Here is a 111248-nt window from a genome sequence, read left to right as displayed (position 1 = left end):
TCGCGTTCTTGTCGGCGGCCGGATCGGGCTCGGCCGGGCGCGGCGGGATGTCGTTCTGGTAATGCAGCACGAGCATCTGGCGCGCGCCGCGCACGGCGGCGATCGGTGCGCAGGTCACGCGTGCGAACGCCGTATCGGCGAGCTTGTCGACGCGCACGACCTTCGCGACCGGCAGGCCGGGTGGATAGACGCCGTCGAGGCCGCTCGTGACGAGCTCGTCGCCGACGACGAGATCCGCGCTGGTCGGCACGAAGCGCAAATCGAGCGAATCGCCCTTCGGCGTGCCGTAGATCACGCTGCGCAGGCCGGTGCGCAGCACCTGCACGGGAATCGCGAGATCGCGGTCGGTGACCAGCGTGACTTCGGACTGCAGCGGGAACACGCGCGTGACCTGGCCGACCACGCCGTTCTCGCTGACGACGGGCGCGCCGTTCTGGATGCCCTGCTGCGAACCCTGGCCGATCACGATCTTCTGCGTGAACGGATCGCTCGTGTCGTACTGGATCTCGGCCGGCGTCGACTGTGTCGCGATGTGCTGGCGCAGCTCGAGCACCGCGCGCAGGTGCGCGTTCTCCTGCGTGAGCACGGCGGCCTGGTTGGCTTGCGTGGACAGCTGCAGGTTGCGCTTGCGGAGGTCGTCGTTCTCGTGGCGCAGCGATGCGCCGGTGACGGCGATGTCGGCCGCGCCCATGAACAGGTCGCGCGGCACGAGCGCGGCGCGCTGCAGCGGATAGAGCACGGTGCCGAGCACGCCGCGGACGATTTCGAGCGTGCTGAAGCGCGCGTCCGAGACGAGGAGCGCGATGGCGAGGGCAACGAAGAAGATGAGCCGCGCGAGCGCGGGCGGACCTTGCTTGAAGAGGGGCGGCGGACTGTATTCCATGGTCGGCGCCGGGCGCGAATGATCGGTTAAATGATGCTCAGACGCGCAAACGGCGCGGCGGTTCGTTCTAAACGAGCGAGCCGGCCACGCCGCGGTTGCGTCATGTCAGGGAACTGCCTGGACGATCACTCGTACGAGAAGATGCTGCCCAGCTTGTCCATGCGCTCGAGCGCCATGCCCGAACCACGCACGACACAGGTGAGCGGATCTTCCGCGACGAGCACCGGCAGGCCGGTTTCTTCCGCCAGCAGGCGATCGAGGTCGCGCAGCAGTGCGCCGCCGCCCGTCAGCATCATCCCGCGTTCGGCGATGTCGGCGCCGAGTTCCGGCGGCGTCTGTTCGAGCGCGATCTTCACCGACGACACGATCTGGTTCAGCGGATCGGTCAGCGCTTCGAGGATTTCGTTGCTGGAGATCGTGAAGCTGCGCGGAATGCCTTCCGACAGGTTGCGGCCCTTCACTTCCATTTCCTTGACTTCGGAGCCCGGGAACGCGGAGCCGATTTCCTTCTTGATCGCCTCGGCGGTCTGTTCGCCGATCAGCATCCCGTAGTTGCGGCGGATGTAGTTGACGATCGCCTCGTCGAACTTGTCGCCGCCGACGCGCACCGAACCCTTGTACACGATGCCGCCGAGCGAGATCACGCCGACTTCCGTCGTGCCGCCGCCGATGTCGACGACCATCGAGCCGGTGGCTTCCGACACCGGCAGGCCCGCGCCGATCGCAGCGGCCATCGGCTCTTCGATCAGGTAGACCTGCGAGGCGCCGGCGCCGTGCGCGGCTTCCTTGATCGCGCGGCGCTCGACCTGGGTCGAGCCGCACGGCACGCAGATGATGATCCGCGGCGACGGCGAGAACATGCGCGACTCGTGGGCCGTCTTGATGAACTGCTTGATCATCTGCTCGGTGACGGTGAAGTCGGCGATCACGCCGTCCTTCATCGGGCGGATCGCCTCGATGTTGCCCGGCACCTTGCCGAGCATCTGCTTGGCTTCCTTGCCGACTGCCTGGATGGTCTTCTTGCCGTTGGGGCCGCCTTCCTGGCGGATCGACACCACGGAGGGCTCATCGAGCACGATGCCCTTGCCGCGCATGTAGATCAGGGTGTTTGCGGTGCCGAGGTCGATCGCGAGATCGTTGGAGAAGTAGCTGCGCAAAAAACCGAACATTCAGAATCCTGTTTCGCTCTGGGCCGGCCCTGCATAGCGAGCGCTGAGGGCGGCAGCGGAAAAAATAACAGCCTCGGGAAGCGTGGCGGAAGCGGCCGCCGCGGCGCACGAAGCTGCGAGTGATGTCTACCGGGGATCGCACGATGCACGCACGGCCTGCCGAAGCGGGGCGAAACGGTGCGGGAAAAGGCTGCCGGGTTTGGGTCGAACGCGTAATGATACCTTATAATTTCACGGTATTTGAATCGAAACGGGCGGTATTTTTGCCGCTTCGGCCCCGATTTTTGAGGGTGGGATCGCACCCTCCAACCCCCCGCCGCAGCGCTGCTTTCGATGCGCTGCGCAGCCTTGTTTTTCCGGTGATCGCATGGCCCTGACCCTGACCGATGTGAAACGCATCGCGCACCTGGCGCGACTCGAAATGGCCGACGCCGACGCCGAGCACATGCTCGGCCAGCTCAATGAACTCTTCGGCCTCGTCGAGCAGATGCAGGCGGTCGACACCGCCGGCATCGCGCCGCTCGCCCACCCGATCGAACAGATCCAGGCAGTCGCGCAGCGCCTGCGCGACGACGCCGTGACGGAAGTCGTCAATCGCGACGACAACCAGCGTCCGGCGCCGGCCGTCCAGGACGGCCTCTATCTCGTGCCGAAGGTGATCGAGTAAGCATTCGATGACAAGCGCGCCGCCGCGTTTGCGCCGCGCGCCACCCAGAATTCCCAGGAAAACCACTCAATGCACGCAAAAAGCCTGACCGAACTGCGCGCCGCGCTCGCCGCCAAGGAATGCTCGGCCGTCGAGCTCGCGCAGCTCTACCTGAAACGGATCGAAGCCGCGCGCGACCTGAACGCGTTCGTCCACGTCGACGCCGATCTCACCCTCGCGCAGGCGAAAGCCGCCGATGCCGAGCTCGCGCGCGGCGCGGGCGGCGCGCTCACCGGCCTGCCGATCGCGCACAAGGATGTCTTCGTCACGCGCGGCTGGCGCTCGACCGCCGGCTCGAAGATGCTCGCGAATTACGAGAGCCCGTTCGACGCGACCGTCGTTGCCCGCCTGCAGGCGGCCGGCATGGTCACGCTCGGCAAGACCAACATGGACGAGTTCGCGATGGGCTCGTCCAACGAGAATTCGGCGTTCGGCGCGGTGAAGAACCCGTGGGACACGAACGCGGTGCCGGGCGGCAGCTCGGGCGGCAGCTCGGCCGCGGTGGCCGCGCGCCTCGCGCCGGCCGCGACCGGCACCGACACCGGCGGCTCGATCCGCCAGCCCGCGTCGTTCGCGGGCGTCACCGGCATCAAGCCGACCTACGGCCGCGTGTCGCGCTACGGGATGATCGCGTTCGCGTCGTCGCTCGACCAGGGCGGCCCGATGGCGCAGAGCGCGTCCGACTGCGCGCTGCTGCTGAACGGGATGGCCGGCTTCGACGAGCGCGACTCGACGAGCCTCGAGCGTGACGACGAGGATTTCACGCGCCACCTCGGCCAGCCGTGGGCGGCCGGCAACGACGCGGGCAAGCCGCTCGCGGGCCTGCGCATCGGCCTGCCGAACGAGTATTTCGGCGATGGCCTCGCCGACGACGTGCGCGCGGCGATCGACGCGGCGCTCAAGCAATACGAAGCGCTCGGCGCGACGCTCGTGCCCGTGTCGCTGCCGAAGACGGAACTGTCGATCCCCGTGTACTACGTGATCGCGCCGGCGGAGGCGTCGTCGAACCTGTCGCGATTCGACGGCGTGCGCTTCGGCCACCGCGCCGCGCAGTACGGCGACCTGCTCGACATGTACAAGAAGTCGCGCGCGGAAGGCTTCGGGCCTGAAGTGAAGCGCCGGATCCTGGTCGGCACGTACGTGCTGTCGCACGGCTACTACGACGCGTACTACCTGCAGGCGCAGAAGATCCGCCGCATCATCGCGAACGATTTCCAGGAAGCGTTCAAGTCCTGCGACGTGATCATGGGCCCGGCGTCGCCGACGGTCGCATGGGATCTCGGCTCGAAGGGCGACGATCCGGTGCAGATGTATCTCGCGGATATCTACACGCTGTCGGTGAGCCTCGCCGGCCTGCCCGGCATGAGCGTGCCGTGCGGCTTCGGCGCGGGCGCGAATGCGAAGCGCCCGGTCGGCCTGCAGATCATCGGCAACTATTTCAACGAAGCCCGGATGCTGCAGGTCGCCGACGCGTTCCAGCGCGCGACCGACTGGCACAAGCAAGTTCCGGCTGGAGCGTAAGCATATGGCAACTCAATGGGAAGTCGTCATCGGTCTCGAGACGCACGCGCAACTGTCGACCGTCTCGAAGATCTTCTCGGGCGCATCGACGCAGTTCGGCGCCGAGCCGAACACGCAGGCCTGCCCGGTCGACCTGGCGCTGCCGGGCGTGCTGCCGGTGCTGAACCGCGGCGCGGTCGAACGCGCGATTCGCTTCGGCCTGGCGATCGGCTCGACCATCGCGCCGCGCAGCATCTTCGCGCGCAAGAATTATTTCTACCCCGATCTGCCGAAGGGCTATCAGATCAGCCAGTACGAGATTCCGGTCGTGCAGGGCGGCCAGATCACGATCCAGGTGCCCGCCAACGAGAAGGCCGGCAAGGAAGCGTACGAGAAGACGGTCAACCTGACCCGCGCGCACCTCGAGGAAGATGCGGGCAAGTCGCTGCATGAAGACTTCGCCGGGATGACGGGGATCGACCTGAACCGCGCGGGCACGCCGCTGCTCGAGATCGTCACCGAGCCGGAAATGCGCAGCGCGGCCGAGGCGGTGGCCTACGCGAAGGCGCTGCACGGGCTCGTCGTGTGGCTCGGCATCTGCGACGGCAACATGCAGGAAGGCTCGTTCCGCTGCGACGCGAACGTGTCGGTGCGCCCGGTCGGCCAGGAGAAGTTCGGCACGCGTGCGGAAATCAAGAACCTGAACTCGTTCCGGTTCCTCGAGGAAGCGATCAACTACGAAGTGCGTCGCCAGATCGAACTGATCGAGGACGGCGGCGAAGTCGTGCAGGAAACGCGCCTCTACGATCCGGACAAGCGCGAGACGCGTTCGATGCGCAGCAAGGAAGACGCGCACGACTACCGCTACTTCCCCGACCCCGACCTGATGCCGCTCGTGATCGGCCAGGACTGGATCGAGCGCGTGCAGTCCGGGATGCCCGAGCTGCCGGCCGCGATGCAGCAGCGCTTCGCCGACGAATACGGCGTGTCCGCGTACGACGCCGGCGTGCTGACGTCGAGCAAGGCGATGGCCGCGTACTTCGAGGCCGTGGTCGCGAAGGCAGGCACCGCGAACGCGAAGATCGCCGCGAACTGGCTGATGGGCGACGTCTCGTCGCAGCTGAACCGCGACGGCATCGAAATCGACGCGATTCCGGTGTCGGCCGCGCAGCTCGCGCTCGTGCTGCAGCGCATCGCCGACGGCACGATCTCGAACAAGATCGCGAAGGAAATCTTCGCGACGATCTGGGACGAGAAGGCGACCGACGAAGGGGCGGCCGACCGCATCATCGACGCGAAGGGGCTGAAGCAGATCTCCGACACCGGCGCGCTGGAAGCGATCATCGACGAGGTGCTCGCGGCGAACGCGAAGTCGGTCGAGGAATTCCGCGCGGGCAAGGAAAAGGCGTTCAACGCGCTGATCGGCCAGGCGATGAAGGCGACCAAGGGCAAGGCCAATCCGCAGCAGGTCAACGAACTGCTGAAGAAGAAGCTCGGCTGAGCATGACCGCGCGCCTGAACCGCGCATGACGACGGGCCGCCCCGAACCGGATCGGGGCGGCCCGTTGCGTTTTGGTGGATGCGTTATCGTATGCACCACAGCGTCCAACGGAGGAACGAATGGCGAAACAACCGTCGCTCGACGATTTTCGCGTGCCGTACAGCACGCGCGAGAAGGAAGCCGCAGCATTCAAGCTCGATGCGTTCGACCCGGCCGCGAAGCCGTTCTCGTCCGGTTCGAAGGACGACGACCGCGCGCGGCTGTCGGCCGTGTCGACCGAGCTCGACGTGCAGCAGGAGCGCCTGCACACGCAGCAGAAGAAGCGCGTGCTGCTCGTGCTGCAGGGGATGGATACCAGCGGCAAGGACGGCACCGTGCGTGCGGTGTTCCGCGAGGTCGATCCGCTCGGCCTGCGCGTCGTGCCGTTCAAGGCGCCCACGCCGATCGAGGCCGCGCACGATTTCCTGTGGCGCGTGCATGCGCAGGTGCCGGCCGCGGGCGAGCTCGCGATCTTCAACCGCAGCCACTATGAAGACGTGCTCGTGCCGCGCGTGCTCGACCTGATCGACGCGAAGGAGTGCGAGCGCCGCTACCGGCAGATCCGCGATTTCGAGACGATGCTGGTCGAGAACGGCACGACGATCATCAAGTGCTTCCTGCACATCTCGAAGGACGAGCAGCGCGCACGGCTGCAGGCGCGCATCGACGATCCGACCAAGCACTGGAAGTTCGACATCTCCGATCTCGACGCGCGCAAGCACTGGGACGCGTACCAGTCCGCCTACCGCGACGCGCTCGCCGCGACGTCCGCCGAGCATGCGCCGTGGTACGTGATCCCGGCGAACTCGAAGACGCACCGCAACGTGATGATCGCCGAGTTGCTGCTGCGCACGATGACCGACATGAAGCTGGAATTCCCGCCGCCGAAGCCCGAGCTCGAAGGCGTGAAGATCCGCTAAGCTGACCCCTGAAAAACATCGAACTGAACGGAATTCGACATGATGCGAGTGATTACCGCCAACCTGAACGGCATCCGCTCCGCCGCGAAGAAGGGCTTCTTCGAGTGGCTCGGCGAACAGAACGCCGATTGCGTGTGCGTGCAGGAAATCAAGGTCTCGGCCGACGACCTGCCGGCCGAATTCGTCGAGCCGCACGGCTTCAAGAGCTATTTCCACCACGCCGAGAAGAAGGGCTACAGCGGCGCGGGCGTGTACAGCCGCCGCGAGCCCGATGACGTGATCATCGGCTTCGGCAGCAGCGAATTCGATGCCGAAGGGCGCTATGTCGAGGCGCGCTACGGCAAGCTGTCGGTCGTGTCGGTGTACGTGCCGTCCGGCTCGAGCGGCGAAGAGCGCCAGCAGGCGAAGTACCGCTTCATGGACGAGTTCATGCCGCACCTCGCCGCGCTGAAGAAGAAGCGCGAGGTGATCCTGTGCGGCGACGTGAACATCGTCCACAAGGAAATCGACATCAAGAACTGGAAGAGCAACCAGAAGAACTCGGGCTGCCTGCCGGAAGAGCGCGAGTGGCTCACGAAGCTGTTCGACGACGTCGGCTACGTCGACGTGTTCCGCACGCTCGATCCGCGCCCGGAGCAGTACACATGGTGGAGCAACCGCGGCCAGGCCTATGCGAAGAACGTCGGGTGGCGGATCGATTACCAGATCGCGACGCCGGGCGTAGCCGGCACCGCGAAAAGCACGTCGATCTTCAAGGACATCAAGTTCAGCGACCATGCGCCGCTGACGGTGGACTACGACTACAAGAAGTGACGTTCCGCGCTGCGCCGCGCGCGCAGCAGCCGGACGTAAAAACGGGCCGCATGTCGAACATGCGGCCCGTTTCGTTTGGGGCGGCGATCGTGCGCGTCGCCTTCGGCGCTTACTGCTTGAGCGACGCCATGTCGATCACGAACCGGTACTTCACGTCGCTCTTCAGCATCCGCTCGTAGGCCGCGTTGATCTGCTGCATCGGAATCGTTTCGATGTCCGACGTGATCCCGTGCTCCGCGCAGAAGTCGAGCATTTCCTGCGTTTCCGCAATCCCGCCGATCAGCGAGCCCGCGAGGCGGCGGCGCTTGAAGATCAGGTTGAACACCTGCGGCGACGGATGGTCGTGCTCCGGCGCGCCGACCAGCGTCATCGTGCCGTCGCGCTTGAGCAGGTGCAGGAACGGGTTCAGGTCGTGCTGCGCGGCGACCGTGTTCAGGATGAAGTCGAAGCTGTTCAGGTGCGCGTTCATCTGCGCCTCGTCCTTCGAGATCACGACTTCGTGCGCGCCGAGCCGCTTGCCGTCCTCGATCTTCGACAGCGACGTGGTGAACAGCACGACGTGCGCCCCCATCGCGCGCGCCAGCTTCACGCCCATGTGGCCGAGGCCGCCGAGCCCGACGATGCCGACCTTCTTGCCGGGGCCGACGTTCCACTGCCGCAGCGGCGAGTAGGTCGTGATCCCCGCGCACAGCAGCGGCGCGGCGCCGGCCGGGTCGAGCGTCTCGGGCACGCGCAGCACGAACGCCTCGTCGACGACGAGTTGCGTCGAATAGCCGCCGAACGTGATGTCGCCCGTCACGCGATCCTGGCCGTTGTAGGTACCGACGAAGCCGTTTTCGCAATATTGCTCGAGGCCTTCTTCGCAGCTCGCGCAGGTGCGGCACGAATCGACGAGGCAGCCGACGCCGACCAGCTCGCCGACCTTGAAGCGCGTCACTTCGGGGCCGGTCGCGGTCACGCGGCCGACGATTTCATGGCCCGGGACGACCGGATAGATCGTGTTGCGCCATTCGTTGCGGGCCTGGTGCAGGTCCGAGTGGCAGACGCCGCAGTAGAGGACGTCGATCTGGACGTCGAGGTCGCGCAGCGCGCGACGCTGGAATTCGAACGGGGCGAGCGGCGAGCGCGAATCGGTCGCCGCGTAGGCATAGGTAGTGCTCATGCGATGGGCTCCTTGTCCGGAAAGCATCCGGCGAAACAGACTGCCGTCGCATCATGTGGCGATGCGGCGAGGCAGGACGTCATCGTAAGGAGCGCGGCGCCGCAGTGAAATACCCGAAGGTCTGGAAGATTTGCCTATTCCTCTCGAACTGCGTGCAAACAGCCGTCAAAACACGTTCAAGGTGCTACATTGCGAGCCAGATTCTCTTGCCGGACAGGACCACGCAGATGAGCTTCGAGCCCCTTTTCACCGACACGGGCGACCGTGTGCAGCGCCGCATGGTCGAGCTGCATACGCGCCTCGCGCCGAACGAGGGCGACACGCTCGCGGCGCTCGACGGCGTGCGCTTCATCCGCGTGAGCCGTCCGGCGCCGCGCATGCCCGTGTTGTACGAGCCGAGCATCGTCGTCGTGTGCCAGGGGCGCAAGCTCGGCTATCTCGGCGAGCGCTCGTTCGTCTACGACGCGCAGCAGTATCTCGTGCTGTCGGTGCCGCTGCCGTTCGAATGCGAAACCTTCGCGAGCCATGACGAACCGTTTCTCGCGATCTCGATCCGCGTGGATCTCGCGGTGATCGCCGAGCTCGCGATCCTGCTCGACGAGACGCTTGGTGCGCCCGTCAGCGAGCCGCTCGGCGTGGATTCGACGCCGCTCGACGCGCCGCTGGCGGATGCCGTGCTGCGACTGCTCGAAGCGCTCGCGTCGCCGCACGACACGCGCGTGCTGGGCCCCGCGATCATGCGCGAGATCGCGTATCGGGTGCTGACGGGCGAGCAGGGCGACGCGATCCGCGCGGCGCTCGTTCAGCAGCATCACTTCGGCCGCATCGCGAAGGCGCTGCGGCGCATCCATGCGGACCTGAAGGCCGACCTCGACGTCGAGACGCTCGCGCGCGAGGCCGGCATGAGCCTCGCGGTGTTCCACGCGCAGTTCAAGCACGTGACGGCGACGTCGCCGATGCAGTACGTGAAGGCCGCCCGGCTGCACCAGGCACGGTTGATGATGGTGCAGGACGGGCTCGGCGCCGGTGCGGCGGCCGCGCGCGTCGGCTATGCGAGCGCGTCGCAGTTCAGCCGCGAGTTCAAGCGGCTGTTCGGCCGCAGCCCGGGTGACGAGGTGCGCTGGATGCGCGAAAGCGGCGCGCGGCCGGTCGCGGCGGACGTGGATGCGTAGGGCGGCGTCGCGACCGGCCGCGCGGGGCGCTCAGCGCCGCACGACCTTGCGACGCTGCGCGCTGATGCCCGCGTAGTCGGGCAGTGTGTCGACGCGCTTGCCCACGGCCTTCGCATACAGCGGCATGAGATCCGGCAGGCGGTTCAGCAGGTCCTGGCGGCGGGCGGTGCTGTACGGGTGCGTGTAGATGAAGCCCGTTGCCTTGTTGCCACGTGTCGCGACCGCGAGCTTGTCCCACAACGTGATCGCCGCGCGCGGATCGAAGCCCGCACGTGCGGCGATGTCGCCGCCGATCACGTCGGCTTCGGTCTCGTCGGTCGGGTCGTAATGGAGCGACTGCAGGCGTTCGCCGAGGTTCAGTGCCTGCGGCAGCGGCTCGCCGACGCCGAACAGCGGCGGCAACGCGGCCGCGCGCAGCGACGTCTGCGAGGTCGCGCTGAAGTTGCTGCGCGCGTGTTCGCGCAGCGCATGCGCGATGCCGTGCGCGAGCAGCACGCCGAGCTCGTCGTCGTTCAGGCGGACGCGATCAAGCAGGCCGCCGTATACGAGCACCTTGCCGCCCGGCAGGCAGGTCAGGCGAATGTCGCGCGAGCGGATCGCGTTGACGTCCCACGCCCAGTTCTTCACGCGGTCGTTCCACTTCACCGAATACGGCGCGAGCTTCGCGACGATCGCGCGCAGGCGCTTCACGCGTGGCTGGTTCGCCGGCAGCAGGCGGTTGCTGTCGGCGGCCGCCTGCACGATCTGCGCGTATTCGTTCGCGGTGAGCTGCTCGAGCAGCGGCGACGGAATCAGCGTGCGGAAGGCAATGGTATCGCCGTAGCGGACCTGCTGCGATGTCTGCGCATAAGCCTTCGTCGACGCGGCGCCGCCGGTCGGCTGCGCGGGTTCGGCGGTGGGCGGCTGAGCGGGGGCGGCGGGGGTTGAATTCGCCGACGGCGAAGCGGGTGCCGCGGCCGGCGCGGAGCCCGCGGCGGTGTCGGTCGCATGGGCGAACCCCGCGGCGAGCGCCGCGGCGCCGACGCTCAACGAAGCCGCAACGCGCACGAGGCGGTGCCGGCCGTTACTGCGCACGGCTGGCCTCGCCATTGCGGGCGGTCCCGTTCCACGGCGCGATCTTGAACAGCAGCAGCATGCCGGGAATCGCGAGCGCGGTGCACACGATGAAGTAGTCGAACCAGCCGATCTTCGCGACGATGAAGCCGCTCGCGGCCGACGCGAGCGTGCGCGGCACCGACGCGAGACTCGTGAACAGCGCGAATTGCGTGGCCGTATAGCGCGGGTCGGTCGTGCTCGCGATATACGCGACGAACGCGGCCATCGTCAGGCCCGTCGTGAAGGTTTCGAAGCCATAGACGAGCGCGAGGGCAACCGTCATCGGGCTCAGCTTTGGCGTGATCTCGATACCGAACACCGACATGAACGAAGCGAGCGCGTGGCTGGCCGCGACCGTGAAGTCGTAGAGCATCGCGAGCACCGGCGAACCGGGGCCGAGCTGAGCGAGCCACGCGAAGCCGAGCGTCGACACCATCTGCAGCGCGCCGAAGATCCACAGCCCGCGGCCGATGCCGATCTTCACGAGCCAGATGCCGCCGATGATGCCGCCGGCGACGCTCGCGACGAGCGCGGTGGTCTTCGCGACGATCCCGATCTCGGTGCGCGAGAAGCCGATGTCGAGGAAGAACGACGTCGACAGCGTGGTGGCCATCGTGTCGCCGATCTTGAACAGGAAGATGAACGCGATGACGAGCAGCGCGCCGGCCCAGCCGTCGCGCTGGATGAATTCGCGGAACGGCAGCACGATCGCGTCGCGCAGGTTGCGCGGCGGTGCGCCGACCACTTCGGGCTCGCGCACGACGAGCGTCATCAGGATGCCCGGCAGCATGAACGCGCCGGTGAGCGCGAACACGATGTCCCACGGCAGGTGGTCGGACAGGATCAGCGCCAGCGAGCCGGGGATCAGCGCGGCGAGCTTGTACGCGTTCACGTGGATCGCGTTGCCGAGGCCCTGCTCGGTGTCGCGCAGCAGCTCGCGGCGGTACGCATCGATCACGATGTCGGCGCTTGCACCGAAGAACGCGACGAGCGTGGTGAGCGCGGCGACCGTCCAGATCGAGTCGCGCGGCGACACGAAGCCGAGCGCGGCGATCGCGCCCGCGACCAGCAGCTGCGTGAGCAGCAGCCAGCCGCGCCGGCGGCCCGGCCGCCAGCCGGGCAGGCGCGGGACGTAGCGGTCCATCAGCGGCGCCCACAGGAACTTCCACGTGTACGGGAACTGGATCAGCGCGAACAGGCCGATTTCCTTCAGGTTCACGCCCTCGGAGCGCAGCCATGCCTGCACGAGGTAGACGAGCGTGAAGAGGGGCAGACCCGACGTGAAACCGAGGAACACGCAGATCAGCATGTGCGTGTTCAGGTAGGCGCGCCAGCCGGGGTGATCCTCGTGAGCGGTGAGTGCGGGCGCCTCGTGTGGCGTTTTCGACATGGGCTGGAACTGGATAGCGTTGACTGATTGCGGCGGCAGCGCAGGCGGCGGCGCGGGTCGTGCAGCGGCGCGGCCGCACGTGCGTGCGTGCGGGCGCGCCGACGGCGTCCGTCAACGGCTCCCCGGCTCAGCTGCGCTTGACGCGGTAGACAGCAAGACTACCACGCCAGTTCGCTCCCCATCGAATCGGTTGGCCTTCATGCAGCACCACGCGGTCGAGGATCGTCACGCCGACTTCGGGCGCGAGCGCCTCGAAATCCTCGATCGTCAGCACCCGGACGTTCGGCGTGTTGTGCCACTGGTAAGGCAGCGACTTCGACACCGGCATCCGGCCGTTCAGCACCGACAGCCGGTGCGGCCAGTAGCCGAAGTTCGGGAACGACACGATGCATTCGCGCCCGACCCGCGCGGTTTCGCGCAGGATCGCGGCCGTCTGGTGGATCGTCTGCAACGTCTGCGACAGGATCGCGATGTCGAAGCTGTGGTCCTCGAACAGGCGCAGGCCGTCTTCCAGGTTCTGCTGGATCACGTTGATGCCGTTCTTCGCGCTCGCGAGCACGCCCGCGTCGTTCAGCTCGATCCCGTAGCCGGTCACGTCCAGTTCTTCCATCAGCAGCGCGAGCAGCGAGCCGTCGCCGCAGCCGAGGTCGAGCACCGTCGAGCGCGGTTCGACCCAGCGTGCGATCGTGCGGAAGTCCGCGCGCGCGGACAGGGAATTCAGCGCTTGCTGGTTCATGCTCCCACCTCGTTGGCGATTCGTTCGTAATACGCGCGGATCAGGTTGTGATAGCGCGCGTCGTCGAGCAGGAACGCGTCGTGGCCGTGCGGCGCATCGATTTCCGCGTAGCTGACCGTGCGCTTGTTGTCGAGCAGCGCCTTCACGATCTCGCGCGAGCGGGCCGGCGCGAAACGCCAGTCGGTCGAGAAGCTCGCGATCAGGTATTTCGCCTGCGTGTGCGCGAGCGCGGCCGTCAGGTTGCCGTCGAACGCCTTCGCCGGATCGAAGTAGTCGAGCGCGCGCGTGATCAGCAGGTACGTGTTCGCGTCGAAGTAGTCGGCGAACTTGTCGCCCTGGTAGCGCAGGTACGACTCGACCTCGAACTCGACGTCGAAGCTGAAGTTGTACGCGTCGAGCGCGCCGTCGGCGCGGCGCAGCGCACGGCCGAATTTCTCGGCCATGTCGTCGTCGGACAGGTACGTGATGTGCCCGATCATCCGCGCGACGCGCAGGCCGCGCTTCGGCTTCACGCCGTGCGCGTAGTAGTCGCCGCCGTGGAAATCGGGATCGGACAGGATCGCCGAGCGCGCGACCTCGTTGAACGCGATGTTCTGCGCGGACAGCTTCGGCGTCGACGCGATGTCGATACAGTGCGCGACGCGCTCCGGATACATCAGGCTCCACGCGAGCGCCTGCATCCCGCCGAGGCTGCCGCCCATCACCGCGGCGAAGCGCTCGATGCCGAACGCATCCGCGACGCGCGCCTGCGCGTGCACCCAGTCCTCGACGGTGACGACCGGGAAGCTCGCGCCGTACGGCTTGCCGGTGGACGGGTCGACGCTCATCGGGCCGGTCGAGCCGAAGCACGAGCCGAGGTTGTTCACGCCGATCACGAAGAAGCGGTTGGTGTCGAGCGGCTTGCCCGGGCCGACCATGTTGTCCCACCAGCCGGTGCTGCGCGGATCGTCCGCGTAGACGCCGGCGACGTGGTGCGACGCGTTGAGCGCGTGGCAGACGAGCACCGCGTTCGAGCGCGCGGCGTTGAGCTCGCCGTACGTCTCGACGACGAGCTGATAGTTGCCGAGCACGCTGCCGCTTTGCAAGCGCAGCGGTTCGGCGAAGTGCATGGTCTGTGGAGCGACGATGCCGATCGATTCCATTCGTTCCGCCTTATGACTGGGCAGCTAAATGGTGTCGGCGATGCGCGGAGTCGGAGATGCGCGGCTGACGACCTCTTTAGCCGCATTTGTAGTGAACCGCCGGGCGACGACGAATCAAGGCCCTGGCTGGTTCGCGCGCCCGCAATCGAGTCAGCAAATCGGCGCGTGTCTGGCTGCCGCCCGAGGGGCGACAGTCGGCAAAGTATAGCGGAAATCGCGGCGCGCGGATTCGGGCGCAGAGGTGGGGCCGCCGCGCCCGCGTCATCTCACTGCAGGATCAGCCGCAGATGCGCATCGGCCTGTTCGCCCGGCGGTTTCTGGAACCCGCCCTTCGCGAAACGGTGCCATCGGCCGATCACGTAGCTGACGAGCAGGCTCGCGCGGGCAGCCGGATCGTAGTCGGCCGGCAGCACGAACGGCAGCCCGCCGTCCTGCGGCGTGTTCGCCTCGGTGCGCGCGACGCGCAGGCATTGCTTGACGGTCGCCTCGATGCGGTCGAGCAGCTGGTTCACGCGCTCGGTGAGCCGCTCGTCCTCGCCGACCAGCGCCTCGCCGGTCAGCACGCGTGTCATGCCGGGGTTCTTGGCGGCGAAATTGAGCATCGTCAGTGCGATCGTGCGTGCCTGTTGCACGCCGTTCGGCTCTTTCGCGACGATCTGGTTGACGAGCCCGAAGAGGGCCTGCTCGATGAACTCGATCAGCCCTTCGTACATCTTCGCCTTGCTGGGGAAGTGCCGGTACAGCGCGGCTTCCGACACGTCGAGCCGGGCCGCGAGCGCGGCGGTCGTGATTTTCTCGGGTTTCGGCGCCTCGAGCATTGCCGCGAGCGTCTGCAGGATCATCACGCGGCGCTCGCCCGGTTTCGGGCGCGCGCGGGTGGGTGTGGCCTGGTCTTCCTTTACGGCTTGGTCCTGCGGGTAAGTCGGCTGCATTTTTGTCGCCCCGATCGTGTGCCCAGTCGCAGCGATTTTAACGAACGAATGCGCTGGTCGACATAGTGGGGGCGTCCGGTAACCGGCAGATGGCCCGGCAGGTGCCCCGTGATCCATACCGTGCCGATGCCGAGACGCTTGTAGCGCTTCAGGTGGCCGCGCGTATCTTCGACGAGGATCGTGTCGGCCATGCGTGCGTTCGCGGCACGCAGCGTCCGGCGCAGCATCGTGTGATCGGGCTTCGCGCGCCAGGTGCGGCGGTCGCGCATGTGCTCGATCGCGATCACGCGCTCGAACAGCCGCTCGATGCGCAGCTCGCGCAGCACCGCGCGCGCATAGTTCTCCGGCGCGTTGGTCAGGATCAGCTTGCGGCCCGGCAGCGCGGCGACGATGCGCGCGAGGCCGCGCTCGGCGCGCACCATCGCCGGCAGGTCGGAAAACGTGTGGACGACGCGCAGGAAGTCGTGCGGGTCGATCGGATGATGGCGCGTGAGGCCGAGGAGCGCGGCGCCGTAGCGCTCGGTGTAGCCGGTGCGCAGGCGGTCGGCTTCGGCGCGCTCGACCTGCAGTGCATCGATGATGTACTGCGTCATCGCGCGGTTGATCTCGGGAAAGATCGCGTGCGATGCGTGGTGAAGGGTGTTGTCGAGATCGAACAGCCACACCGGCGCGCCGGCGCGGGGCCGGCTGCGCGACACGCGCCGGCGCCGCAGCGGGGCCGGCAAGTCGGGTGTGGCGGTCTTGCTGCGCTTGCTCAATGCGAGCGGATCATCGTGCCGAACGGCTGCTCGGTCAGGATTTCCAGCAGTACCGAGTGCTCGATCCGGCCGTCGACGATGTGCACCGACTTCACGCCGCTCTTCGCGGCGTCGAGCGCCGACGAGATCTTCGGCAGCATGCCGCCGGAGATCGTGCCGTCTTCGAACAGCGCATCGATCTCGCGTGCGGAGAGATCGGTCAGCAGGTTGCCGTCCTTGTCCATCACGCCCGGGATGTTCGTCATCATCAGCAGCTTCTCGGCGTTCAGCACGGTGGCGAGCTTGCCCGCGACGAGGTCGGCGTTGATGTTGTAGGAGAGGCCATCCTCACCGAAGCCGATCGGCGAGATCACCGGGATGAACGCGTCGTCCTGCAGCGCCTTCACGACCGCCGGGTTGATCGCCTCGACTTCGCCGACCTGGCCGATGTCGATGTACTGGCCCGGGTTGTCGCGGTCCGGCATCAGCAGCTTGCGCGCATGGATCAGGCCGCCGTCCTTGCCCGTCAGGCCCACCGCGTGGCCGCCGAAGTGGTTGATCAGCATCACGATGTCCTGCTGCACTTCGCCGCCCAGCACCCATTCGACGACTTCCATCGTCTCTTCGTCGGTGACGCGCATGCCCTGGATGAAGGTGCCGGCCTTGCCGATCTTCTTCAGTGCGTGATCGATCTGCGGACCGCCGCCGTGGACGATCACCGGATTGATGCCGACCAGTTTCAGCAGGATCACGTCGCGCGCGAAGCCTTGCTTGAGCCGCTCTTCCGTCATCGCGTTGCCGCCGTATTTGATGACCACGGTCTTGCCGTGGTAACGGCGAATGTACGGCAGTGCCTCGGCGAGGATTTCTGCTTTCAGCGTGGGGGCGATCTGCGAGAGGTCGATGGGCTCGGACATGGCGGCGGCTCTGGCTGGGAACGGTTGAAACACGGCGAATTGTACAGGAGTGGCGCAGCGCAGCATCGGGTTTTTGGACGGGCCGGAACACCGGCGGCGCGGCCCGGGCACCGCGCGCGGCGGCCCGCCGGCTATGGCGCGGCGCGATGTGGGCCACGCTGCGGGCAGCGCTGTGCGGGCGGTGGCGGCGAGGGGGCGCGAGCATTGGAAATGGCCCTCGGCCGAACGGCCGGCGTGCAAAATCCGTTCGCCGCGCTATGCTTGTCGCGTAGGGCGGCTTCCCGCCCGCTCGAGCGCTCCGCCATGACCGATTCCGCCGCCGACGCCCGTTCCGCCCCGCGCCGCGCGCGCTGCCCGCACTGCGGGCGCAGCTTCGACTGCGGCGCCCGCACGCAGCCGTTCGAATGCTGGTGCGCGTCGATGCCGGTCTTGCCCGGCGGTACGCCGCCCGCGGCCGGCGCCCGCTGCCGCTGCCCCGAGTGCCTGGCCGACGAGATCGCGCAGCGGATGGCCGGCGCGGCCGGCTGACGGCATCGGCTGCACACGCGGCTTCCCGTTCAATGCGCCCCGATCCGGCCCCGCTAGAGGCGCCGCCCGCTAAACGGGTAAACTGCTCGGATGCAACGAATCACCACCACCGGGCGCGTCAACCTCAGTCACCTGTTCTGGCTCCGCAATCTCGCGATCATCGGCCAGCTCGTGACGATCGGCGTCGTGCAGACCTATTTCGGCGTGCATCTGCCGTTGCCGGCGATGCTGATGGTCATTGCGCTCGAAATCGTTTTCAACGCGCTGACCTGGGTGCGCGTGCTGCGCGCGCGGCCCGAGACCAACTTCGAGCTGCTCGGCCAATTGTGGGTCGACCTCGGTGCGCTGTCCGCGCTGCTGTTCCTGTCGGGCGGCACGACCAATCCGTTCGTGTCGCTGTACTTGCCTTCGCTCGCGATCGCGGCGGCCGTGCTGCCGTGGCACCTGATGATCTGGCTCGCGGCGTTCGCGGTCGCGTGCTACGCGGCGCTCGGTTTCGACTCGGTGCCGCTCAACATGGACAATCCCGCGAACCTGTTCGACTACTACCGTACCGGGATGTGGGCGAACTTCATGGTCAGCGTCGGGCTGATCGCGTGGTTCGTCGCGCGCATGTCGAATGCGCTGCGCCAGCGCGATGCGGCGCTCGGCGAGGCGCAGCAGCACCTGCTGCGCGACGAGCGGGCGGTCGCGCTCGGCGTGCAGGCCGCCACCGTCGCGCACGAGATGGGCACGCCGCTGTCGACGATCGCGATGCTCGCCGAAGAGCTGCGCGACGCGGCCCGCGACGATCCGGGGCTGGCCCGCTACGGGGCCGACCTGAAGGTGCTCGAGGAACAGATGACGCTCTGCACGTCGGCGCTCGCGCGCCTGCGCAGCCGCGCGAGCGCGCCCGCGAGCCGCCAGCCGGTGGACGACTGGCTCGACACGTTCGTCGAGCACTGGCGCCTGCGGCATCCGCACGTGCAGTTCGAATTGCTCGGCGCGCGCCCGGCGGGCGTCGCGCTCGACGACACGGTCGCGGCCGGCCAGATCCTGACGATCCTGCTCGACAACGCCGCGCGCGCGAGCCCGCAGCGCGTGACGCTGGCCGCGAAGGTCGCGCACGCCGGCGCGGCCGACCAGATCGAATTCGAGGTATGCGACGACGGGCCCGGCATTCCGGCCTCGCTGCGCGAATCGCTCGGCGCGATGCCGGTCGACAGCACGCAGGGCGGCCACGGGGTCGGCCTGTATCTCGCGTTCAGCGCGGCCGCGCGGCTCGGCGGCGAGATCGAACTGTCCGATGTCGTGCCGCGCGCGGCGGGCGGCAACGGGCGGGCCGGCAGTGCGGCGAATGGTCACGCCGCGGCGGGATCGGCGCAGCGCGGCCAGCGCGTCGCCGAACGGACGACCGGCACGCCGGACAGCCGCCCGGCCGGTGCGGCCGCCGCACGCGGCACGCGGGCCGTACTGCGGCTGCCGGTCGTGCGCGTCGCGGCATCGGCCGCCTCAACCAACACGTAGACGGAGAAACCACATGAGCGAGAACAATTTCCTGGTGATCGACGACAACGAGGTGTTCGCGGGCACGCTCGCGCGCGGCCTCGAGCGGCGCGGTTACGCGGTCCAGCAGGCGCACGACAAGGAGGCGGCGCTGCGGCTCGCCGCGGGCGGCAAGTTCCAGTTCATCACCGTCGACCTGCATCTCGGCGAGGATTCGGGCCTTAGCCTGATCGCGCCGCTGTGCGACCTGCAGCCCGACGCGCGGATCCTGGTGCTGACCGGCTACGCGAGCATCGCGACTGCCGTGCAGGCGGTGAAGGAAGGCGCCGACAACTATCTCGCGAAGCCCGCGAACGTCGAGTCGATCCTGGCCGCGTTGCAGACCAACGCGACCGAAGTGCAGGCCGACGAAGCGTTGGAGAATCCGGTCGTGCTGTCGGTCGACCGGCTCGAATGGGAGCACATCCAGCGCGTGCTGGCCGAGAACAACAACAATATTTCGGCGACCGCGCGTGCGCTGAACATGCACCGCCGCACGCTGCAGCGCAAGCTCGCGAAGAAGCCGGTGCGGCAGTAAGCGGCGCACCAACGAAAACGGGCGGCCCCCGACGAAAGGGGCCGCCCGTTTCTCATCCGACGCCGCGCGCGTTACAGCACGTAGCGCGACAGGTCTTCGTCCTGCGACACTTCGCCGAGTGCGCGGTCGACATACTTCGCGTCGATCGTCACGCGCTCGCCGGCGTGGTTGCCGGCCGAGAACGACACTTCCTCGAGCAGCTTCTCGATCACCGTATACAGCCGGCGCGCACCGATGTTCTCGGTCTTCTCGTTGACCGAATAGGCAATCTCCGCGAGGCGGCGGATGCCGTCGTCGGCGAATTCGAGCTGTACGTCTTCGGTCGCGAGCAGCGCCTGGTACTGCTTGACGAGGCTTGCGTCGGTCGCGACGAGGATCGCTTCGAAATCGTTCACCGACAGCGAGTCGAGCTCGACGCGGATCGGGAAGCGGCCCTGCAGTTCGGGAATCAGGTCGCTCGGCTTCGCGAGGTGGAACGCGCCGCTCGCGATGAACAGGATGTGATCGGTCTTCACCATCCCGTACTTCGTGTTGACCGTCGTGCCTTCGACGAGCGGCAGCAGGTCGCGCTGCACGCCCTGGCGCGACACTTCACCGCCGCTGCCTTCGTTGTTGCGCGACGTGATCTTGTCGATCTCGTCGAGGAACACGATGCCGTTCTGCTCGACGTTCTGCACGGCCTTCGTCTTCACTTCCTCGTCGTTGAGCATCTTCGCCGCTTCCTCGTCGGTCAGCAGCTTCAGCGCTTCCTTGATCTTCACCTTGCGGCGCTGCTTCTTGCCGCTGCCGAGGTTCGAGAACATCGAGCGGATCTGCTCGGTCATCTCTTCCATCCCCGGCGGCGCCATGATGTCCATGCCGGCCGACGGCTGCTCGAGGTCGAGCTCGACTTCCTTGTCGTCGAGCTGGCCTTCGCGCAGGCGCTTGCGGAACGTCTGGCGCGTCGCGTTGTTGTCGTCGTTCGCGTGTTCGGCGTTGCCGCCGAAGCCCACCGCGCGCGGTTGCGGCAGCAGGATGTCGAGGATGCGGTCTTCCGCCTGGTCGGTCGCCTTGCTGCGCACCTTGCGCATTTCGGATTCGCGCGTCTGCTTGACCGAGATCTCGATCAGGTCGCGCACGATGCTGTCGACGTCGCGGCCGACGTAGCCGACTTCGGTGAACTTGGTCGCTTCGATCTTGATGAACGGTGCATCCGCGAGCTTCGCGAGGCGGCGTGCGATTTCGGTCTTGCCGACACCCGTCGGCCCGATCATCAGGATGTTCTTCGGCGTGATTTCCTGGCGCAGCGGGTCGGCGACCTGCTGGCGGCGCCAGCGGTTGCGCAGCGCGACCGCGACGGCCTTCTTCGCCTTCGCCTGGCCGATGATGTGCTTGTCGAGTTCCGAGACGATCTCGGCAGGGGTCATGGTGCTCATGGTGCGGTCCTTACTCGATCGTTTCGATGATGCGGTTGTGGTTCGTGTAGATGCACATGTCGCCGGCGATCTTGAGCGACTTCTCGACGATCTCGCGCGGCGACAGCTCGGTGTTCTCCGCGAGCGCGCGGGCTGCCGCCTGCGCATACGCACCCCCCGAGCCGATCGCGCAGATGCCTTCCTCGGGGTCGAGCACGTCGCCGTTGCCGGTGATGACGAGCGTGGTGGTGGCGTCGGCCGTGATCAGCATCGCCTCGAGGCGGCGCAGCATCCGGTCGGTGCGCCAGTCCTTCGCGAGCTCGACGGCCGCACGGGTCAGGTTGCCCTGATGCTTCTCGAGCTTCGCCTCGAAGCGGTCGAGCAGCGAGAACGCATCGGCGGTGCCGCCCGCGAATCCGACCAGTACCTGGTTGTTGTAGATCCGCCGCACTTTCCGCGCGCCACCCTTCATGACGATGTTGCCGAGGGTTACCTGGCCGTCGCCGCCGAGCGCGACCTTGTCGCCGCGCCGGACCGAAACGATGGTCGTGCCGTGAAATTGCTCCATCTGCGTTCCTTGAGAAAAACGGGGAAGAGTCGGGGGGCGCGAGGCGCCGCCGCGTAACTCGCAGTGCGCCGGGAAGCGGCCCGGCGCGCGTCCGTTTCATTTTAGGGCGGGCGCCGGGATATCAAGAGGCGGGGTGGGCAAAACGGCGGCCGGCGGGGAACCGGTGCCGGAAAAACAAAAAGCGCGCGGCAGGCCGCGCGCTTTCGGGAAGCAGCGTGTCTGAGCGGAACGCCGCTCGATCAGTCGCCGAACAGCTTCTGGCGCAGCTCGCGGCGCTCTTGCGCCTCGAGCGACAGCGTGGCGGTCGGACGCGCGAGCAGGCGCGGAATGCCGATCGGCTCGCCGGTTTCCTCACACCAGCCGTAATCGCCGGAATCGATGCGGGCGAGCGACTGCTGAACCTTCTTGAGGAGCTTGCGTTCGCGATCGCGCGTACGCAGTTCGAGCGCGTGCTCTTCCTCGATCGTCGCGCGATCGGCGGGATCGGGCACGATCACCGTCTCGCGCAGGTTCTCGGTCGTCTGGCCTGCATTCTTGAGGATGTCCGCCTGCAACTGTTCGAGCCGATTTTTGAAGAAGGCGAGCTGATCCTCATTCATGTAATCCTTGTCGCTCATCTTCAGGATTTCGGCTTCGGTCAAGAGTTTCTTCGTCATCTGCTTGCTTCTTCAATGTGCGGCAAATCGATAGATATTGCCTGCACTTTGGGATTACCCGCAACCGCCCTTGCAATCATTTGCGATTTGCCGCCGCGGGGCCGAAAGCCTCTGGAAAACCGGTTCTCAAATACCAGGATAGGCCTGGCGCGGAGTTGCGCGCGCTGCGAACCGGTGTGCTGCGCGGCACATCGCATCGGCCGCGGCCGGGAGGCGGATTGGCGATCCGGCGCGGTTGCGATGCCCGGAAAACTGGTTCAGCAAGAACCGGGCCTGTTTGTTGCCGTACTCCAGCGGGCACGTATTGTAACTGAATCGCAAGCGGGCGCCGTATCGGGTCGATCCCCGTCGGCTGCGCCAATATCTAGAAAATATAACGCGCAAATCGCGAAAAAGCGATGACGGCGAAACCCTGCCCAAAAAGGGCGCCCCGCGGCCGCCGCAGCCGCCTGCGAGGCGGCCTCGCGGCGGCGTGTGCGGCGGTTGCCCGCGCGCGTCAGGCGAGGCAGGCGTCGAGGCCGTCGGTGATCAGGTCCTGCGGCAGATCGACGCCGATGAACACCATCTTGTTCGTCTTCTTCTCGACCGGCAGCCACTTCGACGCGAGGTCGCTGCCCATCATCTGGTGCACGCCCTGGAACACGACCTTGCGGTCGACGCCCTTCATGTACAGCACGCCCTTGTAGCGCAGCATCCGCTCGCCGTAGATCTGCAGGATGCCGCCGAGGAAGTCTTCCAGCTTGTTCGGGTCGAACGGGCGGTCGTTGCGGTACACGAACGACTTGATCTTGTCGTCGTGGTGCGCGTGGTGGTGATGGTGATGGCCATGGTCGTGATCGTGCGCGCATTGACCGTGATCATGGTCGCAACTGGCGTGATCGTGATCATGGTCGTGATCGTGGTGGTGATGCGCGTGATCGTCCTCGGCGAGGAAGTCGGGGTCGATCTCGAGCTTCGCGTTCAGGTTGAAGCCGCGCAGGTCGAAGATTTCCTTGATGTCCGCCTCGCCGAAGTTCACGATCTTGATCGCGGCCTTCGGGTTCATGTGCATCAGGCGGTGCTTGAGGCCGGCCACCGTCTGGTCGTCGACCAGGTCCGACTTGGTGATGAACAGGCGATCGGCGAAGCCGACCTGGCGCTGCACGACCTCGTGCTCGTCGAGCTGCGCGTTCGCGTGCTTCGCGTCGACCAGCGTGATGACCGCGTCGAGCAGGAAATCGTCGGCGATTTCGCTGTCGATGAAGAAGGTTTGCGCGACCGGGCCCGGGTTCGCGAGGCCGGTCGTTTCGATCACGATGCGGTCGAAGTCGAGCTTGCCTTCGCGCTTCTTCGCGGCGAGATCGCCGAGCGTGCGCGCGAGGTCGCCGCGGATCGTGCAGCAGATGCAGCCGTTGCTCATCTGGATGATCTGCTCGTTCGAATCCTGGATGAGGATTTCGTTGTCGATGTTCTCTTCGCCGAACTCGTTCTCGATCACGGCGATCTTCATGCCGTGCTGTTCGTTCAGGATGCGCTTGAGCAGCGTCGTCTTGCCGCTGCCGAGGAAGCCGGTGAGGATGGTGACGGGAGTGGCCATGTCAATCGCCTGTGGTTCGTGAATCGGGGTCAAAACCGGGATGTGCGTCGCGCCCGGGGCTTTGCCAGCCGGGGCGCACAACCATCCATTGAAACATACCTGTCAAGCCCTCGCCCGTCGTCCGAACGACAGGCGGGAGCGCGGATCCGCCGGGCGCCAGGGCGCGGCCGGCGGACGGTTACGCGCGTAGATCGGGGCGATCAGACGATTTGCAACAGCAGGCCCTTCAGATATTCCCCTTCCGGGAACGCCGCGAGCAGCGGGTGATCGACGCCCGCGCCGAGGCGCTTCAGGATGCGCGCGTCGACCTTCGCGTCGGCGGCCGCACCCGCGACGATCTTCTGGAACAGGTCCATGTCGATCGCGCCCGAGCACGAGTACGTGAACAGCAGGCCGCCCGGACGCAGCAGCTTGAAGCCGCTCAGGTTGATGTCCTTGTACGCGCGCGCCGCGCGATCGACGCTGTCGCGCGTCGGCGCGAACTTCGGCGGATCGAGCACGATCAGGTCGAAACGCTCGCCTTCGTCGACGAGGCGGCGCAGCGTCTTGAATGCGTCGGCGTCGAGCCAGGTCGCGCGTTCGGCGTCGAAGCCGTTGGCGACGACGTTCTGCTGCGCGAGCGCGAGCGCATCGCCCGACGAGTCGATCGACACGACGCGCTTCGCGCCGCCCTTGAGCGCCGCGAGCGAGAAGCCGCCGGTGTAGCAGAAGCAGTTCAGCACGTCGCGATCGGCCGCGTACTGCGCGACCAGCGCGCGGTTGTCGCGCTGGTCGACGTAGAAGCCCGTCTTGTGGCCGTTCGGCACGTCGACGTGATAGCGCACGCCGTTTTCGTTCGAGATCAGTGTCGCGGGCGGCGCATCGCCGGCCAGCACGCCGGTCGTCTGTTCGAGCCCTTCCTTGTCGCGGATCGACACGTCCGAGCGCTCGTAGACGTTCGGGCAGTCCGTGGCGCCGACGAGCGCCTTCACGATCGCATCCTTCCACGCCTCGACGCCCGCGGCCATGAACTGGCAGACGAGCTGGCCGCGCGGGGCGGCGCCGGCTTCGGCGGTGTCCGCGACGTAATAGTCGACGATCAGCCCCGGCAGCCCGTCGGCCTCGCCGAACACGAGCCGCACCGCGCCCGTGCCGGACACCATCGTCGTGCGGTGCGCGACCGCGCGCTGCACGCGGCGCTTGAAGAATGCGTGGTCGATCGGCTCGTTCTCGTCGAAGCTCCACACGCGCACGCGGATCTGCGATTGCGGGCTGTACGCGCCGCGCGCGAGGAAGCGGCCGTCGTGCGCGCGCACGATCACGGTCGCGCCGGGCGCGGGCTTGCCGTCGACGCGGTCGATCGCATTGGCGTAGATCCACGGATGGCGGCGCAGCAGCGATTTTTCCTTGGACGGCTTGAGGGTGACGGTTTGCATGATGAGATCGAAATGGGCCGTGCGCGAAGCCGGCCGTGGCCGGTCGCCGCGCGCGGCGGGTAACACGGGACGCGCGTCAGTCGCGCTTCTTCGCGCGCGGGTGCGCGCTGTCGTAAATCTTCGCGAGATGCTGGAAGTCGAGCGACGTATAGACCTGCGTCGCGGAGACGCTCGCGTGGCCGAGCAGCTCCTGCACCGCGCGCAGGTCGCCGCTCGACTGCAGCACGTGCGTCGCGAACGAGTGGCGCAGCACGTGCGGATGGACGTTGGCGGGGATGCCCGCGGTGAGCGCCGCGCGCTTCACGCGCTCGCGCACGACGCCCGGCGACATCCGGTTGCCGCGCACGGACACGAACAGCGGATGCGGATCGTGCTTCACGAATTCGCTGCGTACCGCGAGCCACGCGTTCAGCGCATCGATCGCCTTGCGGCCGACCGGCACCTTGCGCTCCTTGTTGCCCTTGCCGCGCACCGTGACTTCGGCTTCGGCGAGGTCGAGCCAGCCGGTCGAGCGGTAGCCGTCGGCTTGCGTGTACATCACGTCGAGCCCGATCAGCTCGGCGAGGCGCAGCCCCGACGAATAGAACAGCTCGAGGATCGCGTGATCGCGGATGCCTTCGGTCGTGTTGGCGAGCGGCGCGTCCATCAACGCGGAAGCATCGTCGACCGACAGCGCCTTCGGCAAGGTCTTCGCGCGTTTCGGCGCGCGCACCGCGGCGACCGGGTTCGCGGGCATCTCGACGCGCTGCGCGAACCAGCGGTAGAACGCGCGCCACGCGGACAGCCGGTGCGAGATCGACCGGGCGGACAGCCCGCCCGAATGTGCACGCGCGACCGCGCCGCGCATGTCGGCGGCCGTCAGCGCTTCGAGCGGCCGGCCGTTCGCGAGCTTCTTCAGCTCGTCGAGTTCGTGCGTGTAGCCGCGCAGCGTGTGTTCCGACAGCTGCCTGACGTGCTTCAGGTTCGACAGGTAGGCGGCGATCGGATCGTCTGTCATCGCGTGCGGCAGGATCAGTGCGGCAGCAGGCGCGTGAGCGCGGCGCTCGCGAGCGTCGCGATCTGCGCGAGGAAGTCGGTGGCCATCCCGTCGTGGAAGCGGCGCGGGTCGGGCGAGCCGAGCACGAGCAGGCCGAACGCGGGCGCATCGTTGCCGGCGAGCGGCGCACGCAGCGCGAGCAGCGCGACCGATGCGGCCGAGCCGTCGCCGGCGGACGACGCGGCTTCCGCGCCTTCCGCCGCATGCGCGGCCGGGGCGGCGATCGCGGGCGCGAGCCACTGCGCGGCCTCGAAGCCCGTGTTCGCACCGCAGTACGGCGTCGACAGTCCGTTCGTGAACAGGCGCACTTCCTCGCCGACCTGGCGTGCGAAATCGGCCTGCGAGTAGGTGTCGGCGACATCCCACACGCGCAGCGCCGTCTGCGGCACGTCGAAGACTTCGGCGATGCCGTCGGCGATCGTGCGCGGCAGCGCGTACGGATCGCGTTCCGCGATCACGCGTGCGGTCCAGCGGCTGAACTTCGCGGACAGGCTGTCGTTCTCGTGGCCGTAGCGCACGAGCTCGGCGAGCCGGCGCTCGAGATGCTTGTTCTTGTCGCGCAGCATCTCCATCTGCCGCTCCTGCAGCGAGATCGCGGCCTTGCCGTGCGGGTTCGCGAGGCGGATCGTCGCGAGCAGTTCGGCGTGCTGCGCGAAGAATTCGGGGTTGGCGAGCAGGTAGTCGGCGACTTCGCGATCGTTCATGTGGCTGGGGCGTTCAGTTATCAAGGACGTTGCAGGGTCAGACGTTCAGGTCGATCTCGCCTTCGAACACGGTCGTGGCGGGGCCGGCCATCATCAGCGCGGCGGCTTCGTCGCGCGCGCCGTCCCAGCTGATCGTCAGCGTGCCGCCGTGCGTGTGCACGGTCACCGGCGAATCAAGCAGGCCGCGCCGGATGCCGGCCGCGACCGCCGCGCATGCGCCGGTGCCGCACGCGAGCGTCTCGCCCGCCGCGCGTTCGTACACGCGCAGCTTCACTTCGCTGCGCGACACGATCTGCATGAAACCGGCGTTCACGCGTTCAGGGAAGCGCGCGTGGTGCTCGATCAGCGGGCCTTCTTCGAGCACCGGATACGCTTCGGCATCGTCGACGACCTGCACCGCGTGCGGGTTGCCCATCGTCACCGTCGAGATCCAGCGCGTCGCACCGCCGACGTCGAGCGGCCACAACGTGTCGCGGCCCTCGGTGCGGCCGTCGAGGCCCGCTGCGTCGAACGGCACCTGCGCCGGCGTGAACACGGGCGCACCCATGTCGACGACGACTTCGCCGTTGTCCTGCATCGTCAGCGTGATCAGGCCCTTCATCACCTGCACGCGCACGCTGCGCTTGTCGGTCAGGCCGCGGTCGCTGACGAACTTCACGAAGCAGCGCGCGCCGTTGCCGCAGTGTTCGACCTCGCCGCCGTCGCAATTGAAGATCCGGTACTTGAAATCGACGCCGTCGACGGTCGGTTTTTCGACGAGCAGCAGCTGGTCGGCGCCGATGCCGAAGTGGCGGTTGGCGAGCGCACGCACCTGCGCTTCGGTGAGCGGCGGCAACGCGCGCGAATAGCCGTCGAGCACGACGAAGTCGTTGCCCGCGCCGTGCATCTTGGTGAACGAGAGTTTCACTGGGTCCGGATTTCCATGGCGAACAAGGCGGTCAGCGCGGCGCGCGTGACGCCGCGCCATGCCGGGCGGCCTCGTTCGTCGTGCTGATCTCAACCGCAAATGATACATGCAGCCGACAGGGGCGTCCCGCGCGGGCGGGGGGAGCGTGGGGGCGAAATGGGGTACATCTGCCGATCGGTCGACTGGTCGCGTGTGCGACAGGCGGGCAGATTGATGCGGTGTGACGGGCCTGTTGCGATGCCAGCAGGGTTCGGCGAAAACACGGGATGGCGCGGACGCGTACTTTCGTACAGGTCAAATTGACGAGGCAATCAAGCGATTCGTATAGTGTGGCTATACGCATGGGCCATGCTGTCGGCATCGCGACTCGAATCTGGGAGATCCATGATCAAGTCGTGGCAGCACAAGGGGCTGGAAGCGTTTTTCACGAACGGGAACAAGGCGGGCATCCGGCCCGACCATGCGCCAAGGTTACGGCGCCAGCTTGCACGTCTCGACTTCGCGAGCCGGCCGCTCGACATGAACGTGCCGGGCTGGCGGTTTCACAGCCTTGCCCGTGGACTGGACGGCCATTTCGCGGTGAGCGTGAGCAGCAACTGGCGTCTGACGCTCAGCTTCGAGGGTGCCGACGCTGTTATGGTCGATTACCAGGACTACCACTGAGGTGATTCAAGCGATGACTCGCATCTTCAATCCGCCGCATCCAGGCGAATCGCTGCGCGACGACGTTTTGCCGGCATTCGGCCTGACCGTCACCGAGGCCGCGGCGCAACTCGGCGTCACGCGTGCGGCGTTGTCGCGCATTCTGCATGGTCATGCGGGGATCTCGCCGGAAATGGCGTTGCGCATCGAGGCGTGGCTTGGCGAGGAAAACGGCGGTCGCGCGGATCTGTGGCTCGCCCAGCAATCCGCTTACGACTTGTGGCAGGCGCGCGCGAAAGGCGTGCCCAAGGTGGCGAGAGCGCGGGCACGCACGTGACCGCGCTCTCGTGAGCGTGGCTCAGTACAGGCTCGGCTCGCCGTTCGGACGCGTCTTGAAGCGCTTGTGAACCCAATAGTATTGCTCGGGCAGCAGCGGGATCTGCTCCTCGAGGAATGCGTTCATCCGCCGCGCGTCGAGATCGTCGTCGCCGGTCGGGTAGTGATCCCACGGCTTGAATACCTTCAGACGATAGCCCTTGTAGTTCGGCAGCACCTCGCCGATGAACGGCACGACCTGCGCGCGGCCCGTCTTCGCGAGCCGGCCGACCGCCGTCAGCGTGCAGGCGGGCACGCCGAAGAACGGCACGAACGTCGAATTGCGCAGCCCGTAGTCCATGTCGGCGCCGAGCATCACCGGCTTGCGGTCGCGCAGCCAGCGCAGCACGACGCGCGCGCTGTCCGCGCGGCCGACCATCTCGGCGTCGAAACGCCCGCGCGCCTTCTTCGCCTCTTCCTCGAGCACCGCGTTCGAGAACGGCTGGTAGAGCGACCCGCAGCGGCGATGCAGCGAACGGTTCAGCCAGATCGAGCCGGCCTCGATGCCGACGAAATGCAGGCCGAGGAACAGCGTCGGCGGCAGGTCCGGGTCGTCGAGGTCGACCGCGCTGTCGACCTGGATCAGCTTCGCGAGCTTTTTCTCCGAGCCGAACCACTGCACGCTGCGTTCGACGTAGCTGCGGATCGCATGGCGGAAATGCTTCCCGGCAATTTCCTCGCGGCGTTCGTCGCTCCAGTCAGGGAAGCAGAGTTTCAGATTGGTGTGTACGATGCGCTTTCGCCGGCTGGGGATCTTGTAGAGCAGCCAGCCGAGACCATCGCCGAACCGTGCGGTCAGGCCGTACGGCAACAGGGCGAGCAGTTTCAGCAAGCCAATGGCGAGGTGCGTGGCTAGACGACCTAGCATGCGAAACCTCCGTGGGACCGGCTGGCCGGCGCTTTGCGAACAGGGTGGTGAGACAGCGGAAGATGCAGCACGGGCGGCGCTCTGTGACAATTCAGGAAAGCCGCTATAATACGGGCTTCGCCGAGTTAACTGACAACTTGCGGGGCGAAGCCGGTTGGCGTCACACACGCTGCCCGGTCCTGGTAATCCGCTAAAGCGTCGCCGCTTCAGGCCCAACGAAGCTGGCTACGTGAAACCAACCGTAACCACACAGGAGCCTGAAAAAGTGGCAAACGATTATTTCTTCACGTCCGAATCCGTCTCTGAAGGCCATCCGGACAAAGTCGCGGACCAGATCTCGGACGCGATCCTCGATGCCATCCTCGAGCAGGACAAATATTCCCGCGTTGCGGCGGAAACGCTGTGCAACACGGGTCTCGTCGTTCTGGCCGGTGAAATCACCACGACGGCCAACATCGACTACATCCAGATCGCGCGCGATACGATCAAGCGCATCGGCTACGACAACACCGACTACGGCATCGACTACAAGGGTTGCGCGGTGCTCGTCGCGTACGACAAGCAGTCGCCGGACATCGCCCAGGGCGTCGATCGCGCACACGACGACAACCTCGACCAGGGCGCGGGCGACCAGGGTCTGATGTTCGGTTACGCGTGCGACGAAACGCCGGAACTGATGCCGCTGCCGATCTACCTGTCGCACCGCCTCGTCGAGCGCCAGGCCAGCCTGCGCCGCGACGGCCGCCTGCAATGGCTGCGCCCGGACGCGAAGTCGCAGGTGACGGTCCGCTACGTCGACGGCAAGCCCGATTCGATCGACACCGTCGTGCTGTCGACGCAGCACGCACCGGACATCGAGCTGCCGGCGCTGCGCGAAGCCGTGATCGAGGAAATCATCAAGCCGACGCTGCCGGCCGACCTGATCAAGGGCGACATCAAGTTCCTGGTGAACCCGACCGGCCGGTTCGTGATCGGTGGCCCGCAGGGCGACTGCGGCCTGACCGGCCGCAAGATCATCGTCGACACCTACGGCGGTGCCGCACCGCACGGCGGCGGCGCGTTCTCGGGCAAGGATCCGTCGAAGGTCGACCGTTCGGCTGCATACGCAGGCCGCTACGTCGCGAAGAACATCGTCGCCGCCGGCCTCGCGTCGCGCGCGCTGATCCAGGTGTCGTACGCGATCGGCGTGGCCGAGCCGACCTCGGTGATGGTCAACACGTTCGGCACGGGCCGCGTGTCGGATGCGGTGATCACGAAGCTCGTGCGCGAGCATTTCGACCTGCGTCCGAAGGGCATCATCAAGATGCTCGACCTGCTGCGCCCGATCTACGAGAAGACCGCTGCTTACGGCCACTTCGGCCGTGAAGAGCCGGAGTTCTCGTGGGAAGCGACCGACAAGGCGCTCGCCCTGGCCGAAGCGGCCGGCGTCGAGCCGACGGCACGCGTCGCGTAAGCGTCGTTCGCCTCAAATGAAAACCCCGGCAGAGCCGGGTTTTTTTTATGCGTTCCGATCGCCGCGGCAATCGGGTAACGGCGTGGGCAACGGCGCGGGCGGCGGCGCGACGTCGATCGTCGCGCGGTGCCCGCCGGCGTACGCTCAGCGCGCGCCGAACCCGAACCAGCCGTTGCTGGCCGCGAGGCGGCGCGGGCGGTTGACGCGGCGCTGCGGGCCGAGCGTGCGGCGCAGCGCGAGCGCGCGCAGCGACGACGGCTTCTGCAGCAGCGAGCGCAGGCCGGCACGGCGCGAGAACGCCTGCGTGCTCATCATCGAGAAAAATGCGTGGAACCACGCACGGATACCGTCCAGCCGGCTATGTGCGGGCGTACGCTCGGCCAGCGCCTGCGTGCGTGCGCGGTGATGGCGCAGCGAGCGGGCAGGAGCGGGCGGCACAACGCGCTTTGCAGCGCGGCTGAGACGGGAAGTCAGACGGAATGGCATGTGAACGATGCTTCGCTTGTATGGATGGCGCCCTTGGGAGCGCACTGGTATGAACGGCCTCGGAGTGCGCAACGGATCTTACCGAAACTCGTTGCGCGCCGCGCCCGCCAGAATTGACAGGCCGCGACAGGCTACAGGGGATTCATGACGGGCAAAAGTCGCGATAAACCCTTGTGCCACAACGCGTGTGCCGCATACCGCCTGTCGCTGAGGCCAGCGCCGCGCCGCACAGTTCCCTTGAGCCGGATCAAATTCGCGATTGGCATGCCCCTGCGTACGACAATGGTGCTGTTCGCGGCATCCGGCGCCGATTTACAATCGTCACATTCACACAATAAACGTCTGGCATCCCATGTCGTCTCCATTGCAGTCGGAATCGATCCGCGCGCAAGTCGCGGAATTGCGCGAGCGCGGCTTCGTCGTCGCGCGTGGCCTCGTCAGCGACGAGCAGTGCGCGGCGCTCAGGCAGGTTGCGGAGCGCCAGTTGCGGGAGGCGGCCGAGCCGATCGAGTTCGAGGCGGACCTGCGCTATCCGGGCGCGCCCGAGTCCAAGCATGCGCCGGGTGGGCATACGGTGCGGCGGCTGCTCGACGCGTACTCGCGTGATCCGGCCTTCGCGGAGCGCGCGATCGCCCCCGAAATCGGCGCGTGGATGCGCGAGTATTTCGGCGAAGAGCCGGTGCTGTCGCGCGCGCATCACAACTGCATGATGACCAAGCATCCCGCGTACGGCAGCCTGACCGGCTGGCATCGCGATTTCCGCTACTGGTCGTTCGAGCGTCCGGACATGGTGTCGGTGTGGCTCGCGCTCGGCCCGGAAACGAACGAGAACGGCGCACTGTGGCTCGTACCGGGGTCGCATACGGCCGAATTCGGGCCCGAAGCGTTCGACGATGCGAAGTTCTTCCGCAGCGACCTGCCGGAGAACCGGAAGATGATCGATGCGGCGACGTGCCCGTCGCTGCAGACGGGCGACGTGGTGTTCTTCCACTGCAACACGCTGCATTCGGCCGGGCAGAACCGTTCCGACCAGGTGAAGTTCTCGCTCGTGTACACGTATCACGGCGCGAGCAACCGGCCGGTGCCCGGCACGCGCTCGGCATCGAAATCGGAAGTGCCGTTCTAGGCGCGCAGCGGGCGGCCTTCAAGGCCGCGGCGATGGCGCGATGCCGCGCATCGCGGGTGCATGGAACAACGGGCGGCCTGGCCGCCCGTTTCGTTTGGCGCGGCCCGAACGTATGACGCGGGCCGTGCGTGCATCGCGCGGCTGGCGCTCAGCGCTTGCCGCCCGGCATCGCGAGGCCGATCAGGCCGATGAACGATGCGACGGCGCCGCCCACGATCAGCAGGATCGTCTTCGTCGCGGGCGAACCGGTGAAGAAGCGCGACACGTTGTCGTTGATCGAATGGAACGACTGGCCGCCGAAATACAGCAGCACGACGCCGCCGACGAGCAGCGCAACCGAGATGACCCGGGACATACCAACCTCGCTGAAACGGTGATTCGAGACGCCGCAGTGTAGGCGACGGCCGCGGCCGCGTCCATCGTCGCGCCGTCGAGCGCGTTCCGGCCGCTTTCGCTACCATAGTCGTCGTATGACTCCTTCGCCGCCGCCGCGCCGCACGCGCGGCCGGCGCGCGTCCCTTCTCCCGATGTCCTGACGGAACCGACTCATGGCCTACGAAGCAGCTTCCGAACGTTATGCAGACATGCAATACCGCACCTGCGGCAAATCCGGGCTCAAACTGCCCGCGCTGTCGCTCGGCCTGTGGCACAACTTCGGCGACACGACGCCGATCTCGACGCAGCGCGACATCCTGCGCACCGCGTTCGACCTCGGCATCAACCACTTCGACCTCGCGAACAACTACGGGCCGCCGTACGGCAGCGCGGAGACCAACTTCGGCCGGCTGCTGAAGGAAGATTTCCGGCCGTATCGCGACGAGCTGCTGATTTCGACCAAGGCCGGCTGGGACATGTGGCCGGGGCCGTACGGCAGCGGCGGCGGGTCGCGCAAGTACGTGCTCGCGAGCCTCGACCAGAGCCTGCAGCGGATGGGGCTCGACTACGTCGACATCTTCTATTCGCACCGCTTCGACGCGCACACGCCGCTCGAGGAAACGGCGGGCGCGCTCGCGTCGGCCGTGCAGCAGGGCAAGGCGCTCTACATCGGCATTTCGTCGTACTCGGCGGCGAAGACGCGCGAGATGGCCGAGCTGCTCGCGCAGTACAAGGTGCCGCTGCTGATCCACCAGCCGTCGTACAACCTGCTGAACCGCTGGGTCGAAACCGAACTGCTCGGCACGCTCGACGAGATCGGCACGGGCAGCATTGCGTTCACGCCGCTCGCGCAGGGGCTGCTCACGTCGAAGTACCTGAATGGCGTGCCGGCCGACGCGCGCGTGAACAAGCCGGGCGGCGGCTCGCTGAAGCAGGATCACCTGAGCGAGGACAACCTCGACCATGTGCGCAAGCTCAACGCGATCGCCGAACGGCGCGGGCAGAGCCTCGCGCAGATGGCGCTCGCCTGGGTGTTGCGCAACGGCCGCGTGACGTCCGCGCTGATCGGCGCGAGCCGCGCGGAGCAGGTGCGTGAAAACGTCGGTGCGCTGAAGAACCTCGACTTCTCGGCGGAAGAGCTCGCGGAGATCGATCGTTACGCGACGGAAGGCGGCATCAATCTGTGGGAAAAGCCGTCCACCGATCAGGCGATCTGACCGGAAGTCGATACGGCATGCGAAACATCGCGTGCCGTATCAATGGCTTGCGCGCAGCACATTACATCGCTGCAGTGCAGCGATGCACGTCACGCACGGGTAGTGCGCCGCTAGATCAGCGCAGGCAGGCCTTCGACGAGCAATACCGCGACGCCGACGCCGAGGATGACGCCCAGCACGCGCAGCAGGTTGTGGCGGAATTCGGTTGCGCACGGCACCGCGCCGAGAAATAGCGCTCCGGCCAGCGCCATCGGGATCAACAGGATGAAGTCGCCGATCGTGAAGTAGGTCGTCATGCGTGTCTCCAAGGTCGACCGGAGCGGGCACGTGCGCGCTGGCTCCGGCCCCATGCCGGGTGTTTCTAGTCTTGGTCCGGCCCGATTGCGAGCGGGGCGGTCAATTCGAGTATAGGCAACCGGCAGCGCTTTTCGCTATCCGAACCATTAAAAATCAGCGGAAAGCCCCGCGAATCGCGCATATTTCCCGCAAGTTCGACGAACGCCTTGCGCGTATCTTTCTCGCGCCTTTCGATTGTTGCGGATTCTTCGTATGTTCCGGTGCGTGCCGCCGCATTCGCGAGCGCGGCGGCACGCCCGCTCATGCGCGCTCGGGCTGCACGCGGGCGGCCGGCGCGCGGAACACGAGCGCGAGCCCCGCGATGATCGCGCCCATGCCGGCGAGCGCGAGCGGCTCGGGCCGGTTGCCGAGCCACGCGGCATCCATCAGCGTGGTGACGACGGGCACGAGATAGAACAGGCTCGTCACGTTGACGAGATCGCCGCGCTGCATCAACCGGTAGAACAGCAGCTGCGCGATCACCGAAATCACGATGCCGAGCCACAGCAGCGGGATCACGAAGGCCCAGCTCACGTCGAACGACACCGGCCGGAACGGCACGATCGCCACGCACAGCGCGAGGCCGATCGCATTCTGCAGCGGCAGCACGTCGGCGGGCGCCGCACGGACGCGTTTTTGCAGCAGCGAGCCGGCGGTCAGCGCGACGAGCGCGGTGAGCGCGCACGCGATGCCTGCGAGTGACAGGCTGCCGTCTCCGGTGCCGCGGAACACGACGAGCGCGAGGCCGGCCAGCGACAGCGCGAGCCCCGCGATGCGCACGGGTTGCCAGCGCCGCTCGACGATCGCGAGCGTGAGGATCGGCTGCACGCCGAGGATCGTCGCGAGCACGCCCGGCGCGATCCCGCGTTCGAGCGCGAGCAGGTAGAAGATCGAATAGCCGCCCATCATCAGCAAGCCGGTCAGCGCGGCCATGCGCCGCTCGCCGCGCGGCGGCAGCCAGCGCTTGCGCAGGAACGCCAGCCCGAGCAGCACGAGCGATGCCAGTGCGAAACGTGCGGTGAGAAAGACGAACGCGGACGCGTGACGCAGCCCGAGTTCAGCGAAGATCGCGCCGCTGCTCCACAGCAGCACGAAGAGCGACGTCGCGCCATGCGCGGCGAGCGCGCGTTTGAACGAAACCATGTGAATCCACCTGTCGAACGGATCGGAATGTTCCATCCGCGCGCGCAGCAGCACGCCGTGCGTCACGACACACGAATGCGAGCCCGCGGGCGAATGGAAGACGAAACGAAAAGCCGGCTGGTCAGCCGGCGCGTGCCGCCGGAGGGGGCGGCGCGGCGCCGACGAGCGGCGGTGCGACAGGAGGAGGAAGGACCGACGGATGCGCGCACGCCTGCGGCCGCGAGTCGAACTGCGGCCGGGATTTTGCGAGGGCGGACGTGAACGGGTGCATCGTGTCGGAATGCGCTTGAACGCGAATGAGCATCAAAGGTAACGCAACGACGGCATCGGATGCAACACATGTCGGTGACGCATCGCATGGCGAAGGTCCGAGGGCGATGCGTGAGCAGGCGTTGCCGTGCGGGCTGCGTTCGAGGCAGGGGGAAGGTGATGACGGCGTCGCGTGATTCGGCAACCGCAGTCACGCGAAATTGCCGGGTGACCCGACACCGGATTCACGGCGCACGCGGGGCGTCGGTCACGTACGCGCCGCGGTGATGCCGGGGATTCGGCGGGCAGTCACATTCGACAGGGTATGATGGGGGTAACCGGGCGGGCAAGCGTCTACCCCGGCGCAGTGGTTGATTGGAGACATTCGACGAATTCGCGGCACTTCGCCTGCTTCTTCTTCTTTTCGTGCTTCGATAAACCGTGAACAATGGGATCACGCGCAACGCTCCGACGAGAGCGCGCGGATCGTGCATTTGCCGGCCCCCAGCGGGCCGGGTTTCAAGATTCAAGAGTGGGGAACCATCATGCATGTCGGGTCGATTGTCTGCACTACCCATATCGCGGTGCCGAAGGGCGCGCGCGGCATCGTCCAACGCGTCCTGGGCGACATGGCCATGGTGACCTGGTACGCGGGCGTACCGGGCGAGTCCAAGGAACTCAACACCGAGCCGTTCTTTCTCGAGGACCTGATCGATACCGGCGAATCGGTACTGCCGGCCGGCGCAGCGCTTCACTAACGGGCGCTCGTCTTTCAGTCCGGCTGACGGCACAATGCGGGGCATGAAAGACGTCACTTCCGCTCCCGCTTCTCCCGCCGGCCCGCCGTTTGCCGGACTCACGCCCGAGTGCGTGCTCGACGCGCTCGACAGCGTGCTGATACCGGCCGGCCTGCGCACCGACGGGCGCCTGCTCGCGCTCAACAGCTACGAAAACCGCGTCTATCAGGTCGGTATCGAAGACGGCCCGCCGGTCGTCGCGAAGTTCTACCGTCCGGCGCGCTGGTCGGACGAAGCGATCCTCGAAGAGCACGCGTTCGTCGCCGAACTCGCCGCGCGCGAGATTCCGGCGGTGCCCGCGCGCACCTTCGACGGCCGCACGCTGCACGCGTTCGACGGCTTCCGCTTCTCGATCTTCGAGCGGCGCGGCGGCCGCGCGCCCGATCTCGATCGCAGCGACACGCTCGAATGGCTCGGCCGCTTCATCGGCCGGATCCATGCGGTCGGCGCGACGCAGCCGTATGTCGCGCGCCCCGTGCTCGACATCACGACGTTCGGCTATGAGCCGCGCGACTACCTGCTCGCACACGATTTCATTCCGGACGACGTGCGGCCCGCTTACGAGACGGCCGTGAACCTCGCGCTCGAAGGCGTCGAGGCCGCGTTCGAGCGGGCGGGCGAGATCCGCCTGCTGCGCACGCACGGCGACTGTCATCCGAGCAACGTGCTGTGGACCGATGCCGGCCCGCACTTCGTCGACTTCGACGACAGCCGGATGGCGCCCGCGATCCAGGATCTATGGCTGCTGCTGCCGGGCGATCGCGAAGGCGCGTCGCGCGCGCTGGCGGACCTGCTGGCCGGCTATGAGGACTTCTGCGAATTCGAGCCGCGCGAGCTGCATCTCGTCGAAGCGCTGCGCACGCTGCGGCTGATCCACTACGCCGCATGGCTCGCGCGGCGCTGGGACGATCCCGCGTTTCCGGCCGCGTTCCCGTGGTTCAACACGCATCGTTACTGGGAAGCGCGCGTGCTCGAGTTGCGCGAGCAGATCGGCGCGATGCAGGAAGGGCCGCTCTGGCCCGTGTGACGGCGCGCGCGGCACCCTCGCCGCGCGGCATGCCTGCGCGGGCCGCGGCGCGATGCGCGCGGCCCGTTTTCCGTTTCGCCTAGAACTTCAGCATCAGCTTGATCAGTGCGGCGAAGCGCTTGCCGTACGGCGGCGCGAGCAGGTTGCGCGCGTTCAGGCGCGCCTGCGTGAGCACCGGCTTCATCTTCGAGAACGTCACGAAGCCGTCGTAGCCGTGATAGGCGCCCATGCCGCTCGCCCCGACCCCACCGAACGGCAAACTGCCGCATGCGATGTGCATCAGCGTTTCGTTGACCGTGACGCCGCCCGAGATCGTTTCGCGCATCACGCGGTCGATCGTGCCGCCGTCCTCGTCGAACAGGTAGAGCGCGAGCGGACGCGGGCGTGCATTCACGTAGGCGATCGCTTCGTCGAGCCGTTCGTACGGCACGAGCGGCAGCAGCGGCCCGAAGATTTCCTCCTGCATCAGTTGCGACGCGGCCGGCACCTGTGTGACCGCGCACGGCACGAAGCGGCGCGAGGCGGGATCGGATTGCGCGTCGGACAGCGGATGCAGTTGCGCGCCGGCCGCCTGCGCGTCGCTCGCGAGCTGCTGCAGCCGCGCGTAGTGGCGCGGCGACACGATCGTCGTGTAGTCGCCGTTGGCGGACAGGTCGGGATACATCTTCGCGAACCGGGCGCGCGCGCGCTCGATGAACGCGGCTTCCATCCCGCGCGGCAGCAGCACGTAGTCGGGCGCGATGCAGGTCTGGCCCGCGTTCAGCGTCTTGCCCGCGACGATCGCGTCGACGGCCGCATCGAAGCGCGCGTTCGGGCCGACGATCGCCGGCGACTTGCCGCCAAGTTCGAGCGTGACGGGCGTGAGGTTGTCGGCGGCCGCGCGCATCACGTGGCGGCCGACGTGCGTCGAGCCGGTGAACAGCAGGTGATCGAACGGCAGCCCGCTGAACGCGGCGCCGACTTCCGCATCGCCGTTCACGACCGCGACGTGGTCGCGCGTGAAGGTCTTCGCAATGAGCTGCTCGAACAGCGCCGACGTGCGCGGCGTCAGTTCGGACATCTTGATGATCGCGCGGTTGCCGGCCGCGAGCGCGCAGATCAGCGGGCCGGCCGCGAGCAGCACCGGGTAGTTCCACGGCGCGATGATGCCGACCACGCCGAGCGGCTGCGGAATCACTTTCGCGCGCGCCGGGCGCAACCACTTGTTCATCGGCTTGCGGATCGGCTTCGTCCAGCGCTTGCCGTGCTTGAGCGCGTCGTCGATCTCTTCCTTCGCCATCCAGATTTCCGACAGCAGCACCTCCTGCTTCGCGCGATGACCGAAATCGGCGCTGATCGCTTCGGCGAGGGCATCCGCATGGTCGATCAGCATCGTGCGCAGCGCACGCAGGTGCTGCACGCGCGTTTCCCATGCCGGATACGGCGCGCGCAGGTAGGCTGCGCGCTGGTCGCGCAGCAGCGCCGTCAGCGCATCCACCGACGGCAGGGCTTGCGGGGCCAGTTCGGGCAGGTCGTTCTTCATGTCGTCTCCTCCAGTTGGGCCAGGCGGGTCGGCCGGCCGTCACGCCGCGTGCGCACGCTCGGCGAGCGCGGCGACGCGGATCGGGGTGGTGCGGGTCGCGCGGCGCGGGGCCGGATGCGACGTGTGCTCGAAAACCGGTTGAAGCGTGCAGCGGGCGTCGCATCCGCGCGACGGTGTGTGCATCCGGAAACTGCTTTGTGGCGCATGCGTGTGCGGCGCGATGTGACTGCCGACAGGCACGCGTCGCGGCGCCGTGAGCGTCTGCCGGCGCACCGAAGCGGGGCAGCACGACAGGTCAGTCAAATCGTGCCGCCGCGCATCGTGCCGCTGCGGCCAGCAACCATCCAAACGGTCGGCGACGACGCGTGCCGTTCGATTTCGATCGACCGCGCGCATGACGCCAAGCATCGCCGCGCGAGCTGCCGTTTGAAATGAAATACGGGCTGCGCGCATCGCATCCGGGCCACCCGGTCGACACGCGGCCTGCAGAACCTGGCGCTGCATCGTCGTCACTCCCGTTTCGCGACGGATCGGCTTCTCGTGGCCGGCGCGTCGCGCCAAGCGAATCGATACATCTTAAATTTAGTTCACGCGAGCGTTTAGAGGAATCGCTCTTGAATACGCGTGCCGCGCGCGCGACGGCCATTCCTACAATGCCCGAACATTACAAGAGGGGACGCGGTCGCTTGGCGGCCTTCCATGACACGACGGAGACGTGACATGCAATACGACTACATCATCGTCGGCGGCGGTTCGGGCGGCTCGAGCCTGGCAGGCCGTCTCGCCGATGCCTGCCCCGATGCGACGATCGCGCTGATCGAGGCCGGCTCGCATACGGAGCGCAACCTGCTCGTCAACATGCCCGTCGGCATCGCGGCGCTGGTGCCGTTCAAGCTCGGCACGAACTACGGCTACGAGACGGTGCCGCAGCCGGGCCTCGGCGGGCGGCGCGGCTACCAGCCGCGCGGGCGCGGGATGGGCGGCTCGAGCGCGATCAACGCGATGATCTACACGCGCGGCCATCCGGGCGACTACGACGAATGGGCGCAGCTCGGCGCGACCGGCTGGGGCTGGCAGGACGTGCTGCCGTATTTCCGCCGCGCGGAAGGCAACCAACGCGGCGCCGATGCGTGGCACGGTGCGGACGGCCCGCTCACGGTGTCGGACCTGCGCTTTCGCAATCCGTTCTCCGAACGATTCATCCAGGCCGCGCACGCGGCCGGCTATCCGCTGAACGACGACTTCAACGGCGCGACGCAGGAAGGCGTCGGCTTCTACCAGGTCACGCACCGCGACGGCTCGCGCTGCAGCGTCGCCCGCGCGTATATCTACGGCCGCAACCAGCCGAACTTGCATGTGATCACCGATGCGACGGTGCTGCGCGTCACGTTCGACGGCAAGCGCGCGGCCGGCGTCGCGGTCGCGCGCAACGGGCGCGTCGAGACGCTCGACGCGCGCGCGGAAGTGATCCTGTCGGCCGGCGCGTTCAATTCGCCGCAACTGCTGATGTGCTCGGGGATCGGCCCGGCGGAGCAACTGCGCCGGCACGGGATCGCGGTCGTGCAGGATGCGCCGGACGTCGGCACGAACCTGATCGACCATATCGATTTCATCATCAATACGCGCGTGAATTCATCGGAACTGGTCGGCGTGTGCCTGCGCGGGATCGCGAAGATGACGCCCGCGCTCGCGCGCTATTTCTCGAGCCGCACCGGGATGATGACGAGCAACGTCGCGGAGGCCGGCGGCTTCATCAAGAGCGACCCGTCGCTCGAGCGTCCCGACCTGCAGCTGCATTTCTGCACGGCGCTCGTGGACGACCACAACCGCAAGATGCACTGGGGTTTCGGCTATTCGCTGCACGTGTGTGCGCTGCGGCCGTTCAGCCGCGGCACGGTGGCGCTCGCGAGCGGCGATGCGCGCGACGCACCGCTGATCGATCCGCGCTTCTTCAGCGATACGCGCGATCTCGACCTGCTCGTGCGCGGCACGCAGGCGATGCGCAAGATCCTGTCGCAGGCACCGCTCGCGTCGCAGGGCGGGCGCGAGCTGTACACGCGGGCCGACCAGAGCGAAGCGGAACTGCGCAAGACGATCGTCGAGCATGCCGACACGATCTACCACCCGGTCGGCACCTGCCGGATGGGCTCGGATGCGCGCGCGGTCGTCGATCCGCAACTGCGCGTGCGCGGCGTCGACGGGTTGCGCGTGGTGGATGCATCGGTGATGCCGACGCTGGTCGGCGGGAATACGAATGCGCCGTCGGTGATGATCGGCGAACGCGCGGCGGATTTCATCGTCGCCACGCGCAAGGGCGCGGTGCCGCGCGGCGAGGCAGCCGCGGCGGTGCACGGCCGCTGAGCGGCGCGCGCACGGCGGCGGCCATGCTCAGGCAAACGTATCGACGAGGCCGGCGCGGCTCATGCTCGCGGCGGCTGGTGCGGATTGCGCAGCGCCGACCGGTGCCTCGCCGGCTGACGATCCGCCGCTCCCGCGCCGCGACGACTGGCCGCCGGCGAAGGATTGTTGCGGGTTCTGCTGCTGCGAGGCGAAGCCGCCGTCGCTGACGGTCGCGCTGCCGAGCCCGAGCCCGCCCGCTTCCATCGCTTCGCGCAGCTTCGGCAGCGCGGCTTCGACCGCTTCGCGCACCTGCGCGTGCTGCGACACGAACAACGCGTGCGCGTTGTTGTCGGCGACGCGCAGTACGACCTGCAGCGGCCCGAGATCGGCCGGATTGAGCGTCAGTTCGGCGCTCTGCTGGTGTGCATTCGACAGGAACACGACCTTCTGGCTCAGCGCGTCCGTCCAGTCCGGCGTGCTGATGTGCGGCGCGAGTACGTGCGCGTTCGCGGCGGCGATCGCCCCCGCCGCCGGTGACAACTGCAGGTTCGCCTGGGCCGCGGCCGCAGCCGTGGCGCCGGCCGCGAGGGTCGCGCTGGCGGCCGGGTCCGCCGCGTCGCTGGCTGCCGCGAGCGCGTGCTGCTCGCCCGACTGCGCGTTCGCGTTGGCCTGCAGCGCCTGCGCGGTGGCTTGCGCCGGCGTTTGCTGGGTGGCGAGCGCGCCCTTCGCGTCGGCGAGCGTGCGGTCGAAGGTCGGCACCTTCGGTGTCAGCGGCGGGGGGGCGCCGGTCGATGCGGTCGCGGCGGGTGCGGCGGGTGCGGACGCCGTCGTACCGGCTGCGGGCATCGCGATCGCGCCCGCGCCGCCCGTCAGCTTGGCGAGGGCCTCCTGCAGCACGTCGCGGCTCGTCGCCGGTGCGGCCTGGGTGGCCGCGGTAACGTCCTTGGCCGCGTGATCCGTCAGCGTGGCCGTGGCATCGGGTTGGCCGGACACGGCCGTCTTTTGCGCAGCGGCCGCGGCGGCAGCCGCGTCGGCCGGCATCGCGTTGTCCGTGCGCGCCTGCAGTTGCGCCTGCACGGCCGCAGCCGCCGCGAGCGCGGCGGCGTCGGGGTTCGTGGCGGCGTTCGTGGTCGTATCGTCGGTCGTGTCGTCGTCTGCGGCGGCGGACGGCTTCGTGCCGGCGGTCGGCTTCGTCGAAGCCTGTTGCGTCGACGCGTCCGGGACGCCGGCATTCGACGCATCGCGACGCGTGGCGACGCTTTGCTTCAGCGTCTGCGCGAACGGCACGGCGGTCGTCGCGGTCGCGGCATCGTTGCCGGCGGCGCTGGACGCACCCGCGCCGCGGGCGGCCTTGAGTGCGGTGCCGGCGGTGTCGAGCAGCGCGCCGAGCAGGGGCAGGGGAGGCATGTCGGTTCTCTCGTTCGAATGCGGTGGTCGGTTACGACGAACGGGCCGCGTCGGCCCGCATGCGCAGGATCTTCGCGGCGTGTTCGTCGGCGTCGCGCTGTTCGCGCCGGGCGTCCCGCTTCGCTTCCTGCGCGACGCCGCGCGCCTGCAGGATTTCGAACGAGCCGACGGTGCGTTTCTTGTTTTGCCAGTTCGGGCGGGCTTCGTCGATACGGATTTCGGCCGCGGCCAGCACGTTGCGCTGCTGCGCGATCGCGGCGTCGAGCGTATCGATGAACGCCTGGAAATTGCGCCAGTTGCCGGCCGGCATCCCGTGCTGCGCGGATTGCGAGAAGCGCGCGTGGTATTCGTCGCGATAGCGCAGCAGCGCGTCGAGCTGCTCGGCGGCCGCGGTGCGGTCGCGCTGCGCGGTGCCGAGCTGCTTCGTCGCGGAATCGAGATCTTCCTGCGCGCGGTCGAGCAGCAACTGAAGGGGAAAGCCGTGTGCCATCGGGATCAGCCTCCGTAAGCGTCGAACAGTGCATCGAGCCCGGCGAGGCTCGACGCGAACGGCGCGCATTCGCGAAAGCCCTGCTGCAGGAACGCCTCGATGCGCGGATAGAGCGCGATCGCGCGGTCGAGCTGCGCGTCGCGGCCGGGCGCGTACGCGCCGACCGCGATCAGGTCGCGATTGCGCTGGTAGCGCGACAGCATCTGCTTGAACTGCCGGACATGGTCGAGGTGCGTTTCGTCGATCAGCGCGGTCATCGCGCGGCTGATCGACGCCTCGATGTCGATCGCCGGATAGTGGCCGGCCTCGGCGAGCGCGCGTGACAGCACGACGTGGCCGTCGAGGATCGCGCGCGCCGAATCGGCGATCGGGTCCTGCTGGTCGTCGCCTTCGGTCAGCACCGTGTAGAACGCGGTGATCGAGCCGCCGCCCTCCGGCCCGTTGCCGGTGCGCTCGACGAGCGCGGGCAGCTTCGCGAACACCGACGGCGGGTAGCCCTTCGTCGCGGGCGGCTCGCCGATCGCCAGCGCGATCTCGCGCTGCGCCATCGCATAGCGCGTGAGCGAATCCATCAGCAGCAGCACGTGCTTGCCCTGGTCGCGGAAATACTCGGCGAGCGACGTCGCGTAGGCCGCGCCCTGCATCCGCAGCAGCGGCGACACATCGGCCGGCGCCGCGACGACGACCGAGCGCGCGAGCCCGTCCTCGCCGAGGATCTGTTCGATGAATTCCTTCACTTCGCGGCCGCGTTCGCCGATCAACCCGATCACGATCACTTCCGCGCTCGTGTAGCGCGCCATCGTGCCGAGCAGCACCGACTTGCCGACACCGGAGCCCGCGAACAGGCCCATCCGCTGCCCGCGGCCGACGGTGAGCAGCGCGTTGATCGCGCGCACGCCGACGTCGAGCACGTGGTGGATCGGTTCGCGCTCGAGCGGGTTGATCGACGGCGCCGACAGCGGCGCGTCGACCTTCGACGCGAGCGGGCCGAGGCCGTCGAGCGGGCGGCCCGACGCGTCGACGACGCGCCCGAGCATTTCCCAGCCGACCGGCAGCCGCTTCGCGCCCGCGAGCGGATCGGCGACGGGCGCGCTTTCGCGCGGCCACACGCGTGCGCCGGGCAGCACGCCCGCGACGTCGGTGGTCGGCATCAGGAACAGGCGATCGCCGGCGAAGCCGACGACTTCCGCTTCCGCGTGCGGCAGCGTGCTGCCGGGCGGCAGTTCGATCGTGCATTCGGCGCCGACCGACAGGCGCAGCCCGATCGCTTCCAGCACGAGGCCGGCCGCGCGCGTCAGGCGCCCGCAGGGCCGCAGCGGCAGCGCGCGCTGGCTGCGCGCGGCGAGCCCGTTCAAATGGGTGCGCCAGTGCGCGAGATGCGGGTTGTGCGGTGCGCGCGGCGCGGCGTCGGACGTATCGGCCGCTGCCGCGGTGGCGTGCGGGGTGGTGGGTGCGGTGTCCAGCGCGGCGTTGTGCGCGTCCGGGCCGAACGACGCGAGCGCGAGTTCGCGCTCCAGCGGCGTCATGCCGTCGTGCGCGAGCGCCTCGGGCGGCCGCGTCACCACGTGCTCACCTTGCCGATCGCGGCGGCGACGCGCTGCCAGCGCGTGGGCAGCGTCGCGTCGACCTCGCCGGTCGCGGCGTGCGCACGGCAGCCGCCGCGCTCGATCGACGCGTCGGTGCGCACGTTCCAGCCGAGCGCATCGAGATCGTCCTGCAGATAGGCTTCGACGACGGGCAGGTCGGCCGGATTCACCGCGAGATGCGGCGCGCCGGACAGCGCGGGCTCGGCCGCGAGCACGTCGCGCACGGCGGCCACCAGCGCGGCCGGGTCGTGCTTCACGTGCTGGCGCACGACCTGCTGCGCGATGTCGAGCGCGAGCTGCGCGATGTCGGCGGCCAGATCGTGCTCGACGGTCGACACGGCCTCGCGGAACGACGCGGCGAGCGCCGCGAGCTGCGCGGCCTGTTCACGCGCGTCGGCCTGGCCGGCCTCGAAACCCTGTTCGCGGCCCTGCTCGAAACCGGCCTGGTAGCCGAGCGCCTGGCCTTCGACATGGCCGGCCGCATGGCCTTCGGCGTGCGCGGCGTCGCGCACGCGCTGCAGTTCCTCGGCGAGCGCGGCGGCGGCCGCCGCCGCGTCGTCGGGCGGCGGCGGGGGCGGCGGCGGGTCGAACGACGCCATCTCCCACCGCTGGTAGGCGGTGAGGGTGCCCGCGCGATCGCTCGCCGAATCAGACATACGCGTCTTCCGCCTTGCCGCCGATCGCGATCGCGCCGCTCTCGGCCAGGTTGCGCACGATCTGCAGGATGCGGCGCTGCTGCGTCTCGACGTCGGACACGCGCACCGGGCCGCGCGCGTCGAGATCCTCGGCGAGCAGTTCGGCCGCGCGCTGCGACATGTTCGCGAGGAACTTCTGGCGCAGTGCCGGCGGCGCACCCTTCAGCGCGATGATCAGCGTTTCCGACTCGACTTCCTTGAGCACCATCTGGATCGCGCGATCCTCGAGGTCGAGCAGGTTCTCGAACACGAACATCTGGTCGATGATCTTCTGCGCGAGTTCGGCGTCGTACTGGCGCACGCTCTCGAGCACGCCTTCCTCATGCACGCTCGTCATGAAGTTCAGGATCTCGGCCGCGGTGCGGATGCCGCCCATCGGGCTGCGCTTCAGGTTGTCGCTGCCGGACAGCAGGCCCGTCAGCACGTCGTCTAGCTCGCGCAGCGCGGCCGGCTGGATGCCGTCGAGCGTCGCGATCCGCAGGATCACGTCGTTACGCAGCCGCTCGGTGAAGCACGACGCGATTTCCGACGCCTGGTCGCGGTCGAGGTGCACGAGGATCGTCGCGATGATCTGCGGATGCTCGTTCTTGATCAGTTCGGCCACCGCGGCCGAATCCATCCACTTCAGGCCCTCGATGCCGCTCGTGTCGCTGCCCTGCAGGATGCGGTCGATCAGCACGCCGGCCTTGTCCTCGCCGAGCGCCTTGGTCAGCACCGAGCGGATGTAGTCGCTCGAATCGAGCGACAGCGCGGTGTGCTGCTCCGCTTCCTTCGCGAAATCGTGCAGCACGTCCTCGACCTGCTCGCGCGTGACGTTCTTCAGCGCGGCCATCGCGGCGCCGATCTTCTGGACCTCGCGCGGCGCGAGGAACTTGAATACCTGCGCGGCCTCTTCCTCGCCGATCGACATCAGCAGGAGCGCGCTCTTGGTCAAGCCTTCAGCGTTCATCGGACACCCAGTTCTTCACGACGGTGGCGACGATCTTCGGATCCTGGCGGGCGATCGTGCGCGCGTAGTCGAGGTTGCGTTCGTAACGGTTCTTCTCGCTCTCGAACCCGAGCAGCAGCGAATCGGGTTCCTCGGCCTTCTCCGGCGCCGGCAGGCCGTCGAGCGCGACCGGATCCTCAGGTGCCGCGAGCGCCGGCGCGACCGGCTCGGGCGGCGGGAACGCGCGGCGCATCGCCGGGCGCACGAACATGAAGTAGAGCGCCGCGGCGGCGGCCGCGATGCCGAGCCACTTCGCCGCTTCCTTCGCCATCTCGATCATGTCCGGCTGGCGCCACCACGGCAGGTCGGCGTACGGGTCGCTCGCGGTCGAGAACGCGCTGTTCACGACGTTCACCGAGTCGCCGCGCTTCGCGTCGTAGCCCATCGCATCCTTCACGAGCTGTTCGACCTGCGCGAGCTTCGCGGGCGGCAGCGGCTGCATCGTCACGTGGCCCTTCGCATCGGCGACCGGCTGGTAGTTGACGACGACCGCGACCGACAGCCGCTTCACGCTGCCCATCGGCTGTTCGAGATGGCGGATCGTCTTGTCGAGCTCGTAGTTGGTCGTCTGGTCCTTGCGGTCGCTCACCGGCGTCGTCTGCGGTGCGTTCGCGCCGTTGCCGGCGACGATCGGCGCGGACGCCGGCTGCGGCGGCGTGTTCGACAGCGCGCCCGGCACGCCCGATGCGCCGCCCTGCGCGAGTTCGGTCGAGCTGCTGGTCTGCTGGCTGCGGATCGCGGATTGCTGCGGATTGCCGTTCGGGCCGTAGCTTTCCGACGTCTGCTCGAGCTTCGAGAAATCGAGGTCCGCGCTGACCTGCGAGCGCGCGTTGCCCGCGCCGAAGATCGGCGCGAGGATCGCGTCGATGCGCTTCTGCGTGTTGTGCTCGACCTGCTGCACGTACTTGAGCTGGCTCGCGTCGAGGCCCGATGCCGATGCGGTCTGGGTCAGCAGGTTGCCGTCCTGGTCGACGATCGTCACGTTCTTCGCGGGCATGTCGGGCACGCCGGACGACACCATCCGCGTGATGGCCTGGACCTGGCCCTCGTCGAGCACGCGGCCCGGGTAGAGGTCGACGAATACCGACGCGCTCGGCGCTTCCTTGTCGCGCACGAACACCGACGGCTTCGGGATCGCGAGATGCACGCGTGCGCCACGCACGGCGTTGATCGATTCGATGGTGCGCTGCAGCTCGCCTTCGAGCGCGCGCTGGTAGTTGATCTGCTCGGCGAACTGGCTGATGCCGAATTTCTGGTTGTCCATCAGCTCGAAGCCGACCGAGCCGCCCTTCGGCAGCCCCATCGCGGCGAGCTTCAGGCGCGTTTCATGCACCTGGTTCGACGGCACGAGGATCGCGCCGCCGGCATCGGCGAACTTGTAGGGAACGTTTGCCTGCTGGAGCGCGGCAATGATCGCGCCGCCGTCGCGATCCGACAGGTTGCTGTACAGCACGCGGTAGTCGGGCGCGCGGCTCCACAGCACGAGCGCGGTGATGACGGCGACCGCGAATGCGACGGCGATCAGGAACGGCAGCTTCGGGTTGCCCTTCATCCGCGAGATGCCGGGGATGCGTTCCGCGAAGCCGCCAAGCCCGAAGTCCGCGCCTGTGCCACCCACGCCCGGCAACGCGGCGGCCGCGGCGGCGCCTGGCGCCGGGCTGGCGAGGCCCGCGCGGGCGTCTGGGTTGATCAGCGAGTTGGCCTGCGAATCCATGCGTCGAGTTTCTCCGGAGCGGGACGACTGAGCTCGCTCGGACGAGCGGGCGGACAATGACACGATGCGATTATCGTGACCCGGGCGGCACTCCGATCGACCGAAAAGAGCGGGGTTTCCCCCGTACTTTCGCGGCTTTGACGCGCGGCGCGCTGCTATCCTTTTTCGGAATCCGGCATGGCGCGCGTGGTGCGGCGCCGGCGGATCTCCCGGTGCGTCCGGGTCTCTCTCTCAGTTTTGGGGACAGCATGACTGCGAACGTCAGCGGAATCGGTTCGGTGTTGCAACAGATGCAGTCGATGGCCGCACAGGCGTCGGGCGGCGTCGCGAGCCCGACGGCGGCACTGGCCGGCTCGGGCGCGGCGACGGCCAGCACGTTCGCCAGCGCGATGAAGGCGTCGCTCGACAAGATCAGCGGCGACCAGCAGCACGCGCTCGGCGAGGCGCAGGCGTTCGAGGTCGGCGCGCCGAACGTGTCGCTGAACGACGTGATGGTCGACATGCAGAAAGCCAACATCGGCTTCCAGTTCGGGCTCCAGGTCCGCAACAAGCTAGTGAGCGCTTACAACGACATCATGCAGATGGCGGTTTGACAAGGCGGCTGTTCGGGGAAAGCGATCCGTGGACGGCCATCCGGCCGGGTCCGCGGGCCGGCCTTGCTGCGCCAGGCGGCCCGCGCCGCTTGCCTAAAGCTTTCCAAATCCCTTCCGATAACTCCGGTGAAGGCCGCGTCGTGCGATGCACGGCGGCGGTTCCCGTATAGCCAAGGCACAACAAGGAGAAGCGCATGTTTTCCCCAGGACACGCTGGAGCCAGTGCATACGCGCGTGTCGGCGTCGAGACCGGGGTGATGGGCGCTTCCCCGCACCGGTTGATCGCGATGCTGTACCAGGGTGCGCGGCAGGCGGTTGCGCTGGCGCGCATGCATTTGCAGCAAGGCAATGTGTCCGCGCGCGGCGAAGCGATCGGCAAGGCGATCCGGATCGTCGACAGCGGGCTGAAGGCATCGCTGAACCTCGATGCGGGCGGCGAGATCGCGGCGCGGCTGGATGCGCTGTATGCGTATATCACCCGGCGTCTGCTCGACGCCAATGCGCAGGCGAGCGATGCGATGCTGGTCGAAGTCGACGGGCTGCTCGCGACGCTCGAGGAAGCATGGACGGGGATCGGCCCGGAAGTCGCGCGGATGGCCGCACAACAGGCAGTGGAAGCATCACGATGAATCGCAAGGCCGAATACTTCGAACGTTACGAGGCGCTCGCCGCCGTGTCGGGCCGGATGCTGGGCGCTGCCCGCAGCGCCGACTGGAGCGCGTTGCCGGAGTTGCAGGCCGAATTCATGCAGCTGGTCGACGGGTTGAAGGAGGCCGATCCGGGCGTCGTGCTCGACGAATCGGATCTCGGCCGCAAGCTCGACCTGATCCGTCGCATCCTGGCCGACGACGCCGCGATTCGCGATCTCGCGAGCCCGGACCTCGCGCGGCTGTCCGCGCTGTTCGAGGCGCGGCGCTCGACCAAGGTATTGACCGATCTCTACCGCGCGCGCGGGTAGGGCCCGTTTCCGGGGAAACGGGCGCGGGGCGCACGCGTCCGCCGTGGCACGCGCGCAGTTCCCGCAGGCGGCACCGGCGTGCCGTTACCGGATTCGCAACGATGTGGCTGAGATGAGCAGGCTCCGATCATGACCGGTATCGACTCCGTTGCGGCCGCCCTGCTGGCGAGCCGCCTCGACAGCCTGCTGACCGGCACCGTGTCGGCGCCTGCCAGCGGCGGCGCGACCTCGCAGGTCGGCACCCCGGGCAACGGCGCGGCGTCCACGCCATCGGCCGGCAGTCCGCCTGCCGCGCCGCCGGCTTCCACCCAGACCGCCCTGTCCGATGTCGGGCGCGTGCTCGACGCGATCTCGCGCGCGGGCGGCGACGCGACGCCGGCCATTGTCGGGCGTGCGCCGCTGCTGGCCGACCCCACCGTGCTGCTGACCGACACGGCTGCGCCGGCCCGCGCGCCGGCCGCCGCCGATCCGGCTGTGTCCTCCACGCCGGCTTCAGCCGCTGCATCGTCGGCTGCGTCTGCGGCTGCGGCGGCGCGCGACGCGGCTGCGACGTTGCCGGTCGCGGCGCTGCGCGCGGCGCTCGCGCAGGCCGTGAGCGAAAGCGGCCTTTTCTACGAATCTCATCTCGCGCAGTGGCTGGCCGGCCAGCGTCCGCTCGCGGCACTGATGCGCGAGCCGCAGGCGCGCCTCGCGGCCGCGCTCGCGCCGGCCGATCCGGATGCCGCCCAGCATGGCTCGACCGATCCGCTCGACGAACTGCTCGCGCAGCGCCCGCCATTGCCTGCGTCCGCGCGCGCCGCCGCGCAGCCGGGCGCGCCGGCCCAGGGCAGTGCGCCGGCGCGGGACCCCGCACAGGCGTTGCCGGCAGGCACGCGGCAAGGGGCGCCGCTGCCGCACGATACGGCCGATCTGCTCGGCGACCGGCCCGATGCGCGCTGGACGCCCGCGCGGGCCGAGCTGGCCGCCGCGTCGTCCGATTCGCAGGCGCAGACGCTCGCGACCGTGCATCCGGCCGCCGTGCCGCTCGTCAGGCAGCAGCTCGACGCGCTCGCGACCGACCAGTTTCGCTGGGCGGGTGAGGCGTGGCCCGGCGCGCGGCTCGACTGGACGATCGAGCCCGACGATCCGGGCAACCGTGCGCCGCACGGCGACGGCGACACGGGTGACGGCATCGCCTGGCGCACGCGCCTCACGCTGACGTTGCCGTCGCTCGGCACGGTCGACGCGGAGCTGGTGCTGAACGGCACGCAGCTCGTCGCGCGGCTGCGTGCGAACCAGACGGGTGCCGACCGTCTCACGCGGCACGAGGCGGCGCTGCGGCAACGGCTTGAAGTGTCGGGGCTCAAGGTGGGCGGGCTGTCGATCCGCGCGGTCGACGACGGCCCGGACGGCTTCGACCTGTTTGCGGCCCAGGCGGCGGCCGCCGCGTACGCACGCGGTTCGGCGTCGACGTCGATCCTGGCCAGCGGCCCGGCGACGCGTGCGCCGGATACCGACGACGAGGTGCTGTCATGAGCATGACGTCCCGCAAGCGCGCGGCCGCGCTCGTCTACGATCCGAAGGGCGGCGATGCCGCGCCGCGCGTGGTCGCAAAGGGCTACGGCGCGCTCGCCGAAATGATCGTCGCGCGCGCGCATGACGCCGGGCTGTACGTGCATACGGCGCCGGAGATGGTGTCGCTGCTGATGCAGGTCGATCTCGACGACCGGATTCCGCCGCAGCTCTACCAGGCGGTCGCCGATCTGCTCGCGTGGCTGTACTCGCTCGACCGTACCGATCCCGCACCGGACGCCGCCGCACCGCGCTTTCCGCTGCCGCCGCTGCGCTGAACGGCGCGGCGCCGCGCGATTTCTTACGAAATGCCGCCTTGACCTTGCAAGGTCATTCTGTCGGTATTTGTCGCCTAACGACCGGCATCGTGCCGCAACGGTCGTGCTTCGCCGGTATTTCCTCGCTCGACGGGCTTGCCGCTCCATAGCCGCGCGCATTGAGCGTGCAATAGATTTGTGTAATGATATCCATTCTCATTTTCATGCTGCACGGGCGGCGCGCACGCTTTGCGCGCCGCCCGTTGTTTTGAACGAATGGAATCTCTCGCGTGAACGCGCCCGAAACGATCAATCCGCCCAAGACGGGGACTTCCCGCGCCGGCGTCACCATGCTGCACCCGGCGGCCCGCCCGCTGAGCGACGACGAACTGGCCGCGCGCCGCCAGCGTTCGCGCCGCGCGACCTTCATCAAATGGCTGCGCAAGGTGCATGGCTGGGTCGGGCTGTGGGGCGCGGTGCTCGGGCTGCTATTCGGCGTGACGGGCGTGCTGCTCAACCACCGCGCGCCGCCGCTGAAGATTTCGACCGGCGAGCCGCAGGTCGAGGAGATGCAGATCGCGCTGCCGGATCCGGCGCCGAAGACGCCCGCCGCGATGACGAAGTGGCTGCAGCACGAACTGCATTTCGACGGCAAGCCGGGCCGCATGCGCAAGGATCCGGCGCAGCCCGTCGCGTGGGGCGACAAGCGCGTGATGCAGCCGGAGCACTGGCAGATGGGCCTGTTCGGCCCGCACCAGAACGTGCAGGCCGAATACTGGGTCGGCAACGGCTACGTCGCGGTGAAACGCACGGGCAACACGTTCCTGACGACGCTGAACAACCTGCATCGCGGCGTCGGGATGAATCTCGGCTGGGTGCTGTTGATGGACACGATCGCGGGTTCGCTGATCCTGCTGTCGCTGACCGGCGTGCTGCTGTGGACCGAGCTGAACAAGCGCCGCACGGTCGGCGTCGTGCTGGTGGTCGGTTCGGTCGCCGCGGCGCTGGCCGCCGGCCTGACCTGATCGGCGGCACGCGCGGCCTGGCGCCGGCGCGTGCGCTTTCGTCGATTTCGTCCGCTTCGCCCGCCGCGGACGCCCACCTGGCGCGACCGCGCGCCGGCGTCGCCAGCGATCAGAGGCCGCAGGCTGCGCCGCTGTTCGCGGCGATCTCGCGCGCGGCCTTCGCGCCCTCGACCTGCAGGATCGTCGGCAGCGACACGTTGTTCTTCGCGGCGGTGATCTCGGCGAGGATCGAGATCGCGATTTCCGGCGGCGTCCGGCTGCCGATGTAGATGCCGGCCGGCCCGTGCAGCCGGGCCAGTTCCGCTTCGCTCAGGTCGAATTCGCGCAGCCGCTCGCGCCGTGCCGCATTGTTGCGCCGCGAGCCGAGCGCGCCCACGTAGAACGCCGGCGTCTTCAGCGCCTCCATCAGCGCGAGATCGTCGAGCTTCGGGTCGTGCGTGAGCGCGATCACCGCCGAACGCGCATCGAGGTTCATGTCGAGCACCGTATCGTCGGGCATCGTGTGCACGACGCGCGTACCCGGCACGTCCCACGCATCCGTGTATTCCTCGCGCGGATCGCACACCGTCACCTGGTAGTCGAGCCCGACCGCGATCTGGCACAGATAGCGCGACAACTGGCCGGCGCCGATCACGAGCATCCGGTAGCGCGGCCCGTGGATCGTCACGAGCCGCTCGCCGTCGAACGCGAGCCCGTCGGCCGCCTGCGCCGGCGACAGCGATGCGCGGCCGGTCGCGAGCGTCATCGTGCGCGTGACGAGGCGGCCGGCCTCGACTTCCGCGCACAGCGCGGCAATCCCGCTGTCGCACGTGAGCGGCTCGAGCACGAGCTGGATCGTGCCGCCGCACGGCAGCCCGAAGCGGTGCGCTTCCTCGGCCGTCACGCCGTACTTGAGCGCTTCCGGGCGCGCGTCGGCCGCGATCCCGCTTGCGTGTACGCGGGCGATCAGGTCGTCCTCGATACACCCGCCGGACACGGAGCCGACCACGAGCCCGTCCTCGCGCACCGCGAGCATCGCGCCTTCGGGGCGGGGCGACGAACCCCATGTCTTCACGACCGTCACGAGCAGCACGCGGCGCCCTTCTTCGAGCCAGCGCGCGCTGGATTTCAATACATCGAGATCGACGCTTTCCATCATCTTCTTCCTGTTGCCGGGCGACGCCGCCGATGCGGGCCGCCGTTCGATGGCGCGATTATGAACCGCACGGCGCGCACGTGCAGGCGGCGCGCTGGCTCGTGCGGGCAAATCCGGAGAATCGGGCAAGATATCGCGACGATCGGACAGCGGTCGATCGGGGGAGTGGCGCGCGGCCGGTTCGGAAACGCGCGGGGCACCAGTGATGGGCCCGCGCGGTGTTCGTCCGACGCGCGGCCTGCGCGCGCCGATACGTCGCTCAGTGCGCGTCGTGGTGACCGTGCGCGAGCTTCGAGTGGTGACGCGAGTACAGGAAGTAGATCACGAGGCCGATCACGAGCCAGATGCCGAACGCGGCCCACGTGACGGGCTGCAGGTTCAGCATCAGGAACAGGCACGCCGCGACCGCGAGGATCGGCACCACCGGCACGCCGGGGCAGCGGAACGCACGCGGCAGCTCGGGGTGCGTGCGGCGCAGCACGAGCACGGCGATCGACACCATCGAGAACGCGGCGAGCGTGCCGATGTTGATCAGCTCGGCGAGCACGTTGAGCGGCACGAGCGCGGCGATCAGCCCGAAGAACAGGCCGACGAGCCAGGTCGTCAGGAACGGCGTCGCGTAGCGCGGGTGCACGCGCGACAGCGCGGCCGGCAGCAGCCCGTCGCGCGACATCGCGAAGATCACGCGCGTCTGGCCGTAGCTCATCACGAGGATCACGGTGAGCATGCCGAGCACGGCGCCGAGATCGATGAAGCCTGCGACCCACGTCTCGCCGGCCTTCTGCAGCGCGTACGAGATCGGGTGCGAGATGTTCGCGTACTCGGCCGACGGCACGATGCCGGTCGCGACCGCGGCGACCGTCACGTACAGCACCGCGCACACCGCGAGCGACGCGATGATGCCGATCGGCAGGTCGCGTTTCGGGTTCTTCACTTCCTCGGCCGCCGACGACACCGCGTCGAAGCCGATGAACGCGAAGAACATCACGGCCGCCGCACCGAACACGCCGTTCCAGCCGTGCGGCATGAACGGCTTCCAGTTCGCGGGCGTCACGTGGAACACGCCGACCGCGATCACGAGCAGCACGACCGACACCTTGATGAACACCATGATGTTGTTGATGCGGGTCGACTCGCGGATGCCGATCGACAGCAGCGTCGTGATCACGATCATCACGAGGAACGCGGGCAGGTTGAACCACGTGACGACGCCCGGCACCGCACCGGGCGCGGCCGTCAGCACGGTGGGCAGCGTGAGCCCGAAGCCCTGCAGCAGCGACTGCAGGTAGCCCGACCAGCCGACCGACACGGCCGACGACGCGAGGCCGTATTCGAGCATCAGGTCCCAGCCGATGATCCACGCGACGAGCTCGCCGAGCGTGGCGTACGAGTACGTGTAGATCGAGCCGGCGACGGGGATCGTCGACGCGAACTCCGCGTACGACAGCGCGGCGAGGCCGCACGCGATCGCGGCGATCACGAACGACAGCATCAGGGCGGGGCCGGCCTGCACGGCGCCGGTACCGGTCAGCACGAAGATGCCGGTGCCGATGATCGCGCCGATGCCGAGGAAGGTGAGGTCGATCGCGCCGAGCGCTTTCTTGAGCCCGGCGGCATGCGCGCCGGCGATCATGCGATCGACGTTTTTCTTGCGGAAGAGAGACATTGCGGATGAATCGCCAGCGCGCGCGGGCGCGGTAGCGCTGACTGAGTGAAAACCCGTAATTTTAGCCGATTTGGCGCGCAAGACCCGCTGCAGCGCAGCGCTGCGTCACAAAATCGTCCGATAAAACAAGCGCTTGCGCTTCCGGCGGGCGACAGCGGGCGGCGGCGCGGCATGTGCCGCGTCGCTGGGCCGGACGAATCGGGTGAAGCGGGGGAATCAGGCGCCGGCCGTGGGCGCCATGTCGACGAGCCGGTTGCTCATCACGTAGAACGTGAGCTCCGCGTTGTTCGACAGCCGCATCTTCTCGAGCAGCCGCGAGCGGTACACGCTCACCGTCTTCACGGACAGCGACAGCGTGTTCGCGATGTCGGTGAGCCGCTTGCCCGATGCGAGCATGCAAAGCGTCTGGTATTCGCGGTCGGACAGCTTCTCGTGCGGCAGCGGTTCGTTCTCGAACGACACGTATTCGGCGAGCGCCTCGGCCATCGCGGGGCTCACGTACTTGCGGCCGGCCGCGACCTGCTGGATCGCGCCGATCATCTGCGCGGCGTTGACCGTCTTCGACAGGTAGCCGGCCGCGCCGGCCTTCAGCGCGCGCACCGCGTACTGGTCCTCGCGATACATCGAGAACATCAGCACCGGCGTGCGCGACAGCTTGCGCTTGAGGCGCTTGAGCACCTCGATGCCGTTCGTGTCCGGCAGCGAGATGTCGAGCAGGATCACGTCGAATTCCTGTTTGTCGACGGCCGCCATCGCGTCGCCGCCGGTTTCGGCCTCGGTGACGTCGCGCGCGACGCCGCGGTCGATCAGCAACTGGCGGATCCCTTGCCGGACGATCGCGTGATCGTCCACGAGCAGGATGTTCAGGCTCATGACGACCTCACGAAAGCGACGCGCGGCGCGCCGCGACGGGCACCGCGAGCAGCGAATCCCAAGCGAAGCGCGCGGTGACGCGCGTGCCGTGGCCGGTTGCCGGCGTGGCCGTCTCGAAGCCGCCGCAGAACGCCTCGCAACGGGCGCGCATGCCGGCCAGACCGTAGCCGGCGCGGCGGCGCCGGGAGAAACCGGTCCCATCGTCGGAGACAATCAGTGACAGGTGCGTGTCGTCAGTGGCGATCCGCACGTCGACCGACGTCGCGCGTGCGTGCTTCGCGACGTTCGACAACGCTTCCTGGGCGACGCGGAACACCGCCAGCGCGCTGGCGCCGGCGAGCTGCGTCAGGCGTGCGTCGGCCGCACAGACGAAGCTGGTGCGCAGGCCGGTGCGGGCCGCATGGGTGTCGGCCCACGACGACAACGCGCCGACCAGGCCCGCGTCGAGCGCCGGCGTTTCGCGCTCGTCGATCAGCCGGCGATTCGCGGCGGTCGCGGCGTCGAGCGCCTGCTGCGCCAGCTCCAGCGCGCGCAGGCAACCGTCCGGCGCATCGGCCGGCAGCCACGTTTGAACGTTTGCGAGCGCGAATCGCGCAGCGGTGAGTTCGGCGCCGAGCCCGTCATGCAACTCGCCGGCCAGGTGGCGGCGGGCCGCTTCATCGGCGGCGAGCAACTGGGCAGACAGCACTGCGATCCGCGCGGCGGAGGCGCCACGTTTGGACGCGGCGTCGGCAATGGGCGGAGTCGCGGCGCAGCCCGGCACGAGCTGTTGCGACGGGAACGGGGCGTGGGCGCCCAAAGGCGCGTTAAGCGACGTATCCATGACTCTCCCTGCTGTCAGAAAGCGGTTCAGACACCGGCTGGCTGCGTGGATCGGCTGCCGTTCCGATGACGGTCGCCGCCAGAGAATCGCCCCCTGCCGAGGTAACAAAAGTTACGTCTTGTAACACTTGCATCCGACCCTTCCACTCTCATCCGAACGGCAACCACGCGCGGCGAATAATATCTCAAAATTTTCGAAAAAGTCATGACAGGCGGACATTTAAGGGTAAATGTGAATGATTGGGATGAACGTGTTGTAGGAAAAACACTGACACCCAAGCGCCGGACGATGACGTATCCAAATGTAACTATTTGAGATGGGATGATCCCAATTTGTTACGAATTCGCCAAGTAGGGACGAAAAAAAACCGGAGCTTTCGCTCCGGTTCTTGATGACGCGCAATTAGGGCCTGTTCCCGCCAATAACGGGCTTGCGAACGTGCCTTGCCGGCTGTAGTGCAAGGAGCGAGGAGCGCCGTTTGGCCGAGCCAAACGCCCCGAAGGAAGTCCCCTTGGGGGACAAGCGACGAACGACGCCGCAATACGGCCGGCAAGGCGCGTTCCCCTGTTTGGAAAAATGCATTCGTGGGGCTGGCCGTCAGAAGGGCCGATCGCTGCGTCATGCTCCTCGCGAATACGTAGAGTATTCGCTTCGTCGCAATCCTTGCGCTCGGCCCTTCTGACGGCCAGCGCAAGCCCGTTATTGGCGGGAACAGGCCCTAAGGGATCGATCAGTCGACGAACGCGCGCTCGATCACGTAGTGGCCCGGTGCGCTGTTCTTGCCTTCGACGAGGCCGGCCTGCTTCAGCAGCTCGGTCGTGTCCTTCAGCATCGCGGTGCTGCCGCACAGCATCACGCGGTCGTTTTCCGGCGAGAACGGCGGGACGTCGAGATCCGTGAACAGCTTGCCCGTGGCGATCAGGTCGGTGATCCGGCCTTCGTTGTCGAACGCTTCGCGCGTGACCGTCGGGTAGTAGACGAGCTTTTCCTTGATGATGTCGCCCAGGTACTCGTGGCCCGGCAGGTCGTGCTTGATGTAGTCCATATACGCGAGCTCGCCCTTCAGGCGGCACGTGTGCGTCAGGATCACCTTGTCGAAGCGGTCGTAGATGTCCGGATCGCGGATGATCGACATGAACGGCGCGAGGCCCGTGCCCGTCGACAGCATCCACAGCGTCTTGCCCGGCAGCAGGTTGTCGGCGACCAGCGTGCCCGTCGGCTTCTTGCCGATCAGCACCGTGTCGCCCACCTTCAGGTGCTGCAGGCGCGACGTCAGCGGGCCGTTCTGCACCTTGATGCTGAAGAATTCGAGATGCTCTTCGTAGTTCGGGCTGACGATCGAGTAGGCGCGCGCGAGGGGCTTGCCGTCGACCTCGAGGCCGACCATCGTGAATTCGCCGTTGTTGAAGCGCAGGCTCGCCTCACGGGTGCAGGTGAAGCTGAACAGCGTGTCGGTCCAGTGATGGACGGATTGGACGGTGGCGGTGTCGTATTTGCTCATGGCTTTGAAAACGGACGCGCGTAGCGAACGCGAGTAACGGGCCCAAAAACGGGCAAAAAACCGAGTGCGACGGCCCGATCACGGATCGGCCGGCCGGCGCGTCGGACACGCGCCTTCTCGATGACAGACGATTGAGGAACTCGTTATTTTACCCTGTTGACGCGGATCGCGGGCTTGACCCCCGCGGCCGCGCGGATTTGGCGCAACGAATTATTTCAATCGCCTTTCGGTTTTTCGGCGCTCGGCCGCGAGTTTCGCGCCGAGGTCGGGAAGGCTATTGCGGATCGAGGCGCAGGCGCGCGATGTACGGCAGGTGATCCGACAGCCACGCGGCCTCGCCGGACGGCGCGCGCCATTCGAGCGGCGTCAGCCCGCGCACGAACATCTTGTCGAGCGCGAGCGCCGGCGAGAACGCGGGGAACGTGCGGCCCGATTCGCCGAGCAGCGTCGCGACCTCGGACAGCCCGATCTCGCCGAACAGCGCGACCGAATCGTTGCGCCAGTCGTTGAAGTCGCCGGCGAGCATCAGCGGGCCGTCGCCCGCGTTGCGCACGATCCAGTGCGCGATCCAGTGCATCTGGCGCAGCCGCGCGGCGCGCGTGAGCGCGAGGTGCGCGCACAGCAGCGTGACCGGCCGGGCGCCCGCGAGCGTCGCGCGCGCGACCAGCAGGCCGCGCCGCTCGAAACGGTGCGCGGAGATGTCCCAGCGGCCGCCGAGGTCCAGCGGATGCGGTGACAGGATCGCATTGCCGTGCCGCCACGACGGCTTGAACACGTTCGGCCCGAGCGCGATCTGCCAGTCGAGCGCATGCGCGATCTCGGTGGCCTGGCAGTGCCAGACGTCGTCGACCGCGTCGTCCATCGGGGCGCCGAAGCCGGGCGCGAGCACGGGGCGCGGCATGCGGCGCGCCATCGCTTCCTGCAGGAAATACACGTCGGCGTGCGTCGACTGCATCCAGTTACGCATCGCGTTCCACGCGGTGAAGCCGAGCGGCGAGCGGCCCTTGTGCAGGTTCCAGCTCACCGCGGTGATTTCGTCGGGGGCGGCGTGCGGTTCGGCGAACGGCAGGGACAGGGCGTCGGCGGACATGACGCTCAATCCTTCGCGACGTGCGCGCGCACGCGATACAGGAGGTGCGGATGTTGCTCGACGAGCGTCCAGTCGGTCCACGCGTCGGCGCCGACCGTCAGGCCGGGATGACTCGCGACGATTTGCCGCGGTGACGCGGGCACGCACGGATCGGCCGGCTTCGCGCCTTCGTCGTCGATCGTTTCCTGCACGTCGAGCGCGAGCGACACCGTGTTCGCGCCGGCATCGACGGTGAGCGGGGCGACCGTCACCGTGCGCGAGCGCTCGGTCGGCACGACGCGCGCGGCATTGCCGCAGCCGACCGGCACGGCGGACGGATAGCGATGGGTATCGGTACGGGTCTGACCGACGGTGGTGCGCTGCTGGAACGTGTCGATGGTCTGACCGTCGCGTACCACCTGGATCTCCCACGCGACGGAGGCCGGTGCGGGGCTCTGCGCATGGGCGGCGAGCGCGACGCTCGCGAGCAGGACGGCCAGGCCGTGTTTCAGCATGAAACGTCTCCGGAAACGCGCAATAGCGGGGAACGGACGCACATCTTACGCCCGATCGATTTCGGTCGCGATGTGACGGGACGCGCCGCGGCAGGTTCGCCGCACGATGCGTTCCTGCTCGAAAGGTAGGGCCGCGTCATGCGTTTTCAAGCGAAAAAGCGCGTGAACTCGGCGACGGGCGCGCGCTCGGTGACGAGGCGGTTCTCGATCGCGTCGGGGTCCGCATGGCCGAGCGACATCCCGCAGACGAGCTGTTCGTTGGCGGGAATGCCGAGGTGTTCGGTGACGATCCGGTGAAACGGCACGAACGCGGCCTGCGGGCAGGTATCGAGCCCGCGTGCACGCGCGGCCGTCATCACGCCCTGCAGGAACATCCCGCAGTCGAGCCAGGCACCGTAGGTCATCACGCGGTCGAGCGTGAAGAACAGCGCGACCGGCGCGTCGAAGAAACGGAAGTTGCGGGCGTGCTGCGCATGCATGCGCGCCTTCTCGTCGCGGCCGATGTTCAACAGGCCGTACAGGTCCCAGCCGACCTTGCGGCGCCGGTCGATATACGGCGACACCCATTCGCGCGGGTAGTAGTCGTACTCGGCGACGTATTTCTCGTCGCGCGCGGGGTCGTCGTGGGCCGCGGTGAGCGCGGCGGCGAGCGCATCGCGCGTGGCGCCCGTCGCGACGTACACGCGCCACGGCTGGATGTTGGTGCCCGACGGCGCGCGGCTCGCGGCTTCGAGGATCGCCTCGAGCGTGTCGCGCGGCACCGGCGTCGGCAGGAACGCGCGAACCGCACGGCGCGACGTGAGCGCCGCGTCGACGGCACCGATCGTGTCGGCATCGACGCGCGGAAATGCAGGGGGGACGGACATCGGCATACCTTCGGGGGGCGGGGGCCGACGCGCCGCGCGGGCGCGGTCGGCCAGGCCGGTGTGGCGGGTGGGTGAACTGACGATCATACGCCGCGGCGCGCCGGCGTGCAGCGCGCGCGGGTGTTAGCAGCAGACGCGCTCGGCTGCTTGCTTGCGCGGGATGGCGGGATCGCTACACTGAAATCGTAAGGGTCTGATGATCGTGTGACGGCAAGCGGGAGCGAGGTTGGTATGACGACGGCGATGGTGAAACAGGAACTGGCGGTGGCATCCTTCAGCACGGTGTACGACCTCGAGCAGGTCGAGACGGCGCTGAGTGACCTGAACGAGAGCGCGAGCGACGCACTGCGCGCCACCTACGAGAAGATGCTCAAGACGGGCAATCTGCGCTTCTGCGTGAAGCCGAACCGGATGCCGTCGTTCGACGCGCTCGGCGAGGCATTGCCCAATTTCGCCGAGCCGCTCGAAGACGTGCGCAAGCAGGTCGCGCTGTGCCTCGAAACGGAGGACCGGCTCGAACTGATGCCGATCCTGCTGCTCGGGCCCCCGGGCATCGGCAAGACGCACTTCGCGAAGGCGCTCGCGCAATTGCTCGGCACCGCATACCACTACGTGCCGATGAGTTCGCTGACGGCCGGCTGGATCCTGTCGGGTGCGTCGTCGCAATGGAAGAACGCGAAGCCCGGCAAGGTGTTCGATGCGCTCGTGAACGGCAGCTACGCGAACCCGGTGATCGCGGTCGACGAGATCGACAAGGCCGGCAGCGATGCGCAATACGATCCGCTCGGCGCGCTGTATGCGTTGCTCGAGCACGACACCGCGCGCGCATTCATCGACGAATTCGCGGAAGTGCCGATCGATGCGGGCAACGTGATCTGGATCGCGACCGCGAACGAGGCGCACGCGATTCCGGAGCCGCTGCTCAACCGGATGAACGTGTACGAGATCGCGCCGCCCGATGCGGCCGGCGCGCGCCGGATCGCGCAGACGATCTACGACGAGATCCGCTCGTCGCACGCGTGGGGGCGGCGCTTCCCGGAAACGCTCGGCGACGACGCGCTCGACGTGCTGGCCGCGACTCCGCCGCGCACGATGCGCCGCGCGCTGCTGCACGCGTTCGGCGCCGCGCGGCTCGACGGGCGCGACGCGATCGGGCCGCGCGACATCCGGGCCGACGAAGGCGCGGCGAAGCGCCGGCCGATCGGCTTCTGAACGAGCGGTGCGCGCACGCCACCAAGGCCGGGGCCGTGCGCGCCGCGCAGAGCCGCGTGTCGTGTCGTACCGTGCGCCGCGCGTCATGCACGGCGTCGTCGCGAGACGCTGCACGACCTTCGGCAAGCGGATGAACCGGGACGTACAATTCCCTTCTCTCCCCTCGACGCGCTAGCGGCGCGAAACGTCATGGAGCAGATGGATTGTGTCGTGATCGGCGCGGGCGTCGTCGGTCTGGCGATTGCGCGCGAACTGGCCGCGCGCGGGCGTGAAACGCTCGTGCTCGAGGCGGCCGATGCGATCGGCACGGGTACGAGTTCGCGCAACAGCGAAGTGATCCACGCGGGGCTCTACTATCCGCGCGGGTCGCTGAAGGCGACGTCGTGCGTGCACGGGCGCGACCTGCTGTACGAATTCTGCGAGACCCATCACGTGCCGCACCGGCGCGCCGGCAAGTTGCTCGTCGCCACGAGCGCCGCGCAGGTGAAGCAGTTGAGGGCGATCGCCGCACGCGCGACCGAAAACGGCGTGCTCGACCTGATGCCGCTCACGCGCGCCGAGGCGCAGACGCTCGAGCCCGCGCTCGAATGCGTCGAGGCGCTGTTCTCGCCGTCCACCGGCATCGTCGACAGCCACCAGCTGATGCTCGCGCTGCTCGGCGACGCGGAGCGCGACGGCGCCGTGTGCGCGCTGAAATCCCCGGTCGAATCGATCGACGTGCTGCGCGGCGGACGCTTCGTCGTGCGCACGGGCGGCGACGCGCCGACCGAGATCGAGGCCGCCTGCGTGATCAACAGCGCGGGCCTCGGCGCGCAGGCGCTGGCGCGCCGCACGCGCGGCCTCGACCCGCGCTGGGTGCCGCCGCTCTATCTCGCGCGCGGCAACTACTTCAGCCTGTCGGGGCGCGCACCGTTTTCCCACCTGATCTACCCGATGCCCGACCGCGCGGGGCTCGGCGTGCACCTGACGCTCGACCTCGGCGGGCAGGCGCGCTTCGGCCCGGACGTCGAATGGATCGATGCGCTGCGCTACGAAGTCGATCCGGCGCGCGCGACCGCGTTCTACGTGTCGATCCGCGCGTTCTGGCCGGGCTTGCCGGATGACGCGCTGCAGCCGGCGTATGCGGGCATCCGGCCGAAGGTCGCGGGCCCGGGCGAGCCGCCGGCGGACTTCATCGTGCAGGGCGCCGCGCAGCACGGCGTGCGCGGGCTCGTGAACCTGTTCGGCATCGAGTCGCCTGGGCTCACCGCGTCGCTCGCGCTTGCGCAGCGGGTGGGCGACATGACGGCTTACCGCTGACGCGGCACGTATGTGGCGGGGAAGTGGCGAATGCGTATCGGCCGTATGGCGGCCGTGTGAAATTCCTTATCTCTGGAATTTCGGCATGCACATTTATTCGCTTGAGCGTTATTCTGTCGAACGGCTGTCGCCAGAACAGCTTTCAAACCGATAACGTTGGAGCGAGTCCCCCATGAAAACATCCCGTCGGAGTTTCCTGATTACGAGCATTGGTGCCGTGTCCGCGCTGGCGCTGTCGCGTGAAGCGCTGGCCGATGCGCCGATGCTCGCGGAAAGCGACCCGACCGCGACGGCACTCGGCTACAAGGCCGATGCGACGAAGGTCGACAAGACGAAGTACCCGAAATACGCAGCGGGCCAGGATTGCGCGGCCTGCATGCTGTACCAGGGCAAGAAGGGCTCGGCCTCGGGCCCGTGCGGCGCCTTCCCCGGCAAACAGGTGTCGGCGAAGGGCTGGTGCAGCGCCTTCTCGAAGATGGGTTGAGGCCCGTGCGGCATCGTGCGATGCCGCATTGTGGCGAAAACCGCACAACGCCCGCCGTCGAAAGATGGCGGGCGTTTTTTATTGCTTGAAAACGGTTCCGTCGCTTTCTACACTCGCTGCACACCGGCGCGCCGCGGGCACTTTGCGCGCCGCGCAGCCCGACACGGCGAACCGACGAGGACGAGGCACGCATGGCGACGATTGCGAATTCAACGAAAACGATCCGGCCCGAGCGTGCGCTGAACCGGCGTGCGGTCGCGGCCGCCGTGATCGGCAATGCGCTCGAGTGGTACGACTTCACGGTGTTCGGCTTCATGACGGTCGTGATCGCCGAGCTGTTCTTCCCGACCTCCAGCGAATACTCGTCGCTGCTGCTGACCACCGCGACGTTCGGCGTCGCGTTCTTCATGCGTCCGATCGGCGGCATCGTGTTCGGGCTGTACGCGGATCGCGCGGGCCGCAAGGCCGCGCTGTCGCTCGTGATCCTCCTGATGACGGCCGGCATCTTCCTGCTCGCGGTCGCGCCGCCGTATGCGGCGATCGGCATCGGCGGCCCGCTCCTGATCGTGCTCGGCCGTCTGCTGCAGGGCTTCTCCGCGGGCGGTGAATTCGGCAGCGCGACGGCGCTGCTGATCGAGGCCGCGCCGTTCTCGAAACGCGGCTTCTACGGCAGCTGGCAGATGGCGAGCCAGGCGGCCGCGCTGCTGATCGGCGCGCTCGTCGGCGCGGCCGTCACCCGCGGGCTGTCGCACGAGGCGCTGCGCAGCTGGGGCTGGCGCGTGCCGTTCATCCTCGGGCTCGTGATCGGCCCGATCGGTTTCTACATCCGCCGCCATCTCGCCGATTCCGAGGCGTTCCTGCATGCGCAGCAAAGTGCGCGCCGCGTGACGCTCGGCGAAGTGTTCACGCGCTATCCGCGCGAGGTGCTGTGCGGGCTCGGCTCGGTGATCGCGCTGACGGTGACGATCTACGTGCTGATCAGCTATCTGCCGACCTTCGCGGTGAAGCAGCTGAAGCTGCCCTACGCGGAATCGTTCTATGCGGTGATCGTCGGCAACCTGCTGCTGATGGTGCTGTCGCCGATCGCGGGCGCATGGTCGGATCGCATCGGCCGCAAGGGGCTGTCGCTGTGGTCGCTCGTGCTCACGCTCGTGCTGATGTATCCGCTGTTCGCGTGGCTCGACGCGGCGCCGAGCATCGCGCGGCTGATCGCGGTGCAGGCCGTGCTGTCGGTCACGCTCGCGGGCTACTACGGGCCGTTCGGCGCGATGATCGCCGAGCTGTTCCCGGCCAACGTGCGCTCGACCGGGCTGTCGATCGCGTACAACGTCGCGGTGATGCTGTTCGGCGGCTTCGGGCAGTTCATCGTCACGTGGCTGATCAAGGTCACGGGCACGCCGCTCGCGCCGACCTACTACGTGATGGCCGGGATCGCGCTGTCGATCGTCGCGGTCGCGTTCGTGCCCGCGCGCAGCGCCGACCTCGACGCGCCGGCGTGACGACGCGGCGACGCGACAACATGACGATTTGAAGACGGTCACCCGATCGTTTCGCAAAACGCAATGATGTACTGCAGAACACGGGAACGCGGTGGGTCGATCCTTCGTGGTCGCGCCCGAATTGTTTAGTCGTCGAACGAAACTTGCGCCAAATGAACGAAATGGGCGCTCGCGCGCGTTGTCGCATTTTTTACTCCCACTAAACATCGGCAAAAACCCGGCGGGACATCTAGAAGAGTTTTTTCTCCAGCTTGTTGCCACATCGTTAGCTCAAGTAATATCCGCGTACGCCGGCCCCTGGCGGGCCGGTTCCGATCTGGAGACCTGGAGGAAACATGGAATACAACCGTCTGTTGCACACCCTGCGTGTTACCGCCATTGCAGGCGTGGCAGCGGCATCGCTCGGCGTCGCGGGCTCTGCATTCGCACAGATCCCGAACAAGACGCTCGTCTACTGCTCAGAAGGCAGCCCGGCGGGTTTCGATTCCGCGCAATTTACGACCGGCGTCGATTTCACCGCCGCCACGTTCACCGTCTACAACCGTCTCGTCGAATTCGAGCGCGGCGGCACGAAGGTCGAGCCGGGCCTCGCCGAGAAGTGGGACGTGTCGCCGGACGGCAAGGTGTACACGTTCCATCTGCGCCACGGCGTGAAGTTCCACACGACCGACTTCTTCAAGCCGACGCGTGAATTCAACGCCGACGACGTGCTGTTCTCGTTCGAGCGCATGCTCGACCCGAACAATGCGTTCCGCAAGGCATACCCGGTGTCGTTCCCGTACTTCACCGACATGGGCCTCGACAAGCTGATCACGAAGGTCGAGAAGGTCGATCCGTACACCGTGAAGTTCACGCTCGCCGAGCCGAATGCGCCGTTCATCCAGAACATGGCGATGGAATTCGCGTCGATCCTGTCGGCCGAATACGGCGACCAGCTGATGAAGGCAGGCAAGGCCGCCGACATCAACCAGAAGCCGGTCGGCACGGGCCCGTTCATCTTCCGCAGCTACACGAAGGACGCGACGATCCGATTCGACGGCAATCCTGATTACTGGAAGAAGGGCGAAGTGAAGATCTCGAAGCTGATCTTCTCGATCACGCCGGATCCGGGCGTGCGCGTGCAGAAGATCAAGCGCAACGAATGCCAGGTGATGAGCTATCCGCGTCCGGCCGACATCGCGACGCTGAAGGCCGATTCGAACGTCGACATGCCGTCGCAGGCCGGCTTCAACCTCGGCTATCTCGCGTACAACGTCGAGCACAAGCCGGTCGACAAGCTCGAGGTGCGTCAGGCACTCGACATGGCGATCAACAAGAAGGCGATCCTCGAGTCCGTCTACCAGGGCGCAGGCCAGGCGGCCAACGCGCCGATGCCGCCGACCCAATGGTCGTACGACAAGAACCTGAAGATGGCGCCGAACGACACCGCGAAGGCGAAGGCGCTGCTCGCGAAGGCCGGCTTCCCGAACGGTTTCGAGATCACGCTGTGGGCGATGCCGGTGCAGCGCGCGTACAACCCGAACGCCCGCCTGATGGCCGAGATGATCCAGGCCGACTGGGCGAAGATCGGCGTGAAGGCGAAGATCGTCACGTACGAGTGGGGCGAGTACATCAAGCGCGCGCACTCGGGTGAGCAGGACACGATGCTGATCGGCTGGACGGGCGACAACGGCGATCCGGACAACTGGCTCGGCACGCTGCTCGGCTGCGAAGCGATCAAGGGCAACAACTTCTCGCACTGGTGCTACAAGCCGTTCGACGAGCTGGTCCAGAAGGGCCGCACGACGACGGGGCAGGACGCGCGGACCAAGCTCTACATGCAGGCTCAGCAGATCTTCGCGCAACAGCTGCCGTTCTCGCCGATCGCGAACTCGACGGTCTACCAGCCGGTGCGCAAGACCGTGGTCGACATGCGTATCGAGCCGCTCGGCTATGCCCGCTTCGACGGTGTTAGCGTGAAGTAACGCGCCCGGCGTAAGCTGTCTACGAAGACCGAGACCGGCTAATTCATCCGGCGGCGGGAGGCCAAAAGCTTCCCGTCGCCGGTCGCACATTTCCCACAAGAAAATCCGAGACGCATCATGTTCACATTCGTGTTGCGCCGCGTGGGCATGGTGATCCCGACTTTCATCGGCATCACCATCCTGGCGTTTGCGCTGATTCACCTGATACCGGGCGACCCCATCGAAGTGATGATGGGCGAGCGCGGCGTCGATCCCGCGATGCATGCGGAGGCGATGAAACGCCTCGGGCTCGACCAGCCGCTGCCCATGCAGTACATCCACTACATCGGCCGGGCGCTGCATGGCGACCTCGGCACGTCGATCATCACGAACACGAGCGTCGCGGGCGAGTTCTTCGCGCGCTTCCCGGCGACCGTCGAGCTGTCGCTGTGCGCACTCGTGTTCGCGCTCGCGGTCGGGCTGCCGGCCGGCGTGATCGCTGCGCTGCGGCGCGGCTCGGTCGTCGACCATGGCGTGATGGGCACCGCGCTCACCGGCTATTCGATGCCGATCTTCTGGTGGGGGCTGATCCTCATCATGGTGTTTTCGTCATACCTCGGCTGGACGCCCGTGTCGGGGCGCATTGCCGTCGAATACGACTTCCCGCACCCCACGGGCTTCATGCTGATCGACGCGCTGCTCGCGCCGGATGAAGGCTCGTTCAAGTCGGCGGTCAGCCACCTGATCCTGCCCGCGATCGTGCTCGGCACGATCCCGCTCGCGGTGATCGCGCGGATGACGCGCTCGTCGATGCTCGAAGTGCTGCGCGAGGATTACATCCGCACCGCCCGCGCGAAGGGGCTGTCGCCCGCGCGCGTGGTCGTCGTGCATGCGCTGCGCAATGCGCTGATCCCGGTCGTCACCGTGATCGGCCTGCAGATCGGCACGCTGCTTGCTGGCGCCGTGCTGACCGAGACGCTCTTTTCGTGGCCCGGTGTCGGCAAGTGGCTGATCGATGCGATCGGGCGCCGCGACTATCCGGTCGTCCAGGGCGGCATCCTGCTGATCGCGACGCTCGTGATCGTCGTGAACCTGGTCGTCGACCTGCTGTACGGCGTGCTGAATCCGCGCATCCGCCACACGAGGTAATCCCATGAGCAATCTGCAAAATACCCTGCCGACCGAATCCGCGCCGGCCGGCGGCCGTGCGCTCGCGTTGCGCGAGTTCTGGGCCAACTTCTCGCGCAACCGGGGCGCCGTCGGCGCCGGCATCGTCGTGATCGTGCTGATCCTGGTCGCGCTGCTCGCGCCGCTGCTTGCGCCGCACAGCCCGGTCGAGCAATACCGCGACTTCGTGAAGATCCCGCCCGCGTGGCTTGAAGGCGGCAACTGGAAATTCATCCTCGGCACCGACGAAGCGGGCCGCGACATTCTTTCGCGCCTGATGTACGGCGCGCGGATGTCGTTCTGGATCGGCTTCGTGTCGGTCGTGCTCGCGCTGATCCCCGGCATCGTGCTCGGGCTCGTCGCCGCGTTCTTCCAGAAGTGGGCGGACACGCCCGTGATGCGCATCATGGACGTGCTGCTCGCGCTGCCGTCGCTGCTGCTCGCGGTCGCGGTCGTCGCGATCATCGGCCCGGGCCTGACCAACACGATGTTCGCGATCGCGATCGTCGCGCTGCCGGCCTATGTGCGTCTCACGCGCGCATCGGCGCTCGGCGAGCTGCAGAAGGAGTACGTGACGGCGTCGCGCGTGGCCGGTGCCGGCACGCTGCGCCTGATGTTCTCGCAGGTGCTGCCGAACTGTACGGCGCCGCTGATCGTGCAGGCGACGCTCGGCTTCTCGTCGGCCATCCTCGACGCGGCCGCGCTCGGCTTCCTCGGCCTCGGCGTGCAACCGCCGACCGCCGAATGGGGCGCGATGCTGGCCTCCGCGCGCGACTACATCGACAACGCGTGGTGGATCGTGACGATGCCGGGCCTGTCGATCCTGATTTCGGTGCTCGCGATCAACCTGCTCGGCGACGGGCTGCGCGACGCGCTCGATCCCAAACTGAAACGGATGGCGTGACCATGAGTAATCTTCTGACCATCCGCAATCTCGCGGTGAACTTCAACGGCCTGCCCGCCGTCGACCGGATCAACCTGTCGATCGCGCCGGGCGAGGTGGTGGGCGTCGTCGGCGAATCGGGCTCGGGCAAGAGCGTGACGATGATGGCGCTGATGGGCCTGATCGACGCGCCGGGCAAGGTGACGGCGGACGAAGTCACGTTCAACGGCGTCGACCTGCTGAAGGCGTCGCCGAAGGCGCGCCGCAAGATCGTCGGCAAGGACATCGCGATGGTGTTCCAGGACGCGCTGACGAGCCTGAACCCGAGCTACACGGTCGGCTACCAGATCAAGGAAGTGCTGAAGCTGCACGAGGGCTTGCGCGGCGACGCGCTGCACCGGCGCGCGCTCGAACTGCTCGACCAGGTCGGCATTCCCGACGCGAAGAACCGCATCGCGTCGTTCCCGCACCAGATGTCGGGCGGGATGAACCAGCGCGTGATGATCGCGATGGCGGTGGCGTGCAACCCGAAGCTGCTGATCGCCGACGAGCCGACCACCGCGCTCGACGTGACGATCCAGGCGCAGATCATGGACCTGCTCGTGAAGCTGCAGAAGGAGCGCGGCATGGCGCTCGTGCTGATCTCGCACGACCTGGCCGTGGTGTCGGAAGTCGCGCAGCGCGTGGCGGTGATGTACGCGGGCGAGGTGATCGAGACCAACCGCGTGCCCGATATCTTCCGCGCGCCGCATCATCCGTACACCGAAGCGCTGCTCGCGGCGATTCCCGAGCACAATCAGGGGGCGCGTCGCCTTGCCGCATTGCCCGGCATGGTGCCGGGCCGCGATGATCGCCCGTCCGGGTGCCTGTTCGCGCCGCGCTGCAAGTACGTCGTCGACGATTGCCGCAAGGCGCGGCCGGCGCTCGACACGCTGGTGCCGGCCAACGATGCGATGCGCGCACGCTGCATCAAGCCGCTCAACGTTTCCAACCTCGACCTGACGGGAGGTGCACGATGAATGCAGTCAATCAAACGCCTCGCGTGGCGCACGACGAGGAAGCCGTGCTGGTGGCCGACGGCCTCGCGAAACACTATTCGGTGAAGCGCGGGATGTTCGGGCAGGGCACGGTGAAGGCGCTGAACGGCGTGTCGTTTTCGCTCAAGCGCGGCAAGACGCTCGCCGTCGTCGGCGAATCGGGCTGCGGGAAGTCGACGCTCGCCCGCCAGCTGACGATGATCGAGACGCCCACCTCGGGCAGCCTGACGATCGACGGCAAGAACGTCGCCGGCGCGAGCCGCGAGACGGTGGCCGACCTGCGCCGCCGTGTGCAGATGGTGTTCCAGAACCCGTTCGCGTCGCTGAATCCGCGCAAGACCGTCGAGCAGACGCTGTCCGAGCCGCTCGAGATCAACGCGAACCTGACCGCCGCCGAACGCGCGCAGCGCATCGCGCAGATCATGCGCACGGTCGGCCTGCGGCCCGAGCACGCGAAGCGTTATCCGCACATGTTCTCGGGCGGCCAGCGCCAGCGTGTCGCGATTGCGCGCGCGATGATCCTCGATCCGCGCATCGTCGTGGCCGACGAGCCGGTGTCCGCGCTCGACGTGTCGATCCAGGCGCAGATCCTGAACCTGTTCATGGATCTGCAGGAACAGTTCAAGACGAGCTACGTGTTCATCTCGCACAACCTGTCGGTGGTCGAGCACGTCGCGGACGACGTGATGGTGATGTACTTCGGCAGCGTCGCGGAGCTGGGCGACAAGGCGACGATCTACGCACGGCCGCGCCATCCGTACACGCGCGCGCTGATGTCGGCGACGCCGGCGATCTTCGAGGAAGACCGCCGCGTGCAGATCAAGCTGCAGGGCGAACTGCCGTCGCCGCTCAATCCGCCGTCGGGCTGCGCGTTCCATCAGCGCTGCCCGTATGCGGTCGAGCGCTGCCGGGTGGAGGAGCCGCAGCTGCGCGAGGTCGACGGCCGGCGCGTGGCCTGCCATCGGGCCGAGGAAGTCGGGGAGGAGAATGCCTGAAGTGTTGGCGGCGCGCGCGTCCGGCGTGCGCCGTGCGGGGGCAAGCAGCGCGCGCGTGATGCGCGCGTACCGCTACGCGCGGCGCTGGAGCGTGCGTACCGTCACGGGCGCGGCGCTGGCCGGCGCGTGCGTGGCGGCCAGCCTCGTGGTTCCCGTCGAATCCGCGCGCGCCGAAGGGCGCGCGCCGGCCACTTCACCGATCCATCCGTCGCAAGTCCCGCCGCCCGGCATGAGCCTGCCGGGCTTCCATGCGCCTGCCGTATCGAACGGCACGGTGTCGAGCGGCACCGTGCGCGTACAGCCCGCACGCATGCCGTTCTACGTCGCGACCAAGGGCAAGGTCACGCTCTACGTGCTCGGCACGCTGCACACCGGCGACCCGTCCGACTACCCGAGCGCGCAGCCGTTCCGGCCGCGCATCCTCGCGGCGCTTGCCGCGTCGCCCACCCTGGCGCTCGAACTGTCGCCCGACGATCTGCTCGAGTCGCAGGACGACGTGTCGAAGTACGGCGTCTGCCGCTACCCGTGCCTGCAGCGCCTGCTGCCCGAGCCGCTGTGGCAGCGGCTCGCGGCGCGCCTGCGCGGCAACCCGGCGGCGCTCGTCGAGATCCGCAAGATGCGGCCGTGGCTCGCGGCGCTCGTCGTCGAGACCTACGATTCGCTGTCGGCCGGCCTGCAGACGGAATACGGCACCGAGGCGCAGCTGCAGAACGTGTTCCTGAAGAAGAAGGGCGGCCGCGTGATCGGGCTCGAGACGCTCGCCGAACAGATGCGCGCGTTCACCGGGCTGACGCTCGCCGAGCAGCGCGAGATGCTCGCGCAGGACATGGTGCAGACGCCCGCGCAGAACGCCGACGACATCAAGGCGCTGCATCGACTGTGGCGAATTGGCGACGCCGATGCGATCTCGGCATGGGCGGTCGCGAAGAGCGAACGGCTCGCGCGTTCGAAGGCATTGTCGGACGCGATCGACAACAAGATCGTGTATGAGCGTAACCGGCGCTTCGTTGCACGGATGACGACAATCGCCGCCCCGAACCGGCCGCTGTTCGTCGCGATCGGCGCGCTGCACCTGGGCGGCCCGCGCGGCGTGCTCGAATTGTTGCGTCAACAAGGTTACAGCGTCGACGCGAACTGATCGCCGTCACCGCGCCCGAACCGATCCTCCCCTGTTTGATCGACGCCGTGCGAGCGGCTCGAACGCCTGGTTGGGCATGCGATTCGATAAGGAAAACCCTCGAATCGTCAGAAAATAGCGTTTCAAACGATTGACATCCCGATCTGCCAATATCTATTCTTCGATCCACAAGTTGAAAAAATGAAAAGAATAGAAAAAGTTCTACGGGGTAGCAGAAAATAAAGCGCGGGGTTAGCGCGTTGCCGGCACGTGGTGCACGTGCCGGCCGCGGAAGTGTCTGCATGTACGGCGGGGCCAATCATCGTCGGACAACAACAACGCATGCAGGCCGACTTGCGGGATAAGCAACGTTCCGTCGTCCCACCGGGGAAAGGCAGTGATCGGGCGGCGGCGGACGTTTTTTAATCCGGAATAGTTTTCCGGTCACCGTCGCAAGACGGTTTCGGGGGGCGAATCGACAGACGGCGAAGCCGCAGCGATTGCGCCAACGGAAAAGCGCCACGAGGGCGCTTTTTTCTTTGGTGCGACGGATCGTGCGTGCGCCGGCGCGATCGGCCGGATCAGGCGCGTTCGTCGGCCTGCAGCATGCCGGGCGCGACCACGTCGACACCCACCGCCTCGAGCGCGGCGCGAATCCGTTTCGCGAAGACCAGCGCGTGCGGCCCGTCGCCGTGCAGGCAGACGGTCTGCGCATTGAGCATCACCCATTCGCCGCCGATCGCCCGCACCTGCCGGCTGCGCACCATGTCCAGCGTGCGCGCGATCATCGTGTCCTCGTCGTCGATCAGCGCGCCGGGCTGGTTGCGCGGCACGAGCGAGCCATCGGCGCGGTAGCCGCGATCGGCGAACACTTCCTCCACCGCGGCGAGCCCCGCGTGCCGCGCGGCCGCGACGAACACGCTGTTCGCGAGCCCGAACACCGCGAGCGACGGGTCGAAATCGCGGATCGCGGACACCACCGCATCGGCGATCAGCGGGTCGCGCGCGGCCTGGTTGTACAGCGCGCCGTGCGGTTTCACGTGCGCGATGCGGCCGCCCTCGGCCTGCGCGATCGCCGACAGCGCGCCGAGCTGGTACAGCACGCCCGCGTAGATGTCGCTGGCCGGCAGCTGCATTTCCTTGCGGCCGAAATTCTCCGGATCGTGAAAGCTCGGATGCGCGCCGATCGCCACGCCTTTGTGCACGGCCCAGCGTACGCAGTCCCGCATCGCGTTCGCGCCGCCCGCATGCCACCCGCATGCGATGTTCGCGGACGTCACGAGGTCGAGCAGCGCCTCGTCCGAACCGCATCCTTCGCCGAGATCGGCATTCAGATCGATTTGCATGATGTTCCTCGTCCACTGGTTGCGTGGCCCGTTTTCTCTACGACGACTGCCTTCGGTACCGCTACCGCCATTGTCACGCCGCACGCGACTCGGCGCGGCGGCGCGCTTCCTCGCGCAGGTCGATCGCCACGTCGATCTGCCGCAGATACGCACGTTCCGCGGCCAGCGCGGCGCGCGCGGCGTCGGGTGTCGTGCGCACGAAGCGGATCGGCAGGTTGAGCCGCGCCTGCGCGAGTTTCCACAAGTCCGCACGGATCACCGTGCCGATCTTCGGGTAGCCGCCGGTGGTCTGCGCGTCGTGCATCAGCACGATCGGCTGGCCGTTCGGCGGCACCTGGATCGTGCCGGGCAGCACCGCGTGCGACAGCAGCTCGGCCGGCCGCTCGCGCACGAGTTCGGCACCGGCCAGCCGGTAGCCCATGCGGTTGCTGTTCGCCGTGACCAGCCATTCCTCATCCCAGAACGCCTGCTGCGAATCGGCGGCGAACGACGCGTAGTCGGGGCCCGGCAGCACGCGCACCGGCATCGCCCACGGCGCATGCGCGGGGCGGTGACGGCGCGGCGGCTCGTCGACGCGCACGAACGCGCACCACGCCGGCGCCTTGACGCCGAATTCGGGCGCGTCGGCCGCGAGGCAACCCATCCCGGCCGGAAGCACGCCGACCGGAAGCCGATCGCCGTCGCGCAGCGCACGGCCGCCGAGGCCGCCGAAGCGTGACGCGAGATCGGTGCTGCGCGAGCCGAGCATCGGCAGCACGTCGATGCCGCCGGCGATGCACAGGTAGCCGCGCATCCCGCGTTTCGCGGCGGGCAGCACGAGCGTCTGCCCGGCCTCGACCGGCAGGCTCCACCATGAATATACGCGCTGGCCGTCGAGCGTCGCACCGAACTCGGTGCCGGTGATCGCGATGCGGGTCGCGCGCGTGAAGCGGAAAGCGGCCGGGCCGATCGTGATCTCGACGGCCGCCGCATCGGGGCGGTTGCCGACCAGCCGGTTGCCGACTTCGAGCGCGAGGCCGTCGAGCGCGCCGCCCTGCGCGACGCCGAGATGGCGCGCGCCGCGGCGCCCGAGATCCTGCACGGTGGACAGCGGGCCGGCCCGCACCACTTCGATGGTGCCCGGTACGGTGCTCTGGGTCATCGTGCGTCGACTCCGGCAATGGTGAAGCGTACGCGGTCGCCGGGCAGCAGCAGCGTCGGTTGCGGCCGCGCCGGATCGAACAGCACGTGCGACGTGCGGCCGATCAACTGCCAGCCGCCGGGCGACGTGGCCGGGTAGATGCCCGTCTGCGCGCCGCCGATGCCGACCGAGCCGGCCGGCACCTCGAGGCGCGGCGCCGCGCGGCGCGGCATGTGCAGCGCGGCGTCGAGCCCGCCGAGATACGCGAAGCCCGGCTGGAAGCCGACGAAGAACACGACGTACGTGCCGGCCGCGTGGCGCGCAACGACTTCGTCGGCCGACAGGCCGGTATGCGCGGCGACGGCCGGCAGGTCGGGGCCGGCGGCGCCGCCGTATTCGACCGGGATCTCGACCTCGCGGCCGTCCGCGTGCTCGACGTCGGCCGTCTCCCACGCGTCGCGCAGCGCGGGCGTGAGCGACTCGGCCGTCGTGGCGAGCGCGTCGAACACGATCGTCAGGTTGTTCATGCCGGGCACGACGTCGATCACGTCGGGCCACGCGCGCGCGGCCTCGGCAACGGCCCAGACGCGGCGCTGGCAATCGAGCGTGGCGGGCGGCGGCACCTCGCAGACGAGGGCGGCATCGCCGAGCGGATAAAAGCGGGGTTGCGTCATCGGACTGGCACGGTTCGGACGGCAATGTTAGCGCACATTGTCAATAAAATATCGACAACTTCCCAATAAGCGTTTTCGCCTAGCCCGTATGTCGGGGCTTCTGGCGTACACTCGGCACACCCTGTCATCCGGCTTGCTCCGCCTTTCCATGAAGCGTCCTGCGACCAAGATCGTGTCATCCGAACACCTCGTTTCCGATTCGAGCGCGGAGCTGTCGGAGCTCGAATACGGCCTCATCATGGCAGGCAATGCTTTCAATCGGTGGATGGTGCGCTGCATGTCGGCGGCCGGCGCGAAGGACATGACGGCGGTCGAGGTGTCGCTGCTGCATCACGTCAGCCATCGCGAACGCAAGAAGAAGCTCGCCGACATCTGCTTCGTGCTCAATATCGAGGATACGCACGTCGCGACCTATGCGCTGAAAAAACTGATCGCCCGCGGCTATGTGAAGAGCGAGAAGAACGGTAAGGAAGTGTTCTTCTTCGCGACCGACGCGGGCCGCGACCTGTGCCTGAAGTACCGCGAGGTGCGCGAGCACTGCCTGATCGAGACGCTGAAGGACAGCGGGCTCACCAACGAGCAGATCGGCGACGCGGCGCAGTTGCTGCGCAACGCATCGGGCCTGTACGACACGGCCGCGCGCGCGGCGGCGTCGCTGTAAACGGTTGCGCCGCGGGTGGTGCGAGGCGGAGTGCTGACGGGCGTGCGACGATGGGTGCGGCGCCGCCCGCCGCGTCATCCGGCGGCCGGGTATAGTGCGCCGTCGGTCACGATCCAGTGCAGCGCGAGATCGTGCGCTTCGGCCGGCAGCGCAGCGACGCGGCACGCTTCGTACGCAATGCCGACGGTTACGGGCAGCGCGCTGCCCGGCCACGCGGCGAGCGTGCGGTCGTAGTAGCCGCCGCCGTAGCCCAGCCGGTAGCGCTGCAGATCGAATCCCACACAGGGAATCAGCAACAGGTCGGGCACGACGACGATTCCCGACGCCGGTTCCGGAATCCGGTGATGCCCTTCGCGCATCGGCGTGTGCGCGTCCCACGCATGGAACTCGAGCGGCGTGTGCCGTTCGTCGATCACGGGCAGCGCAGCCTGCCTGCCGGCGCCGGCCGCGCACCACGCGAGCACGGCCTCGCGCGCATCGAATTCACCCGGCAGCGGCCAGTAGAACCCGACCGTGCGCGGCGCGAGCCGGTCGAGCAGCGTGCGCAGCCGCGCGTCGAGCGCGGCGTTCGCGGCGGGTTGCGACGCGGCGTCGCGACGCGCGCCGGACAGCGTTTTGCGTAGCGCAACCTTCGGGTTCGGCACAGGGTTGCGTGCTATGCTTTCGCTCACTTCGTGCTCCATTCAAAACGATGTCGAACAGCCTTTTCCGAGTATATCGCGCGGTGGCGCTCACACTTTCGGCCGCCGCGCTCGTCGCGGGTACGGCTGCGTGCGCCGCACCGAACGACGATACGGTCGCCGGGGACGACCAGACCTTCGTGCAGCTTCGTGAAGCCGCGCGTCGCAACGACGCCGCGAAAGCCGCGCAGCTCGCGTCGATGATCCCGAACTATCCGGTACCGTCCTACGTCGAGTATTTCCAGATCAAGCCGCAGCTGTTCGATTCGACGGGCCGCGCGCGCGTGGACGCGCCGGACGCGCCCGTGCAGTCGTTCCTGCAGCGCTACGACGGCCAGGCGATCGCCGACCGCCTGCGCAACGACTACCTGCTCGTGCTCGGCGCGCGCCACGACTGGCGCAACTTCGACGAGCAATACAAGCGCTTCGTGCTCGACGACGACACGCAGGTCAAGTGCTATGCGCTCGAATCGCGCGCGGCGCGCGGCGAGAACGTCGCCGAAGCGGCGCGTGCGCTGCTCGTCGAGCCGAAGAACTACGGCGACGCATGCGTCGACCTGATCACCGCGCTCACGGTCAACCAGCAGTTCACGAGCGACGACGTGTGGCAGCAGGCGCGCCTCGCGTACGAGCAGAACTACACGACGCTCGGCGGCAAGATCGTCGATGCGCTCGGCCCGCGCCCGGTCGGCTTCGACCAGGCGACGAGCGCGCCGCCGCTGTACCTCGCGCGCGGCGTCGGCTCCGACGCAACCTCGCACCAGCTCGCACTGATCGCGCTCAGCCGCATGGCGCGCAACGATCCGGACGCCGCCGCCGGGATGCTGACCACGGTCGCGCCGTCGCTGACCAAGCAGGAGCAGGCGATCGCGTGGGGCGCGATCGGCTACCAGGGCGCGATCAAGCGCTCGCCGCTCGCGTCGGTCTGGTACGCGAAGTCGACGAATGCGCCGCTGTCGAACCCGGGCTACGAATGGCGCACGCGCGCCGCGCTGCTCGCCGGCAACTGGCCGATGGTGCGCTGGTCGATCGAGCAGATGCCGCCGTCGCTGCGCAACGATCCGGCCTGGATCTACTGGCATGCGCGCGCGCTCAAGCAGAGCGGCGACACGCTGCAGGCGAACCAGGAATTCGAGCAGGTCGCGGGCCAGTTCAACTTCTACGGGCAGCTCGCCGGCGAAGAGCTCGGCCAGCGCACGACGATCCCGCCGCGCACGAAGGTGAGCGACGCCGAGATCGACGCGATGAGCAAGATTCCGGGCTTCGCGCTCGCGCAGCGTTTCTACGCGCTGAACCTGCGCCTCGAAGGCAACCGCGAATGGAACTGGCCGCTGCGCGGGATGACCGATCGCCAGCTGCTGGCCGCGGCCGAATACGGCAAGCGCGTCGAGCTGCTCGACCGTACGGTCAACACGGCCGACCGCACGAAGGCCGAGCACGACTTCACGCTGCGCTACCCGTCGCCGTACCGCAACATCGTCGAGCGCTATGCGCAATCGACGGGCCTCGACATCGAATGGGCGTACGGGCTGATCCGCCAGGAATCGCGCTTCATCATCAGCGCGCGTTCGTCGGTGGGCGCGGGCGGCCTGATGCAGCTGATGCCGGCCACCGCGCAGATGGTCGCGAGGAAGCTCGGCATGGGCACGATCTCGCGCGCGCAGATGCACGACATCGATACCAACATCCAGCTCGGCACCTGGTATCTGGCGGACATCTACAACAACTTCGACAGCTCGCCGGTGCTCGCCACGGCCGGCTACAACGCGGGCCCGGGCCGGCCGCGCCAGTGGCGCCAGGTGTTGACGCAGCCGGTCGAAGGCGCGATCTTCGCAGAAACGATTCCGTTCAACGAGACGCGCGACTACGTGAAGAACGTGCTGTCGAACACCGTCTATTACGCGGCGCTCTTCGAGGGCAAGCCGCAGTCGTTGAAGAAACGTCTAGGCATGATCTCGCCCTGATACGCAATCTTCACACTGCCGCGCGAGACGCGGCAGTGTTCTTTTGAGGCTCACGACATGGATCGCCAGACCGTTGCGCTGCTGGGCGGCACCGGCTTCATCGGCAGCCGGCTCGTCAATGCACTGATCGAATCCGGCAAGCAGGTACGGATCGGCACGCGCCGGCGCGACCACGCGCGCCACCTGCAGATGCTGCCGGTCGAAATCGTCGAGCTCGACGCGCTCGACACGCGCACGCTCGCGCGCTTCGTCGCCGGTGCGCACGCGGCGATCAACCTGGTCGGCGTGCTGCACGGCGGCCGCGGCACGCCGTACGGGCCCGGCTTCGAGCGCGCGCACGTCACGCTGCCGGCCGCGCTCGCGACCGCCTGCACCGAGGTGGGCGTGCAGCGCGTGCTGCACATGAGCGCGCTCGGCGCCGATTCGCACGGCCCGAGCATGTACCAGCGCTCGAAGGGCGACGGCGAGGCCGCGCTGCATGCGATCGCGGCGACCGATTCGCTCGCGCTGACGATCTTCCGCCCGTCGGTCGTGTTCGGCCCCGGCGATGCGTTCCTCAACACGTTCGCGAACCTGCAGCGCTCGGTGCCCGTGCTGCCGCTCGCGATGCCCGACGCGCGCTTCCAGCCGGTGTTCGTCGGCGATGTCGTGCGCGCGTTCGTCAACACGCTCGATCTCGCGGCCGCACACGGCAAGACCTACGAACTCGGCGGCCCGACCGTCTACACGCTCGAGCAGCTGGTGCGCTATTGCGGCACGCTGGTCGGCCGCCAGGCACGCATCGTGCGGCTGCCCGACGCGCTCGCGCGGCTGCAGGCGAGCGTGTTCGAATGCCTGCCCGGCGAGCCCGTGCTCACGCGCGACAATCTCGCGACGATGTCGGTGCCGAACGTGCTCGCGGGGCCGCTCGCGCCGGAACTCGGGATCTCGCCCGCGAGTCTCGAAAGCATCGCGCCCGCGTATCTCGGCCAGGCCGCGCAGCGCTCCCGGTTCGACTGGTTCCGCTCCCGCCGCTAGGCCGGCAGCGTCTTCCTTTTCACCTTCGCGTTTTCCGGATCACCGTCATGAAACTCGTCATTGGAGACAAGAACTACTCGTCATGGTCGATGCGTCCGTGGCTGCTGCTCGCGCATTTCGGCATCCCGTTCGACGAGATCGCGATCGAGCTGCGCCACGATGACACGGCCGCGCGCATCCGCGAGTATTCGCCGTCCGGCAAGGTGCCGTGCCTGATCGACGACCACGGCGTCGCGATCTGGGATTCGCTCGCGATCGCCGAGACGCTCGCCGAACGCTATCCGCAGTTTCCGATGTGGCCGGCCGATCCGCTCGAGCGCGCGCATGCGCGCTGCGTCGCGGCCGAGATGCATTCGGGCTTCGCGGCGCTGCGCACGCAGATGGGCATGAACGTGCGCGCGTCGATGCCGGGGCGCGGCGCCACACCCGACGCGCTCGCCGATGTCGCGCGCATCGATGCGCTGTGGAGCGCGTGTCTCGAGGCGTCGGGCGGCCCGTTCCTGTTCGGCGAATTCGGCATCGCCGATGCGATGTACGCGCCCGTCGTGATGCGCTTCAACACGTACGCGCCGGGCCTGTCGCCGGAAGCGGCCGGCTATGCGGCGCGCGTGACGGCGCTGCCGGCCGTGCAGCGCTGGATCGACGCCGCGCGCCGCGAAACGAACGTGATCGCCGAATACGAGCCGCAGCCATGAACATCTACGCAGTAGGCGGCGCCATCCGCGACGAACTGCTCGGCGTGCCCGTGCAGGACCGCGACTACGTGGTGGTGGGCGCGACCCCCGAGCAGATGGCCGCGCAGGGGTTCCGGCCGGTCGGCAAGGATTTCCCGGTATTCCTGCATCCGCGCACGCAGGAGGAGTACGCGCTCGCGCGCACCGAGCGCAAGACGGCGGCCGGCTATCACGGCTTCCAGTTCCACTACGCGCCGGACGTGACGCTCGACGAGGATCTCGCGCGGCGCGACCTGACGATCAACGCGATGGCGCGCGAGGTGAGCCTCGAGGGCGACCTGGTCGGGCCCGTGATCGATCCGTTCGACGGGCAGGCCGACCTGCGCGCGCGCGTGTTCCGGCACGTGAGCGACGCGTTCGTCGAGGATCCGGTGCGGATCCTGCGCATCGCGCGCTTCGCCGCGCGGTTCGCGGATTTCACGGTCGCGGACGAAACGCTCGCGCTGATGCGACGGATGGTCGACGCGGGCGAGGTCGACGCGCTCGTGCCCGAGCGCGTGTGGCAGGAAATCGCGCGCGGGCTGATGGAAGCGAAGCCGTCGCGGATGTTCGCGGTGCTGCGCGAGTGCGGCGCGCTCGCGCGCATCCTGCCGGAAGTCGATGCGTTGTGGGGCGTGCCGCAGCGCGCCGACTACCACCCGGAGGTCGACACGGGCGTGCACGTGATGATGGTCGTCGACTATGCGGCGAAGCAGGGGTATTCGCTGCCGGTGCGCTTCGCGGCGCTCACGCACGATCTCGGCAAGGCGACGACGCCGGCCGACGTGCTGCCGCGCCACGTTGGCCACGAGGGCCGCAGCGTCGACCTGCTCAAGCCGTTGTGCGAGCGGTTGCGCGTGCCGAACGAATGCCGCGATCTCGCGCTGGTCGTCGCGCGCGAGCACGGCAACCTGCATCGCGTGATGGAGATGGGCGCGGCCGCGCTGGTGCGGCTGTTCGAGCGCAGCGACGCGCTGCGCAAGCCGGCGCGTTTCGCCGAGATGCTGCAGGCGTGCGAATCGGATGCGCGCGGGCGGCTCGGGCTCGACACCCAGCCGTATCCGCAGGCCGAGCGGCTGCGCGTCGCGCTCGCGGCCGCGCGCAGCGTCGATGCCGGCGCAATCGCGCGCGGCATCGGCAACGATACGGAGAAGATCAAGGACGCCGTGCATCGCGCACGGATCGCGGCCGTCGCGCAGGCGCTCGAGATCGGCGAATAGGGCCGGCGAATAGGGCGGCGGGATGGGCGCACGCCTTGCGTCCGCCGCCCGGCAACCGTTACGACTTCTTCTTGCGCGCCGGCTTCGCGGCCGCCGGGCGTTTGCCGGCGGATGCGCGCGGCTTGGCCGCGGCCTTCTTGTCCTTTCCCGCCGCGCCGGCGTCGCGCTCGCGCTCCGCCCGCTTGGGCGCCGGCCCACGGCGGCTCGCGCGCGGCTCGCCCGGTGTCGCACGTGCGGCGGGCGCCGCTTTCCCGACGTCCATCGTCGCCGACACGAACCCCGTGCCACGGTCGTCGAACAGCGGCAGCGTGCCGACCGCGATCACCTCGGCCGGCCCGTCGCCCACGTTCGCGACCCGATGCCGCTTGCGCGCGTCGAAGTGCAGCGAGTCGCCGGGCGACAGCGGGTAATCCTTCTTGCCGACCGTGTAGCAGATCCGGCCGGCCAGTACGTACACGAATTCGTCGCCGCCGTGCGCGACCCATTCCGAGCGGTAGCCTTCCATCATCTGCACCTTGAGCGCATTGATCTGGCTGCCGTCGAACGTGGTGGAAAGGCGTTCGTACCACTGCGACCTGGCGTCGAGCGCGTACGGCTTGCGGCGGCCCTCGTACGAATCGGGCTGGGCCTGGCGCGGCTGGTCGATCAGCGCGCCGAGCGGCACGCCGAGTGCCTTCGCGACGTTGACGAGCGACGACAGCGAGATGCCCGTGAGGTGGCGCTCGACCTGGGACAGGAACCCGACCGACAGCTTCGCCTCGGTCGCGACTTCCAGCAGCGTCTTCTTCGCTTCCCGGCGCAGGCGGCGAATGCGCTGGCCGATACGCATGATGTCTGAATCCATGAATCTCTTTCGTGACAACGAGTCGGGAGGCGAGCGGACGGGCGGTGCAGTCGCCGGACGGTGATTTCCGCGCCTCGCACGAAGCACGGCCGTCGGGACGGCGATGCCGGCGCATTGTACCGCGCCGTGTCGCCGGGCGAATTCATGCGGCGTTGTGCCGGGATACGCAGGTGCCGCGGCGATTTTAGCCCTACGAAAATTTTAGCTTGACCTCAATTTCGGCGTGCTCTAGATTCTGTCGCGCGTATCAAAAAAAGTTAAGTGGGACGAAAATTTTTTCAAGGACTGCTGCCGGAACGGCACGGCGGTCCGGCGCCGTGCCGCGCCGGGCCGAACGTCCACCTGCAGCGGCGCCGTGCCGCATCAGGCCTGCCCCGGGCCTGCACTCCGCTGCGTCACCGCCGGCCGCCGACAACAATGCATAACGGGCTTCCGATGATCGATCGACTGAAATACAGCTTCTCCGGCCTTCCCCCGTACGACGCATCCGTCGTCGACACGCAGGCGGGCCTGTCGCGCCTGCTCGACGCGGCGCGGCTCGACGCGGTGCTGGTCACGTCGCAGGACGAATACGTGACCGAGTACCTGCCGCTCGCCAACAATCCGCGCTATGCGGTGTCGGGTTTCAACGGCTCGGCCGGCTGCGGGATCTTCCTGAGCGCGGCGACCGCGCAGGCGCTCGATCTGCCCCCGTTCGTGCTGTTCGTCGATGGCCGCTATCACCTGCAGGCCGAGCAGCAGTGCGATCCGGCGCGCGTGCGCATCGAGAAGCTCGGGATGAACGTGACGATCTGGCAGGCGATGGCCGACTGGCTGGTCGCGCACGGCAGCCGGCTCGCACGGGTCGGCTACGACGCGCGGCGGATCAGCGTCGCGCAGCGCGATCGGCTGTTCGAACGGACGCAGGCCGCGTCGCTCGACTGGACGAGCCTCGTCGACCGCGAGATCGATCGCGCGATCGCGCTGCCTGGCTGGGTCGTCGAGCGGCCGATCTTCGAAGTGCCGGAATCGGCGACCGGCCTGAGCGTCGCGCAGAACCTCGACACGCTGAACCGCCAGCTCGCCGCGCATACCGGCGCGCCGGACGGCAAAACCGCGTTCTTCACCTGCGCATCGGACGATCTCGCGTATCTGCTGAACAGCCGCGGCTATCACATTCCGAATGCGTCGTCGCACCTCGGCTTCCTGTTCGTGGTCGGCGGCGAGGTGGCGTTGTTCCTGCCGGAAGGCTGCGACCGCTGCGAGGTCACGCTCGCGTCGTATCCGGCGCTGCACGTGATCCGGCGCGATGTCGCGGCGCTCGAACGCTTTCTCGCGCAGTTCGACGTCGAGCACGTGTGCTACGGCTTCGAATCGGTGAACTGCGCGCTCGTCGACGCGGTGAAGCGGGTGTGGCCGCACGCGCGGCAGGCCGACTTCAACCCGGTCGAGGCGATGCGGGCCAGCAAGACGCCGGCGGTGCTCGACCAGTTCCGCGACGCGTTCGCGCGCAGCTCCGCGGCGATCGCCGAGACGATGCGCTGGGCGAAGGCCGGCGAGCCGGGCGCGCGCCACACCGAATACGATCTGGCGCGCAGGATCAACGACGCGTACGGCGCACGCTCGGCGGTGGCGCTGACGTTTCCGTCGATCGCGGCGAACGGCGCGAACAGCGCGTTCGCGCATTACACGGCGGCGAGCGCCGACGTCGAGCTGACGGAAGGCGAACTCGTGCTGCTCGACAGCGGCGCGTACTACGAAGCCGGCTTCGCGACGGACTGCACCCGTGTGGTGCTGCGCCGGACCCGGCCGGAAACGGTCGCGCAGCCGTGGCAGCGCGAGATCTACACGGTCGCGCTGAAGGCCTGCATCAAGGGGCTCGTCACGCGCTTCCCGAGCGACGCAAAGGGCGGCGACGTCGATGCGCTCGTGCGGCAGGTGTGCCGCGACCACGGCCACGATTTCGGCCACGGCACCGGGCACGGCGTCGGGATTCACGTGCACGAGGGCGGCGTGCGGTTCGCGCCGGGCGCTCAGTACGGGCTCGTGCCGAATGCGGTGGTCTCGGTCGAGCCGGGCATCTACGTGCCGGGCAAGGGCGGCGTACGGATCGAGAACATCGTGATCATCCACCGGGACGACGCGCAGCCGGATACCGTCACGTTCGAGAACATCGTGACGGTCGGCTACGACTGGGACCTGATCGATCTCGACCTGCTGGACGACGACGAGCGCGCGTACCTGCGCGACTACGAGCGGCTGTGCGTGGAGCGCGGCACGCAGGTCACCGCGTGTCCGCTGCTGTAGGCACGGCAGGGCGCGCCGCTCAGTTCAGCAGGCGTGCGCGCACGAACGGCGCGATCCGCTCGGCGAGCCACGCGTGCGTGCGCGTGGTCGGGTGCAGCGTGTCCCAGAACACGAAGCGCGCCGGATCGCGGCAGTCCGCACGCGGCGTCTGCGCGCTCAGGTAGGTGAGCGACGTCGGCTTCGGGATGTCGAGGCATGAACGCTTCGCGTCGTCGAAGCCGTACTGGGCCGGGTGGCTCAGCAGGTCGTCGAACAGCGCATACGCGTCGAATACCTCGAGCCGCAGCGTCGCGCCGTAGCGGGCGCGCAGCGCGGCGGCCGCGTCCGCGAGGCGCTGGTTGTAGTCCTTCACCTGCGCGGCGACGCTCGCGGTGTCGGTGCGGGTCGCGAACACCGGCGCGCGCGACACGTCCGGCAGCGTGACGAGCATGATCCGCGTCGCGCCGGCCGCGGCGAGCCGCTCGAGGCTGTCGCGCACCGCATTCGCCGCCTGCTCGGGCGAGCGCCCGTAGTTCACCAGGTCATTGCCGCCCGCGAACACCGCGAACAGCGTGTTGGCGGGCCGGTAGTCCGGCGCGCGATCCATGTATTCGCGCCACGAGTCGATCTGCTGCACGAGGCCCGGCACGACGAGGTACTGGTCGGTCGCCGCGCCGCCGATCGCCCAGTTGTAGAACGGCAGCCGCAGCGTGTTGGCGAGATATTCGGCCCACACCGGGCCGTTGCTGAAGCGCCCCGCATTCCAGCTCGTGCCGTTCGGCAGCTTCCACTGGCTCGCGTTGAACATGTTCTGCGTGTCGGACAGGCTGTCGCCGAACACGATCAGCTTGTTGACGCGCGCGTCCTGCTGCGCGGCGTCGATGGTCCATACCGTGTAGTTGAACGACAGCGCGTTGTTCGCCGCGACCGCCTGCACGAGCTCGGTCCTGATGCCTTTCGCGGCCAGTGTCTTGCGGCACACGTCGGCGAGCGTGTCCTGCGGCGTCGTGCTGTAGAACATGTTCTTCCACTGCGTGATGCCGTCCGCCCACCAGTAGCCGGACACGCGATACCAGTCGCCGCCGGCCGGGTTGCGCGCCCATTCGTAGGTCGCGGCCGGCTTCAGCGGGTCCGCGTCGAGCCGGTACCAGCAGCGCAGGTACGTGTAGGTGTCGGATCCGCGGCGGGACGCGCGCGGCGTGGCGCCGGGCGGGCTCGATACAGCCGGCGGCACGACGTCGGGGCCGGCCGGCGACAGCGACATGTCGCCCGTCGGCGTGGGCAGCGGCGCGGGGCTGGCGGCGTGGGCGGCGGGGAGCGTCAACGCGGCGCCCAGCGTGGCGACAGCGCAAACGGCAGCGACGCGGGATGAAAACGGAATGCGGACAGTTGGCATGCGGCCCTCTTCTGATTGTTGTGACGGGACGGCGCGCGGCTGCGCGACCGTGTATCGGAAGGGACCGTGGGTGCCGGGCTCGGGCCCGGTCTGTCGAAACGTGACGTGCCGCGAACGGCGGGGAAGGTACGGTGGCGGCGCGGCCGCCGATCAGCCAGTCAGGCAGTCAGTGCTTCAGCGCGTGAGGGCCGACACGCGGCCGTCGGCGCCGTAGATGCCGGCCGGCGCGGGCGCCGAGCGCAGTACCGCGAGCGCGCGCTCGTTGTAGTCCATCCGGATCCGGATCAGCATCCCGTTGTTCGCGTTGGCCTGGCGCGCGCGTTCGGCGGACTGCTGCAGCAACTGCCAGCGGCCGGCGAGGCGGGCATCGCGCTCGGCGGCCTGGTCCATCCCCTTCTTGCCGGCCGGAAAGCCGAGTGCGGAAAGCTGGGTGTCGCGCGTGCGTTCGAGCTGCGCGAGCCGGTCGATCAGCTCGCTTTTCTTCTCGACGATCCCGGGCAGCATCTCGAGCGGCTGCGCCATCGTCAGCGCCTTTTCCTCGTACGCGAGCAGGGACGCGAACGCCTCGACCGTCGCGTGTTCGTCATTGACCGTGGCCAGCAGCTCTTCTCTCATCGCGTCATGCTCGTCGCGCCGGCGCGGGAGCGCCGGCAAACCGGGGGGGGCGGGCCTCGCGAGGCCCGCTTCAGTTACCCGGGCGCTGCTGCTGCAGCAGCTCTCGGGCGGTATTCAATACGCCGTCGGCGATCTTGTTCGCGTCGATCGTCAGCGTGCCATTGTTCAGCGCGTCCTTGATCGACTGGACCAGGCCCGTGTCGATATCGCCGTTGCCGGACGCGGTTACCGAGCGCAACCGCCCGGACAGCCCCGACAGGTTCACGCTCGGGTCGCCGCCGGTCGACCCCGCATCGGCCGCCTGCGCGGACGAGGACGAGGCCGCGCCGGATTGCGCACGGGTCGCGCCGTTGCCGGTCGGCGCCAGGGGGCTCGGGTTCGGAGTGGAATCGATCTTCACGATGGGTTTCCTGTTCGGTTTGACCCAGATAACGGCCGGGTCGGCCCGAACTTTAGCATCGCGAGCCCGAAATGCCCCGAATAAACAATTCTTTACATTCTTGCCGGCAGATCCGTCCCTATAGCGGAATTTCCACGGTGCCGGCGTCCTTGACGATCGCCGTGACGATCTGGCCCGCCGCCATCCGCACCCGTACCGACTGGCCGGGCGCGGCATTCGCCAGCGCGCTGCCCTCGGCCGAAATCGTGAAACCGGGCCCGGCCGCGACCACCCGCACCGTCTGGCCGGCCGACACCGACGCCGCGCTCTTCAGCAGGTCCTGCCGCAGCGGCAGCCCGGCCGAGATGCGCGCGAGCGCGGTCGCGCCGATCGCCTGCGCCGGATCGGTGATCACCGCGAGCGGCAGCACCGTCAGGTCGCCGTCGCGGGCGACCAGGTCGGCTGCGGAAAGCGGCTCGCCGGGCGCGATCTGGCGCGCGGCGACGTAGTAGGTGGCCTGCACGGTGACTTTTGCCTGCAGGTAGACGGTCCACGGCCGCTCGCCCGCGCAGCGCACGCCGACCGTCGTGCGGCCCCACAGGCGCGCGCCGGTCGGCATGAACGGCTCGAGCGTCGTGCACGCGGCGAGCCCGCGCGGAAACGCGGTCGTGACCGTCGTGGTGGTCTTGCCGGGCAGGCCGGCGACCTGCTGCTGCAGGAACGCGAGGGCCGTGCGGCGGATCGACTCGGGATCCTGCTGGCCGGGCGGCGTCGCGGGCTGGGCCGCGGTGGCGGCATTGGCGGAATTGGCGGCATTGGCCGCCGGGGCCGGGTTCGCGGAAACCGGGACGGCGCGCGGCGCCGCTGCGGCTGACGCGGCGCGGGCCGCCGCCAGGCGCGCGGCCATGGCCGGCTGCGGGGCCGGCCGTGCGGAATTCGATGCGGGTTCGGCCGTGCCGGCGACGACCGTCGCGATCGCGTTCGGATCGGCGGCGCGCGGCGCGCCGTATCCGGTTCCGGCGTTCATGCGGGCGGCTGCGTAGACGGGGCGCGGCGCTGCGACTGGCATAGGAGCCGGCGGCGGGACGGTCGTCACGACCATCGTGCCGGCTGGTTGCGCCGCGTAGCCGGCGCCGGACGCGCCGGCGGCGACTTCCGCGCTCCCACCCGCGCTGCTCGCCGCGCGCCCCGTGTCCGGCGCCAGGCCCGAACCCGGCGCCGTCGCCGCATTCCCGCCGAACTGCCCGCCGCTCGCCGCATTGGCATGCGCGAGCGCGGTTTCGGCCGTCTCGCCGCGCCCCGGAATCACGATCATCCCGTCGTCCGCGTGCGCGGCCGGGGCGGCGATCCACAGCGCCGCGATGAGCGCGAACGGCGCAAACGCACGCCGGACGTGCGTGAGCCGCCCGTTCCTTCCGCGAAGTGCGCTGCCAGTCATCGCCGTATCCCCGATCCGTTGCTCCGCTTCGCATTCTAGGGAGCGGGGCGGTCGCGCAAACGATGAATAGAGGGGGCCTTTGCCGCGTTATTCGCCCGATTGCCGGTTGCGTCGGACGCCTACCATCGCTGTCATGGAAAAAAGCCTCTCGCGTCGCCATCCGGCATGAGGGGCGTGCAGCGCTTCATACGGAGAGACGCACACATGCTGGACAAACTCGATGCGGAATTCGCGTTCGGCCGACAGGCGCTGGACGTGCGCGCCTACCGGCAGGAACTGCTGTCGTCGAACATCGCGAACTCCGACACGCCCGGCTACCAGGCCCGCGACGTCGATTTCGCGTCGACGCTCGCGCGCTCGCTGAAGCAGGCGGGCGGCGGCCTCGCGCCGAGCAACGCGGCGCAACTGCCGATGGCCCAGCCGGCCGGCGTGACGAACGGGATGTCGATGGTGTCGACGGCGGCGGGCCACATGGCCGGCACCGCGAAGCTGATCCCGACGGGCGGCCCGTCGGACGACTACGGCCGCGCGCAGTACCGGATGCCGCTGCAGCCGTCGCTCGACGGCAACACGGTCGATCTCGACGTCGAGCGCGTGCAGTTCGCGAACAACGCGCTGCACTACCAGACCGGGATGACCGTGATGACCCAGCAGATCAAGGCGATGATCGCCGCGATCACGTCGAACCAGTGACGGCGCGCACCGCCGCCGAATCCGAGCAAAAGGAGCTTCCATGCCTTCGTTGATGAACATCTTCGGCGTCGCCGGCTCGGCGCTGTCCGCGCAGTCGCAGCGCCTGAACGTCACCGCGTCGAACCTCGCGAACGCCGACAGCGCGACCGGCCCCGACGGCAAGCCGTACAAGGCCAAGCAGGTCGTGTTCGCGACCGACCCGATCGGCGGCGCGCGCACCGCGTCCGGCCAGGGCGTGGGCGGCGTGCGCGTGACGAAGGTGATGGACGACCCGTCGCCGATGAAGTCGACCTACGACCCGTCGAACCCGGCCGCCGATTCGAACGGCTACGTGCAGATGCCGAACGTCGACCCGGTGCAGGAGATGGTGAACATGATTTCGGCATCGCGCTCGTACCAGGCCAACGTCGAGACGCTGAACACCGCGAAGACGCTGATGCTCAAGACGCTGACGATCGGCTCGTAAGCCGCGCGTCGCCCGATCTTACCGATCCGACAGTTCCGACAGAAGGCCACCCAGGATGACTTCCTCCAGCACGACGATCGGCAGCAACGGCACCAACGTGTCGACGCTGCCGACCGACACGATGAACACCAACAACGTGTCGTCGACCAACGGCACGTCGGCGAGCGACCTGCAGGCGACGTTCCTGAAGCTGCTCGTCACGCAGTTGCAGAACCAGGATCCGACCAGCCCGGTCGACAGCTCGCAGATGACGTCGCAGCTCGCGCAGATCAACACGGTGAGCGGCATCGCGCAGCTGAACACGTCGCTCACGTCGCTGTCCTCGCAGCTCACGGCCGGCCAGCAGACGCAGGCCGCGCTGCTGATCGGCACGAACGTGCTCGCGCCGGGCAACGCGGTCGCGGTGAAGAGCGGCGCGGCGTCGCCGTTCGGCGTGTCGCTCGCGAGTTCGGTGTCGAACCTGACGATCACCGTGAAGAACGCGGCGGGCACCGTGGTGAACACGATCAACGCGGGCGCGCAGTCGGCCGGCACCGTGCCGTTCAACTGGACGCCGACCGACGCGGCGGGCAACGCACTGCCGGACGGCAAGTACACCGTCAGCGCGTCGTACACCGACAGCAACGGCACGCCGCAGCCGGCCACGACGCTCGCGGCGTCGACCGTGCAGAGCGTGATCAAGCAGGCGGACGGCACGGCGGGGCTCGTGCTGTCGAACGGCACGACCGTGGGGCTGACCCAGGTCGCGTCGATTTTCCCGAACACCACGTCGTCCGCGTCGAATTCGTCCGGCAGCGGCACCTCCTCCAACTGATACTGATCGAGCAATCTCGAAACGGAGACCGAAATGGGTTATCAACAGGGTCTGAGCGGCCTCGCGGGTGCATCGAACGCGCTCGACGTGATCGGCAACAACATCGCGAACGCGAACACGGTCGGCTTCAAGTCGAGCACCGCGCAGTTCGCCGACATGTATGCGAATTCGGTCGCGACGTCGACCAACACGCAGATCGGTATCGGCACGTCGCTGAACGCGGTGCAGCAGAACTTCGGCCAGGGCACGATCAACACGACGAGCTCGTCGCTCGACGTCGCGATCAACGGCAACGGCTTCTTCCAGATGTCGAACAACGGCGTGACGACCTACTCGCGCGACGGCACGTTCCAGCGCGACAAGAACGGCTTCATCGTCGACTCGCAAGGCCGTAACCTGATGGGCTATGCGGCCAACGCGGGCGGCGTGATCAACACCGCGCAGACCGTGCCGCTGCAGGCGCCGACGACCAACATCGCGCCGACCGCGACGACCAAGATCGGCGCGCAGTTCAACCTGAATTCGCAGGACACGGTGCCGGCCAAGACGCCGTTCAGCGCGACCGACAACACGACCTACAACTACTCGACGTCGATCCAGGTGTACGACTCGCTCGGCGGTTCGCAGGCGGTCAACATGTACTTCGTGAAGTCGGCGGCCGGCACGTGGGAAGCGTACGCGGGCGTGCAGGGCGGCGCCACGACGGATCTCGGCACGGTCACGTTCGACGCGTCGGGCGCGATCAAGAGCACGACCACGGGCACGCCGCCCACGCCGACCACGTCGGTCGGCCAGTTCCAGTTCACGGTGCCGAACACCGACGGCTCGGCGACGCCGCAGAACCTCACGCTCGACCTGACCGGCACGACGCAGTACGGCGGCAAGAACGGCGTGAACAACCTCACGCAGGACGGCTACGCGAGCGGCACGCTGACGACCTACACGATCGGCACCGACGGCAAGCTGACCGGCAACTACTCGAACGGCCAGACCGCCGTGCTCGGCCAGATCGCGCTCGCGAACTTCAACAACCCGAACGGGCTGGTGAGCCTCGGCGGCAACCAGTACGCGGAAAGCTCCGCGTCGGGCGTGCCGCAGATCTCGGCGCCGGGCAGCACGAACCACGGCAAGCTGCAGGGCAGCGCGCTGGAAAACTCGAACGTCGACCTCACGTCGCAGCTCGTCAACCTGATCACCGCGCAGCGCAACTACCAGGCGAACGCGCAGACGATCAAGACGCAGCAGGCTGTCGACCAGACGATCATCAACCTGTAAGCGCGGATAACGGGCAGCCATGGACCGACTGATCTACACGGCGATGACGGGTGCGTCGCAGTCGCTCGACCAGCAGGCGGTGGTCGCGAACAACCTCGCGAACGCGTCGACGACGGGCTTTCGCGCGCAGCTCGCGACGTATCGCGCGGTGCCGATGAATTTCGGCGACGGCAGCACGAGCGACCCGACGACGACGCGCACCTACGTGCTCGCGTCGACGCCGGGCGCCGACTACACGCCGGGTCCGATCACGCGCACCGGCAACCCGCTCGACGTCGCCGTGCAGGGCGCGGGCTGGCTGGCGGTGCAGGCGGCCGACGGCAGCGAGGCGTACACGCGCGCCGGCAACCTGCACGTCGACGAGAACGGCCAGCTCGTCAACGCGAGCAACCTGCCGGTGGTCGGCAACGGCGGCCCGATCTCGGTGCCGCCGAACGCGGAAGTGACGATCGGCAAGGACGGCACGATTTCCGCGCTGATGCCGGGCGACCCGCCGACGGCGGTCGCGATCGTCGACCAGATGAAGCTCGTGAACCCCGACCCGGCCACGCTCACGCGCGGCAACGACGGGCTGTTCCGCACCGCCGACGGCAATCCGGCCGACGCCGACCCGAACGTGGTCGTCACGCCGAATTCGCTCGAAGGCAGCAACGTCAACCCGGTGACCGCGATGGTCGCGATGATCGACAACGCGCGCGCGTTCCAGCTGCAGTCGAAGCTGATCCAGACGGCCGACCAGAACGAGCAGACGGCGAACCAGCTGCTCAATTTCAGCTGAGCGCCCGCGCCAGCCTAGCAGGAGAACTGACAAATGAACCGTTCGCTCTACATTGCCGCCACCGGCATGAATGCGCAGCAGGCGCAGATGGACGTGATTTCGAACAACCTCGCGAACACCAGCACGAACGGCTTCAAGGCGTCGCGCGCGGTGTTCGAGGATCTGCTGTACCAGACCATTCGCCAGCCGGGCGCGAACTCGACGCAGCAGACGGAACTGCCGTCGGGCCTGCAGCTCGGCACCGGCGTGCAGCAGGTCGCGACCGAGCGCCGGTACACGCAGGGCGGCCTCACGCAGACCGGCAACGCGAAGGACGTCGCGATCAACGGCGCGGGCTTCTTCCAGGTGCTGATGCCGGACGGCACGAACGCGTACACGCGCGACGGCGCGTTCCAGACCAACGCGCAGGGCCAGCTCGTCACGTCGAGCGGCTACCAGGTCCTGCCGGCGATCACGATCCCGCAGAACGCGACGTCGCTGACGATCGGCAAGGACGGCGTCGTGACGGTCACGCAGGCGGGCTCGACCAATTCGGTGCAGATCGGCTCGCTGCAGGTCGCGACCTTCATCAACCCGGCCGGCCTCGAGGCGCGCGGCGAGAACCTGTTCTCCGAGACGACGTCGTCGGGCGCGCCGAACGTGTCGCAACCGGGGCTGAACGGCGCGGGCACGCTCAACCAGAACTACGTCGAAGCGTCGAACGTGAACGTCGTGCAGGAGCTCGTCAACATGATCCAGACGCAGCGTGCCTACGAGATCAACAGCAAGGCCGTGACGACGTCCGACCAGATGCTGCAGACCGTCACGCAGATGAAGAGCTAACCGGAACACCCGTCGTCGCCATGAAGCAGGTTCGCCTCCTCCCGTCAGCCACCGTCCGCGCCGCATGCGCGGTCGCGGTGGCGGCGCTCGCCGCCGGCTGCGCGCAGATTCCGCGCGATCCGATCATCCAGCAGCCGATGACGGCGCAGCCGCCGACGCCGATGTCGATGCAGGCGCCCGGCTCGATCTACAACCCCGGCTACGCGGGGCGGCCGCTTTTCGAGGATCAGCGTCCGCGCAACGTCGGCGACATCCTGACGATCATGATCGCGGAGAACATCAACGCGACCAAATCGTCGGGGGCGAACACGAACCGGCAGGGCAACACCGACTTCAACGTGCCGACGGCCGGCTTCCTCGGCGGCCTGTTCGCGAAGGCGAACCTGTCGGCGACCGGCAACAACAAGTTCGCGGCGACCGGCGGCGCGAGCGCGGCGAACACGTTCAACGGCACGATTACGGTGACCGTCACCAACGTGCTGCCGAACGGCAACCTCGTGGTCAGCGGCGAGAAGCAGATGCTGATCAACCAGGGCAACGAATTCGTGCGCTTCTCGGGTGTCGTCAACCCGAACACGATCTCGGGCGCGAACTCCGTCTACTCGACGCAGGTCGCCGACGCGAAGATCGAATACTCGGCGAAGGGCTACATCAACGAAGCCGAGACGATGGGCTGGCTGCAGCGCTTCTTCCTCAACATCGCGCCGTGGTGATGACGATGCAGAAGACGCTTCTCGACCGCCTGTCTGCCCGCGTGCACGCCGCCGCGCGGCTCGCCGTCGCGCTCGTGGCGATGGCCTGCGCATTCGGCGCGGCGCCCGCGCACGCGGAACGCCTGAAGGATCTCGCGCAGATCCAGGGCGTGCGCGACAACCCGCTGATCGGCTATGGCCTCGTCGTCGGCCTCGACGGCACGGGCGACCAGACGATGCAGACGCCGTTCACCACGCAGACGCTCGCGAACATGCTCGCGAACCTCGGCATCTCGATCAACAACGGGTCGGCCAACGGCGGCGCGTCGCAGCTGAGCAACATGCAGCTGAAGAACGTCGCGGCCGTGATGGTGACCGCCACGCTGCCGCCGTTCGCGCGGCCGGGCGAGGCGCTCGACGTCACCGTGTCGTCGCTCGGCAATGCGAAGAGCCTGCGCGGCGGCACGCTGCTGCTGACGCCGCTGAAAGGCGCGGACGGCCAGGTCTATGCGCTCGCGCAGGGCAACATGGCGGTCGGCGGCGCCGGCGCCAGCGCGAACGGCAGCCGCGTGCAGGTGAACCAGCTCGCGGCCGGCCGGATCGTCGGCGGCGCGATCGTCGAGCGTTCGGTGCCGAACGCGATCGCGCAGATGAACGGCGTGCTGCAGCTGCAACTGAACGACATGGACTACGGCACCGCGCAGCGGATCGTGTCCGCGGTCAACTCGAGCTTCGGCCCGGGCACCGCGACGGCGCTCGACGGGCGCACGATCCAGCTCGCCGCGCCCGCTGATTCGGCGCAGCAGGTCGCGTTCATGGCGCGGCTGCAGAACCTCGACGTCAGCCCGGACAAGGCCGCGGCGAAGGTGATCCTGAACGCGCGCACCGGCTCGATCGTGATGAACCAGATGGTCACGCTGCAGAGCTGCGCGGTCGCGCACGGCAACCTGTCGGTCGTCGTCAACACGCAGCCGGTGGTGTCGCAGCCGGGGCCGTTCTCGAACGGGCAGACGGTGGTGGCGCAGCAGTCGCAGATCCAGCTGAAGCAGGACAACGGAGCGCTGAAAATGGTGACGGCCGGCGCGAATCTCGCCGACGTCGTGAAGGCGCTGAACACGCTCGGCGCGACGCCCGCGGACCTGATGTCGATCCTGCAGGCGATGAAGGCCGCCGGCGCGCTGCGCGCCGACCTGGAGATCATCTAAATGGCAGCCAGTCTCCCGAACGCGAACGACCTCACGCAGCGCTTTGCGCTCGACGTGCAGGGTTTCGACGCCCTGCGCGAGCAGGCCAGGCAATCGCCGCGGGCCGGCGCGAAGGCGGTCGCCGGCCAGTTCGACGCGATGTTCACGCAGATGATGCTCAAGAGCATGCGCGACGCATCGCCCGACGGCGGGCTGTTCGATTCGCATACGTCGAAGATGTACACGTCGATGCTCGACCAGCAGCTCGCGCAGCAGATGTCGACGCGCGGGATCGGCGTGGCCGACGCGCTGATGAAGCAGCTGCTGCGCAATGCGGGGCAGGGCGCGGGCAGCGACACGGTAGCCGGCGTCGGCGCGGCCGGGCTGGGCGCGGACGGCTTCGGCGCGTCCGGCAACGAAGGCGGCCTCGCCGCGATGAACGCGATGGCGAAGGCCTACGCGAACTCGGCCAACAACGGCGGGCTCGCCGGCACGCGCGGCTATTCGGCCGGCAGCGCGCTGACGCCGCCGCTGAAGGGCGCGAGCGGCGTGCAGGACGCCGACGCGTTCGTCGACCGGCTCGCGGGCCCCGCGCAGGCGGCCAGCGCATCGACCGGCATCCCGGCGCGCTTCATCGTCGGCCAGGCCGCGCTCGAATCGGGCTGGGGCAAGCGCGAGATCCGCGCGACCGACGGCTCGACGAGCTACAACGTGTTCGGCATCAAGGCGACCAAGGGCTGGACCGGCCGCACGGTGTCGGCGCTGACCACGGAATACGTGAACGGCACGCCGCGCCGCGTGGTCGCGAAATTCCGCGCGTACGATTCGTATGAACACGCGATGACCGATTACGCGAACCTGCTGAAGAACAACCCGCGCTACTCGGGCGTGCTGAGCGCGAGCCGCAGCGTCGAAGGCTTCGCGCACGGGATGCAGAAGGCCGGCTACGCGACCGATCCGAACTACGCGAAAAAGCTGATCTCGATCATGCAGCAGATCGGCTGACGGCCCCCGTCGGCTCCCGCCTGTTGCACCCTCTGGACCGCGCCCGGCCGCCCGCCGCGCGCGGTTTCAACGTTTGCGCGAAAAAAATCCCCAATTCGATCTAAACTTTCGGTCAGCACTGCCGCTAAGTGTGAGAGACCTGCGACCGGGCCCCCGTTCTGGCCCGGTTTTATTGCGCACCGGTTGCCCGGGCGCCCATGACAAGAATGACCGGCTAGCCATGAATATCGAAACGTCGACGGACCCCAGCCTGGATGCAGGCCACTCCGGGCCCGACTATGCCCGCCGCAATCCGCTGGAAATCGGCGTGCAGCTGCGCAACCTCGTCAACCGCGGCGATTTCCTGACCGTCCAGTACCCGGGCGGCCAGCTCGTCACGCGCCTGCTCGAGGTGGATGTCGGCGCGCGGACGTTTACGTTCGACTGGGGTGCGCTGGCGGAGCAGAACGCCGGCATCCTCGGCGCGTCGCACTGCACGTTCGCGGCCGCGCCGGAGGGCGTGCGCGTCGAATTCTCCACGGGCACGCCGCGCGAGACGCGCTATGAGGGGCTGCCCGCGTTCGTCGCCGATTTCCCCGACGTGCTGATGTGCATCCAGCGGCGTGAATATTTCCGCGTCGATGCGCCGATCGTCGATCCGTTCCTGTGCCGCGGCAAGCTGCCGGACGGCGAAAGCTTCCTGTTCGAGGTGCACAACCTGTCGCTCGGCGGCGTGGGGCTGCGCACGGCCGACGAACGCGTCGAGGCGCTCGAGGTCGGCACGCTGCTGCCCGACGTCGAGCTCGAGCTGACCGGCCACGGCAAGCTGTCGCTCGACCTGCAGCTCGTGTCGCAGCGTTCGACGCAGATGCCGAACGGGTCGCGGCGCTTCCAGCTCGGCTTCCGCTACATGTCGTTGCCGGGCAGCGCGGAAAACACGCTGCAGCGGCTGATCACGCAGCTCGAGATGAAGCGCCGCTCGCTCGCGCGGGCCTGACGCGCAAGCGGCGGCCGGCCCCGCCCGGGGCGGCCCGCACGGTGTTTGCGGCTCCTCGGCCGCACGCCTGAACCGGCGACGCGCACGTGCGCGTCGCGCGCGCATTTTTTCCTCAATTTTTTCGATCGGCGGCCGTTATACCGGGAGTCACGCAACCCGGCGGCCGCGACGCGCGGCCGGCTCATCAGGATCGCGCATGTCCAACACACTCATGAACCTCGGCGTCAGCGGCCTGAATGCCGCGCTCTGGGGCCTCACGACGACCAGCAACAACATCAGCAACGCGGCGACGCCCGGCTATTCGGTCCAGCGGCCCGTGTATGCGGAAGCGAGCAGCCAATACTCGGGCAGCGGTTACATGCCGCAAGGCGTGAACACCGTCACCGTGCAGCGGCAGTACAGCCAGTACCTGAGCGACCAGCTGAACACCGCGCAGACGCAGGGCGGCGCGCTGTCGACGTGGTACACGCTCGTCGCGCAGCTGAACAACTACATCGGCAGCCCGACGGCGGGGGTCTCGACCGGGATCACGAACTACTTCACCGGGCTGCAGAACGTCGCGAACAACGCGTCCGACCCGTCGGTGCGGCAGACCGCGATCAGCAACGCGCAGACGCTGGCCAACCAGCTCAACGCGGCCGGCCAGCAGTACGACGCGCTGCGCCAGAGCGTGAACACGCAGCTCACCAGCACCGTATCGCAGATCAACACGTACACCGCGCAGATCGCGCAGCTGAACCAGCAGATCGCGGCGGCGAGCAGCCAGGGGCAGCCGCCGAACCAGCTGCTGGACCAGCGCGACCTCGCGGTGTCGAACCTGTCGGGCCTGGCCGGTATCCAGGTCGTGCGCAACGACAGCGGTTACAGCGTGTTCATGTCGGGTGGCCAACCGCTCGTCGTCGCCGACAAGAGCTACCAGCTTGCGGCCGTCACGTCGCCGTCGGATCCGAGCGAACTGACCGTCGTGTCGCAGGGGATCGCCGGCGCGAAGCCGCAGGGGCCGAACCAGCCGTTGCCCGATTCGTCGCTGTCGGGCGGCACGCTCGGCGGGCTGCTCGCGTTCCGCAGCCAGACGCTCGACCCCGCCCAGGCCCAGCTCGGCGCGATCGCGACCAGCTTCGCCGCGCAGGTCAACGCGCAGAACGCGCTCGGCATCGACCTGTCGGGCAACAAGGGCGGCAACCTGTTCACGACGCCGTCGCCGACCGTGTACGCGAACCAGGGCAATACCGGCAACGCGTCGCTATCCGTGTCGTTCGCGAACGCGTCGCAGCCGACCACGAGCGACTACACGCTGTCCTTCGACGGCACGAACTACACGCTGACCGACCGCGCGAGCGGCGCGGTGGTCGACCAGAAGGCGGGGCCGATGCCGGTTTCGCTCGGCGGGCTGAATTTCTCGACCCCGTCGGGCTCGATGAGTGCCGGTGACAAGTTCACCGTGCTGCCGACGCGCGGCGCGCTGAACGGCTTCGGCCTCGCCACGACGAGCGCGTTGGCGATCGCGGCAGCCTCGCCGGCCGTCACGTCGGCGGCGAGCACCAACACCGGCACGGGCAAGATCACGCTGGGCGGCGTCACCGCGGGCTATCAAGTGCCGACGACCAAGCTGACCTATGACGCGACGGCGAAGACGCTGACGGGTTTCCCGGTCGGCACCACGGTGACGATCGGCACCACGCCGCCGACGTCGGTCACGATCAACAACCCGACGGACACCGTCCCGTACGACCCGGCGGCCGGCGCGACGATGACGATGTCGGGAACGGCCGCGGGCGCGCTCAACGGCGTGAGCGTCACGCTGTCCGGCGCACCGGCGACCGGCGACTCGTTCACGATCGGGCCGTATGCGGGCGGCACCAGCGACGGCTCCAACGCGCTCGCGCTGTCGAAGCTGGTCAACTCGAAGGCGTTCGGCAACGGCACGACGACGCTCACGGGCGCGTATGCGAGCTACGTGAACGGCATCGGCAACACGACGACCCAGCTGAAATCGTCGAGCGCCGCGCAGACCGGGCTGATCGGCCAGATCACCCAGGCGCAGCAGTCGGTGTCGGGCGTGAGCACGAACGAGGAAGCGGCCAACCTGATGCAGTACCAACAGTTCTACCAGGCGAACGCGAAGGTGATCCAGACGGCGGCGACGCTGTTCCAGACCGTGCTCGGCCTGTTCAATTGACCGGATTCGAGGGATAGAAGCGATGCGGATTTCCAGCGCCCAGTTCTTCCAGCTGAACGTTTCACAAATGAACGATCAGCAGGCCCAGCTTGCGCAGCTGTATCAGCAGATCTCGAGCGGTGTGAGCCTGCAGACCGCGGCGGACAATCCGGCCGGCGCGGCGCAGGCCGTGCAGCTGTCGATGACGTCGGCGACGCTGTCGCAGTACGCGACCAACCAGACCGCGGCGCTCGCGTCGCTGCAGGCCGAGGACCAGACGCTGCAGAACGTGAGCACCGTGCTGACGAACACGCAGTCGCTGCTCGTGCGCGCCGGCGACGGTTCGATGTCCGACAGCGACCGCTCGGCGCTCGCCACGCAGCTGCAGGGTTACCGCGACCAGTTGATGACGCTCGCGAACACCAACGACGGCGCGGGCAACTACCTGTTCGCCGGCACGAAGAATTCGGCGGCGCCGTTTTCGACGACGCCGAGCGGCAGCGTCGCCTATGTCGGCGACACCGGCACGCGCCAGGTGCAGATCGCCGATTCGAGCACCGTGTCGCAGGGCGACACGGGCGCGGCCGTCTTCATGTCGGTGCCGGCGATCGGCAGCTCGCCGGTGCCGTCGGCCGGCGCCAGCAACACGGGCACCGGCACGATCGGCGCGGTCACGGTGACGAACCCGGCGATCGCGACGAACGGCCATCAGTTCTCGATCACCTTTGGCGGCACGGCCGCCGCGCCGACCTACACCGTGACCGACAACTCGGTCAGCCCGCCCACCACCACGCCGGCGCAGGCTTATTCGTCGGGCTCGGCGATCTCGCTCGGCGGCGGAATGACGGTGGCGGTGTCGGGCACGCCGGCCGCCGGCGACACGTTTGCCGTTGCGCCGGCGCCGCAGGCGAGCGGCGGCTCGGACGTGTTCTCGACGCTCGACGCGATGATCGCGGCGCTGAAGACGCCCGTGACGGGCAACGCGGTGGCAGGCGCGGCGCTGAAGAACGCGTTGATGACGGGCTCGACCAAGCTGGGCAACACGATGCGCAACGTCACGACGATCCAGGCATCGGTCGGTGGCCGCGAGCAGGAAGTCAAGGCGATGCAGGCCGTCAACCAGACTGCGTCGCTTCAGGTCACCAGCAACCTGTCCGACCTGACGAGCACCAACATGGTGACGACGATCAGCCAGTTCCTGCAGATGCAGAACGCGCTGACGGGCTCGCAGAAGGCGTACGCGCAGTTGCAGAACCTGTCGCTGTTCCAGTACATCAACCCCTGATGTCCGCCGCGCCGGCCGCGATGTGAGCGCACGCTTGCGTTGCCGCCGGCGTGCCGGCCGGTCGAGTGTCTGCCCGGGCGGCGGCTGCATCAGGTCGCGCGCTGGGACGTCGACAGCTCGCGACTATCAGTGGCATTGATTTCGGCCGCACGAACCTTGACCTTGCGCGTCGTCGTCAGGGTGGCGATCGCCAGCATCGCGGCCGCCACGATACAGACGGCGCGCGGCTGCGGAAACGCCCAAAGCAGCGCTTGCGCGCCGGCCTCCCCGAACGCGCCCGCGACCCAGATAAAGCCAAAGTAGCGGCTGCGTGCATGCGCGGGTGCGTGTTCGGAAACCAGGTGGTAGAGCACCGGGATCGACAGGAGTTCGCCGATGCTCAACACGACAATGCCCACGCCGACGATCCAGCCGGCGGGTGCTGTTCCCACCAGCGTGACGCCGACGGTGGTCAGCGCGAGTCCGGCCGTCACACTGGACCAGGAGATACCGGCCCTTGCCGGGCGGCGCAGCGTCCACAGGTACGCGAGCAGGACCGTGGCCGAATTCACGCCCAGCCAGACGTTGCCTTGCGTGCGTAACTCGAGTTCGGCTGCAATCAGGGGGGCGCTGGAAAAGATCATCGTGTAGCACGCCCAGATCGCGCTGAACAGGATGAACACCCTTAGGAAGATCGGGTCGTGCAGCGGTGCGAACCAAGACGCGGATCGATCCTGTGCCGGCATCGCGCGTGATCCTGCCGAGGAAGCGAGTACGGTCACCAGTGCGACGCCAGCCGGAAGCAGGAGCCACAGGCATGTGTTGCCGAAGGCAGGCCACAGGAGAAGCGGGCCGGCCAGCGCTCCGACGTTGATCAACAAATAGTGCGTGGAAAAAGCCCGGCTGCCGGCCGGGCCTGATACCTGGCTCAGCATCGAGTAAATGACCGGATTCAGGAGCCCGCCACCGATTCCGACCAGTCCGCCCGCGAAGAACAGCGCTTGCGACGAGGTGGCCTGACACAGTGCCGCCAGCCCGAGCGCCTGTAGCAGCGAGCCGAAGGCGAGCGTCGCGCGTTTCGAATACCGGTCCGCGAGGAATCCACCCAGTAGAGGAAAGAGCCGGTAGCAGAAGATCTGGATCACGAAGAACAGCGCGAGCCCAGAGTCATCCAGCCAGCCTGCCTGCCAGGCGGAAATGGGTTTGTTCGGCGCAATCGAGAAGAACAGGAGCTTGTCGAGCGCGTGAAAGGCGAGCAGCGTAAGCAGCGGTCGATTCATCGTGCGATCCTGACGACGACATCGCCCAGCACCGCCTGTATCCGGTCGGCCGCGATGTCGGCCGTGTCACCGGTCACGATAACGAATGCGATCCGGTCAGCCGAGCTTTCGGGTGGACGAATGCGGTCCCCCGGTTTCTTTTCCAGCCCGCAATGGACGACGTAGTCGCGCCGAGTGACGTCGTCCCAACCGTCGAGCGCTTCCAGTACGCCTTCGTGCGGGGCAACGACGAACCCCACGGCGGCCGCTGCGTTTCGAGCGGTGGGCGTTGTTTCGGCATCACCCAGCAGCGCTCGCAGATGGAGCTTGAACAGGTCGATGCCGGTTGCGAGCGGGACCAGGTGCGTTGTGATGTGATCGCCACCGGGGCGCGGGTTGGTTTCGATAATGCGCGGGCCAGTCGAAGTCCAGCGCAACTCGATGTGAAATACGCCGGTATCCAGGCCGAGCGCCTGCGTCGCGGAGCGGGCCGCGTCGAGCAGTGCCTGGCGTTGCCGCGCGGGGAGGCGCGCGGGGAATACGTGACCGATCTCGACAAAGGCCGGCGGTGACGTCACCCATTTCTCCGTTACGCCGGCAAACCGAACGGTTCCGTCGACCAGCGCCAGCTCGACGCTGAACTCGCGACCGTCCGCGAACGCTTCGAGCAAGTACTCGGTACGGCGTGCCAGGCCGAACATGCCGAAGTCCGTTTGCTGCAACTGCCGATACGCCGGTTCGAGCGCGGTCTCGTCTTGCAGCAGCGTGACCCCCTTGCTCGACGCGCTGCTGGTCGGCTTGATCACGAGCGGGTAGCCGATTCGGGCTGCCGCGGCTTGCGCGTCGTCCAGGGTCGCGACCAGTGCATAGTCGAGCGACGGCGCCCCCGCCTCTCGATACGCGTGCCGTGCGAGATCCTTGTGGACGCCGCATTCGGCCGCGAGCGCGGGGACGCCGCGCAGTCCCAGCAAGGCGACCAGTTTCGCGGCTGTCACGGTGACGAACTGATTGCCGGCGACCACGGCCCCGATGGTCGGCAGCAGGTCCGCTTCTTCCAGCGCGTGCTTGACGGCGTGCGCGTCGTTTACCGGGCACACCAGCACACCGCGCACCTGATCGCGATAGTCGTACTGATCCGGATGCGTGGCGTCGCTGGTTACCACCCAGCATTCCAGGCCTAGCGCACGGGCCGCCTGAATGTAACCGAGGCCGAAGAAGCACGGCTCGATGATGAGAACCTTCATGGGTTTGCTCCTCTCGTGGCGCGCGCGCCCGTTGTCGTTCACGCACGCTGTGGATTACCGGCGGTCAGGCGTCGCTGCGCGCGTGGCAGATTTCGACGATGTGCCTCGCGAGCTCGTCGATGTCCTGCATGGTGTGGTTCGGCGAAAAGGAAATGCGAATCAGTGAGTTGAGGTGCTCGGGCGGCACGCGCATCGCCGACAGCACCCGGGACGGCTCCAGTGAATGGCTGCTGCATGCGGACCCTTGCGAAACGCAATATCCCGACGCAGCCAGATCCGCGACCATTTGCCGTGACGGCACGCCAGGAAAGGCCAGCGCCAGGATGTAGGCCGATGCGTCTGCCGCGGGGACCAACCGCTTGAAGGCGATGCGGGCCTGGGCCAATCCGTTAGTCAGGCGTTCGCCAAGCGCGCCGACGTGCGCGAGCTTGTCTGCGGACGCGCGCGTTGCCTCCCGGAGTGCGGCGCCGAGCAGGCCGATGCCGAATACATTCTCGGTGCCGGGGCGGTAAGTTTGTTCCTGGGCGCCCCCGTACATGAGCGGCGTGAGCTTGAATCGACCATTCAGGTAGAAGCAGCCGACTCCCTTGTCGGCGCCGATTTTGTGGCCGGACATGAACAGGGCGTCGACGACGTCCAGGTCGATCTGCCAGTTCAACTTGGCGAAATGCTGCACTGCGTCGCACACGACCAGGATGTCGGGATCGGCGAGTTTGACGGCGCGCGCGACTTCATTGATGGGCTGGATGGCGCCCGTTTCGTTGTTGACGGCCATCAGGCAGAGCATCGCCGTGTGCTCGTTGACCGCCGCGTCGACATGCGCGCTCGTGACGACGCCGTGACGGTTCACCGGCAGTTCGCGGATGGTGTACCCCTGCTTCTTCATGGACATGACCGTCTGATACACGGCCGGATGCTCGACCGCCGACACGACGATCTCCGAACGGGTGCTTTCCTTGCGGCGCAGCGTCGACAGATATCCCTGGATCAGAAGGTTGGCGGATTCAGTGGCGCCTGACGTGAAATAGATGCGTTCCGCGCGACATCCGAGGCAGGCGGCGATCCGGTGACGGGTGTCGCTGATGATGCGGCGTGCCTGCTCACCCGCGCCGTGCGCGCTGGACGGATTGCCGGGCCCATAGCTGGACAGCGTATCGAGCCAGGCCTTGGCGGAGACCTCCATTGATGCAGCATGATCGAAGTATTTGTTCATGCTGGCGTGTCCTCCGAGTTTTTCCGTTCCACATACGGCTCCATGCGGCTGAAGACGTCCCATAACTCCAGTGCGCTCGCAAACCGGGCCCATGACATGTCCGATCGTTTCAAGCGGGACGAGTCGAGCAGCGAGGTTTCCGGGATCTGCGAGATTTCAGGAAATACGATCTGCAGGAAGGTCCGCGACATGTCGCGGCTGACCGCATTGGCCGCGATGACGCCGCGCAGGATTTTTTCGCCGATATGCGGATCATCACGGCGCGAATAGATGCAGATGTGGTCGCTGGATTCGTCGAAATTGAGCAGCAATCCACCATAGGTGGCCGGGCAGAGAATGCCGGAGCTCTTTTCGTACAGGTTGATGAAGCCGCTTCTCAGGAGACGGGTCATGGGTCTCGCGATGATGTCTTCTTCGCGATCGAAATAGCCCGGGTTTCTCCAGTCGGCATTTTCGTAATAGGCGTCTTCGTTCGCGCATTCGGTCAGAAACGGCGTGCTGACGGCCAGGCGGTCGCCGTCGAAACTCGACAGCAGCAGGCTTCCGAATTCCCGGTAAAAGACTTCGGACGACCCGCTGCGTGATGCCGCGGTCTTGAATTTCTTCAGTGCCCCGGAAAAACGATTGCTGTTTCTCGTCTGCAGGGTCACGGTTATCTGATCGAATTCGTCCCGCGAAAGCCGATGCAGATATTCGGACGGCAAAATCGCGGACCAGCGCCGTTCTGCAATGGCCGATACCAGATCCGCACGTCCCATGCTGTCGCCGAGCAGGCGCGAAGTATCGGACAGGCACAGGCTGAGTGTCGCCTCGCGGCCCTCGGCCGCCAGTCGGCGGCGCAGTGCTACGCCGAGTTCAAATGTCTGCAAGGTCGACGCGCTGGGCCCTCCGCGACCGCCGAACGAGAAACCCTGGCGGTCGCGGCGCACTGAAACGTGGCCGCAGTCGATTACGACGCGCTTTCTCAGCGCGGAAATCGATTGTTCGATTTCGTCCCATCGCGATATTTCCTCGATTATCAATTCCCGTCTCTCCAGTTTTTATTGGCATTCGGATGCGTCCGCTCTCCGCTGTTCCGGAATAAGCGGGCTGCACGCTGTGATGCAGGCTTTCTCGTGTTGAGCTACTGTTTGAACTCGATGGATCCGTGCCGCCACGCTCACAGCGAGGCAGTCCAGATACTCTAGGGCGGGCGACCCCGGCCGTGAATTGGACGAGTTCGAATCTGCAGGGCTGCCGTTCGGCTGCCGCGTGCGCGTCCGCCGCTTGCCAGCCCCATTTCCGCTCCGTAAACTCGCGCCAGATTCCAGACCGGCGCATCCTCCGCAGCCGGCGACCGACAGGAGCTCTTTTCCCCATGTCCGATTCCTACTTCCCGCGCTGGCGGGTGCAATCGACCGGCGCGGCGTCGCGCGTGGTCGGCCCCGACGAGCGCCTCGCGTGGCCGCAGATGGTCGCGATGGGCGTGCAGCACGTCGTCGCGATGTTCGGCTCGACCGTGCTCGCGCCGCTGCTGATGGGCTTCGACCCGAACCTCTGCATCTTCATGTCGGGCATCGGCACGCTGCTGTTCTTCGTGCTGGTCGGCGGCCGCGTGCCGAGCTACCTCGGCTCGAGCTTCGCGTTCATCGGCCTCGTGATCGCGGTGACCGGCTACGGCGGCAGCGGCCCGAACCCGAACATCCCGGTCGCGCTCGGCGGGATCGTCGCATGCGGTGTCGTGTACGTCGCGCTCGGCCTGCTGGTGCAGGCGATCGGCACGCGCTGGATCGAGACGCTGATGCCGCCCGTCGTGACCGGCGCGGTGGTCGCGGTGATCGGGCTGAACCTCGCGCCGATCGCGGTCAAGGGCGTGTCCGGCTCGACGTTCGAATCGGTGATGGCGCTCGTCACGGTGCTGTGCGTCGGCGGCGTCGCGGTGTTCTCGCGCGGCATGGTGCAGCGCCTGCTGATCCTGGTCGGGCTGGTGATCGCCTACGCGATCTACGCGGTCGCGACCAACGGGATGGGGCTCGGCAAGCCGATCGATTTCTCGATCGTCGGGCAGGCGGCCTGGTTCGGGGTGCCGAGCTTCCGCGCGCCGGTGTTCGATCCGCACGCGATGCTGATGCTGGCACCGATCGCGGTGATCCTGGTCGCCGAAAACCTCGGCCACATCAAGGCCGTCAGCGCGATGACGGGTACCAGCCTCGATCGCTACGTGGGCCGCGCATTCATCGGTGACGGGCTCGCGACGATCGTGTCGGGCAGCGTCGGCGGCACGGGCGTGACGACCTACGCGGAGAACATCGGCGTGATGGCCGTCACGCGGATCTACTCGACGCTCGTGTTCGCGCTCGCCGCGGTGATCGCGATCGTGCTCGGCTTTTCGCCGAAGTTCGGCGCGGTGATCCAGACGATTCCGGGCCCGGTGCTCGGCGGCGTGTCGATCGTCGTGTTCGGGCTGATCGCGGTGACGGGCGCGCGGATCTGGGTCGTCAACAAGGTCGACTTCTCCGACAACCGCAACCTGATCGTCGCGGCCGTCACGCTGGTGCTCGGCGCCGGCGATTTCTCGCTGAAGATCGGCGGCTTCGGGCTCGGCGGGATCGGCACCGCGACGTTCGGCGCGATCATCCTGTACGCGATCCTGCGCAAGGAAAAGGAACCGGGCCCGGTGGTCTGAGCTTCCGGCGGGCGATGTGCTGCCGCCCGCGTCATCTTGTGCGTCGAACGTCGACGCGCTACGCGCCGACGTTCGACTGCGTCTGCAGCCACGCGCAGAACTGCGCGACGAGCGGATCGTCCGCCGGCGCGCGTGGCGCGATCCACCAGTAGCTGCGCGTCGCGATGCGCGGCCCTTCCAGCGGCATCACCAGCCGGCCGCTCGCGAGCTCGTCGTCGATCAGCGGCAACGGGCCGAGCGCGACGCCCAGGCCGTCGACGGCCGCCTGCAGCGCCAGGTAGAAGTGGTCGAACGACTGCCGCTTGCGCCCCTTCATCGCCACGCCGGCCGCCGCGAACCAGTCGCGCCAGCCTTCAGGCCGCGTATCCGAATGCAGCAGCACATGGCGCGCGAGATCGTCCGCGCGCGCGATCGGCACGCGCTTGAGCAGCGCGGGGCTGCAGACGGGAATCACGCTTTCGTCGAGGAAGTGGCCGCTCGTGCAGTTCGGCCAGTGGCCGGGGCCGCGCCGGATCGCGACGTCGAAGCCGTCGAGCGTATCGAGCGGCGCATTCGACGTCGACAGCTTCAGCTCGACGTTCGGCACGTCGCGCTGGAATCGCGACAGGCGCGGCAGCAGCCATTTCATCGCGAAGGTGGGTAGCGCATTGATGCGCAGCACGCGTGCCGCGCCCGTGTTGCGCAGCTGCTCGGTCGCGAGCGCGATGCTGTCGAACGCCGCGCGCACGGTGTCGAGGTAGCGGCGGCCTTCGTCGGTGAGCTTCACGCGCTTGCCGTAGCGGTGGAACACCGGCTTGCCGAGCCAGGCCTCGAACCCGGCGATCTGCCGGCTGATGGCACCATGAGTCACATGCAGCTCGTCGCCGGCGGCGCTGAAGCTTTCATGTCGTGCCGCGGCTTCAAAGGCCCGAAGCGCGGAAAAGGGCGGGAGATCGCGTGCCATGCTTGTGATTCTAGATCACAAGGACGCGCCGATAAAATCGTTTTGCCGGTATGCCGAACGGCGGTAACCTCGGGTCACCGTTTGATAAGGAACCCCATGCAATCCGCTTCTCCGCCGGCCGCGCCGCCGCCGGCCGCCTCACCCCGCGGCGTCGGCCTCGCCGAGCTGTTCACCGGTTTCCTGTCGCTGGGCCTCATGTCGTTCGGCGGCGCGCTGCCGTTCGCGCGGCGCACCATCGTCGAAGAGCGCCAGTGGCTCTCCGCCGACGAATTCACCGATCTGCTCGGGCTGTGCCAGTTCCTGCCGGGCGGCAACGTGATCAACCTGTCGGTGGCCGTCGGCATGCGCTTTCGCGGCGTCGCCGGCGCGTTCGCCGGCATCCTCGGGCTGATCGCGGGCCCGACGCTCGTTGTCGTCGCGCTTGGCGTGCTGTACGCGAAGACGCAGAACGATCCGCGCGTGCAGCACCTGTTCGCGGGGCTGGCCGCGGCGGCGGCCGGGCTGCTCGTCGCGATGGCCGTGAAGGTCTTGAAGCCGCTGCGGCATGCGCGTGCGGCGGCCGGCATCGCCGTGCTCGCGTTCGTCGCGATCGCGGTGCTGCGCATCCCGCTGCTGACCACGATGCTCGTGCTGACGCCCGTCAGCGTGTGGTTCGCATCGCGCCGCCGCGACGCGGGCACGCCGCAGCCGGCGCCGGCCGCGGCGCGCGACGCGCAGCGAGGAGACCGGCCATGAACGACACGCTGATCGCCATCGCGACGATCTTCAGCCAGTTGTCGCTGCTTGCGTTCGGCGGCGGCAACACGATCCTGCCGGAGATGCAGCGGCAGGTCGTCGACGTCCATCACTGGATGAGCGCGCACGAGTTCACCGCGCTGTTCGCGCTGGCCCAGGCGGCGCCCGGGCCGAACATGATGATCGTGTCGCTGGTGGGCTGGCACGTGGCCGGCTGGAGCGGGCTCTTGGTCGCGTCGCTCGCGAAGTTCGGGCCGTCGTCGATCGTCACCGTGCTCGCGCTGCATGCGTGGGAGCGCTTTCGCGACCGGCCGTGGCGGCGCTACGTGCAGCAGGGGATGATGCCGGTCACCGCCGGGCTCGTCGCGGCGAGCGCGGTGCTGATCTCCGAGGCGTCGAACCGCACCGCGATCCAGTGGGGCATCACGGCCGCGTGCGCGGTGCTCGCATGGCGCACGCGCATCCATCCGCTGTGGCTGCTCGCGGGCGGCGCGCTGATCGGACTCACGGGCATCGGGCAATGACCGGCGCACTTTGACCGCCCGTGCGCCATACTGCGCGAATCTTCACGGGAGGCTCGATGGATCTCGACGGCGCCAGCCGCAATCTCACTGTCGCCGCGTTGCTGACGCTGTCCGGCGGCTACCTCGACGCGTACACGTATGTCGGCCACGGCCACGTGTTCGCGAACACGATGACCGGCAACGTCGCGCTGCTCGGCATCAACCTGTCGGCCGGCGATTGGGCCGCCGCGCTGCATCACGTGCCGCCGCTCGTCGGCTTCACGATCGCGGTGTTCGTCGCGCACCTGCTCGGGCTTGCCGCGCAGCGCGGCTGGATGAAGCACACGGCGTTCGCGAGCCTGCTCGTCGAGATCGCTTTTCTCGGCGTCGCCGCGAGCGGCCTCGTCGGCGCGTCGAGCGCGTGGCTGATTCCGGGCATCTCGTTCGTCGCGACGCTGCAGACGCTGTCGTTCACCCATCTCGAGGAACTGTCGTACACGTCGGTGATGACCACCGGCAACCTGCGGCGCGCCGCGCAGAAGCTGTTCGTCGGGCTGATCCCGCGCTACGACGCGGGGGCGCTGCACGACTCGGCGCTGCTCGCGACGATCAGCTTCTGCTTCCTGGCCGGCGCGGTGGTCGGCGGCCTCGTCACGCGGCTCGCGCCGGAGGTCGCGCTGTGGGGCGCCGTGCTGCTGCTCGTCGGCGCGTTCGCGGAAATCGTGCGGCGCGCGTGGCGCCGGCACTCGGCCGACGGCGGGCCGGCGGCGGCGTGACCGCGCATCCCGTGGGCGCACCTCTGCGTGCGCCCGTTCCGCGGCACTTGCCGCGCGATCCTGACAGACCCGACGCATCGTCAGCCGCGCGAGCGGCCGCTGCCGTGCGGCGCCCGATGCCGCCCGCTGCCCGCCGGACGCGCGTTGCCGCGCGCAACGTTGTGCGCGGACGACAGTTCCGGCGTTACCGCGCATTTCAATTTCTTTCGGCGATTGCACTCGTCATATGATTCAGCCCACATCGCGCGCGCCAAGAACGTGAGCGATCGCCACCCGGCTGCGCACGCGGCCGGCCATGAATGGAGACACCTACAAAAAGGAAAGCTCATGAAGCAGACCACCCGACTCGCAGCCATCGCAGGGGGCGCCGCGCTCGCATTTGCCAGCCAGTACGCGGCCGCACAAAGCTCGGTCACGCTCTGGGGCGTCGCCGACGCCAGCATCCGTTACCTGACCAATGCCAACGCCAAGAACGACGGCCTGCTGT

Annotated in this window: 110 protein-coding genes (2 of these 110 cut by a window edge); 56 read left to right on the top strand and 54 right to left on the bottom strand. The window is 67.9% G+C overall.

The window, feature by feature from the left end:
* Nucleotides 1–883 carry the 5' portion of a rod shape-determining protein MreC gene (gene mreC, locus CFB41_RS16575; RefSeq protein ID WP_089426586.1) on the bottom strand. Its footprint begins 188 nt before the window's first position, so the window shows 883 of its 1071 coding nt (coding positions 1–883); its start codon is at nucleotides 881–883; its stop codon lies off the left edge, out of view.
* Nucleotides 884–1008: 125 nt separating this feature from the next.
* Nucleotides 1009–2052 (bottom strand): rod shape-determining protein, encoded by a 1044-nt coding sequence (locus CFB41_RS16570; protein ID WP_004189550.1) that lies wholly within the window; start codon nucleotides 2050–2052, stop codon nucleotides 1009–1011.
* A gap of 367 nt (nucleotides 2053–2419) precedes the next feature.
* Here CFB41_RS16570 and gatC point away from each other — a divergent pair, with 367 nt between their 5' ends.
* The 5 genes from gatC (at nucleotide 2420) to CFB41_RS16545 (ending at nucleotide 7531) form a co-directional block, all read left to right on the top strand.
* Nucleotides 2420–2719, top strand: a complete 300-nt coding sequence (gatC, locus tag CFB41_RS16565) for an Asp-tRNA(Asn)/Glu-tRNA(Gln) amidotransferase subunit GatC (RefSeq protein ID WP_089426585.1) — start codon at nucleotides 2420–2422, stop codon at nucleotides 2717–2719.
* A gap of 69 nt (nucleotides 2720–2788) precedes the next feature.
* Nucleotides 2789–4279: an Asp-tRNA(Asn)/Glu-tRNA(Gln) amidotransferase subunit GatA gene (gene gatA / locus CFB41_RS16560; RefSeq protein ID WP_089457116.1), complete on the top strand. Its 1491-nt coding sequence runs from the start codon at nucleotides 2789–2791 to the stop codon at nucleotides 4277–4279.
* A gap of 4 nt (nucleotides 4280–4283) precedes the next feature.
* The gene (gene gatB, locus CFB41_RS16555) at nucleotides 4284–5759 is read left to right on the top strand and encodes an Asp-tRNA(Asn)/Glu-tRNA(Gln) amidotransferase subunit GatB (protein ID WP_089457115.1); all 1476 of its coding nucleotides are present in this window, start codon (nucleotides 4284–4286) and stop codon (nucleotides 5757–5759) included.
* A 119-nt stretch (nucleotides 5760–5878) separates the two neighbouring features.
* Nucleotides 5879–6718, top strand: coding sequence for a polyphosphate kinase 2 family protein (locus CFB41_RS16550; RefSeq protein ID WP_089457114.1), 840 nt, complete (start codon nucleotides 5879–5881; stop codon nucleotides 6716–6718).
* 39 nt (nucleotides 6719–6757) lie between these two features.
* Nucleotides 6758–7531 carry an exodeoxyribonuclease III gene (locus CFB41_RS16545; RefSeq protein ID WP_089457113.1) on the top strand — a complete coding sequence of 258 codons (774 nt, stop codon included), beginning with the start codon at nucleotides 6758–6760 and terminating at the stop codon, nucleotides 7529–7531.
* A 109-nt stretch (nucleotides 7532–7640) separates the two neighbouring features.
* Here CFB41_RS16545 and CFB41_RS16540 read toward each other — a convergent pair whose 3' ends face one another.
* Nucleotides 7641–8693 (bottom strand): NAD(P)-dependent alcohol dehydrogenase, encoded by a 1053-nt coding sequence (locus CFB41_RS16540; RefSeq protein ID WP_089457112.1) that lies wholly within the window; start codon nucleotides 8691–8693, stop codon nucleotides 7641–7643.
* 227 nt (nucleotides 8694–8920) lie between these two features.
* Here CFB41_RS16540 and CFB41_RS16535 point away from each other — a divergent pair, with 227 nt between their 5' ends.
* Entirely contained in the window at nucleotides 8921–9865 is a 945-nt protein-coding gene (locus tag CFB41_RS16535) for an AraC family transcriptional regulator (protein WP_089457111.1), read from the top strand.
* A gap of 30 nt (nucleotides 9866–9895) precedes the next feature.
* On the opposite strand, the gene CFB41_RS16530 is transcribed toward CFB41_RS16535, so the two are convergent.
* The 7 genes from CFB41_RS16530 to argB all read right to left on the bottom strand — a co-directional run bounded on the left by CFB41_RS16530 (nucleotide 9896) and on the right by argB (nucleotide 16814).
* Entirely contained in the window at nucleotides 9896–10954 is a 1059-nt protein-coding gene (locus CFB41_RS16530) for a M48 family metallopeptidase (protein WP_373558620.1), read from the bottom strand.
* Nucleotides 10929–12350 (bottom strand): AmpG family muropeptide MFS transporter, encoded by a 1422-nt coding sequence (locus CFB41_RS16525; RefSeq protein WP_089457110.1) that lies wholly within the window; start codon nucleotides 12348–12350, stop codon nucleotides 10929–10931. The genes CFB41_RS16530 and CFB41_RS16525 overlap by 26 nt, the downstream gene beginning before the upstream one ends.
* A gap of 127 nt (nucleotides 12351–12477) precedes the next feature.
* Nucleotides 12478–13086, bottom strand: a complete 609-nt coding sequence (gene metW, locus CFB41_RS16520; RefSeq protein WP_006755281.1) for a methionine biosynthesis protein MetW — start codon at nucleotides 13084–13086, stop codon at nucleotides 12478–12480.
* Nucleotides 13083–14228: a homoserine O-acetyltransferase gene (locus tag CFB41_RS16515; RefSeq protein WP_089457109.1), complete on the bottom strand. Its 1146-nt coding sequence runs from the start codon at nucleotides 14226–14228 to the stop codon at nucleotides 13083–13085. The genes metW and CFB41_RS16515 overlap by 4 nt, the downstream gene beginning before the upstream one ends.
* A 266-nt stretch (nucleotides 14229–14494) precedes the next feature.
* A complete protein-coding gene (gene slmA / locus CFB41_RS16505; RefSeq protein WP_089457108.1) occupies nucleotides 14495–15160 on the bottom strand; it encodes a nucleoid occlusion factor SlmA in 666 nt (221 codons plus the stop codon).
* Nucleotides 15127–15918 carry a pyrimidine 5'-nucleotidase gene (locus CFB41_RS16500; RefSeq protein WP_089457107.1) on the bottom strand — a complete coding sequence of 264 codons (792 nt, stop codon included), beginning with the start codon at nucleotides 15916–15918 and terminating at the stop codon, nucleotides 15127–15129. The genes slmA and CFB41_RS16500 overlap by 34 nt, the downstream gene beginning before the upstream one ends.
* On the bottom strand, nucleotides 15915–16814 hold the full coding sequence (gene argB / locus CFB41_RS16495) for an acetylglutamate kinase (RefSeq protein ID WP_006490510.1): 900 nt from the start codon (nucleotides 16812–16814) through the stop codon (nucleotides 15915–15917). The genes CFB41_RS16500 and argB overlap by 4 nt, the downstream gene beginning before the upstream one ends.
* A 303-nt stretch (nucleotides 16815–17117) precedes the next feature.
* On the opposite strand from argB, the gene CFB41_RS16485 reads away from it, so the two are divergent.
* The 3 genes from CFB41_RS16485 to CFB41_RS16475 all read left to right on the top strand — a co-directional run bounded on the left by CFB41_RS16485 (nucleotide 17118) and on the right by CFB41_RS16475 (nucleotide 19404).
* The gene (locus CFB41_RS16485) at nucleotides 17118–17342 is read left to right on the top strand and encodes a cysteine-rich CWC family protein (protein ID WP_089426574.1); all 225 of its coding nucleotides are present in this window, start codon (nucleotides 17118–17120) and stop codon (nucleotides 17340–17342) included.
* Nucleotides 17343–17432: 90 nt separating this feature from the next.
* Complete coding sequence (locus tag CFB41_RS16480) at nucleotides 17433–18848, top strand: ATP-binding protein (RefSeq protein ID WP_089457106.1); 1416 nt, start codon at nucleotides 17433–17435, stop codon at nucleotides 18846–18848.
* Between the two features lie 13 nt (nucleotides 18849–18861).
* Complete coding sequence (locus CFB41_RS16475; protein WP_021156278.1) at nucleotides 18862–19404, top strand: response regulator transcription factor; 543 nt, start codon at nucleotides 18862–18864, stop codon at nucleotides 19402–19404.
* A gap of 71 nt (nucleotides 19405–19475) precedes the next feature.
* On the opposite strand, the gene hslU is transcribed toward CFB41_RS16475, so the two are convergent.
* The 8 genes from hslU to dapF form a co-directional block, all read right to left on the bottom strand.
* Entirely contained in the window at nucleotides 19476–20819 is a 1344-nt protein-coding gene (gene hslU / locus CFB41_RS16470; protein ID WP_039353843.1) for an ATP-dependent protease ATPase subunit HslU, read from the bottom strand.
* Between the two features lie 10 nt (nucleotides 20820–20829).
* Nucleotides 20830–21366, bottom strand: a complete 537-nt coding sequence (gene hslV / locus CFB41_RS16465) for an ATP-dependent protease subunit HslV (RefSeq protein WP_021156275.1) — start codon at nucleotides 21364–21366, stop codon at nucleotides 20830–20832.
* A gap of 239 nt (nucleotides 21367–21605) precedes the next feature.
* A complete protein-coding gene (dksA, locus tag CFB41_RS16460; protein ID WP_006477498.1) occupies nucleotides 21606–22022 on the bottom strand; it encodes an RNA polymerase-binding protein DksA in 417 nt (138 codons plus the stop codon).
* A gap of 496 nt (nucleotides 22023–22518) precedes the next feature.
* On the bottom strand, nucleotides 22519–23598 hold the full coding sequence (locus CFB41_RS16450) for a GTP-binding protein (protein ID WP_089457105.1): 1080 nt from the start codon (nucleotides 23596–23598) through the stop codon (nucleotides 22519–22521).
* 200 nt (nucleotides 23599–23798) lie between these two features.
* Nucleotides 23799–25013, bottom strand: coding sequence for a class I SAM-dependent rRNA methyltransferase (locus CFB41_RS16445; protein ID WP_069249126.1), 1215 nt, complete (start codon nucleotides 25011–25013; stop codon nucleotides 23799–23801).
* Nucleotides 25014–25089: 76 nt separating this feature from the next.
* Nucleotides 25090–26010: a tyrosine recombinase XerC gene (xerC, locus tag CFB41_RS16440; RefSeq protein ID WP_089457104.1), complete on the bottom strand. Its 921-nt coding sequence runs from the start codon at nucleotides 26008–26010 to the stop codon at nucleotides 25090–25092.
* 14 nt (nucleotides 26011–26024) lie between these two features.
* Nucleotides 26025–26753 carry a DUF484 family protein gene (locus CFB41_RS16435; RefSeq protein ID WP_089441253.1) on the bottom strand — a complete coding sequence of 243 codons (729 nt, stop codon included), beginning with the start codon at nucleotides 26751–26753 and terminating at the stop codon, nucleotides 26025–26027.
* A 37-nt stretch (nucleotides 26754–26790) separates the two neighbouring features.
* Nucleotides 26791–27660 carry a diaminopimelate epimerase gene (gene dapF / locus CFB41_RS16430; protein ID WP_089457103.1) on the bottom strand — a complete coding sequence of 290 codons (870 nt, stop codon included), beginning with the start codon at nucleotides 27658–27660 and terminating at the stop codon, nucleotides 26791–26793.
* 384 nt (nucleotides 27661–28044) lie between these two features.
* On the opposite strand from dapF, the gene CFB41_RS16425 reads away from it, so the two are divergent.
* Nucleotides 28045–28323 (top strand): type II toxin-antitoxin system RelE/ParE family toxin, encoded by a 279-nt coding sequence (locus CFB41_RS16425; protein WP_089457102.1) that lies wholly within the window; start codon nucleotides 28045–28047, stop codon nucleotides 28321–28323.
* Nucleotides 28324–28336: 13 nt separating this feature from the next.
* Nucleotides 28337–28639, top strand: coding sequence for a HigA family addiction module antitoxin (locus CFB41_RS16420; RefSeq protein ID WP_089457101.1), 303 nt, complete (start codon nucleotides 28337–28339; stop codon nucleotides 28637–28639).
* Nucleotides 28640–28660: 21 nt separating this feature from the next.
* Here the strand turns inward: CFB41_RS16420 and lpxL are convergent, their stop codons facing one another.
* Complete coding sequence (lpxL, locus tag CFB41_RS16415) at nucleotides 28661–29545, bottom strand: lauroyl acyltransferase LpxL (protein ID WP_089441251.1); 885 nt, start codon at nucleotides 29543–29545, stop codon at nucleotides 28661–28663.
* A 265-nt stretch (nucleotides 29546–29810) separates the two neighbouring features.
* Here lpxL and metK point away from each other — a divergent pair, with 265 nt between their 5' ends.
* Nucleotides 29811–30998, top strand: a complete 1188-nt coding sequence (gene metK, locus CFB41_RS16410; protein WP_039353866.1) for a methionine adenosyltransferase — start codon at nucleotides 29811–29813, stop codon at nucleotides 30996–30998.
* Between the two features lie 144 nt (nucleotides 30999–31142).
* Here metK and CFB41_RS16405 read toward each other — a convergent pair whose 3' ends face one another.
* Nucleotides 31143–31484, bottom strand: coding sequence for a hypothetical protein (locus tag CFB41_RS16405; protein WP_089426563.1), 342 nt, complete (start codon nucleotides 31482–31484; stop codon nucleotides 31143–31145).
* Nucleotides 31485–31836: 352 nt separating this feature from the next.
* Between CFB41_RS16405 and CFB41_RS16400 the strand changes: the two genes are divergently transcribed.
* Nucleotides 31837–32610, top strand: a complete 774-nt coding sequence (locus CFB41_RS16400) for a phytanoyl-CoA dioxygenase family protein (protein WP_089457100.1) — start codon at nucleotides 31837–31839, stop codon at nucleotides 32608–32610.
* 148 nt (nucleotides 32611–32758) lie between these two features.
* Here the strand turns inward: CFB41_RS16400 and CFB41_RS16395 are convergent, their stop codons facing one another.
* Nucleotides 32759–32965 (bottom strand): DUF3185 family protein, encoded by a 207-nt coding sequence (locus CFB41_RS16395; protein WP_011353528.1) that lies wholly within the window; start codon nucleotides 32963–32965, stop codon nucleotides 32759–32761.
* A gap of 193 nt (nucleotides 32966–33158) precedes the next feature.
* Here CFB41_RS16395 and mgrA point away from each other — a divergent pair, with 193 nt between their 5' ends.
* Nucleotides 33159–34202 (top strand): L-glyceraldehyde 3-phosphate reductase, encoded by a 1044-nt coding sequence (gene mgrA, locus CFB41_RS16390; RefSeq protein ID WP_089457099.1) that lies wholly within the window; start codon nucleotides 33159–33161, stop codon nucleotides 34200–34202.
* Nucleotides 34203–34312: 110 nt separating this feature from the next.
* Here the strand turns inward: mgrA and CFB41_RS16385 are convergent, their stop codons facing one another.
* The 3 genes from CFB41_RS16385 to CFB41_RS16375 all read right to left on the bottom strand — a co-directional run bounded on the left by CFB41_RS16385 (nucleotide 34313) and on the right by CFB41_RS16375 (nucleotide 35681).
* Nucleotides 34313–34498, bottom strand: coding sequence for a hypothetical protein (locus CFB41_RS16385; RefSeq protein ID WP_011353526.1), 186 nt, complete (start codon nucleotides 34496–34498; stop codon nucleotides 34313–34315).
* Nucleotides 34499–34563: 65 nt separating this feature from the next.
* Complete coding sequence (locus tag CFB41_RS16380; protein WP_089441248.1) at nucleotides 34564–34803, bottom strand: hypothetical protein; 240 nt, start codon at nucleotides 34801–34803, stop codon at nucleotides 34564–34566.
* Nucleotides 34800–35681: a DMT family transporter gene (locus CFB41_RS16375; protein ID WP_089457219.1), complete on the bottom strand. Its 882-nt coding sequence runs from the start codon at nucleotides 35679–35681 to the stop codon at nucleotides 34800–34802. The genes CFB41_RS16380 and CFB41_RS16375 overlap by 4 nt, the downstream gene beginning before the upstream one ends.
* Before the next feature lie 794 nt (nucleotides 35682–36475).
* Here CFB41_RS16375 and CFB41_RS16365 point away from each other — a divergent pair.
* Nucleotides 36476–36688, top strand: coding sequence for a hypothetical protein (locus CFB41_RS16365; RefSeq protein WP_011353523.1), 213 nt, complete (start codon nucleotides 36476–36478; stop codon nucleotides 36686–36688).
* A 43-nt stretch (nucleotides 36689–36731) separates the two neighbouring features.
* Nucleotides 36732–37754, top strand: coding sequence for a serine/threonine protein kinase (locus tag CFB41_RS16360; RefSeq protein WP_373453143.1), 1023 nt, complete (start codon nucleotides 36732–36734; stop codon nucleotides 37752–37754).
* Between the two features lie 79 nt (nucleotides 37755–37833).
* On the opposite strand, the gene CFB41_RS16355 is transcribed toward CFB41_RS16360, so the two are convergent.
* Both CFB41_RS16355 and CFB41_RS38165 read right to left on the bottom strand, forming a co-directional pair.
* On the bottom strand, nucleotides 37834–39276 hold the full coding sequence (locus CFB41_RS16355; protein WP_089457097.1) for a coniferyl aldehyde dehydrogenase: 1443 nt from the start codon (nucleotides 39274–39276) through the stop codon (nucleotides 37834–37836).
* Between the two features lie 39 nt (nucleotides 39277–39315).
* Nucleotides 39316–39789 carry a hypothetical protein gene (locus CFB41_RS38165; RefSeq protein WP_179250056.1) on the bottom strand — a complete coding sequence of 158 codons (474 nt, stop codon included), beginning with the start codon at nucleotides 39787–39789 and terminating at the stop codon, nucleotides 39316–39318.
* 207 nt (nucleotides 39790–39996) lie between these two features.
* Here CFB41_RS38165 and CFB41_RS16345 point away from each other — a divergent pair, with 207 nt between their 5' ends.
* A complete protein-coding gene (locus CFB41_RS16345) occupies nucleotides 39997–41637 on the top strand; it encodes a GMC family oxidoreductase (protein ID WP_089457096.1) in 1641 nt (546 codons plus the stop codon).
* Between the two features lie 27 nt (nucleotides 41638–41664).
* On the opposite strand, the gene CFB41_RS16340 is transcribed toward CFB41_RS16345, so the two are convergent.
* From CFB41_RS16340 to fliF, 6 genes are read right to left on the bottom strand one after another with little or no spacing between them, the layout of a single operon-like run.
* Nucleotides 41665–43023, bottom strand: a complete 1359-nt coding sequence (locus tag CFB41_RS16340; RefSeq protein ID WP_089457095.1) for a flagellar hook-length control protein FliK — start codon at nucleotides 43021–43023, stop codon at nucleotides 41665–41667.
* A 31-nt stretch (nucleotides 43024–43054) separates the two neighbouring features.
* Entirely contained in the window at nucleotides 43055–43513 is a 459-nt protein-coding gene (gene fliJ / locus CFB41_RS16335) for a flagellar export protein FliJ (RefSeq protein WP_089441243.1), read from the bottom strand.
* 5 nt (nucleotides 43514–43518) lie between these two features.
* Nucleotides 43519–45039 carry a flagellar protein export ATPase FliI gene (gene fliI / locus CFB41_RS16330; protein ID WP_373452735.1) on the bottom strand — a complete coding sequence of 507 codons (1521 nt, stop codon included), beginning with the start codon at nucleotides 45037–45039 and terminating at the stop codon, nucleotides 43519–43521.
* A 32-nt stretch (nucleotides 45040–45071) separates the two neighbouring features.
* On the bottom strand, nucleotides 45072–45755 hold the full coding sequence (fliH, locus tag CFB41_RS16325) for a flagellar assembly protein FliH (RefSeq protein ID WP_089441241.1): 684 nt from the start codon (nucleotides 45753–45755) through the stop codon (nucleotides 45072–45074).
* Entirely contained in the window at nucleotides 45748–46743 is a 996-nt protein-coding gene (gene fliG, locus CFB41_RS16320) for a flagellar motor switch protein FliG (protein ID WP_089441240.1), read from the bottom strand. The genes fliH and fliG overlap by 8 nt, the downstream gene beginning before the upstream one ends.
* On the bottom strand, nucleotides 46733–48496 hold the full coding sequence (fliF, locus tag CFB41_RS16315; RefSeq protein WP_089457093.1) for a flagellar basal-body MS-ring/collar protein FliF: 1764 nt from the start codon (nucleotides 48494–48496) through the stop codon (nucleotides 46733–46735). The genes fliG and fliF overlap by 11 nt, the downstream gene beginning before the upstream one ends.
* Before the next feature lie 248 nt (nucleotides 48497–48744).
* Here fliF and fliE point away from each other — a divergent pair, with 248 nt between their 5' ends.
* The 6 genes from fliE to CFB41_RS16280 all read left to right on the top strand — a co-directional run bounded on the left by fliE (nucleotide 48745) and on the right by CFB41_RS16280 (nucleotide 52880).
* Nucleotides 48745–49089 (top strand): flagellar hook-basal body complex protein FliE, encoded by a 345-nt coding sequence (gene fliE / locus CFB41_RS16305; RefSeq protein ID WP_046544213.1) that lies wholly within the window; start codon nucleotides 48745–48747, stop codon nucleotides 49087–49089.
* Between the two features lie 194 nt (nucleotides 49090–49283).
* Complete coding sequence (fliS, locus tag CFB41_RS16300; RefSeq protein WP_089457092.1) at nucleotides 49284–49718, top strand: flagellar export chaperone FliS; 435 nt, start codon at nucleotides 49284–49286, stop codon at nucleotides 49716–49718.
* Nucleotides 49715–50047 (top strand): flagellar protein FliT, encoded by a 333-nt coding sequence (locus CFB41_RS16295; protein ID WP_089426550.1) that lies wholly within the window; start codon nucleotides 49715–49717, stop codon nucleotides 50045–50047. The genes fliS and CFB41_RS16295 overlap by 4 nt, the downstream gene beginning before the upstream one ends.
* A gap of 129 nt (nucleotides 50048–50176) precedes the next feature.
* On the top strand, nucleotides 50177–51562 hold the full coding sequence (locus tag CFB41_RS16290) for a flagellar hook-length control protein FliK (RefSeq protein WP_089457091.1): 1386 nt from the start codon (nucleotides 50177–50179) through the stop codon (nucleotides 51560–51562).
* Nucleotides 51559–51876 carry an EscU/YscU/HrcU family type III secretion system export apparatus switch protein gene (locus CFB41_RS16285; protein WP_089441236.1) on the top strand — a complete coding sequence of 106 codons (318 nt, stop codon included), beginning with the start codon at nucleotides 51559–51561 and terminating at the stop codon, nucleotides 51874–51876. Before CFB41_RS16290 ends, CFB41_RS16285 begins: the two co-directional genes overlap by 4 nt.
* Nucleotides 51877–52145: 269 nt before the next feature.
* Entirely contained in the window at nucleotides 52146–52880 is a 735-nt protein-coding gene (locus CFB41_RS16280; RefSeq protein ID WP_089457090.1) for a PepSY-associated TM helix domain-containing protein, read from the top strand.
* 109 nt (nucleotides 52881–52989) lie between these two features.
* Here the strand turns inward: CFB41_RS16280 and CFB41_RS16275 are convergent, their stop codons facing one another.
* From CFB41_RS16275 to CFB41_RS16240, 8 genes are all read right to left on the bottom strand, one after another.
* Nucleotides 52990–54015, bottom strand: coding sequence for an XdhC family protein (locus CFB41_RS16275; RefSeq protein WP_089457089.1), 1026 nt, complete (start codon nucleotides 54013–54015; stop codon nucleotides 52990–52992).
* A 259-nt stretch (nucleotides 54016–54274) separates the two neighbouring features.
* Nucleotides 54275–55681 (bottom strand): amino acid permease, encoded by a 1407-nt coding sequence (locus tag CFB41_RS16270; RefSeq protein WP_089457088.1) that lies wholly within the window; start codon nucleotides 55679–55681, stop codon nucleotides 54275–54277.
* A gap of 216 nt (nucleotides 55682–55897) precedes the next feature.
* A complete protein-coding gene (gene rqpR / locus CFB41_RS16265) occupies nucleotides 55898–56554 on the bottom strand; it encodes a response regulator transcription factor RqpR (RefSeq protein WP_059232953.1) in 657 nt (218 codons plus the stop codon).
* Between the two features lie 7 nt (nucleotides 56555–56561).
* Nucleotides 56562–57377, bottom strand: coding sequence for a quorum system sensor histidine kinase RqpS (gene rqpS, locus CFB41_RS16260; protein WP_089457087.1), 816 nt, complete (start codon nucleotides 57375–57377; stop codon nucleotides 56562–56564).
* A 730-nt stretch (nucleotides 57378–58107) separates the two neighbouring features.
* The gene (locus CFB41_RS16255) at nucleotides 58108–58878 is read right to left on the bottom strand and encodes a ferredoxin--NADP reductase (RefSeq protein WP_089426542.1); all 771 of its coding nucleotides are present in this window, start codon (nucleotides 58876–58878) and stop codon (nucleotides 58108–58110) included.
* Nucleotides 58879–59152: 274 nt separating this feature from the next.
* A complete protein-coding gene (locus CFB41_RS16250) occupies nucleotides 59153–59968 on the bottom strand; it encodes an endonuclease/exonuclease/phosphatase family protein (protein WP_039354781.1) in 816 nt (271 codons plus the stop codon).
* Nucleotides 59969–59973: 5 nt separating this feature from the next.
* On the bottom strand, nucleotides 59974–60462 hold the full coding sequence (locus CFB41_RS16245) for a hypothetical protein (protein WP_089457086.1): 489 nt from the start codon (nucleotides 60460–60462) through the stop codon (nucleotides 59974–59976).
* Nucleotides 60463–60608: 146 nt separating this feature from the next.
* A complete protein-coding gene (locus tag CFB41_RS16240; protein ID WP_089426672.1) occupies nucleotides 60609–61328 on the bottom strand; it encodes a nitroreductase in 720 nt (239 codons plus the stop codon).
* A 231-nt stretch (nucleotides 61329–61559) separates the two neighbouring features.
* On the opposite strand from CFB41_RS16240, the gene CFB41_RS16235 reads away from it, so the two are divergent.
* The 10 genes from CFB41_RS16235 to CFB41_RS16190 all read left to right on the top strand — a co-directional run bounded on the left by CFB41_RS16235 (nucleotide 61560) and on the right by CFB41_RS16190 (nucleotide 72985).
* Nucleotides 61560–62540 (top strand): AAA family ATPase, encoded by a 981-nt coding sequence (locus CFB41_RS16235; RefSeq protein ID WP_089457085.1) that lies wholly within the window; start codon nucleotides 61560–61562, stop codon nucleotides 62538–62540.
* Nucleotides 62541–62729: 189 nt separating this feature from the next.
* Nucleotides 62730–63839, top strand: a complete 1110-nt coding sequence (locus tag CFB41_RS16230) for an NAD(P)/FAD-dependent oxidoreductase (protein ID WP_089457084.1) — start codon at nucleotides 62730–62732, stop codon at nucleotides 63837–63839.
* A gap of 172 nt (nucleotides 63840–64011) precedes the next feature.
* The gene (locus CFB41_RS16225) at nucleotides 64012–64323 is read left to right on the top strand and encodes a high-potential iron-sulfur protein (RefSeq protein WP_039354792.1); all 312 of its coding nucleotides are present in this window, start codon (nucleotides 64012–64014) and stop codon (nucleotides 64321–64323) included.
* Nucleotides 64324–64514: 191 nt separating this feature from the next.
* Nucleotides 64515–65822 (top strand): MFS transporter, encoded by a 1308-nt coding sequence (locus CFB41_RS16220; RefSeq protein ID WP_089441228.1) that lies wholly within the window; start codon nucleotides 64515–64517, stop codon nucleotides 65820–65822.
* 335 nt (nucleotides 65823–66157) lie between these two features.
* A complete protein-coding gene (locus CFB41_RS16215; RefSeq protein ID WP_089457083.1) occupies nucleotides 66158–67786 on the top strand; it encodes an ABC transporter substrate-binding protein in 1629 nt (542 codons plus the stop codon).
* A gap of 117 nt (nucleotides 67787–67903) precedes the next feature.
* Entirely contained in the window at nucleotides 67904–68914 is a 1011-nt protein-coding gene (locus tag CFB41_RS16210) for an ABC transporter permease subunit (protein ID WP_014895775.1), read from the top strand.
* Nucleotides 68915–68918: 4 nt separating this feature from the next.
* Nucleotides 68919–69836 (top strand): ABC transporter permease subunit, encoded by a 918-nt coding sequence (locus CFB41_RS16205; RefSeq protein WP_089441227.1) that lies wholly within the window; start codon nucleotides 68919–68921, stop codon nucleotides 69834–69836.
* A 2-nt stretch (nucleotides 69837–69838) separates the two neighbouring features.
* Entirely contained in the window at nucleotides 69839–70834 is a 996-nt protein-coding gene (locus CFB41_RS16200; protein WP_089441226.1) for an ABC transporter ATP-binding protein, read from the top strand.
* Complete coding sequence (locus CFB41_RS16195) at nucleotides 70831–71847, top strand: peptide ABC transporter ATP-binding protein (protein ID WP_089441225.1); 1017 nt, start codon at nucleotides 70831–70833, stop codon at nucleotides 71845–71847. Before CFB41_RS16200 ends, CFB41_RS16195 begins: the two co-directional genes overlap by 4 nt.
* Nucleotides 71840–72985 (top strand): TraB/GumN family protein, encoded by a 1146-nt coding sequence (locus tag CFB41_RS16190; RefSeq protein WP_089457082.1) that lies wholly within the window; start codon nucleotides 71840–71842, stop codon nucleotides 72983–72985. The genes CFB41_RS16195 and CFB41_RS16190 overlap by 8 nt, the downstream gene beginning before the upstream one ends.
* A 560-nt stretch (nucleotides 72986–73545) precedes the next feature.
* On the opposite strand, the gene pxpA is transcribed toward CFB41_RS16190, so the two are convergent.
* The 3 genes from pxpA to pxpB form a co-directional block, all read right to left on the bottom strand.
* Nucleotides 73546–74310, bottom strand: coding sequence for a 5-oxoprolinase subunit PxpA (gene pxpA, locus CFB41_RS16185; RefSeq protein WP_089457081.1), 765 nt, complete (start codon nucleotides 74308–74310; stop codon nucleotides 73546–73548).
* Nucleotides 74311–74383: 73 nt separating this feature from the next.
* Entirely contained in the window at nucleotides 74384–75451 is a 1068-nt protein-coding gene (locus CFB41_RS16180) for a biotin-dependent carboxyltransferase family protein (RefSeq protein WP_089441222.1), read from the bottom strand.
* A complete protein-coding gene (gene pxpB, locus CFB41_RS16175; protein ID WP_089457080.1) occupies nucleotides 75448–76104 on the bottom strand; it encodes a 5-oxoprolinase subunit PxpB in 657 nt (218 codons plus the stop codon). The genes CFB41_RS16180 and pxpB overlap by 4 nt, the downstream gene beginning before the upstream one ends.
* A gap of 148 nt (nucleotides 76105–76252) precedes the next feature.
* On the opposite strand from pxpB, the gene CFB41_RS16170 reads away from it, so the two are divergent.
* A complete protein-coding gene (locus CFB41_RS16170) occupies nucleotides 76253–76765 on the top strand; it encodes a winged helix DNA-binding protein (protein ID WP_027788908.1) in 513 nt (170 codons plus the stop codon).
* Between the two features lie 74 nt (nucleotides 76766–76839).
* Here the strand turns inward: CFB41_RS16170 and CFB41_RS16165 are convergent, their stop codons facing one another.
* Nucleotides 76840–77448 carry a 5-formyltetrahydrofolate cyclo-ligase gene (locus CFB41_RS16165; protein WP_089457079.1) on the bottom strand — a complete coding sequence of 203 codons (609 nt, stop codon included), beginning with the start codon at nucleotides 77446–77448 and terminating at the stop codon, nucleotides 76840–76842.
* An 8-nt stretch (nucleotides 77449–77456) separates the two neighbouring features.
* Between CFB41_RS16165 and CFB41_RS16160 the strand changes: the two genes are divergently transcribed.
* From CFB41_RS16160 to CFB41_RS16145, 4 genes are read left to right on the top strand one after another with little or no spacing between them, the layout of a single operon-like run.
* Nucleotides 77457–79409, top strand: a complete 1953-nt coding sequence (locus CFB41_RS16160) for a lytic transglycosylase domain-containing protein (RefSeq protein WP_089457078.1) — start codon at nucleotides 77457–77459, stop codon at nucleotides 79407–79409.
* Nucleotides 79410–79466: 57 nt separating this feature from the next.
* Nucleotides 79467–80426, top strand: coding sequence for a complex I NDUFA9 subunit family protein (locus CFB41_RS16155; protein ID WP_089441218.1), 960 nt, complete (start codon nucleotides 79467–79469; stop codon nucleotides 80424–80426).
* Nucleotides 80427–80473: 47 nt separating this feature from the next.
* Nucleotides 80474–81121, top strand: coding sequence for a glutathione S-transferase family protein (locus CFB41_RS16150; RefSeq protein WP_089441217.1), 648 nt, complete (start codon nucleotides 80474–80476; stop codon nucleotides 81119–81121).
* On the top strand, nucleotides 81118–82359 hold the full coding sequence (locus CFB41_RS16145; protein ID WP_089457077.1) for a multifunctional CCA addition/repair protein: 1242 nt from the start codon (nucleotides 81118–81120) through the stop codon (nucleotides 82357–82359). The genes CFB41_RS16150 and CFB41_RS16145 overlap by 4 nt, the downstream gene beginning before the upstream one ends.
* Before the next feature lie 58 nt (nucleotides 82360–82417).
* Here the strand turns inward: CFB41_RS16145 and CFB41_RS16140 are convergent, their stop codons facing one another.
* Complete coding sequence (locus CFB41_RS16140) at nucleotides 82418–83203, bottom strand: helix-turn-helix domain-containing protein (protein ID WP_089457076.1); 786 nt, start codon at nucleotides 83201–83203, stop codon at nucleotides 82418–82420.
* Between the two features lie 435 nt (nucleotides 83204–83638).
* On the opposite strand from CFB41_RS16140, the gene CFB41_RS16135 reads away from it, so the two are divergent.
* Complete coding sequence (locus tag CFB41_RS16135; RefSeq protein WP_089457075.1) at nucleotides 83639–85489, top strand: M24 family metallopeptidase; 1851 nt, start codon at nucleotides 83639–83641, stop codon at nucleotides 85487–85489.
* 19 nt (nucleotides 85490–85508) lie between these two features.
* Here CFB41_RS16135 and CFB41_RS16130 read toward each other — a convergent pair whose 3' ends face one another.
* The 4 genes from CFB41_RS16130 to flgA all read right to left on the bottom strand — a co-directional run bounded on the left by CFB41_RS16130 (nucleotide 85509) and on the right by flgA (nucleotide 89296).
* Nucleotides 85509–86864, bottom strand: coding sequence for an SGNH/GDSL hydrolase family protein (locus tag CFB41_RS16130; protein ID WP_089457074.1), 1356 nt, complete (start codon nucleotides 86862–86864; stop codon nucleotides 85509–85511).
* Nucleotides 86865–87038: 174 nt separating this feature from the next.
* Nucleotides 87039–87479 carry a flagella synthesis protein FlgN gene (locus CFB41_RS16125; RefSeq protein WP_089431819.1) on the bottom strand — a complete coding sequence of 147 codons (441 nt, stop codon included), beginning with the start codon at nucleotides 87477–87479 and terminating at the stop codon, nucleotides 87039–87041.
* Nucleotides 87480–87549: 70 nt separating this feature from the next.
* On the bottom strand, nucleotides 87550–87879 hold the full coding sequence (gene flgM, locus CFB41_RS16120) for a flagellar biosynthesis anti-sigma factor FlgM (RefSeq protein WP_089441212.1): 330 nt from the start codon (nucleotides 87877–87879) through the stop codon (nucleotides 87550–87552).
* Between the two features lie 118 nt (nucleotides 87880–87997).
* Entirely contained in the window at nucleotides 87998–89296 is a 1299-nt protein-coding gene (flgA, locus tag CFB41_RS16115; protein ID WP_089457073.1) for a flagellar basal body P-ring formation chaperone FlgA, read from the bottom strand.
* Between the two features lie 204 nt (nucleotides 89297–89500).
* Here flgA and flgB point away from each other — a divergent pair, with 204 nt between their 5' ends.
* The 12 genes from flgB (at nucleotide 89501) to flgL (ending at nucleotide 101444) form a co-directional block, all read left to right on the top strand.
* A complete protein-coding gene (flgB, locus tag CFB41_RS16110; protein ID WP_069249073.1) occupies nucleotides 89501–89989 on the top strand; it encodes a flagellar basal body rod protein FlgB in 489 nt (162 codons plus the stop codon).
* 40 nt (nucleotides 89990–90029) lie between these two features.
* Complete coding sequence (gene flgC, locus CFB41_RS16105; protein ID WP_011353470.1) at nucleotides 90030–90455, top strand: flagellar basal body rod protein FlgC; 426 nt, start codon at nucleotides 90030–90032, stop codon at nucleotides 90453–90455.
* Nucleotides 90456–90510: 55 nt separating this feature from the next.
* On the top strand, nucleotides 90511–91269 hold the full coding sequence (locus tag CFB41_RS16100) for a flagellar hook assembly protein FlgD (RefSeq protein WP_089441209.1): 759 nt from the start codon (nucleotides 90511–90513) through the stop codon (nucleotides 91267–91269).
* A gap of 33 nt (nucleotides 91270–91302) precedes the next feature.
* A complete protein-coding gene (gene flgE, locus CFB41_RS16095; RefSeq protein WP_089457072.1) occupies nucleotides 91303–92544 on the top strand; it encodes a flagellar hook protein FlgE in 1242 nt (413 codons plus the stop codon).
* Between the two features lie 19 nt (nucleotides 92545–92563).
* Nucleotides 92564–93322, top strand: coding sequence for a flagellar basal-body rod protein FlgF (gene flgF / locus CFB41_RS16090; RefSeq protein ID WP_089426515.1), 759 nt, complete (start codon nucleotides 92564–92566; stop codon nucleotides 93320–93322).
* 33 nt (nucleotides 93323–93355) lie between these two features.
* The gene (gene flgG / locus CFB41_RS16085) at nucleotides 93356–94144 is read left to right on the top strand and encodes a flagellar basal-body rod protein FlgG (RefSeq protein ID WP_069249069.1); all 789 of its coding nucleotides are present in this window, start codon (nucleotides 93356–93358) and stop codon (nucleotides 94142–94144) included.
* 20 nt (nucleotides 94145–94164) lie between these two features.
* Entirely contained in the window at nucleotides 94165–94857 is a 693-nt protein-coding gene (flgH, locus tag CFB41_RS16080; RefSeq protein WP_089441206.1) for a flagellar basal body L-ring protein FlgH, read from the top strand.
* 5 nt (nucleotides 94858–94862) lie between these two features.
* The gene (locus CFB41_RS16075) at nucleotides 94863–96041 is read left to right on the top strand and encodes a flagellar basal body P-ring protein FlgI (RefSeq protein WP_089441342.1); all 1179 of its coding nucleotides are present in this window, start codon (nucleotides 94863–94865) and stop codon (nucleotides 96039–96041) included.
* Nucleotides 96042–97025, top strand: coding sequence for a flagellar assembly peptidoglycan hydrolase FlgJ (flgJ, locus tag CFB41_RS16070; protein ID WP_089457071.1), 984 nt, complete (start codon nucleotides 96042–96044; stop codon nucleotides 97023–97025).
* 220 nt (nucleotides 97026–97245) lie between these two features.
* Nucleotides 97246–98001, top strand: a complete 756-nt coding sequence (locus CFB41_RS16065; protein WP_039369150.1) for a flagellar brake protein — start codon at nucleotides 97246–97248, stop codon at nucleotides 97999–98001.
* A 196-nt stretch (nucleotides 98002–98197) separates the two neighbouring features.
* Complete coding sequence (gene flgK / locus CFB41_RS16060; protein WP_089457070.1) at nucleotides 98198–100180, top strand: flagellar hook-associated protein FlgK; 1983 nt, start codon at nucleotides 98198–98200, stop codon at nucleotides 100178–100180.
* A gap of 22 nt (nucleotides 100181–100202) precedes the next feature.
* Nucleotides 100203–101444 (top strand): flagellar hook-associated protein FlgL, encoded by a 1242-nt coding sequence (gene flgL / locus CFB41_RS16055; RefSeq protein WP_089457069.1) that lies wholly within the window; start codon nucleotides 100203–100205, stop codon nucleotides 101442–101444.
* An 89-nt stretch (nucleotides 101445–101533) separates the two neighbouring features.
* Here flgL and CFB41_RS16050 read toward each other — a convergent pair whose 3' ends face one another.
* The 4 genes from CFB41_RS16050 to CFB41_RS16035 form a co-directional block, all read right to left on the bottom strand.
* A complete protein-coding gene (locus CFB41_RS16050; RefSeq protein WP_089457068.1) occupies nucleotides 101534–102703 on the bottom strand; it encodes an MFS transporter in 1170 nt (389 codons plus the stop codon).
* Nucleotides 102700–103926: an ATP-grasp domain-containing protein gene (locus CFB41_RS16045; protein WP_089457067.1), complete on the bottom strand. Its 1227-nt coding sequence runs from the start codon at nucleotides 103924–103926 to the stop codon at nucleotides 102700–102702. The genes CFB41_RS16050 and CFB41_RS16045 overlap by 4 nt, the downstream gene beginning before the upstream one ends.
* Nucleotides 103927–103990: 64 nt before the next feature.
* Nucleotides 103991–105139: a cysteine desulfurase family protein gene (locus tag CFB41_RS16040; protein ID WP_179250054.1), complete on the bottom strand. Its 1149-nt coding sequence runs from the start codon at nucleotides 105137–105139 to the stop codon at nucleotides 103991–103993.
* Entirely contained in the window at nucleotides 105136–106161 is a 1026-nt protein-coding gene (locus CFB41_RS16035; RefSeq protein WP_144029936.1) for a hypothetical protein, read from the bottom strand. Before CFB41_RS16035 ends, CFB41_RS16040 begins: the two co-directional genes overlap by 4 nt.
* A 335-nt stretch (nucleotides 106162–106496) precedes the next feature.
* On the opposite strand from CFB41_RS16035, the gene CFB41_RS16030 reads away from it, so the two are divergent.
* Entirely contained in the window at nucleotides 106497–107804 is a 1308-nt protein-coding gene (locus CFB41_RS16030; protein ID WP_089457064.1) for a solute carrier family 23 protein, read from the top strand.
* Between the two features lie 58 nt (nucleotides 107805–107862).
* On the opposite strand, the gene CFB41_RS16025 is transcribed toward CFB41_RS16030, so the two are convergent.
* Nucleotides 107863–108747 (bottom strand): transcriptional regulator GcvA, encoded by an 885-nt coding sequence (locus CFB41_RS16025; RefSeq protein ID WP_089457063.1) that lies wholly within the window; start codon nucleotides 108745–108747, stop codon nucleotides 107863–107865.
* Between the two features lie 96 nt (nucleotides 108748–108843).
* On the opposite strand from CFB41_RS16025, the gene CFB41_RS16020 reads away from it, so the two are divergent.
* From CFB41_RS16020 to CFB41_RS16005, 4 genes are all read left to right on the top strand, one after another.
* Complete coding sequence (locus CFB41_RS16020; RefSeq protein WP_089457062.1) at nucleotides 108844–109482, top strand: chromate transporter; 639 nt, start codon at nucleotides 108844–108846, stop codon at nucleotides 109480–109482.
* Nucleotides 109479–110006 (top strand): chromate transporter, encoded by a 528-nt coding sequence (locus tag CFB41_RS16015; RefSeq protein WP_043184629.1) that lies wholly within the window; start codon nucleotides 109479–109481, stop codon nucleotides 110004–110006. Before CFB41_RS16020 ends, CFB41_RS16015 begins: the two co-directional genes overlap by 4 nt.
* 56 nt (nucleotides 110007–110062) lie before the next feature.
* Nucleotides 110063–110761 carry a YoaK family protein gene (locus CFB41_RS16010; protein WP_089457061.1) on the top strand — a complete coding sequence of 233 codons (699 nt, stop codon included), beginning with the start codon at nucleotides 110063–110065 and terminating at the stop codon, nucleotides 110759–110761.
* Nucleotides 110762–111088: 327 nt separating this feature from the next.
* A protein-coding gene (locus tag CFB41_RS16005) for a porin (RefSeq protein WP_034190325.1) crosses the window boundary here: on the top strand, nucleotides 111089–111248 show its 5' end (the start). It continues 962 nt past the right edge of the window; the window shows 160 of its 1122 coding nt (coding positions 1–160); the start codon lies at nucleotides 111089–111091; its stop codon lies beyond the right edge, outside the window.

Source organism: Burkholderia sp. AU33803, assembly GCF_002223095.1.
Lineage (GTDB): Bacteria > Pseudomonadota > Gammaproteobacteria > Burkholderiales > Burkholderiaceae > Burkholderia.
Note: the sequence above shows the minus strand (reverse complement) of the source record. Positions and strands in the feature narration are given on the sequence as shown.

What these genes read in the sequence shown, in the direction of transcription:
- CFB41_RS16030 (WP_089457064.1), top strand. Translation starts at nt 106,497, where the DNA reads ATGTCCGATTCCTACTTCCCGCGCTGGCGGGTGCAATCGACCGGCGCG.
- CFB41_RS16165 (WP_089457079.1), bottom strand. Translation starts at nt 77,448, where the DNA reads ATGGAGCACGAAGTGAGCGAAAGCATAGCACGCAACCCTGTGCCGAAC.
- CFB41_RS16195 (WP_089441225.1), top strand. Translation starts at nt 70,831, where the DNA reads ATGAATGCAGTCAATCAAACGCCTCGCGTGGCGCACGACGAGGAAGCC.
- xerC (WP_089457104.1), bottom strand. Translation starts at nt 26,010, where the DNA reads ATGACAGACGATCCGATCGCCGCCTACCTGTCGAACCTGAAGCACGTC.
- gatC (WP_089426585.1), top strand. Translation starts at nt 2,420, where the DNA reads ATGGCCCTGACCCTGACCGATGTGAAACGCATCGCGCACCTGGCGCGA.
- dksA (WP_006477498.1), bottom strand. Translation starts at nt 22,022, where the DNA reads ATGACGAAGAAACTCTTGACCGAAGCCGAAATCCTGAAGATGAGCGAC.
- CFB41_RS16530 (WP_373558620.1), bottom strand. Translation starts at nt 10,954, where the DNA reads ATGGCGAGGCCAGCCGTGCGCAGTAACGGCCGGCACCGCCTCGTGCGC.
- rqpS (WP_089457087.1), bottom strand. Translation starts at nt 57,377, where the DNA reads ATGGATACGTCGCTTAACGCGCCTTTGGGCGCCCACGCCCCGTTCCCG.
- CFB41_RS16145 (WP_089457077.1), top strand. Translation starts at nt 81,118, where the DNA reads ATGAACATCTACGCAGTAGGCGGCGCCATCCGCGACGAACTGCTCGGC.
- fliG (WP_089441240.1), bottom strand. Translation starts at nt 46,743, where the DNA reads ATGAACGCTGAAGGCTTGACCAAGAGCGCGCTCCTGCTGATGTCGATC.
- fliH (WP_089441241.1), bottom strand. Translation starts at nt 45,755, where the DNA reads ATGTCTGATTCGGCGAGCGATCGCGCGGGCACCCTCACCGCCTACCAG.
- CFB41_RS16385 (WP_011353526.1), bottom strand. Translation starts at nt 34,498, where the DNA reads ATGACGACCTACTTCACGATCGGCGACTTCATCCTGTTGATCCCGATG.
- CFB41_RS16230 (WP_089457084.1), top strand. Translation starts at nt 62,730, where the DNA reads ATGGAGCAGATGGATTGTGTCGTGATCGGCGCGGGCGTCGTCGGTCTG.
- CFB41_RS16270 (WP_089457088.1), bottom strand. Translation starts at nt 55,681, where the DNA reads ATGTCTCTCTTCCGCAAGAAAAACGTCGATCGCATGATCGCCGGCGCG.
- CFB41_RS16010 (WP_089457061.1), top strand. Translation starts at nt 110,063, where the DNA reads ATGGATCTCGACGGCGCCAGCCGCAATCTCACTGTCGCCGCGTTGCTG.
- fliE (WP_046544213.1), top strand. Translation starts at nt 48,745, where the DNA reads ATGACTGCGAACGTCAGCGGAATCGGTTCGGTGTTGCAACAGATGCAG.
- CFB41_RS16355 (WP_089457097.1), bottom strand. Translation starts at nt 39,276, where the DNA reads ATGAAGAACGACCTGCCCGAACTGGCCCCGCAAGCCCTGCCGTCGGTG.
- CFB41_RS16345 (WP_089457096.1), top strand. Translation starts at nt 39,997, where the DNA reads ATGCAATACGACTACATCATCGTCGGCGGCGGTTCGGGCGGCTCGAGC.
- CFB41_RS16475 (WP_021156278.1), top strand. Translation starts at nt 18,862, where the DNA reads ATGAGCGAGAACAATTTCCTGGTGATCGACGACAACGAGGTGTTCGCG.
- CFB41_RS16405 (WP_089426563.1), bottom strand. Translation starts at nt 31,484, where the DNA reads ATGCCATTCCGTCTGACTTCCCGTCTCAGCCGCGCTGCAAAGCGCGTT.
- CFB41_RS16540 (WP_089457112.1), bottom strand. Translation starts at nt 8,693, where the DNA reads ATGAGCACTACCTATGCCTACGCGGCGACCGATTCGCGCTCGCCGCTC.
- CFB41_RS16255 (WP_089426542.1), bottom strand. Translation starts at nt 58,878, where the DNA reads ATGAGCAAATACGACACCGCCACCGTCCAATCCGTCCATCACTGGACC.
- CFB41_RS16025 (WP_089457063.1), bottom strand. Translation starts at nt 108,747, where the DNA reads ATGGCACGCGATCTCCCGCCCTTTTCCGCGCTTCGGGCCTTTGAAGCC.
- CFB41_RS16550 (WP_089457114.1), top strand. Translation starts at nt 5,879, where the DNA reads ATGGCGAAACAACCGTCGCTCGACGATTTTCGCGTGCCGTACAGCACG.
- CFB41_RS16445 (WP_069249126.1), bottom strand. Translation starts at nt 25,013, where the DNA reads ATGCAAACCGTCACCCTCAAGCCGTCCAAGGAAAAATCGCTGCTGCGC.
- CFB41_RS16365 (WP_011353523.1), top strand. Translation starts at nt 36,476, where the DNA reads ATGCATGTCGGGTCGATTGTCTGCACTACCCATATCGCGGTGCCGAAG.
- CFB41_RS16200 (WP_089441226.1), top strand. Translation starts at nt 69,839, where the DNA reads ATGAGTAATCTTCTGACCATCCGCAATCTCGCGGTGAACTTCAACGGC.
- CFB41_RS16140 (WP_089457076.1), bottom strand. Translation starts at nt 83,203, where the DNA reads ATGGATTCAGACATCATGCGTATCGGCCAGCGCATTCGCCGCCTGCGC.
- CFB41_RS16395 (WP_011353528.1), bottom strand. Translation starts at nt 32,965, where the DNA reads ATGTCCCGGGTCATCTCGGTTGCGCTGCTCGTCGGCGGCGTCGTGCTG.
- CFB41_RS16150 (WP_089441217.1), top strand. Translation starts at nt 80,474, where the DNA reads ATGAAACTCGTCATTGGAGACAAGAACTACTCGTCATGGTCGATGCGT.
- metW (WP_006755281.1), bottom strand. Translation starts at nt 13,086, where the DNA reads ATGAACCAGCAAGCGCTGAATTCCCTGTCCGCGCGCGCGGACTTCCGC.
- CFB41_RS16015 (WP_043184629.1), top strand. Translation starts at nt 109,479, where the DNA reads ATGAACGACACGCTGATCGCCATCGCGACGATCTTCAGCCAGTTGTCG.
- flgA (WP_089457073.1), bottom strand. Translation starts at nt 89,296, where the DNA reads ATGACTGGCAGCGCACTTCGCGGAAGGAACGGGCGGCTCACGCACGTC.
- flgC (WP_011353470.1), top strand. Translation starts at nt 90,030, where the DNA reads ATGCCTTCGTTGATGAACATCTTCGGCGTCGCCGGCTCGGCGCTGTCC.
- fliJ (WP_089441243.1), bottom strand. Translation starts at nt 43,513, where the DNA reads ATGGCACACGGCTTTCCCCTTCAGTTGCTGCTCGACCGCGCGCAGGAA.
- flgE (WP_089457072.1), top strand. Translation starts at nt 91,303, where the DNA reads ATGGGTTATCAACAGGGTCTGAGCGGCCTCGCGGGTGCATCGAACGCG.
- gatA (WP_089457116.1), top strand. Translation starts at nt 2,789, where the DNA reads ATGCACGCAAAAAGCCTGACCGAACTGCGCGCCGCGCTCGCCGCCAAG.
- mgrA (WP_089457099.1), top strand. Translation starts at nt 33,159, where the DNA reads ATGGCCTACGAAGCAGCTTCCGAACGTTATGCAGACATGCAATACCGC.
- fliS (WP_089457092.1), top strand. Translation starts at nt 49,284, where the DNA reads ATGTTTTCCCCAGGACACGCTGGAGCCAGTGCATACGCGCGTGTCGGC.
- CFB41_RS16285 (WP_089441236.1), top strand. Translation starts at nt 51,559, where the DNA reads ATGAGCATGACGTCCCGCAAGCGCGCGGCCGCGCTCGTCTACGATCCG.
- CFB41_RS16210 (WP_014895775.1), top strand. Translation starts at nt 67,904, where the DNA reads ATGTTCACATTCGTGTTGCGCCGCGTGGGCATGGTGATCCCGACTTTC.
- CFB41_RS16065 (WP_039369150.1), top strand. Translation starts at nt 97,246, where the DNA reads ATGAATATCGAAACGTCGACGGACCCCAGCCTGGATGCAGGCCACTCC.
- flgK (WP_089457070.1), top strand. Translation starts at nt 98,198, where the DNA reads ATGTCCAACACACTCATGAACCTCGGCGTCAGCGGCCTGAATGCCGCG.
- CFB41_RS16375 (WP_089457219.1), bottom strand. Translation starts at nt 35,681, where the DNA reads ATGGTTTCGTTCAAACGCGCGCTCGCCGCGCATGGCGCGACGTCGCTC.
- hslU (WP_039353843.1), bottom strand. Translation starts at nt 20,819, where the DNA reads ATGAGCACCATGACCCCTGCCGAGATCGTCTCGGAACTCGACAAGCAC.
- CFB41_RS16295 (WP_089426550.1), top strand. Translation starts at nt 49,715, where the DNA reads ATGAATCGCAAGGCCGAATACTTCGAACGTTACGAGGCGCTCGCCGCC.
- CFB41_RS16400 (WP_089457100.1), top strand. Translation starts at nt 31,837, where the DNA reads ATGTCGTCTCCATTGCAGTCGGAATCGATCCGCGCGCAAGTCGCGGAA.
- CFB41_RS16480 (WP_089457106.1), top strand. Translation starts at nt 17,433, where the DNA reads ATGCAACGAATCACCACCACCGGGCGCGTCAACCTCAGTCACCTGTTC.
- flgB (WP_069249073.1), top strand. Translation starts at nt 89,501, where the DNA reads ATGCTGGACAAACTCGATGCGGAATTCGCGTTCGGCCGACAGGCGCTG.
- CFB41_RS16040 (WP_179250054.1), bottom strand. Translation starts at nt 105,139, where the DNA reads ATGAACAAATACTTCGATCATGCTGCATCAATGGAGGTCTCCGCCAAG.
- pxpB (WP_089457080.1), bottom strand. Translation starts at nt 76,104, where the DNA reads ATGACGCAACCCCGCTTTTATCCGCTCGGCGATGCCGCCCTCGTCTGC.
- CFB41_RS16130 (WP_089457074.1), bottom strand. Translation starts at nt 86,864, where the DNA reads ATGCCAACTGTCCGCATTCCGTTTTCATCCCGCGTCGCTGCCGTTTGC.
- CFB41_RS16225 (WP_039354792.1), top strand. Translation starts at nt 64,012, where the DNA reads ATGAAAACATCCCGTCGGAGTTTCCTGATTACGAGCATTGGTGCCGTG.
- CFB41_RS16205 (WP_089441227.1), top strand. Translation starts at nt 68,919, where the DNA reads ATGAGCAATCTGCAAAATACCCTGCCGACCGAATCCGCGCCGGCCGGC.
- CFB41_RS16240 (WP_089426672.1), bottom strand. Translation starts at nt 61,328, where the DNA reads ATGTCCGTCCCCCCTGCATTTCCGCGCGTCGATGCCGACACGATCGGT.
- CFB41_RS16420 (WP_089457101.1), top strand. Translation starts at nt 28,337, where the DNA reads ATGACTCGCATCTTCAATCCGCCGCATCCAGGCGAATCGCTGCGCGAC.
- flgL (WP_089457069.1), top strand. Translation starts at nt 100,203, where the DNA reads ATGCGGATTTCCAGCGCCCAGTTCTTCCAGCTGAACGTTTCACAAATG.
- CFB41_RS16535 (WP_089457111.1), top strand. Translation starts at nt 8,921, where the DNA reads ATGAGCTTCGAGCCCCTTTTCACCGACACGGGCGACCGTGTGCAGCGC.
- CFB41_RS16425 (WP_089457102.1), top strand. Translation starts at nt 28,045, where the DNA reads ATGATCAAGTCGTGGCAGCACAAGGGGCTGGAAGCGTTTTTCACGAAC.
- flgH (WP_089441206.1), top strand. Translation starts at nt 94,165, where the DNA reads ATGAAGCAGGTTCGCCTCCTCCCGTCAGCCACCGTCCGCGCCGCATGC.
- CFB41_RS16235 (WP_089457085.1), top strand. Translation starts at nt 61,560, where the DNA reads ATGACGACGGCGATGGTGAAACAGGAACTGGCGGTGGCATCCTTCAGC.
- flgF (WP_089426515.1), top strand. Translation starts at nt 92,564, where the DNA reads ATGGACCGACTGATCTACACGGCGATGACGGGTGCGTCGCAGTCGCTC.
- CFB41_RS16190 (WP_089457082.1), top strand. Translation starts at nt 71,840, where the DNA reads ATGCCTGAAGTGTTGGCGGCGCGCGCGTCCGGCGTGCGCCGTGCGGGG.
- CFB41_RS16220 (WP_089441228.1), top strand. Translation starts at nt 64,515, where the DNA reads ATGGCGACGATTGCGAATTCAACGAAAACGATCCGGCCCGAGCGTGCG.
- CFB41_RS16215 (WP_089457083.1), top strand. Translation starts at nt 66,158, where the DNA reads ATGGAATACAACCGTCTGTTGCACACCCTGCGTGTTACCGCCATTGCA.
- CFB41_RS16435 (WP_089441253.1), bottom strand. Translation starts at nt 26,753, where the DNA reads ATGAACGATCGCGAAGTCGCCGACTACCTGCTCGCCAACCCCGAATTC.
- flgJ (WP_089457071.1), top strand. Translation starts at nt 96,042, where the DNA reads ATGGCAGCCAGTCTCCCGAACGCGAACGACCTCACGCAGCGCTTTGCG.
- pxpA (WP_089457081.1), bottom strand. Translation starts at nt 74,310, where the DNA reads ATGCAAATCGATCTGAATGCCGATCTCGGCGAAGGATGCGGTTCGGAC.
- CFB41_RS16275 (WP_089457089.1), bottom strand. Translation starts at nt 54,015, where the DNA reads ATGGAAAGCGTCGATCTCGATGTATTGAAATCCAGCGCGCGCTGGCTC.
- CFB41_RS16340 (WP_089457095.1), bottom strand. Translation starts at nt 43,023, where the DNA reads ATGCCTCCCCTGCCCCTGCTCGGCGCGCTGCTCGACACCGCCGGCACC.
- CFB41_RS16545 (WP_089457113.1), top strand. Translation starts at nt 6,758, where the DNA reads ATGATGCGAGTGATTACCGCCAACCTGAACGGCATCCGCTCCGCCGCG.
- CFB41_RS16075 (WP_089441342.1), top strand. Translation starts at nt 94,863, where the DNA reads ATGCAGAAGACGCTTCTCGACCGCCTGTCTGCCCGCGTGCACGCCGCC.
- CFB41_RS16380 (WP_089441248.1), bottom strand. Translation starts at nt 34,803, where the DNA reads ATGAGCGGGCGTGCCGCCGCGCTCGCGAATGCGGCGGCACGCACCGGA.
- CFB41_RS16245 (WP_089457086.1), bottom strand. Translation starts at nt 60,462, where the DNA reads ATGCTGAAACACGGCCTGGCCGTCCTGCTCGCGAGCGTCGCGCTCGCC.
- lpxL (WP_089441251.1), bottom strand. Translation starts at nt 29,545, where the DNA reads ATGCTAGGTCGTCTAGCCACGCACCTCGCCATTGGCTTGCTGAAACTG.
- CFB41_RS16045 (WP_089457067.1), bottom strand. Translation starts at nt 103,926, where the DNA reads ATGAAGGTTCTCATCATCGAGCCGTGCTTCTTCGGCCTCGGTTACATT.
- rqpR (WP_059232953.1), bottom strand. Translation starts at nt 56,554, where the DNA reads ATGAGCCTGAACATCCTGCTCGTGGACGATCACGCGATCGTCCGGCAA.
- CFB41_RS16135 (WP_089457075.1), top strand. Translation starts at nt 83,639, where the DNA reads ATGATCGATCGACTGAAATACAGCTTCTCCGGCCTTCCCCCGTACGAC.
- CFB41_RS16155 (WP_089441218.1), top strand. Translation starts at nt 79,467, where the DNA reads ATGGATCGCCAGACCGTTGCGCTGCTGGGCGGCACCGGCTTCATCGGC.
- CFB41_RS16020 (WP_089457062.1), top strand. Translation starts at nt 108,844, where the DNA reads ATGCAATCCGCTTCTCCGCCGGCCGCGCCGCCGCCGGCCGCCTCACCC.
- fliI (WP_373452735.1), bottom strand. Translation starts at nt 45,039, where the DNA reads ATGACGCCGCTGGAGCGCGAACTCGCGCTCGCGTCGTTCGGCCCGGAC.
- gatB (WP_089457115.1), top strand. Translation starts at nt 4,284, where the DNA reads ATGGCAACTCAATGGGAAGTCGTCATCGGTCTCGAGACGCACGCGCAA.
- CFB41_RS16570 (WP_004189550.1), bottom strand. Translation starts at nt 2,052, where the DNA reads ATGTTCGGTTTTTTGCGCAGCTACTTCTCCAACGATCTCGCGATCGAC.
- CFB41_RS16515 (WP_089457109.1), bottom strand. Translation starts at nt 14,228, where the DNA reads ATGGAATCGATCGGCATCGTCGCTCCACAGACCATGCACTTCGCCGAA.
- hslV (WP_021156275.1), bottom strand. Translation starts at nt 21,366, where the DNA reads ATGGAGCAATTTCACGGCACGACCATCGTTTCGGTCCGGCGCGGCGAC.
- CFB41_RS16180 (WP_089441222.1), bottom strand. Translation starts at nt 75,451, where the DNA reads ATGACCCAGAGCACCGTACCGGGCACCATCGAAGTGGTGCGGGCCGGC.
- slmA (WP_089457108.1), bottom strand. Translation starts at nt 15,160, where the DNA reads ATGCAGCCGACTTACCCGCAGGACCAAGCCGTAAAGGAAGACCAGGCC.
- CFB41_RS16100 (WP_089441209.1), top strand. Translation starts at nt 90,511, where the DNA reads ATGACTTCCTCCAGCACGACGATCGGCAGCAACGGCACCAACGTGTCG.
- CFB41_RS16450 (WP_089457105.1), bottom strand. Translation starts at nt 23,598, where the DNA reads ATGGCCACTCCCGTCACCATCCTCACCGGCTTCCTCGGCAGCGGCAAG.
- CFB41_RS16170 (WP_027788908.1), top strand. Translation starts at nt 76,253, where the DNA reads ATGAAGCGTCCTGCGACCAAGATCGTGTCATCCGAACACCTCGTTTCC.
- CFB41_RS16360 (WP_373453143.1), top strand. Translation starts at nt 36,732, where the DNA reads ATGAAAGACGTCACTTCCGCTCCCGCTTCTCCCGCCGGCCCGCCGTTT.
- CFB41_RS16250 (WP_039354781.1), bottom strand. Translation starts at nt 59,968, where the DNA reads ATGTCCGCCGACGCCCTGTCCCTGCCGTTCGCCGAACCGCACGCCGCC.
- fliF (WP_089457093.1), bottom strand. Translation starts at nt 48,496, where the DNA reads ATGGATTCGCAGGCCAACTCGCTGATCAACCCAGACGCCCGCGCGGGC.
- CFB41_RS16485 (WP_089426574.1), top strand. Translation starts at nt 17,118, where the DNA reads ATGACCGATTCCGCCGCCGACGCCCGTTCCGCCCCGCGCCGCGCGCGC.
- CFB41_RS16160 (WP_089457078.1), top strand. Translation starts at nt 77,457, where the DNA reads ATGTCGAACAGCCTTTTCCGAGTATATCGCGCGGTGGCGCTCACACTT.
- argB (WP_006490510.1), bottom strand. Translation starts at nt 16,814, where the DNA reads ATGTCCGAGCCCATCGACCTCTCGCAGATCGCCCCCACGCTGAAAGCA.
- CFB41_RS16290 (WP_089457091.1), top strand. Translation starts at nt 50,177, where the DNA reads ATGACCGGTATCGACTCCGTTGCGGCCGCCCTGCTGGCGAGCCGCCTC.
- CFB41_RS16050 (WP_089457068.1), bottom strand. Translation starts at nt 102,703, where the DNA reads ATGAATCGACCGCTGCTTACGCTGCTCGCCTTTCACGCGCTCGACAAG.
- flgG (WP_069249069.1), top strand. Translation starts at nt 93,356, where the DNA reads ATGAACCGTTCGCTCTACATTGCCGCCACCGGCATGAATGCGCAGCAG.
- CFB41_RS16125 (WP_089431819.1), bottom strand. Translation starts at nt 87,479, where the DNA reads ATGAGAGAAGAGCTGCTGGCCACGGTCAATGACGAACACGCGACGGTC.
- CFB41_RS16525 (WP_089457110.1), bottom strand. Translation starts at nt 12,350, where the DNA reads ATGTCGAAAACGCCACACGAGGCGCCCGCACTCACCGCTCACGAGGAT.